This is a genomic window from Sporosarcina sp. NPDC096371 (assembly GCF_044762865.1).
GTDB lineage: Bacteria > Bacillota > Bacilli > Bacillales_A > Planococcaceae > Sporosarcina.
Genome location: NZ_JBIWFE010000006.1, coordinates 57,672 through 173,014, shown reverse-complemented (window position 1 = coordinate 173,014; position 115,343 = coordinate 57,672). Strand labels below are relative to the sequence as shown.

Sequence of the window (115,343 nt, the reverse complement as noted above, 5' to 3'; positions counted from 1 at the left end):
TACCGTCTTCTTGCACACTATAGACAAAAGGCATCCAATAAGTTAAATATTGGCCTACTTCTTGAATCTCCCTAGCTCCCGTTTCTCCTGTATTAATCGTATAAGCATTCACATCGATAACCGGTTTATAGACGGGAATCGTTAAACGCATACCCGCTAAGATCATGCTGGGATTTTGAAGTTGATTTGCCCGTACGATTTCTTGAATCGTTGTATCGTAACGCCGTGCGATTTCCCATAAGTTTTCACCAGGTTGAACAAAATGTGTCCCAGGAGCTGTTGGAATGACTAGGGCCATTCCTGGCACTAAATTATTCGGGACGTCCAACTTATTTGCTGTGACAATTTGAGTTACCGTGACGCCATATCGCTGTGAAATCATCCACAACGTTTCTCCTGTATGTACCACATGAATCTGCATCTATTTCGCTCCCCATCTACTCTTCTTCATTTCCATCCAGCAGTGTTGTGATTAGACAGAAATGAGGGAACAGCTGTGTTACGCTCAGATAGTTTACATAATAATATTATCGCACGCACTTTGAGTAACGTCGGCATTTTATTTTCAATTAATTGCTAATTTGTTGGGAAGTGTTGTTCTGAAAACCAGTCCAAGAACGTATGTATGAAGTAAGGGAATCCATTAGAATAGGGAACACTAGGATCATGTGTCATTCTTCCGTCAAAAGTGAAATTCAATCTCGAACTAAAGGAGCTCTATTCATTCAATCTAGCCTTGTTCCCGAACAAAATCCCATCCACTTAGCTTGAATTCAAGCATACCCAACAGTCTTATCTAACATATTCTGAATCTAGGCATTTTATTCATAGTAAACTTTATAGCTTGTAATACTTGAAATTTGATACTTAAAATGGGAAATAGGCTAGGGGGAGCGTAAAGTCTGGAAAGTTAAAAGGCGTAAGGTATTAAAATTTGAGTTTTGATGCACGAACGAAAGGGGGGATTACAAATGACGATATTTGAGACGATTGTACTGATGATAAGCTTCTCTTCGCTAATTGTTACAGTAATCGGATTATCAGATAAAATTTCTCGAAAAAAATAATCCACCTATGAGTTTAGCAGCCCTAGTGGATTATTATATCAGGCAATACCGATTCCCTTGACAAGAACCTAGCACCCTATTTTTTGACCGTTCGATGTTGACGCATCGGGCGGTCATTTTACTATAATCTACAACTAAACATATTATACGTCTAAGTCTCCAAGTTTGCTAGAAATTTATTGGGCGGTTGAAAAATTGTAATCGATTCTTCACGGGTCATGATGTATATACCTGAACAGGTGGAATAAAGGACTACTATACACACATAATATTATTATGTAAACAACAAGCCGCTTTTAGCAATTTTACTTCGTAGAGTAAAATATTCTTCCTATCTTGACGCCTTAAATCTAATCAAACAGTTTTGACAGATACAAACCTTCTCGGACTCGGAAGGTAACAAGTCGAAAATTTCTTTTGGAAAGCTTGCTTTAAAACACCAACACTTTTCAGTGAATGAGTCCTTGGCAATACAACAATCATTTTGTTTCCTGCATAGTGGACAAAGTTCAGTTTCACTTAGTTCTTGTGTCATAAATAATCACCATACTTTTTTAATTTTTGCTTTCATTATATCGTCAATCTTTTCGCCAGACCATCATCTACTAAAGAAAAAGACAAATCCTTATTAGGGGTGGATGGCAATGGCGAAAAGAAATCGAGGAAAAGGCTTAAATCGAATCCCATCCAATGGGCGAGGCGATTGTCCACTGTGTGATCGCAAAAGAGTAAAGTTATTGTACGCTCATAAAATTGAACCGACTAAAACCGTGCAGGTATGTAAATTCTGTCGAAATAAATAAGGTGCTGTACACCGCATTTCACAAGCGGTGTATTTTTGGTTTGTAATGGCAAGATAAGCGAAGTTGACATGTCACCATTTGGTGTCCTATAATAATTAGGACACCAAATGGTATCCCATTAGGTTGGTATGAAGTTTAATCGGTGACATTATAGGAAATAATAATGAAAAGGTGGGGGTGATCTTGAAAGAAAAAAGTCAAACGAGGGATGTTTATGATGCTGTTGCCGATCCAACAAGGCGTGAATTACTACGTATATTGACCGATGTTGAAGAACTGCCCTTACATGAGATAACGGTTCATTTTCAAATGGGACGTACAGCAGTTTCTAAGCATTTGGCTATCCTTAAAAATGCTAATCTCGTAATTGCTCGAAAGGTTGGTAGGGAAACAAGATATCGGCTAAATGCTGCTCCGCTGAAAGAAATTCAAGATTGGGTATCTGTTTATGAAGAATTTTGGAAAGAAAGAATTGCTAAATTACAACTATTATTGGAGGAAAAAAAATGAAACCAGATGTGTCATTAGATTATCAATTTACAAGTTCAATCGAGCAGGTGTGGAACGCTCTAACAGATTCGGATATGCTTGCGAAATGGATATGGGCGAATGATTTTAAACCAGTCGTTGGGCATACATTTCAGTTTCGGGCAGAGCCTTCCGAATGGTGGGATGGCATTGTAGATTGCGAAGTGCTTGAAGTGGACGAGCACAATAAATTATCTTACACTTGGCTAAGTGCAGGAGAAAGCACGACTGTTACATGGACGTTGAAAAAAGGTTCAGATGGAATTGTCCATCTACATTTCGATCAAAGTGGATTTAGTGAAGAAACAAAAGCTCGCGAAGGAGCCATTGAGGGAGCTACATATGCTTGGACGAACATGGCTACTCAGCTGGAAAAAGTATTAGCAGAACTGTAAAAACGATTTTCTCATCCTTTATGGCTTCAATAATCTGGCGCTTTTCCGGAACATGGAAAGCGTCATTTTCATTTATAACCATTATTATTTTGTGAATATGGCAATACTACATGCAGAAAATGGAGAGGATATCACGATGAAAATAAATCAATTAATTGCGAACAATATTAACAAATTAGATGCAGCACTACCAGTAGATCAATCGCTAGGAATCGCCGGTTTGTCGGGATCTGGTAAAACAACTTTTTGTCAAACCATTGGTGAAGAGTCCAAGAAGCGACTCGTTTCCTTATTACCAAAGGCTGAATATCAGTATTTATTCCCTAATATTATGGAAACTAATTTCAGTGCCATTAAGATGGAAGACATACCTTTAGTCCTGTTTCTTGGGAAATCAGCCATTTCTTCCAATCCGCGTTCGACAATCGGCACCCATACGGGAGTTTTTAAAGAGATACGCGTGCGTCTTGCTGAAAAATTTAATCTTTCTCCTGAAACTTTTTCCTTTAATAATGAATTAGGCTGGTGCCCAGCTTGTAAAGGTCGCGGAACTACTAAAAATATCGAATGTAAAAAGTGTGAGGGCAAACGCTATAATCCAGACGTTGAGCAATATAAGATAGAATTAGTGAACGAACAACAGAGTGTTTCTGATATTAACAACTTAAGCATTGAAACAATTCTTTCGCTAGCAGAGGAATTACATATTAGTGAAGCGAAACAACATATCTTGCAAAATATACTCAATATGAATATTGGCTACTTAACATTAAATCGTATTATGGGCACATTGTCAGGTGGAGAGTTAACGCGACTATACTTGGCAGAATTCATGGCAACAAGTGAAAATACGGTTATTATCATTGATGAAATCTCCGTAGGTCTTGATCACCAAACACTTTTGAAGATTTTAGAGCAGATTAAAAAATTGGGGTATAAGAATCAAATTTGGCTCATTGACCATTCTGACACAGTGCTCGACGCAACGGATGAGCAATTGTTCTTTGGCCCGGGTAGTGGGAAATATGGTGGGAAAATTGTTGAAGAATCCCCTCGGCCACAACCAATCACTTTGGAACAAAATGTAGAAGTGCCAACAGAATACTATCAATTTCATGATTTGCACTGTCGTAATATCCAAATGGATGAAATTCAGATTCCTAAAAACAGACTAGTCACCTTTACGGGGGAGTCTGGTTGTGGGAAATCAACACTCGTCAATGAATGTATGGCTAAAGATTTTCTGAAGCGCTATCCAAAAGATAAACTGGTAATGGTCGGACAAAATCGAAACCAATCGATTACGAGTCGATCAACAGTTGCGACTTTCCTAGATATTAAAAGGAAACTCACAAAATATAGTGAAGAAATTGAAGATCTATTCGAACGCTCGATTGAAGATATTATTGATGAGCTGCCAAATGAAGACATCGCCCATAAACGGTTGAGCTTATTGATTAAACTTGGGCTTGGTTATTTGACATTGGAAAGAAAAACACAGACCTTATCGAATGGTGAATTTCAGTGTGTCCATTTAGTTTCTGAGCTGTTTGCCAACTCAAGAAACCCACATACGCTCTTTATTTTTGATGAACCTTCAAAAGGATTGTCACAAAATATTTTAAATCAATTCATCGATAGTGTAAGGGGCATATTGGAAGATGAATCTGTTTCCATGATCATGATTGAACATAATGCTTATATGATGCAAAATGCTGATTTTATCGTTGATTTTGGTAAAAGACAGCTTGACCCTGTCAAACACCTGGATGTTGTGAGTCATGATGATTACTATCGTCAACAAGATAGTGAGGATAGCGTGACTCCAGTGCAAATTGCTTCAACGATCCATCAACAAAATGGAATGAACTACTTGAAAGAAAATCAGATTGCCTATTTTAAAAATGCAGAAAATGTCTATAAGGGTGGTATCTTAAAAAGCTTGTCGTCAATGGCTCGTTTAATTTACGGTGAATATGAATCTGAAACGATTGCACCCGTCATCGCGATTGACCTAGAACGGCATTTGTACAGTCAATATAGTTTTCTCTATGAAATGGGCGGCTTGATCAACCATATTGTGGCATCTCATCCGACCAATAAAGACACACGTAGCTTCGATTTTTACCGCCAAGATAATCATTGTCCAAGTTGTTCAGGGCGCCAGGTTATCGACAAATTTGATTTTGACATTGTGATACAGGACAAAACCGTGCCATTCTGGGATGGCCTATTACATCCAGACGTGATGGAGGTTTTAAAATATTATCAATATCCGAAATTACAATTCCTCTTCGATGAAATAAAGAATGAGCTTGGTCAAGATATCAGTAAAAGTTATAATGACATGACGGATGCAGAAAAACATACCTTCTTATATGGGTATTGGGAAAAGTCATTCTATGATAAAGAAGGCAAGGCGAGGAGGACTTGGGAAGGTTTTAATCTCATCATTGGACGCTATATATTTGTATCGAAGTCAATTATTAAAGAGCAAATGAAAGAATCCAAAGAGATGATTTCTTGTCCAGTTTGTCAAGGAACCGTGCTCAAACATCATAGAACGCTGAAGTTTAGCGACACAGATATTCGTGACATTATTCAGCAACCTGTTGATCAAGTGATAAAAACAGTTGGAAATTTACAGGTACTAGAAAAGCTAAAAACTATCGTCGGCGGTGATATGATTTTGACGCAAGATGTCTCTCTGTTGCCAAGAGAAACACAAGTCGCTCTGAAAATGTTTGAGCTGGAGCAGGCAAGCTTTGCCCATTATGAAATCGTTTTACAAAATGTCCTCCCATTCTGGGGTCGTATTAGCAGCAATATCGAATCGATCAGCTTGAATAATCGGATTACTATCTGTGATTTTGACAATATTACCGAAACAAGAGAAACAATCATTGATAAGTATTTCACCAATGGAAAATACAAAAAGCTTACCTATGTCTATGAAGCGTTAGGTTACAAAAAAATTGTCACCCAAATTAATAAGGTTAAAAAAAGTCATCCTTGTCCTTTCTGTAAAGGGAAGAAAGTCATTACAGAAGACAATCTCCATGACGGCGTATTTAAATTGACAATCCCCTGTGTAAGTTGTCATGAAAGTGGCATCAATGATGAAGGGCGCAAGGAAATCGTTGAGGACATAGACGTACAAACATGGTTAACTGGCACAGTAAGTGATGTTGTTGTTGAAAGCTTACCTATGGAAGATGTTGCTGATCTTCAAATTTTTAAGCGTATTCGTGAGTTGAATAAACAAGAAATGATGGCGATTTACCAATACCTCGAGCAAAACAAGTGATGTTTAAGTGAATAGCTAGCAGTACAGGATAAAAAACTCATTTGCAATGATACATTGCAAATGAGTTTTTTATCCTGTACTGAAAAGGAAGTTATTAGATGAGAAGCAATCGGGTGCCTTATGAAGTAACATCACCCTAATTTCTCCCTACACCGCCGAGAAATTGGGATTTTTTATTTTTAGATGTCCTTCCCATTGTAAATCTACCCCTTGCAGTATTCTAGACTAGATAAATATTATAATATAATATTATTATGTAAACTAAATTCGGGTTTTGTATATGTAAACCTATTCACGCACAGCAGGTAACCACTCGAAAATCTCTTTTTGAAACCCAATTTCAAAACCCAAACATCAACTAAAACCATGCTGGTATGTAAATACTGTCACAATAAATAGCTGTACTGTACATCGCTTTTCACAGGCGATGTACTTTTTTGTTTATAATGGCAGGAAGAAGTCAGGTCGAAAAATTTCTTGAAACTAATTCAAACTAATTCCGAACTGTAAACGAATATATGTATAGGACGGTAATGATCATGAGGAAGCGTGTGGTGAAATATGGAAAATGACAAGCGTTGGATACGCCAAATAAAGAATAATGGTAGTAAAGAGGCGGCAAACAACCTTGTTGCGAAATATTACAAGGAGATGTATGCCTTTATGTATAAGCAAACACTCAATCAGGAGTTATCACTGGATCTTACACAAGAAATATTTATCAGCGTTTTAAAGTCGATTCAAAGTTATGACAGTAAAAAAGCGTCGTTTCGGACGTGGTTGTACAAGTTAGCATCGAACAGGCTCGTCGATTATTTTCGCTCGAAAAGTTATAAAGATACACAGCTCGTCCAACCCATCGAAGATTATGACTTTGAAGATGAGCATGATATGACCATTTCACTTGAATATAAAGACGATATTGAAAGAGCAACAGCCCTTATTAATGAATTGGATGCCAGCTCGCAGCAAATCGTCCGTCTTAAACTATTCGGGGACTACACGTTTCAGGAAATCGCAGAAATTGAAACAATTCCACAATCGACGGTGAAAACGAAATACTATGCGGCATTGAAAAAAATTCGAAAAGGAATGGAGAAGGTGCATAATGACTAAAGAAAAGTTACATATCCCAATGCCTGATGAACGCACAATCCAGCTGCAAATTGACCAGATTGTCGCTACAGGTGTTCAACAGCAGCAATCTTTCCCTTCATATTTGAAATCCATGGTGCAACAAGTTGGATTCAAGCATTTATTTGCAGATCGATTAGAACTTGTTTACATCACGTGTACAGCGCTTATCGCATACATGATAATTTTCTTGCTTGCTGCACCTGAACGACTAGATGTCCAGTATCTATATGGCTTTATCTTTTTGCTATCACCGATTCTATTTGTTAGTTTTTCAGCCTACACCTATGCAAAAAAAGTACAAAATGCCACTTTTGAAATCGAGATGTCCTGTAAATACAACGTCTATCAAATCATTGCTTTCAGGATGTTAGTATTTAGTGCTATTTCTATTGTGGTCAATACGATATCTATTGCCTTACTTGTCTTCATATATGAAGATATGCAATTTATACGAGCGTTTATGATTTCAATTACGGCGTTGTTTACATTTTCCATCCTGTTCTTATATGGCATGATGAAGCGTCGTTCGACCGTTGCGGCCGCTACCATCCTGGTCGGCTGGATTGTTGTAAATCTACTTTTGCGTTTCTCAAGTTATACGATTTACACCAATATGCTCGTCACGCTACCGCTCTTTGTTTATGGGCTAGTGCTCATCGGCAGCCTCTATATCTATTTGAAATACCTCGGTAAATTAATCCACTTTAAACCAACGGAAGGAGCATTTTAATATGATTATCGTAAAAGATATTAGCAAACAATATGGGGATTTTACTGCACTCAAAAATATCAATTTGGAGTTTACAAATGGATTATATGGGCTACTCGCTCCCAATGGCGCGGGAAAAACGACATTGATCAAGATGTTGGCGACATTGATTTCGCCAAGCAAGGGGGAAATTCTGTATGACGGAAAAAACATCGTAGCGATGGATGAGGACTACCGTTCGTTGCTAGGCTATTTACCACAGCAATTTGGTTACTATAAAAATTATTCCCCGAAGCAATATTTACTCTATTTAGCAGCGTTAAAAGGCATTGGTAAAAAAGAAGCTATGGCGAAAATTGATGAATTGTTAGAAAAAGTAGCATTGAGTGAAGTCACGAATAAAAAGATGAAGAAATTTTCTGGTGGAATGATCCAACGCGTTGGTATTGCGCAATCCCTATTAAACGACCCGAAAATCCTCATTTTAGACGAGCCAACAGCAGGACTTGACCCCAAAGAACGTGCGCGTTTCCGCCATCTGCTTACTGAACTGGCTAGGGAACGATTAGTCATCGTCTCCACACATATCGTGTCCGATGTCGAGACGATTGCGAACGAAATCATTATGATTAAAAATCAGCAGCTACTCTATAAAGATTCCGTTGAAAAAATTTGCGCGACATTAGACGGACATGTCTTTGAAACGACGATTTCTTATGACCAGCTGGAGGCCTATCGAAAACAGTATGTGCTGTTATCAGAAAAGCAACACCAAGGCACAATGGTGATTCGTTTCATCCATAAAGGGGAAGCAGAGGCGAACTGGCTACCACTGGCCCCGCAGCTAGAAGATGTTTTCCTCTACGAATATCGAGATGGCATACAGGCGGAAGTGTGATGACTATGCGTATCGTTTGGTATGAATGTAGAAAAGCATTGACGTCACCTATACTAATCGGGCTCGTCTTGTTATTTACTGCTTTCAATATTTTCGTGATTGTGAGCAATTCTTATTTCAAAGATGAACTCAAAGTTGCGAATCAATTAGTGGAAAAGTATGGTAGGGAAATCACGGACCAATCATTACAGCACTTTGAAAAAGATCTTCAAATTGACCTTGCACTGTTGAAAGAAATAACAGGGCAGGAATTCGGCAGTGTCTATGATTTTGTTGAGCAATTGCCGTATGAAAAGCGTGAGCTATATAGCGAACAAGACTGGCACTTCATCGAACAATTACAATTGAAGGAAATATACTTTAGCATGGCAAATGACATCGACAAGAGCTATGCGGATATTGATTTAAAAAAAGTTGCGGCAAATGACATAGCGAAATATGGCCTGAGCGGCAACGCAGAGAAGACACTTCTACGAGAATACGATAAGTTTTCACAGCGTTTTGAGGAAATGAAGCAGAATGGGGAGCATAAAGAGTGGTTTTTTGCTGGAAAAGTGTACTTCATGCACAAGGTGCTGTTTAAAACTGTCTTCCTGCATATTGCCATAGAAGCGTTGATGTTAATCATTCTGTCAACCGCCTTGATTACGAATTATGAATTTGAAAATAGAACGCATCTTGTAACATACGGCACATCAAGAGGCAGGCGCTTAATGAAGGACAAACTTGTAGCTTCAATAGTGACAGCTGCGTTGCTGACAACCTTTTTACTGGCCGTCACACTTAGCACCTATTTCACATTCTTCGATTATAAGACCCTTTGGGGAACCTCCGTTAATAGTGCTTTTAATTGGGAATATAACTTCCCGAATGTTGCTTGGTGGGACTTGTCAGTCGGCTTATTTTTAGTGGGTGTGATTATCATTGTCTACATTACTATGCTGTTATTTTCAGGTTTGACCTTTGCGCTGACAACCCTTGTGAAAAACAGCTATATCTCGGCTATATTGATGGCGACCTTTTTCGTCCTTGCGTTACTGATACCCGGCTTCATGCCGACATCTTCGATTTTGATATTCATGACAAGCTATAGTTTGTCGATGCTCGTGATGAATATACCCGCATCGTTCATGGGAAGCAGTGGTCTCGTCATGTTCAGAAACTTTGAATGGATGACAGTCATCTGTTGGACGATTATCACGATTGTACTTTGTCTGTTTTCAATGAAATGGTTTAACAAAAAGGATATCCAGTAAGGGGAGAAGGCAATGCGGATTTTTTGGAATGAACTAAAGAAAATCTTGACGTGGAAAATTTTGCTGTTGCTTGTTTTGGTCAATAGTGTACTCTATTTTTTTCTCATACAGTTTCATATTGAGTATTTTCCGAATGGTAGGCCAGCACTTGATTCATATAATATAGGAATTGAAATGATTGAGAAATATGGTACGCAGATGGATGAGGAAGAATTTCTTGATTTTAAGGAAGTATACAATACGCAAGTGAAGGAAGCTGATTTGTATGTACAATCTCAAAAGGAGTTTGCGGCTGCGGGCATTGATACCTATGAACAATTTAGGCGTTTTGACTGGGAGAAGGCATCTGAAGAATTGTCTCAACTCCGTTTTAATGTAATTCACGTGAAACAGATCGACACATTTTGGGAACTTCAAGAGAGGGATCGTCTTATCGAATTTTATGAAATAAAAGATGAGGTGCTAGGCTATGATAACGCTCGACAAATTCAGCGCGTAGAGGAACTGATTGCTGCGAAGACCTATGGGGTTTATCCAGAAGTAGCTATTATGAATTTCAAAGAATTCATTGGCAACGTGGCTATTGCTATCCTAATCAGTGTTGTGTTGGCCATTTCACCAATGATTTTGAGGGATCGTTCACGACAAGTGCTTGCTTTGCAATATACGTCGAAAACTGGCAGAAGCCTCTATAAGACGAAAATCTTTGCCGGACTAATTTCGGCGTTCGTTGTGATGACAGCCTTACTTACCATCTATTTCAGTATCTATTCATCGAATCATACAGCTATGTATTTTGACTTGCCGATTAACTCTTTTATTGGCCATGAATTTTGGTATGATCCGACGTTCTTCCAATATATCTTGTTATGTGTTGCTGCGATTTACGTCATCGGTTTTGTATTCAGCCTATTAGCGATGTCTTTTTCAAGCATTGTGCCCAATAGCATGGCCTTGATTGGTATCCAAATTCCGTTTGTGGTTGGGATAATTATATTGGGAGGACCTTTAATGCGTTATATCCTCTCCATAGGGTATCCACAGTGGTTGGCTCCGATTGCGTATAGTGTAATGGCCGTTGGAAGTCTTCTCTTCATCATAATTCTTTGGAAGCGAGAGCAGAAGCGGGATATCTTATTGTAAGTAAGTTATCACATGGTAAACTGAAGTAAAAGCACGTCACCAGTTGCTAGGTGACGTGCTTTTCTTCATTTCTAAATAAATTTATCCAAAAATAATAATCCAATGCAACTAATCAAGTGAAAATCTTATCTAATCTATTGAAAAGTAAATGAGGGGGTGCCTATATGAGAATAGTACCAGCCTTGGTCAAGAAGGCGAAGAAAGGAGACGGAGAGGCATTTGTGGCGCTCGTACAGCAATATGAAGACGTGTTGTACAGAATTGCGAGTCGAATGCTAAACAATGAGGAGGACGTTGCTGATGCGATGCAGGAGGCAGTACTATCTGCTTATGAACGATTACATACGCTTAAAAATGATGCGTACTTCAATACGTGGATATGTAAAATACTTATTAATCAATGTAACAGTGTATTGAACAAGCACAAGAATTTTTCAACGATTGATATCGACGTGCTACCCGAACAGCGATACGATGATTTTCAGAATCTAGAGTTAGAAGATGCACTTAATAGTTTAACCAAAGACTATAAAATCGCCTTTATCTTATACTACATTGTCGGTTTAAACACAAAAGAAATCGGTGCATTTTTAAAGGAGCCAGAAGGGACCATTAAGTCAAGACTGTCCAGAGGTAAAACGTTGTTGCGAAATCATTACTATAAAGGCGAGGGAGTGTTTGTTCATGAAAACTGACTTCGAAAAAGAAATTGAACAGGTAATGACTGAAGAGAAGGAAATGCCGATGACTGTACGGAGATCGTTGGATAGCGCCTACACTAGTATTCGAACACAATCGAAAAAGAAGAAAAGCCGATTCATTTGGAAGCGGGTCACGGCAGCAGCTTGTGCGCTGTTAATAACAGGTGTTGTGCTGACGAATGAACATGTTATTGCTAGTATTCATGATTTCTTTACCTTTGGCGATAAAGGAATTGAACGGGCTATAAACGAGGGCTTTGTACAAGAAAGTGCGAGTACAGCGACTGATCAGCAGATTGTTATCACACTACAGCGCCATTTTTCAGATGCTAACAAAATAGGGCTTGGTTTTCAATTAGAATTTGAAGATCCGACAATCCTTGCTGATGTGATAAGTGTTTCAATGAATTTTCGATTAAAAAATGGAGATGGCGAGTATATTATAGAATTTATTCCGGATACAAAGCCTTTGAAGGGGAATGGTGGATATGCTTCTGGCCTTGATCATCAAAACCCTTTATTAGATGTGAAAAATGGGGTTGTTCAATATGATGTCATCATGAATTCTAATAAAGGTGAGTTTCCCAATTTAAAAGATGCTGTTGTCGAAGTGGAGGGTATCGTTGGTTTACTTGATCACGAGGGGAAAGATTTCATCAATCGCGATTTGCCGATTATTAAGATTGAAGGTAAATGGGATTTGTCGGTAGCCAATCAGGATATCAGCAATCCGATGCCAATAATCGAATATGACATAGATGACCCATCGTCCATCATTCAAGTTTCTTCTGCCAAGGCAAGTCCAACATCTTTAAATCTCATCTTTTCGGTGGATGAAATATATGCGGATGAGAGCCCATTCTCGCACACGATGAAGATTTTAGATATGGCAGGGAATGAATATCTAACTGATGGATATAATATGACTAGAAAAGATAATCAAACAATTATTTCAGCTAATTTCGAGATAACGTCATATGACAATGCGGAAAAACTAACCTTTGTTATAGAGGGAATTGGAGAAGTAGACTTGCTAAGAAAATAGGTAGGAAAACCGGGAGCCCGAGATATGAATAGGCTTTCGGTTTTTTTTGATTATATAAATGAATAATCGTGTATATAATATAAATATAAAGAACCTCGCTAGTGCAGATATAATTATCTAGCACGCACCTAAGCTAGTTTACAGCACTATATACGTCAGAACAATAACTTAAGAGCGGATCGAAGTAGTCATTTAAGGAAAGGAAAGATCTTGAGAAGAAGGGAGCATAGCGCAACGGATATTGGTCTTGCTATATGGACTGTCGAGGTGTATGATTATTTAAAATATTAGGAGTGTTCAGTGTGAAATTACCTTCGTTTCAGCAGGCTGTTGGCTTTAGTGTTGGTGATACCCTGTCGTTATTTTTGTTAAGAACTCTTCTACATGGAAGAAGCTATTCAAGAGCACTTTATGAGCAATTTAACGCCGAGTTCCCAGGGCGTTCTGTTTCTTATGAGTATGTCGCGCGTATGGCTAATACATTAGAATATGATGACTTTCTTCTTTCACACACAGAAGGACGAAAAAAATACTTTCAAATTACTGAAAATGGGAAAAGGCGGCTTCAGGAATACAATACGATTTATGCGCAGCGATTTAGCGAAGTTTTAGCTGTCATCGATCGATTTTATTATGTTCTTACTAAGAATGGGCTACCCCCACAAGATAATATTGAGCCGCTTCACGAAGACTTTCGTCCGTTTATATCTAAGCTGTTATCTGTCAAAGATGTCGTTCGATTTATGGCTTTACGACTCAGTTTGAACCGTAACTCTTTCTATATGGCTGAGGTTCAGGGCCAATTGAATAGCTTGTTCGGTTGGGCTCCATCCAACGGATACTTGTACAATGTTGCGCGTGAAATGGAAGAAACCAATTTGTTGCTAGGTTTTTGGCCAGACGAAAGAAGAACTGTCCGCAAACTATATAAAACGGGTAACAGTGAGCAATTCTATGAAATCGTAACAACTTCATTGACTGAACGGATTACCCAAGTTCGAAAATACTTGCATTATATTTTAGAATTGGTTTGAATTTCGCATAGTTACTAGTTCAATTAGAGTGGATTATTTAAATCCCTAGGTAAATGGAAATTCTTTATTATTTCGCTAAGGAGATGGAAAAACTATGTCATATACACTGATTTTCGATATGGACGGCACTCTATTCCAAACAGATAAGATCTTGGAATTAGCATTGGAAGAAACCTTTGATTATTTGAGATTGGAGGGCTTATGGGAAAAAACAGCTCCAGTTGAGGAGTACCGCACGATTATGGGAGTGCCTTTGCAGGTTGTCTGGGAAACTCTACTGCCTGATCATCCGAATGATATACGTGCCAAAGTAAATGTCATTTTTTTAGAGATACTGATTGAAAACATCCGGGCAGGTAAGGGGGCATTATATCCAAACGTGGAGAAAGTCCTGGACTATCTGACAACAAAAAGTTATTCATTATTTATCGCCAGCAATGGGCTACCAGAATACCTAGCAGCAATCGTCGACTATTACAAGTTAGATAGATGGATTAAGGAAACATTTAGTATCCAACAAATTGAATCGCAAAACAAATCCGATTTGGTTCGTACAATTATCGAAAAGTATGATGTTGAAAAAGGTGCTGTCATTGGAGATCGATTATCTGATATTCAAGCGGCGAAAGACAATTACTTGCTAGCAATTGGGTGTAATTTTGATTTTGCTCAACAAGATGAGTTAGCACAAGCTGATGAAGTTATTGATGACTTAACACAATTAAAAGATCTTGTAGCAACATTACAATTATGACAGGAGTGGTAGTATGAAAATCAGACGTTTAACCCCACTAAATGCCGAAACTTATCTAGCCCTTAGATTGGAGGCATTACAAAATAATCCCGAAGCATTCGGCTCAAGTTATGAAGAAGAGAAAGACCAACCCATTGAAAAGTATATACATAGGTTCCAATCCAGCGACTCCATCACTTTAGGTGCTTTTGTAGATACCCAGCTGGTAGGAGTGGTTACGCTGTTTAGAGAAAACTTGGCTAAACTTCACCACCGTGCAAATATTATCGCCATGTATGTTTCTCCGACACAACGCGGTTTAGGGATTGGTAAGTCCCTGTTGGTAGAAGCCATTCAGCAGGCAAATGATTGGGCAGGCGTGGAACAAGTTTATTTAACAGTGGTCACAACAAACACACCCGCGAAAAAACTATATGCTTCACTAGGTTTTGAAGTCTTTGGCACCGAGAAAAGAGCTTTAAAAGTGGGAGAAACTTACTTTGATGAAGAACATATGGTGTTGTTTTTATGAAACTTCAATACTGTCCATTACTAAACAACCTATCAATTAAATAAGTTCTTTTGATTATTAATACTAAATCTCAAGATTAGAATTATGGGGGCCGACATCAATGATAAAAGAAGTAAATCAGGCAATTGAATTGCGGAAAGTCGGTAAGCATAAGGAATCGAATGAAATACTAGTAAAACTGGTAAATACGTTTCCAGGAGATGCAGTCATTCACTACCAATGCGTATGGAGTTTTGAAGTGTTAGGGGAAGAATCGCAAGCAGTGCTCCTTTATGAGAAGGCCATTCAATTAGGGTTGTCAGGAAAGGAATTAGAAGAAGCTTTATTGGGCTTGGGGAGTTCATATAGAGCATTGGGTAATTATGAATAATCGAAAGAACTATTTCTGAAAGGAATAGACCTATTTCCAAGCAATCGAGCTTTTCAAGTATTCTATTCGATGACGCTCTATAATTTGAAAGAGCATCATCACGCCATGGAATTACTGCTTAACTGCTTGGCCGACACGACGGCAGATCAGGAGATTTTAAGTTATAAGAAAGCCATTCACTTTTATTCAGATAAACTAGATGATACTTGGCGTTAATGGTCTATTATTTGGTTCCGCCAATTAATTTACGATAACTTGGGAGGTGAAATATTGGAAATCCTCATGATTGCAGGGTTTTATCTAAATCCGATTTTAGCTATCGTATTTTGTTTGAATTTAGTAGCCATTATTAAGAAGATTAGCGCAGATAATAAAAGTAACACATCAAAAAACACCTTTTGGCTGACTATTTCATTTATGTACATCGTTTGGTCAATAACAACAGCTGCTTTATTCGCTTATTAAAGTAGTTGTTGTTCAACAGGAAGACTGTAAAAAGAGGAGGAATCCGCTTGGACAGAATCAATCGGCTAAAACAAGCCATTACCCAATTAAGCGATTCAGAGGCCAAGTCATTGCTTTTTCAACTGTTTTCACAAGCTGAAACGAATGAATCTGCGGAATTTGTCAAGGAGTTACGAGAAGTGAAGCATTCGCTTATGGCCGTACCACCTACTAGCCATGCACAAACGGTACATATTGTCTTTGGCGATTCGACAGCTGGTAACTTACAAATTGCATTTCACGACACTGCTTATAAAGAAACGGAAGTGGTCCTTGTTTTACCGGATATATTATCGATTGGCCCTGTGAAGGACTTGCATACGAAAGAGGGGATTCAAGCTCGCTTTCAGTGGTTGAAAGATCGATTCCAAGATGAAATCAATGAACGTGATGCGTACATGCGTGGGATGATGGAAGCTATCGAAAGAATCAAAGCGATTCCACCTCATCAAGATATTGTGATTTGGACAGGCAACAATGCCAACGAACAAACGGGATTACGTCTTGTCCTCGCATTGCTGAAGGACAAATGGAACACCATTTTCATCCTCAATACCTTTACTGCTTTTCATGAAATTTATATCTATCCTGCTTTGGCAGAAGAGAACTATCCGAAAACGTCAAGTGAACTTTCTTCTGATGAATTAGTCCTCTTTTACGACCAATACGATATGCGACCTATACGGAAGGCAAAGCGAGAATCGTTATGCAAGGAAGGATGGAATATGTTGCTCGAAGAAGGCAGGAGCATGTTATCCGACGAACCACACCTCATTCGTACATGGCAAGATCATGAGCTCTGGCATAATAGCCATATAGATTGTGATGACGATTTCATCATCGCTTGTGCAAAGAGGATGCATATGGAAGAAGGCATGTCCGATTTTATCAAAGCGGCGCGTGTTGTTGGGGAAGTATATGGCCAAATGGAGCAATACAGGGGGACCGAATGGATTGAGTACCGTCTTCGCTGCTTAATCGAGCGGGGGATCTTTACGTATGAAGGGGACCTGAAGGCCATGCGGCTGTATCAAGTTAAGCTAAATCCTTGAGTGGAGGACGAAAAATTTGCTAGCTAAGTGTATTGCGTTTCATGAATTCGGGATGCCGGAAGATGTGTTACGTATTGAGGATAAAATCATCCTACCTCCTACGGAAGGTGAGATTCTTGTCAGAATGAAGATGCGTCCTATTAATCCATCTGATTTAATCCCTATTAAGGGGGCGTATTCTCATCGTATTTCTTTGCCAGGCATTCCTGGTTACGAGGGTGTTGGGATTGTAGAAGACGTGGGGGCAGGTGTTTCCCAAGCTCTCTTAGGACGACGCGTTCTACCCTTGCGTGGGGAAGGGACTTGGCAGGAATTTATGAAAGTATCGTCGGATTTGGTGGTTCCTGTACCAAATGCAATCGATGATTGTACAGCGGCACAACTGTATATTAACCCGTTAACCGCTTGGCTTATTTGTACCGAAGAATTAAGGCTGAAACCAGGCGATACATTACTGGTCAATGCATGTGGCTCCGCAATTGGCCGCATTTTTGCGCAGTTAGCTAAAATTCTTGGCTTTCGATTGATTGCCGTAACTCGAAATAACGCCTATACAGAAGAGTTACTTCAACTTGGAGCTGCACATGTCATAAATACATCAGAAACCTCGTTACATGAAGCAATTATGGAGTTAACGAACGGCAACGGCGCAACAGCCGCCATCGATTCGGTTGGTGGATCAGAAGGGACAGCACTAGCATTTTGTCTTCGTTCCAATAGTATTCTAGTGACTATTGGACTTTTGTCCGGAATCACCGTAAATTGGATGAAAATTTCAAATAAGAGAAAGGTGAATATAAAGTTATTTCATCTAAGGCATTGGAATCAACGCGTCTCTATACAAACATGGCAAGCATCCTTTGATATTTTACTAGATCTATTACTAAACGAAAGACTACAGTTAATGAAACCTGATTCTACATATGACTTATTAGCTATTAAAGAGGCAGTATTGACGGCTAGTTCATTAAGGAATAATAAGGGCAAGGTTCTATTAACGAGTCTGTAGGTAGTATTATCCCGGTGACACTGAGTGTGTCTAAAATCTTGACGTAGGTCCAATAATTTATTTTGAAGTTGTTATTTATTTTTGTTAAGAGATTCCCAGAAATACGAACTACTTTTGTGTTGGGGAATTCTCTTTTCTACTTGAATCTTAAATTTTTTTGATTTATAATTTACCTAACGATAGGTAGAAAAAGTGGAGGGTGATTTTTTGTCCAATAATACAAAAGAAGCTATTATAAATGCTGCTTATATTTTAATCGCAGAGCAGGGAATTCAAAAAGCCAGTTTTGCACAGATCGCAAAAGCAGTGGGCATCTCAAAGCCATCAATTTACTATTACTTCGAGTCAAAGGATGATCTAATCAAACAATTATTTGATTACTTCTGCACAGAAATTCAATTCAACAATTACTTTCGTATAGAAGATTTTACGGCCGAAAACTTTGTAGATAAATTAGTCAACATTGGTGTGCAGATGATTCAGGACCAAAAACAAGATCCTTACTACGATAATGTAATGAAAGAGTTTTTGTCCCTTGCGGCAAGAGATAAATATTATTATGATAATTTACTGGAAATTCAGTCATTCTATTTAAAGGGATTTGTGGAATTGCTTAAAAAGGCCTCATCTCTTTCAGTAATTACAGGGGATGCCGTTGAAGAGAAAGCCCATATTTTAGCATTAGTTCTAGATAATATCGGGAATCTAATAATGGAAAATGAAACAATCAATTACAAAGGTATTTGGATAACAGCGGTTAAGCTAGTATTTACGAAGGATGATTTAAATGGTTAAAGTTGCAGAACGAACAATTGGTATTGATGTTGCTCGATCACTTGCAATGTTTGGAATGCTAATTATAAATTATTCAGTTATTACTGGAGCAGAAGGGAAGGGGCCATCTTGGCTAATTAAGTTAACTTCCCTAATTGAAGGTCGTGCTTCTGCTCTATTTGTTATATTAGCTGGTATTGGGATCGCTTTGATGACTAAACGAGCACGAGAAGGAAACAACCAAAAACAACTTCAAAAAGCACGCCAATCCATTTGTAAACGTGCATTATTGCTCTTTGTTCTCGGTATGGGGCTGTATACAATTGGATGGACTGGTGACATTTTACATTATTACGGGATTTACCTTTTCTTGCTAGCTTTCTTTATTGGTTTAAAAAAACGAACGAATTTAATTATTGCTGGCGTTGTTATTTTAGTTGCTCAAGTCATTCAGCTAACCAATGACATGTTTACAGGATGGCACCCAAATGCTCTGTATATGGAGTACATAGATTTTTGGTCAATAAGTGGTTTTATCCGTAACCTCTTCATCAATGGATATCATCCAATCTTCCCATGGTTTGCTTTTATTCTTATTGGGTTTGTCATTGGCTGCTATTCTTTGAAAGATTCACGTATTCTAAGAAACCTTCTTGCAATTGGTTTTACATTACTTGTCATTGTGGAGGGCGCTTCTGTTTTATTAACAAAACTATTAACTCCTGTACTCACAGGTGATGTTGCACAGTTTTTATTTAGCACGGGACCTATTTTACCGAGTATATTGTATATGCTTTCTGCTATAGGTTCTTCATTAATTATTCTAGTAATAATTCTAATGGTTACCCGAAAAGCGGATAGTTATTGGATATGGAAGGTTTTCGTACCATCTGGACAAATGACTTTAACGCACTATATTGGACATATAGTAATTGGGTTATCAATTTTAGAACTTCTAGGTCGAATGGAAAATCAGCAACTCCTGTTTATTTATATTTTTAGTGTTGGTTTCTATGTTAGTTCTGTAATTTTTAGTGTTTTATGGAAATTTAAATTTGATCGAGGACCGATTGAATGGCTGGTACGAAAGCTTACTTAAGAGGACATTTAAAATAGGCGTAATTTGATTCGGGGCATACTTTAAACCACATGGAAACAGCTATTATCAATCACTTATTTTGAATAGAATCGATACGTTAGTTCAATTGACTCTTCTCAGTACATAGAATGACAGGTGGCCAGAATACACCGGCGAGAGAAACTAATTGAACTGGGAGTGGTGGTAAAAGGTGAGGATTCAACTTGTGTTTGAAGAGTGTGATTTACTGTTGAAAATTTCTGGTTGGACAGCAGTTTTAACTCAGCGAAGGAATATCAAAATACCTTATACTTCAATCGAAAATGTGCAAGTTGGACATTTTAAGTATCCTTGGACAGCAATAAAAAAGACAGGCATTGCTACGTCTAGCTACAAAGCTGGACTTTTCATCATTGATGGAGATAAGTATTTCTTATCCTTTAATGATGCCGATAATGTAGTTACCCTTGACTTAAAAGGATTTGAATTTGATAAAATCGTAATTGAAATTGAAGATCGAAAACAATTAGCGAACGAGCTATTAACACGTTGTTCTTCGATTAAATCGGTACAAACTAATCTATAGAATATATCAAAGGACCCTAAACGAAAGGGTCCCTTTTCTTTTTTACCAATTATTACTAAACAGTACTAAATATACTCTCCAAACCCCTCTGATTTCCACGAATGAATGGCATGACGCTCTTTTTCAAATACTTTCTCTAAGTAAATCATCGTCGTTTCGATCTTCTCATGCCCCAGAGAACGCATAATATCATAAATGTCAACACCATTTAGCTTAGAAATAATCGCGAAAGCATGGCGGAAGACGTGTGGGGTGATGATCATCGTCCGATCCGATAACTTCAGTTGTACTAGCCGGGTAATCTCCTTTTTCACATATTGCGATAAATACGATGGGGAATAAGCACGCCCCGTATTTGTTGTGAACAGCGGATCGTCCAGCTGGGCTTGTCCGATTGGTAAGAGACCGCGAGCTTGACGGAAGTTGTGAATACTATGAACTACTTTCTCTTTTAGCGGAACATGCCGCCTCTTATTTCCTTTCCCCAATACATCTAAATAATAGCCGCCCTGGATGGCATCTACCTTCAAATCTTTTACCTGTAAGATACAAAACTCTTCATTTCGAATGCCGGTTGTTGTAAGGACATGAATAATCGTAAACATGATAGGCTGCTGCATGTCTCGAAACGCATTTAGAAGCGTCACGACATCTACTGGCCCTAAATCTCGATTCGGCCGATCATCTTTACGAACAGTGGCTATTCGAAGTCCTTCGTGAATCGGTTGCTGAATATAGCCCACCTTATGCAGAAATGCAAAAAAAGCTTTGAGTATCGTTGTTTTCCGTTCAAGCGTTGCCGGAGAGTATGCTCCTTTTCTGATAACGTGCGGACTATCAGTCGCTAACCACTCCTGATACCTTCTTAAATGACGCGATTGAAGCGATTTAAACAGAGAACCTTCTATTATATAGGCAACATCTACATCAATCTCTGCACTGTATGTAAAGAGCTGCTCGATGAAAAGTAAAAGCTCGCGTTCGTACTCTCGGACTGTTCTTTCCGACCTGTCATTTTCTTGATTCAAATGGCGACGTTCGTAAAGATACCATTTCATCATGTCGGCATCGGTAAAATCATGAAAAGCGGGTTGTCCATTTTTTTCGGCCTGATCTAAAGAAAATTGGAGGGTGTGAAGTGTAGTTACATTTCGCAATTCATTTTTTAATTCAGTTATTTGGAATTGATTGTTTTTAGTGATTAGAAATGTCATAAATAACCCACCTTTTTCAAAATCATAAATACTATAGGATACTCTCTTTATAAATACGATCCACAATCACAGGTATGCATTCAATATTATTCAATAAATCCATTTTACCATAACTTTAATAGAATATAAAAAAAGCTTCCATTTGTTTATGTATACTCTAAATAACGTATAGTAGAATTTTGTTCTGACACATAGTCTATCAGCTATTTAATTTTACCTATCTTATATTATTTGAAAGTCAATCAATATTCGCATATACTTAATCAATAGTCATTTTAAATCGTACTATTAATATACTTGCTACTAAAATTCACTCAATAGATATAAAACATCTGCTATACAATTAATCACCTACGGAAATTCTATCAATAAATTCTATGCATTTTTTCATTTATTATATAAATAGCAACAAAACAGGAGGGATTACATTGAAAGATTGGTATACCAGACTAGAAGTAGCAGAACTACTTGGCATTTCAAAGGCGACTGTCTATCATTACGCCAAACAAAAGAAAATCATCAAGATTGAAGATCCGCATCGCCTCATACGTGAAGCTAGGTATCAAAAGGAGGAAGTGGATGCACTTGCAGAAGAAAGGAAACGGCATCAGCCAACAGGGGTACGGCCTTCCGAACTCGCGAAACAATTAGGTGTGACGACACAGCGTATTTATGCTCTTATTAAAGAAACTGATTTACCCGTGGATGAATTGCCGGTGGGAGATGAGCGAACGATTTACTCCATTCCAGATGAAACTGCCGACTGGATCCGACAAGAAATCGAACGGACTGCATCTACCCGTGGGACGCGGGTGGAGTTTTATGATGCTAAATTTGATATTGCCCTTTATCAGTGTTTCCGCACCCAACAGGGACAAGATATACGTGTGTTGCGTAATGACAACCTGGAATGGGGATTCTATTTGCAATCACGCACATGGATACCTTATGCAGATGGTATTAACGTCTTTCAATACGAGGCGGCGTATCCGATTCATCAACCGAATACCAGCGTAAGGGGCTATACAGATTTTTCATTGCCAAAGGATTTGCAGGAATCATTCGATTTTCTCGATTTTGTGTATCAAGTATGGGGAATTGAAAATATTCGGATCCGTGAACAAGATATGCACATTGATTTATCGATAAAAAGTGGGGGTGTACCACTAGCCATTCCTGTTCCGGAAGCGTTTACAGAAAGTATGATTAAGAAGTTGCTTGTCTTAGGGGATGTCGTAATGGAAGAAGGTTCGTGGACGCTAATCAGTGGTTACAGACGCACGACATTTGATTTACCAAACAATCTGCTGGATGAATTGCAGGCAATTTCGAAAGCAAATAATCTGTCGATGAGTGAGTATGTCGAGCTTGCGGTGCGTGAGAAGATGGAGAGTAAATAGAATAACAATTAAAAGATTGAATGGCGCGTATAGGTGACCCATTCAATCTTTTTTCAATCCTGAAAAAGATAAACGCATTTTCATATCGCACATAAATACCTTCTTAGTCACCATAAAAGGAACATGATCTTAATATAGTCGTTGTTGATGCTGGTGCTGACAAGGCGGAAAGCCATTGATATCCTGAATTATATGAAAATCATATTGTTTTAAAGCAAATTGTGCTTTATATAAATATTCAATCACATGGAGCTTCCCATTTGATGTACCGCATAAAACCCCTGAAGTTCCTTGCCCGTTTGTCAATGAAACCCCTACAGGCTGCCCAATTAAATACGCAACTTTTTGATGCCAAGGCATAGTCATCACTCCTTCACATACATCCTATTCACAACAAGGTTTTCAAGTGCCTGTCTAGATGAATAGAACAAACTAGAGCTGGATTTCTAAAAAACAGAGGGGAAGTCTCCTTTTATTATCCATCTATTCATTGTATACTATAAAGATTCTGACTATGTGGAATACACGAATAGGAAATACCAGATACAGAAGGAAGTGATCAGGGTGTGTCTGATTTTAACAAAAGAACTGGCCGAAAGCATTGAGCAATCAGAAATAGACGCTTTACATTCACGGTTGACGGCTATACAAACGATTGAAGGGAACCCCATGGGCGTTGACATACAGCGGTTTGGTAATGCCACTGCATTTTCTGTGAAAAACATACCAGGTCCATCCTTTAACACCGTTAAAGGGTTAAGTGATGGAGATGAATTGTTCGTTGACCAACTTATCGAGCATTACATTGCTAGAGAGATTCCTTTGCGTTTTGAGTTGACACCTGCAAATGTCTCATCAGACTTGCTTCTGCATCTTAATAGGGCAGGATTTTATCAATCTGATTTCCATACGACTTTGTATACTTCATTGATTCAAAAGCCAGCAGTAGTGGATGAAAAAATTACTATCCGCGAGTTGGAAGCCCATGAATTTGATTTATTTGCAGAAATTTATGCAAATGGTTTTCAAATGCCTGCATTTTTGCAGAGCGGAATCGCTCAAAATAATGCAATCCTACATGACAATGACCACTGGAATTTTTACCTTGCGAGTGTGAACGATGAACCTGCAGGTATCGGTGTGTTATTCGTGAAAGACGGGACAGCTGCGCTTGCGGCGGCAGCTACTGTTCCACATCTTCGGAATAAAGGCGTACAAAATGCTTTGATTCAAGAACGCATTCGTCGTGCAAAAACACTAAACAGCAAGCTAATTGTGGGACAAGCCAGATTTGGTTCTGTTAGTCAACATAATATGGAGAGAGCGGGATTGAAAATTGCCTATACGAAGGCTATCTGGGTACAACAGTAATGTTATTGAACAGACAAGGGGAGATTATATGTTTACCTATCAAATCGATGAGAAGACAAAATTGAAGATGCTAACGCTACAAGATACGGAACCATTATTTTTGTTAACCGATCAATCTAGAGAACGTTTGAAAGAGTGGCTGCCATTCATTGATTATACAAAGACCTCGGCTGACACAGCAGCATTTATAACAACGACTATGAAACAATTTAGTGATAATAATGGATTTCAGGCAGGTATTTGGTATGAAGGTAAGCTTGCGGGTGTCATAGGGTTTCACAAGATTGATTGGAACAACAGGTCGACAAGTATAGGTTATTGGTTAGGTAAGGGCTTTGAAGGTTCGGGGTTAATGACCCAATCGGTTAAAGCATTTGTCAATCATGCCATTGTTGAGCTAGGTTTAAACCGCGTGGAAATCCGAGCAGCTGTAGAAAACAAGAAGAGCAGGGCAATTCCAAAGAGATTAGGTTTTACAGAGGAAGGCTGTATTCGCCAGGCTGAATGGCTATATGATCATTACGTGGATCATGTTGTGTACGGCATGTTAGCAGAGGATTGGAAGAAGTGATTAAACTCACTAGGACTGGAAGTGTATTATGGCAATAAAAAAAAAACAATATTTCTCTTGGTAGGGTGTTTAGTTCTTTTCTTCGCTTTAACCTTTATTCAAAAAGATCATATTCTGGATGAAAAATCTGTAACTAATACGTCTATTATAGAAAATGAAATTCTTGCTATTGAAGTCGATGAGGAGACTAATGCACTTAGCCTATGTGACTCACAAGGTTTTGCATTTTCAATTCCTTTTAGCTCTATTCCAATATATGAAGACTATTTACAAGAACAAAGTGATCGAAAAGTTGAAATCGAGCGAACGTCCTTCGAACTTTTACCTTTTAACAGTTCCGATGGCGGTAAGTATGGGGTCCTCACATACAATTGCGGCGTCAAATTATGCTCCTCTCTACTAGTTAAGTTATCAAACACGTTTACAAGTATCGAATTAGGTTATGGCATGCTGATGGACATGAAGCAATCGCCTACCTTAAAGAGTGCAGTATTTCGCTATGGAGTTAATGAAGGTAACGTAGTACTTAGAAATAACATGATTCCTGTTAATTTGGAAAAAATGGTATTGTTAAATCCAGTGAGTAAAGAGTTATCCAACGAGTACATAGAGTATGCTACTTGGCCCATCACAGAATATAAATGGATTAGTGAACAGAAAATATCCATGCGTGTTGCCGATGTTCAGGACTCTGAGTATGATTCACTTTTAACATGGTCTAGCGGTTCAAAGAAAACTAAGGAAATAGAGATAGAACTAGTGGAATGAAATGATTGATAATTCTGATATAACCATAGGGGGATTTTTACATGAAAATTGTACAAGCAACAATTAACGACCTAGATGCACTAACCGAGCTTTTTGACTTGTACAGACTATTTTATGAGCAACAATCTGATACCAGCGGCGCCAGAGCGTTTATGAACGAAAGGTTAAGTAACGGAGAGTCGGTTGTTTTTATGGCTCTCGATAACAATGAAGCAACCGGCTTTGTTCAACTCTATCCGTCGTTTTCATCTGTCAGTATGAAGCGGACATGGGTGCTAAATGACTTGTATGTAAAAGAAAAGGCTCGTGGCAAAGGATTTGGCGAGAAATTAATACGAGAAGCGATTGCGTTTGCAGAGGGAACAGAGGCAAAAGGAGTACTACTTGAAACAGGGAAAGAAAATGTTGGAGCACAAAGACTTTATGAGAAGATAGGCTTTATCAAAGAAACGAATCATTTTTACTTTTTTAGTGTTTAATGATAGATGTGTGGAGGTTGTAACGTGACTGGAATGTACGTCTTAAAGAAATTTGGTTATGGTGTAATGGAGGAGCCGAAAAGCATCTATCCTTTTTCGCCGGTTTATCATGTAAAAGGTGAACGCAATGATGTAATCGTTAAGAAAACACAACACCCCATTGAACGGGCGCAACAATTGATGAAGTACTCGACTTTTTTAAAGGGAAACGGTGTTTCTATCGTAACACCGACACAATTATCGTTGGATAACCCTCAAACGATTGGTGATGATACATACGTTGTTTATCCTTTTATCGAAGGAATAACCTACTCGGGTAAAGATACAGAAATTATTGCGGCGGGTGAACTATTAGGAAAAATACACGCCCTTTCGCCTATCGAAAATACATTTAAGATGGAAAAATACGATGTGTTTGATTTCGATTTAGAAGAAGTAGCGGAAAGCGTCGGAAAAATAGAAGAGAATGCAGCGCGCCATCATTTTGAATTGGATAATATCTGGCTGGAAAAGAAGCTTCAACAAGTAGTGTCTAGGCAAGAAGAATTGAAAAATTGTGGGTTACCAACAATAACAACTCCGCATGATTTCAAGGCGAATAACTTAATTTATACGCCAGAGCCGTATCTAATTGATCCGGATAATGCGACATGGATTCCACGAATCTTCGATTTAGCATTGGCATTACTTCTATTTCATAATGAATTAACAACAGCTCCAGATGCACCATTTACACCTGCACAATGGCAATTATTCCTGCAAGGCTATTTGAAATCGGTGACGTTCACAGATATCGAATATTCTTATTGGCAAAAAGCAGTGGAGCATGTCTTTTTGGATGAAGTCATGTGGCTGATAGCCGATGTTGAAGAAGATTGGGAAAACCCATCACAACGGATTCTTTTTGAAGCCCTGCTCAAGATTCTGTCCGACCCATCAGGCTATGAAATCCATTGCTAAATGTAACTTATACTACCATACGGCGGCTATGAGGGGATGGGACTAGTGAATAATGTGAAGTTACGTGCCTTATGGATCGTCCCTAATGTGATTGGCTATTTGTTTCTAGTCGGGCTATCCGTCTGAGTTATACGAAATAGCGAAGAATTACACGCAATCGGCAGTTTATCGATTAATGTTTTTTTATAATATTGACATGCTAAGTATTGCTCTTCGGTAGCTATCGCATTTGGACCTGGATCAAAACAGGAAGAATGTAAGTAACCCTTATTAGGTTTAGGTAATAGTAGGTGATTTGTATATGAAAGAAAGTGATTGACTTTAGAGGAGAAATCCATTAAAGTCAATCATTTTTTTGTTGAATATACTACAGTATGCACATACTATTCAGGAACTTAAGAAAGCGAGGGAATTCCACATATGAAGATCGTTGAGATATACGAAAAGTATTTAAGGGGAGAAAAATTTAAAAGCATGAGTGAAATAAAACTTGGAGAACTGCCAGTTAAACAGCCAGCCGATTTGGTAGGAACATCGCCGATTATGCAAGAGCTTGCCAAAAAGCACTCCAAATTTTTTAAGTCCATATAAAAAAAGACTTCCCGCTTTCGTACAACAGCAGGGAAGTCTAGTTACTTTTTTGGAAACTCGTAATTCTTTTTACTAATGGATCCGTTTTACTTACCTGAATAGGTTTTACCATTGGTCTTATGCCTACATTATTTACACTCGCGCTCTCAGCGTTTTGACTAGCGCTTAATTGGCTTAACTTTCTAGCTGCGCGTTCTTTAACATCTTCAGTATTAATTGGAGCTTTTACTCTTACCATATAAATCACTCCTTTCTACCATAATACATGAAACACCTACTATTGGTCAAGATAGATACCCATTCTATTCGGAGGTTGTCAAGGTAACCATGTACTCGATATTCTCTATATTTTTAGCGATTGTTTGATGTAAAACTTCAAAAAGATATTTATCTAAAATATCAAAGGAATACGTATAGCTACTAATAAGTGTAATATATTCATCGTTATTATAATTAAAATAGAACACAAGGTAGTTCTTCTTGAATAAATTATCGTCATTAATTTTATTTCTAACAACAGACTCCCTGGTTTCTTTGGATTCTTCAATTAGATCATTAAGTTCTTCAGGAAAGGTAACAGGATTACATATTTCATAAGAAAATGCAGCAAAAAGGGGATGACTATTGTATTCCAACTGTATCTCTGAAAGGAAAAACGCCAATACTTCCCCGTAATCAATAGAAGAATCAATTAAAAAATCTAACGTTCTTCCAGATGCATCATCGCCAGTTAAGTATGCCATTAATTGTGCTTTAGTCCCACTGATTTCAACTGTTTCAATTGCCGCCTTCTCAATATCATCTACTTCGAATTCTAAATTAAAAAACCTGAATCTCTTCAAACGTTTAAAGGCAACAGGGATTATTAAAAACAACACCATCCAAATAAAAAGTAAAAAAAGTCCCCTAAAAATAATTTTATTAAAATCAGATTCAACGAAAGGCTTAACGATAATAGCGAAAGCAGTTTCCTGTTTATCTACGGGGGTCACCATCTCGTCCGACTGTAAAATGAAAGCTTTGGGATTTTCTTTAAACGTTTCAATCCCAATTAGTAAAGAAGCAACAATCATCCAAGTTAAAACTAGAATAATACCTGCAGTATATAGATAGGGGATAACGAAATTAACCCATTGAAAAAATGATCTATTTTCCTGACTATTGGTAGACTGCTGCATATTATCCCTCCTGAATTTCCTTATATATCTAGTTTATAGAATTTGATATTGTTTGTACAGTGAAAAGTATTCTAACTTTTCAGTACTTTAATCGGTGATATTATAGCAATTCGCTTTATGTAGGGGGACCTCGGAATATTCGTTCTCCTGTTTAGATTGTAGGGTGAAATTACAAAAAGTGCTCAAACCAATAATAGGTTGAGCACTTTTTGTACATGATTTAAATGAATATCTATCAAAAGCGGTCGTTCAATATATGTGTTTCACCATGACTTTTTCATTATTTATATCTAATTCGCCATTAAAATGAAAGTCGAATTTTTTATATAAGGAGACAGCAGCTTGATTGTCCTCAAATACACTTAAATAAATCTGTTGACATGAATAATCCTGCACTAACTTTTCAATTAATGCTTGTAACATGATTTTTCCATATCCAACACCTTGATAATTCGCGTCAATGAGAAAGCGATCTAACCAAGCTCGTCCACTCCCGGTTTCATCGATAAAATACCCGTACATCGCGAAACCTACTAACTCCTTGTTCGAATAAAGGCCAACAGGTTTATACTGCGTGTACTCCTTAGCCTCATCTAAACATTGCCCTGTTGTTTCTATAAAGTTGGTTTGGGAGGCGGAAACACTTAGCCCTAAAATCTCTTCTTCATTGTCTTGTGTAACGTCATGAATGGATATACTCATGACTATCAAATCCTTTCTATTCTGTACCAATTGATTTCGGTAATGGTATAATTACATCCTAAAGTATACGGTTACCATACAGTCAAGGAGGTACACTCAAATGAGTCATAAATTGCATAAGTATTTTACGACAGGTGAATTCGCTAAATTATGTAACGTAAAAAAACAAACGTTATTCCACTATGATGATATCGGTCTTCTCTCTCCCGAAATTAAAAATGACAAAGGCTATCGGTACTACTCTTACCATCAATTTGATGTTTTTTCCGTTATCCAACTATTAAAAGAAGTCAATATGCCATTGCAAGACATTAAACTATTTCTGAATAATAAAACCCCGGTAGAATTAATTGAGCTTTTGAAGAACAAATCGAATGAAATCGAAATGAAAATTAATAACTTGAACAGAATACAAAAAATCATCAATACGAAGATTGATGGAACAGAACGTGCTTTAACAATCGACCATTCTCAAATTACGCTACAGGAACATGAGGAGGAACGGCTGTTTCTTAGCAGCTCCATTTTGGATTGTTCAGATAAGGGGTTTCTAAAGTCAGTTTCTACATTTATTGAATCTGTACATGACAATCAATTGGATTTAGGTTACCCCATTGGAGCGATGGTTAGTAAAGAACAAGTTGAGCAGAGGGACTATGAAAACTATTCTTATCTCTTTACGAAGATGGAGGATAAGGCCCAGCAGATGGATTGTTATGTAAAGCCAAAAGGTCTGTACGTTGTGGCTTATCATAAAGGAAGCGAAGACCATATTGATCAAACATTCGAGAAAATGTTGGACTTTATCAGCAATCAGAATTTAACGCTTACCGACTACACGTATGAGGAATATGTGCTGGATGAAATATCAGTAAGTAGCAACGATGAGTATGTCACGGAAATTATGATGCATGTTGAACGTGTATGGACTAATTGAGAGTGTTAGATATTTCAGTAGCAAGTATTCTGTAACCTTTATCAGAAGGAAGCGTCGAATCTGCTAAAGGGGGAATGCCAACTTATGAAGGGATATCTAAACTTGCTTTTAATTGTCTGCTTAACTTTGGTCGGTTGTAACGCAAAAGATAATACAGATAAAGGACAGTTTGATATAAATGGCCTTATTATAGAAATCGATATGTCCGAAAACCGTCTGTTGGTGGATGATCCAGATAAGGGTCTCATTTGGTTGAACTTGCCTGATCACGAGGACATCAAAACATATGAAACTGGCCAAGAGGTTGTCGTTTTGATAGATGGCGGCATTGAAGAATCATCGCCTGCTCAAGCTACAGCGCTCAATATTGAAATTCTGGGGTCTGTGGGTCTTTCGTTGCAGAAATTCGACTTTAGCAATCATGCGTTTCCGCCTAATCTAGCTGGATTTGTTGACATTGATGGCTCACGCTATGATTTGGCAGCGGGTGGATTTAGATGGACAAAGGGAAACCAAACAGCTATGACAGATGCCGCCGGTCCAACACAAATTGCAGAAAACTTTGAAGCCGTTGTTGTAGAAGCGAATAGCAAAGCCAAAATCGTGATTGAGCAAAACCCTACCTTAAGCGTTTATGCATGGGATACTGAGCGAGAGGCTGTCGCTGCAGAAGAGGGGCTTATTTCATTACCATCCACGAGTGGCCGCTATATCTATGAAGTAGTCGCAGAATGGGCCAATGGTGAAGTCTCGTATACATTTGTTGTAGAACTGAAATAATCATGTTTTGGGGCCATTCAATATTAACCCATTGAATGGTTTTCTTTATTAAAAAAAAGAATTTGGTTTCCATGGAACTTTTAAGCCACCTCAATACTCTAATTGCAAAAGAGATAGATAGAAAGGGGAGACTGGCGTTTGTGATGACATCGATTATATTGAAGAAGATTAAAAAGCAAGATATGAATGCCGTGTTGGATTGGTTTGATGCAAGACAATCGAAGTTTTATAAAATCGGTTGGGCTTATTTGAAAAATCATCATGACGTGGAGGATATTTTTCATAACACGATCCTAAAGGTGCATGACAACATTGGTCAATTGAAAGAGGATAAGTATTTTGAAACGTGGGTAACGTCGATATTTATCAATGAATGTCGGGCGGTTTATCGAAAAAGAGAAAAACAAGTGGCGGCTAACCAGCCCGAATTGAGTCACCTTGACAATAAATTAGAAGTACTGGAAGACCTGGATCTGCTTGAGGAAATACATAAGGAAGTAATTATTTTAAAATACCTGCAAGGATTTTCCCAAAAAGAAATTGCAGGCATACTCGACTTGCCAGTGGGAACCGTAAAATCCCGGTTATATAGGGGCCTTACAATGCTTAGACAACTAATCGAAGGTGGTGGAGCCGATGGATTGTAAAGAATGTCAAGAACGCCTGGTAGAGTATGTAGATAGAACAGTGGATGAAGCGGCAAGGCAAGACATTGAACAACATATCATTACCTGTGAAAGTTGTACGCAAGAACTGGCGAATTTTGAACAGATCATAGCTGACCTAGCGGCTGAGAATGATGCCATTCAAGTACCTGACAATTTTATGGACATTGTTCGGTTGGCCGTTACTCAAACGCAAACGAGTAAGCCGAGGCACTATAAACACCGCACGACATTTGGATTGGTAGCCGCGTTGTTCTTAACCTTATTTGTGGGGACAGCTGTTGCGACAAACAGCTTTGCGGACTTTATGGAGTGGTTGAAGGATTTCAGCAACAGGCAAGATGAGCAAATGCAGGATTTTGTTCAGCAAGGTTTAGCGGAAAATTTGAACTTGATAGCCGAAAGCAATGGCGTGAAAGTGACGATTACGAGTGTCGTTGCTGATGAGGTACAAACACTTATTTATTATGAAGTGGAGGATTTGCAGCAGGACACTAAGTATAAGATTGACTTCACGGATGGCTTGCAAATTGTGAATCGAGCCGAGCTTTGGAACGATATCGATACTGATTCGCCTGTTAAGAGTCATTTAATGATTTATTCGGAAAGCGAACACGTCTATAAAGGCAGGCTCGCTACAGTACCTATTTCTGCTAGCGAGGGAACCATTCAATTGGAGCTCAGTAAAATAGCGCAGGTGATGGATAACCCAGTTACAGGCGTAGAAACCCCACCGTCTACATTTATGGAGGGCGACTGGCGTTTTGACATTCCTGTTCAGAAGCATCCCGCCATTGTCTATGATCTTCAAGTAGAGACTGAAATTGATGGCAATCCCGTTATATTTGATCAAGTAACAATTGCACCAACGCGCACGGTATTGTCTTATCGCTATCGCAATGACAATCCAGATAAAAGGATGGATTACCTGACGATTGCGAGTCTCGAAAGTAAGGGTAAGCATGTCTATCCAGAGTTACTTGGCATAGGAAGTGGAGGGGGAAGTGCTAATGGTTGGAATTCATCGGAAGTAGCATTTGAATCGCTCTACTTTGACAACCCAACGGAAATTCGAATTCATATCGGAAATGCAGGATTTACGGTGGAAGAGCCTGCACAATTTGCAATCGATGCTTCAGAAAAACTGCCTCAGATATTCAATTATCTTGGTAATACAATCTCAATTGAGCAAATTAAAATTGGCGAACGGACAACGTTGAAGATGAAAGAGGAATTATCAAAAGATCGGGTCTATGAAACACTGCATTATCGTATATATGATAATGACAACCGTGGATCATCGAGTAGTAGTGTTGATGGATACTATATCGATAAAAACGGTGAACGCTATAAGGTAAAGGATAGTTTTTATCGTTTACATGAACTAGAACAGCCAAGACTTTACCCGACTGAACACCATGTGGAACTATATCGGGATGACCAACAAGGTGATTATATCCCCACTACGCTGGAAATCGAGGGCTACTCATTTACTTTATTTTATAATAAAGGTATTGATATCTCATTGGACAAATAAAAGTGAAGGGGAATTTCGGTGGAAAAAATAACAAAATCATCGACAGATAAGGTATTTTCTGGTGTCTGTGGAGGAGTAGCAGAATTTTTTAATGTTTCACCATTTCTTGTGAGAGTTCTATTTATTTTTATACCTGGATCCCTTACAGTCTACATCATTTTAGCATTGCTATTGCCAAAGAAATTGCATTACTAAGTTTATAGGTAAAATTGAGTAGTTTTTATAACTGCTCTTTTTTACGTAAATAGCAATTTTCTCGAAATTGTAAGCGTTTTTTCATTGTTGGTATGGTAAGATTCTAAGGGGATAATATTTAAAAATGTGAGTGGAAAGTAGGAATCGTATGCAGAAGCAAGAGTTGGCAAGAGGTTTGAAAAATCGCCACGTACAACTGATTGCGATTGGCGGAGCGATTGGAACGGGATTATTTCTCGGAGCAGGAAAATCGATTCATTTAACAGGACCATCGATTTTATTTGCTTATTTAATTACAGGGATTGTTTGTTTTTTAATAATGCGGGCACTTGGAGAACTATTGTTATCGAATTTGAAATACAATTCATTTGTTGACTTTGTACAAGACTACATGGGCAATATGGCGGCATTTATAACAGGCTGGACGTACTGGTTCTGCTGGATTTCTATTGCAATGGCTGACTTAACCGCGGTTGGTCTCTATACCCAATTTTGGTTTCCAGACGTGCCACAGTGGATGCCGGGGCTAATCGCGCTTGTTGTGTTGCTTCTTATGAACCTTGCGACGGTCAAACTTTTTGGTGAAATGGAATTTTGGTTCGCTTTGGTTAAAGTCATTGCCATTTTAGCACTCATTGTCATTGGTGGTTATATGATTTTTAAAGGATTTACTACTGACGCTGGTACTGCCAGTCTCTCCAATCTATGGAGTCACGGCGGCTTGTTCCCGAATGGCATAACAGGCTTTATCCTTTCATTCCAGATGGTTGTGTTTGCTTTTGCGGGCATTGAACTTGTCGGATTAACAGCTGGGGAAACAGCAAACCCAGAAAAGGTAATTCCAAAAGCTATCAATAATATTCCGATTCGAATATTAATTTTCTATATCGGTGCATTGACAGTCATTATGAGCATTTACCCGTGGGACGCTATTAATCCGGCGGAAAGCCCATTTGTGCGGGTCTTCATGGCGGTTGGAATCACGGCGGCAGCTGGTATCGTCAACTTTGTCGTCCTGACATCCGCTGCGTCGGCATGTAACAGCGCCGTTTTCAGTACGAGCCGAATGGTTTATTCATTAGCCAAAGACGGCAATGCACCTGTACCTTTTACCAAACTAACAGGCAATAAAGTACCTTCTAACGCATTGTTCTTTTCAACGATTGTCATTCTGATTGCGGTCGTACTGAACTATATCATACCAGAAGGCGTATTTACGCTTATCACCAGCATTTCAACCGTCTGTTTCATCTTCATCTGGGGCATTACGGTCATCAGCCATCTGAAATACCGTAAAAAAAGACCTGATTTAGCGAGAAGAAGCAAATTTAAAATGCCGTTTTATCCGCTGTCTAACTATTTGATTTTGATCTTCCTTGCATTTGTACTAGTCGTGCTTGCACTTGCGGAAGATACACGCATCGCATTGTTCGTAACGCCTGTTTGGTTTATTTTACTTATAGGGATTTATAAGATGCGGAGGATTCGGAACTGATGGATTACAAAAAATACGGATGTTGCTAGTAAAAGCAGCACTCCGTATTTTTTTATCCTTTAAAAAATGTAAATTTGATACTTTATTTGTTGTTTTTACTATAGTGAAGTATGAATAAATGACTGTGGTATTTATAAGTAGAGCCGTTACAAATGTGTAAAGGAGCTGGATGAATGAAGATTGAATCCAAAAGAACGCATCAAATTTTTCCGTTTTTAGCGATAACCCTTGTTTATTTAACCGAGCTTTATTTATATCTAATTGATCTCATATCGGCTTTTTACTTTTTAAACATCTTGTTGTTAACGAGTATTCTATGCCTAATATTCTTATTAGTGATTATGAGAACGGCATTACCGAAACGTGCTTTTGTATTTTCAGTAATCTTATCATTACTCTTAATACTATACGAAATGCCGCTTATATCTCTTGAAAAATATCAATACTCTGTTACCAGATATAGCGCACCAGAGGAATTAGTGAAAGGCTCTGGAATATTTATTTTATCGGTAAAAGTTGATACGGTAGGTGGAGTTAAGAACGAACAAGTTCTACAAGATGGCTATATTGATAGTCACATAAAGTTTTACGACATGACGCCCATTACGAATCGCATTCGCTATAGCAGTAAAAATACTGCAATCTTTAAGTCAATGGGCTTCTATAAAGAGGAATTTGAGCAGATGTCTGCGAATGTGACAGCCTATTTAAAGACCAATAGTTCCGCCATTGATGAATTTTTAGCACGAGATAGTTCGAATGGTGACAGTGCTGGTTTAGCCCTAGTACTCTCTAGCCTTGTCGCACAAGGAAAACTTCAAAATGATGTGTCTATCGCAGTGACAGGAGCATTCAGTAAAACGGGGAAAGTCGAGAAAGTTGGTTTCATCAAGGAAAAAATACAGATTGCAAATGAAGACAGTTTCTCACATATGATGATTCCACTCGCCAATCTTGCTGAAGCCAACGAGATGAAAAAAATGCTGCATCTTCCCATTGAATTAATAGGAGTTCGTGATATTGATGAAGCCATTCAACTCATAAAAGAATAAAATGATAGGTAGATACTAAGAATGATAGTTATCTGGATCACGAAGCGGTGTTGCCGAAAAAAGGTAATGCTGCTTTTTCTCGATTCACCTTATTTTTCAAAACTTGCAACTTTTGAGCGCCGTTAACCGTGGTTCTATTGAAAGGGGGAGCAATTGTGGATCTTGATGAGGCTTTTCGGCAATATACAAATGATTTATATCGCTATTTGTTCTCTCTTTCAAAAGATCATCACTTAGCTGAAGATTTGGTACAGGAAGCTTTTTACCGTGCCTATGTGCAAGTTGCCGATTATGACATCAAAAATATCAAAACGTGGCTCTTCAAAGTAGCGTACCACGCCTTTATTGATCATTATCGTAAACATAAACGAATCATCATCAGCGAGAATGTGCATGAGAGCGTTCCGTTTACACTGGAGACGCCAGAAGAAGAGTTGATAGAGAAAGAAGCATTTGAACAGTTACTACAAGACATTCATTCGCTAAAAGAACAAGAAAGGCATGCATTGGTACTGTGCGATTTACACCAATTTTCGTACCAGGAAGCTGCAACGATTCTTGAGATTAACCTAAACACTTTCAAAAGCAACTTATTGAGAGGCAGAAAAAAGGTCGTGAAGAGAATAGAAGCGAGGAGGAATGAGAATGAAAGATGACAACAAACAGTATACAGAGTTTTTACAGCAAGCCGTGCAAGACTTTAACGACTCACATACACTTCCCGATGACAAGCAACAGCATATTGTTAGAAAAGGTAGAAATAGTGCTACCAAGAAAAACATCATGGCTAGTCTTGCTATTCTCCTGTTAATCGTCCCTGTTATGACGCTTGGCAGCTTTTTGTATTATGCAATTGGAGGGAAGGCCAATCATTTAATTGAAGTGACAACAAGCACACTATACGTAACAGAACCGAATATGAACTTAGAACCAATGAGGATAGAAGAAGATATCGGCTTTTTCTCAATAAACCTCATGTTTGACGTCTTTAAGAAAATCGGCAGAGAAAATTACAAAGTAGGACAATACGACATAGACTTTGCTTTCGATAAACCAGCATTTCCAAAGCGGAATGTAGAAGTAGACAGACCTCTACCTGACATTCCATCAAAAGAAACGGAAACGCTTCTTCACCCAATAGCACCTATTCCGTCAGCACTTCATTCACAGTGGGCGATATTAGACGGTCTTCCAGATGGTACAGTAGCAGAGGTCTATGTATCTTTGACGGAAACGATGACACAGAAAGAGGTAGAGGAGCTATTCGGACCAAATATTGAAGTTCGCTGGGTGGCTGTTGATACCGGAATGGAAGGCAGACAGGTAGACGCTGAAGGTGTGCCGATTACCGCACTAGGCTATCCTGCTCAAACAGATTATACAACGTGGTCCCCATTTAATGGACAGGAACAGACAAATGAACAAGTGTTTATGGATATGTTGCGCTTGCTCGAAAAAAATGAACCTGTCGCCGAGAAAATAGCGCGGGCTAAATCATTAGCTCTACCAGAAAGAATTTCGTTTATTGATGAAAATGGAATCCGTCTTTATGCCGCTGTCGTGACAGGATCTACTGCCGATTTAAGGGAAATGCAAGAGAACCGTAAAGTGCGAGCCATTAAAGTGGGGGAGGTTAAGCTATGGAACTGAAGAACAACAAAGTCACTTTACATGTACCGGCAATATTGGGCTCACTGTCTTTTATTGTCTCTTTAGTCGCCCTAGCTGGTTTGAATGCCTCTCTCTTATTAAAGTCAGATGAGTTTCCCTACTTTTTTCTCGTAACGTTACCTGCCACTGGATTGGCACTCGGTGTGCTTGGGTTATTTACTAGGAAATCCAGAGCCTCGGCACTTTGGGGAATTGGTTTATGCTGCTTCATTTTTCTATTTACCTTCTTGATGTTTGGCTTGGCATGGTCGATTAATCCGAAACCGTAAAAAAAGTATTCATTTGACAAGCCTGCACAGCATAAGGTAATATCATCGATAACAAAAACATACATTTTCGTTGACGAGAACAAGTACTGTTTGACACTGTTCCCCAGAGAGCCGGTAAATGCTGAAAGCCGGTGTTCAGTTCATGCACGAAAATCCTCTCTGAGAAATCAGGCTGAAACCAAGTAAGCTTGAACGGGTGTCTACCGATAAAAGGAACGCGTATGATTGTACGTGGCTAAGTGCTATTGAGAAACGATTGTTTTCAATAGAATTAGGGTGGTATCGCGGTTAAACCCGTCCCTTTCCATAGGGACGGGTTTTTTGTATGCTTTTTTAACTAATAAGTGGAGAATGGAGCGATATCAGATGAAAAAAGAAACAGTTCAACAACGCGAGCAACGCATTCAACAACAATGGGGACAGCAGCGTACGTTTGAGCAGTCCATCGAAACGAGACAAGGCAATCCATCGTTTGTGTTTTACGAAGGGCCACCAACTGCAAATGGCTTACCGCATGTCGGGCATGCCTTAGGACGTACGATTAAAGACGTTGTGGCCAGATACAAAACAATGACAGGCCATCAGGTCCTTCGCAAAGCGGGTTGGGATACGCATGGATTACCTGTTGAATTAGGTGTCGAAAAGCAATTAGGAATATCAGGCAAGAGCGACATTGAAAAGTATGGCGTTGAGGCCTTTATTGAAAAATGTAGGGAAAGCGTTTTTGTCTATGAACAGCAATGGCGTGCGTTTACGGAGCAACTTGGCTATTGGGTCGACATGGAGGATCCCTACGTTACTTTAAACAACTCCTATATTGAAAGTGTGTGGAATATCTTAGGGACGATTCATGACAAAGGCTTATTGCATAAGGGACATCGTGTGTCGCCCTACTGCCCGAGCTGTCAAACATCACTGAGTTCACATGAAGTCGCACAGGAATACAAAATGGTGAAGGATTTAAGTGCCACCGTGAAGTTCAAGATTCGGGATCGTGCCAACGAATATTTTCTTGGTTGGACGACAACGCCTTGGACATTGCCAGCAAATGTGGCATTAGCTGTGCATCCGACAATCAAGTACGTCCGTGCACAGCAAGGCAATGATATCTTCATCGTGGCGGAATCACTAGCTGAAAAGGTACTAACAAAGGATTACGACATTCTTTCTGTTCATCTTGGGGCGGAGTTAAAGGGACTGTCGTATAGTGCTCCATTCGATTTTGTAGAAGTAGCTACCGGGCATCAAGTAGTGGAAGCCGATTATGTCACAGAGGACAGTGGCACAGGAATTGTGCACATTGCACCGGCATACGGAGAAGATGATTATCGAGTCATACAAGACAATGGTTTTTCCTTTGTTAATGTAGTCGATGAAAAAGGGCGGTATACGGCTGAAGTTCTAGCTTTTCAAGGTCGCTTTGTCAAAGACTGCGATGTCGATATTATTCGTTACCTTGCAGAGAAAGGTTTGTTATACAGTAAAGAAAAATTTGAGCATAATTATCCGCATTGTTGGCGCTGTGATTCACCGCTGTTGTATTACGCTAACGATAACTGGTTTATCAAAACAACGGCATTACAGCAGCAATTTATCGACAATAACGCGGGCGTCACCTGGCATCCCGAGCATATCAAGCAAGGTCGATTCGGAAATTTCTTGGAGCAAATGGTGGATTGGAATATTAGTCGAAAACGCTATTGGGGAACGCCGTTAAATGTATGGCAATGTAATGATTGTCATCACGAACACGCACCCAAGAGCATAGAAGTATTAAGGAAACTTTCCATCCATCCTCTTGCAGCAGAGCTCGATTTGCATAAACCAACAGTGGATCAGATCCAGCTTCGTTGTCCAGCTTGTGATGGAGAAATGTCCAGAACGCCTGAAGTTATTGATGTGTGGTTCGATAGTGGCTCAATGCCATTCGCACAATATCATTATCCATTTAAAAATGAAGGCTTATTTAACAAGCAATTTCCAGCTGATGTAGTCATTGAAGGCATTGATCAAACACGGGGCTGGTTTTATAGCCTACAAGCGGTATCTACGTTATTTACCGGGAAATCCCCGTACAAACGTGTATTATCCCTTGGGCATATATTGGATGAAAATGGGCAAAAGATGTCTAAAAGCAAAGGGAACGCACTGGACCCAGTCGATTTGATTGAAAAATACGGGGCAGATGCATTGCGATGGGCATTAGTTGTGGATAGCGCGCCTTGGAACTCAAAACGTTTTTCAGAACGTATCGTACAAGAAGCAAAATCGAAATTAGTCGATACGTTGGACAATGTGCATAGTTTTTACGCCCTTTATGCTAATTTAGATGGCTATGAGTCCGGGAAAGACTACGTTGTTCAGAACAATAAATTAGATGATTGGATCCTCTCTCGCTTGCACAGCACGATTAAGACAGCCCGTGTCAACTTGGAAGAGTATCATTTTACAAATGCGGCGAGGGAAATCGCACAATTAGTCGAAGAGGTTAGTAACTGGTATGTCAGACGATCCAGGGAGCGTTTTTGGGCGAGTGACATGAGTCCGGACAAGGCGGCGGCTTATCAGACGTTACACGAAGTCCTGACAAGTACCAGTCAATTGATAGCACCCTTAACGCCATTCATCGCTGACGATATCTATTTCAACTTAACAGGGAACAGTGTACACCTGTCTGATTATCCAACTTATGATCCAAAGAGGATAAACGAGCAGTTAGAGAGAGAAATGGATGCAGTGCTTCAAGTAGTCGAATTAGGCAGAAGCATTCGTAATACGACTTCTTTAAAAGTAAAGCAACCGTTAGCGAGCATTTCTGTCCTAAGTGCTACGACAACTATTGACTGGGCGGCGTACCAGGACATCATCATGGATGAATTAAACGTGAAACAATTTCATGAAGCCAATGATGAAAGTCAGTTTGCGACCATCAAACTAAAATTGGACTTTAAAAAAGCGGGTGCCAATTTCGGTAAACAATCAAATATCGTCCATACATGGCTACAGCAATTATCGAGTGAAGAATCTATGGCGTTTACAAAGGTTGGCCATGGGGAAATGAGTATTGACTCGGGTGAATTAGTAAAAGTAACACTTGAAGATGTTCTTATCGAGCAGCAGGCGAAAGAAGGATACTCTTCAGCAACTAATGGCGAATATACTGTGACGTTAGATGTCGCTTTAACAGAGGATCTACTACAAGAAGGCATGGCCCGTGAATTGATCCGAGCAATACAGGAGTATAGAAAGAAATTACTTTTACCGATCAACATGCGTGTTGATATCTCGGTATATACAGAAGAAAAACTACGAGGTGTTATTGAAAGTTTCGAATTTTTATTACAAGAAAATGTATTAATGCGGAACTTATCTATAGAAGATCACGTTATAGAAGGAGAGGAAATGAAAATAGGGCAGCATACGGCTCTCATTCGATTAACGCCGATTAAAGCTGACTAATTTTCAGTACAAACAAATCCAGCTGGTGGCATAGTAACTCTTTTGAAATCAGGTATATTCTCTAAGAGGGGGAGAGACGATGGGGTTAGAGTATGTACTATGGATTGGAAGTCCGGTTTTATTAATTATTGGCTGGGGCTTTTTTAAATTTTTCTATGGTACAAATAAGAAATATTTCATCCCGTACATTCTGTTCCAACTTGGTATTTCTCTCTTGGTGACAAGTATTTTCATAATTGGTGGTTGGTCAGGGATGGCGTATGGATTTATTTCTTTAGTGATGATGGGTATGGGGCTTATTGCTGGAATTCTTGTGTGGTCTTACACACTCATACAAACGAAAAGATTTTCAAGATAAATTTTAGCGTAGTATATGAGGGAGTCGACACTTCTCTATAAGAAATTTCGTGAAGAAAGGTTGTGCTTTTTTGAAATTCTTAAAGGTGCTTTTTGCTACCGTCATTATTATCGGAGTAGTAGGATTTGCGATTTACTATTTCGGTACTAAAATGATTGCTGATCAAGTTATGGACCAGGTGGCGGCGGAGCTAAATGATAGCGGTCAACTTGAAAGTATTAAGCAAGAAATTAAGAATGATCCGCAACTACAGACATTTATTGAGGAAGGTAAAAATGTAGACAGCAGTACATTACCGTTCCAAACGAAAGAACAGGCTGTAAGGGCTTTGGTTAAAAAGTTTAGTGTAGGTGAGTTGCAGGAGCTTCAATCAAAAGCACAGAGTGGTTTATCTGCCGTGGAAAAGCAGCAGCTGCTCAATGACATTGAAAACAAGTTAACAGATGAGGAAATGTTAGCTTTGAAGGTGCTAGCTTATAAGGAGTTAGCACCTGCTAAATAAACAGTAGGGCAGACCCGATTTGGGTTTGCTCTACTGTTTTCTTGAATAAACCTACGGAATTCGTGACTTTTTTAGCGGATTCTCCTGATTTGCACAGATAAAATGCCGTTTTCGCGAAGCTTGAACACTTGTTCGCATCTGTGGTATTGAAATTATGAAGTGGAAACCTATATTTAATCTTTTTGGAGTAGAAATATAGGCTGTTTTCTCGATAAATCGAAAATAAATGCTCAAATACGGCAAGAAGAACAAATGTTCCGTGTGCCGTATTTGAGCATTTTTATTGCATCATAAGGGACTCTATAGACTTTTTGTTTATCAAATTGTAATTCGGGTAAATGTATTAAGAGTTAGACCAATCGTTCATACGACTGTAGTTGAGTATTTTGATTCTATAAAACTCACATAATCATAGGAGGGAAGTGAGAGCTATGCCGAGAAATCCAGGTATGACGGATGAAGCGATCATTCGCATGTATAAAAGTGGTATGTCGATTAAAGAAATGGAACCGATCATCGGCCTGTCTAGTCGTGCAATTCGCAATGTACTTTATAAACAAGAGATACCGATGAACAGAGCACAATATTCAGGACAACCTCGAAAAAATAAAGTCAACGAAGACTTTTTTAAAATCTGGACACATGAAATGGCATGGGTACTCGGGTTATTCGTGACAGATGGACATGTTAACAAAAAGTACCACAGCATTAGCTTTTCTCAAAAAGATGAACGCATCCTTAATTTGATTGCAAAGTATATGGAGGCAGACTATGTGCTGGCGCCTACTGGTCCGACAAGAACGATACCACTGTTAATGGTTAATTCTAAGGAGATTAAAAAAGATCTTGAGATATTGGGGATAAGTGCAAATAAATCATTAACAGTCCCATTTCCCAGTGTGCCAGAAGAGTTTTTAGCGTCGTTTATAAGAGGTGTTATTGATGGTGATGGCTGGGTACAGAAGACGGGTTATGTTATGAATGTCACTTCGGGTAGTCAGCGGTTTGCAGAAGGTCTGTTGTCAATATTTCAATCATGGCAATTGCGTACAGAAATTACTACAACAGTGAGTTCAGCTGGAAACCATATTTACCGAGTTTGGGTAAAAGGTAAATATGAACTTCCTAAACTTGCGAAAATTATATATAATGATGCAGCAACTGATAATTTTATTGTTTATAAAAGACACCGAATGTCACAACGGATAGACGATTAATAATATGGGATAGCTAGGAGTGTTTTAACAGTGTGGAAATTAGTAGATGGAAATTTGATTCATACGACGGATGTTTCAAGAATTAAATTTAGAACAAATATTAGTGAATCGACCCTTGAATCATTAAAATTAATGGCTTTAGAGCATAATACGCATGTCAATTATTTAATTGAAAGTGGATTACAAACAGTTCTGATACAAGACGTTATTTCATTTAATAAAGAGTCCAGGCCTAAGGATCGCATTCAGTATAAAACGACATATGACAAAGAGTTACTAGAAAGCACAAGATTATTTGCTAAAACCCACAACCTATTTATCAATGATGTGATTGAATATAGTGTAGGGTTTATTGATATACAAAGTGTTAAGAACAATTGCTATAGATTCAGGGTAGAGTAATAGGTGGCACTTATTGTTCTACTTCATACAACGCCCCGGTCATAATATAAATTATTGGAAGTTGTGTTTCACTAAATAAGTATACTTGAAACATTGAGATATTTTAGGAAAACGTACCCTTAAAAGAAAAAATCTAATTTTGTAGTACAAAATCCTATAGTTCCATTTATGATCACTCATTTCTTCCAACATCCAATAAGATTAGCTAATCTTTTTAGCTTCTTAAAAGCACCTATTCTAAAATTAATTTACCTAGTGAGCCTCTTATATATCCACAATAAAATAAACAACATGCCAACTTCTCTTTTTAAGAAATTGGCATGTTGTTTATTCGTTATTCACTAGCGTGCCGCTTTTGGTGGTTGGCACACGTCACATTTACGTTGGTTATTATTATTAAATTTCGTGAATGTTTTTTCAAAGTTGCTCCCACATGCACATTTAAATAGCAACTTTTGAGAAAAACCATGATATTCCGTCGTTAGCAATTTACTTTCCGAATTTTTCTCTACAAATTCTTTAATTTTATCAATCGTCCATCGTTTACTCATTCTCTTACACCTCCCCATTTTATCGGTAGGCGGAGGCTTTTTTTAGCTTCCGTTCAATTAGCAGTAAAAGTCGTAATTATCCTAAGCTCCTAATTATAACATAAGCCTGATCTCGATTAAACAGATGGAAGGTATCAGATGTGTCGGTGAATACATCCTTGCTCAAGAACTTTTAGGATGGTTACAAACTTGTGTAACCCCCCTCCGGCTAACAAAAGGATACACGATACACGTTGTGCCTCTTTAAACCTTGTTAAGAACGCTTTTATTCCTTTTAAGTACTTTTGATACCAACAAGTGCTGGAGCGTTAAATAAGGCTATTCTGGTACCTTTTAAAGTAATTTGAAAAAGACAAACTAATAAAGTCTGTCTTCACTATTAATATTTATCTATATCACTAAGGAAAGTTCAATAACTCTGAAGTAGTGATTAAATATTTTTTCGAAAAATAAACAAATGAATCAGACCAATAAAAATTTTCAACATAGAATGAACTAATTCGTTTTAGGAGGGGTACATTATGGGTAATGCAGGTTGTGGATGTGGAACAGATACAGGATTTGGGTCAGGGTTCGCTTTAATCATAGTTCTGTTTATTCTTTTGATTATTATTGGGGCGAGTTTCTTAAACACTGGTGGACACGGAGACGGTTGCTGCTGACAATATACCCTATTTGACTGGAAAGAGACTGCTGATTATTGTTATCAGTGGTCTCTTTTCTATTTATCCGTGTACTGAATTTTGAGCACTTGTTCCCGCTGCAACTAGATAAACTAAATAGTAATAGGGTCTCTGCCACCGCCGATTTGATGACAAAACATGAAACAGCTAGCTTTCCATTTGAGCAGATAGCTGTTTCAGATGGAAGCTTATTTTACTTCTCCCAATAATCCACGATCAAGTGCCATAAACAAAATCCCGATTGCGTCAGATTCTGTCAATGTCCCTTGCATCAACTTTTCACGCCATACTGAAGATAACGCTCCTTCTTGCTTATTCTCAAGTCTTATTAACACGTCTATCGTTGATTTAATAATGGCCTGCATAGATGGTTGATACAAGTGATCACTATCTACCCTTTGTGTAATTGCCGGACTATCCACTGAAATAGGTTTCAACCGCAGTTTAAAGTACACAGCCAATCCCTCTGCGATAGCCTCGCCCTGCGCCTTCAAATAGCTGTCATCTCGTAATTTTACGATGTCAATTGTTGAATCCATGAAGCCCCCTTCTGTTAAAAAAGCGGGCATTGCGGATTCCCGAAGTACGTGGAAGTTCGCCCGCTTCATGCCTCGATTGCTGATGCCCATGGCCATGACGACCCTTGGATGTATGGCACCTGCAATTTCAACTGACTTTGGATTCGCAGTTGGGTTGTCCATCGTATAAGTTTCCAAACCGCTATGTTTGCCCCACTGTCCATTTAAGGAATTATGATGAATAGAGGCGTAAACATCGGCCTTCCATTCGTTCGCAAGATTCGTCCGGGTTGTCAAAGGAACGTCTGTCCTACCTATTGGATCATCGACCCGAAGGATTTCCACGTCTTCGTATAACTGTAGTTTTGCAATCGCAAATTGAGCTACTTTATTGTTAAACGACCATTCTCGCTCATCGTCTGGAGAACGCTTGCCAGGTGTATTAAATCCATGCCCTGCATCTATTACGATTTTAACCATATTCGATACCCCCTCTCTATCTAGGAATCAATTCAGCCAAGGTGGAATTGCGCTTGTACTATCCACTCATTTTAATACTGGTAGCATTCGCCCGAGGCTTAACTTGATTCAGCGGGGTTTGAAGCCCTTATGAACTATAGAGCTATCTACCTTTCATCACCCATATATGGATTAGGGGGACTTCTGCCGAAACAAGTAAAAAAGCATTGATACAAATACTTTTTCTCTATATTATATTCCGGCGGCATTGTTGAACAGCGGCACTTGTATAACTTTCCCCTAATTTAAAGGACACTATCTGCATAAAGCTTCAAGCTATCCAATAAGATTTTTTAACCTTTGTTTTATCAAAAGGTAACCCTATTCTTTTCCTATAAAAATTGAAATTATGTTCAACATGGGTCAATAATTGCATGTTTTTATCAAATAACTTTAAGCTTTCCTCGTAATGCTCCCGTCTTACCTCTTTTTTCAACGACCAAATAATCGTGTTTAAATGAGGATCCACCAATTCATAGTTTTTGTTCGTGATGTCTTCAATTTCAAAGAGCATTTCCTTCGTAATACCAACATAATCATCTCCAGGAACGATAGCTGCAATCAGTATTTTATAAATGGGTGTATAAATCATTTTCAAAATTTCAGTTGTATATTTAACTGATTCATTGCGAATCGCTTGCCTTAATTGATAATGATAGTTAAAAAAACTGGTGATAACGATGGTGATTGTAGAGCTAAGCAATGCTATGATGACTTCTCTCAATGATTTTCACATCCTTTGCGTTTTATCTATTCTATTCACATGATCTGCAAAAGATAAAAAATAGTCGCCTACTCCATTGAGTAAGCGACTGCCTATGAAGAAATTCTATTAAAACCGCTTTGGATAGCCCTACGCTCAGTTCATATAGATCTACGTGTATTCAACTTGTTTAGTTTTCTTTCAGGGTTTCCCTAGCCAATCCAACATACGCAAGAACTGCGATTAGGCTAGCGGTGAAGATGATAACCCCCATAGGAATCGCTGTCTCTTCACCTGCTATTCCTACAAGTGGTGCTGTTATTGACCCTAGTATAAAGGGCAGTAATCCAAGCAATGCAGAAGCACTACCTGCGATATGTCCTTGTGATTCCATCGCCAATGAGAAGGATGATGTTGAAATGACGCCGATTGAGGCAACGAAAAAGAAAATCGGCACCACAATCGTAAGGAGCGGTCCGTCTAACAAGACCGCAATGAGCAACAAAGTGCCAGAAGTAATGGACATGAATAAACCGATTTCCAAAAATTGTTTTTCTGATAAAATACCTGTTAGGCGCCCTACTGTTTGAGTTCCTAATATAAGTCCGAGTCCATTCATACCAAAAAGTAAACTAAACGCTTGCGGCGAAACCCCGTAAATATTTTGATAGACAAAAGGTGTACCTGCAACGTAAGCGAAGATACCAGCCATTATGAAACCTTGGGCAAGTGCAAAGCCCATGAATTGTCGATTTTTAAGTAAAGACAGAAAATTTTTCAATGTATTGGATATGCTACTTGGTACACGCATTTGATCGGGTAGGGTTTCGTCCATCCTCCACAATACAACGACAAATAGTAAAAAGCCGATTGCGCTTAATACTGCAAATACACCTGTCCAGTCCGTAAAAGCAAGAATTGTTCCTCCAAAAATGGGGGCGAGAATGGGTGCTAAGTTATTAATAAGCATCAGCAAAGCGAAGAATTTTGTAAGTTCACGCCCGCTATAGACATCCCGAACAACCGCCCTAGAAATGACTATGCCTGCAGACGCCGCGAAACCTTGCATAAAACGTGCAGCAATAAAAAATTCGATAGTTGGTGCAATAACACATAAAAAGGAAGCAACGAAATAGACAGCCAGTCCTATCAGTAATGGCTTCTTCCGCCCATGAACATCACTCATGGGTCCCAGTACGAGTTGGCCTAAGCCAATTCCTAATAGACAAGCGGTTAAGCTAACTTGTACGAAGGATGCTGTTGTATCAAACGCGCCTACAATCGTAGGGAATGAAGGCAAGTACATATCGATCGACAAAGGCCCCATCGCAGCCAGTGTCCCAAGGAGTACCGCAAAACGAAATCTTTTTGTTCCTGTTACTGGTTTCATGATTAAAACAACCTTTCTACTACTAGTAAATAAATTCGTGAAGTGACTACAATTTTGGTGCATAAGTCCTTTACTCTACCACCAATACGCTAAATATGAAAGAAGACTGATTCACAACATCATACGTGTTGTGAATCAGTCTTCCAGGGTATTTCATTGTCATATTTAACTACCACTACCCGAGATCATACTACTCATAACAATATTCCAGACTACTTATAATCTTGGGTCGACTGGATCTGATTCTAATGCAAGCGTAGCAAGTACGCATTCATGCACCCGTTCGATAGATTCACCATTGACAAATCGCTGGATGCCCTCGACACCTAATGCAAATTCCTTTAACGCAAGTTTTTGTTTTTTGCCTGTGTTTCGTTTTTTTAGCCGTTCAAGATTATCTGGCGCTAAATAATCCATCCCGTAAATAATATTTAAGTATCTTCGACCTCTCACTTTAATGGCAGCCTGCAGTAGCTTTCCTTTATTGAATGCAATAAAGGTTTCCGGCTTAATGACGATACCTTCATGTCCTTCCGCCGTCATCCCTTCCCACCAAGCAATTGTCTCCTGTTCACTTTCTTCATCGGAAATAACCCTGAATTCTGTAGAAACAAAAATTGAAGAATCCGCTGCAAATTCCTTGTTCATTGCCATATGCCATGTATGCATTTTATTGAAAAAGGTTTCATTGCTATGGGCTAATACGTGAAATGGAGCGATTTGAATAGTCTTTGTGCCCTCGGTATCCCAACAATACTGTTGAAAAACTTCTTTGAACGTCTTCGCATTTTCGAACTTTCTTTTAACTTCTTCCAGCCATCTGTTCAGGTCCTTATCGGCACCTGTGACAATTTCCAATTTTTCTTTCAGTTTCGCTCGATCGATAATGGCATTCTCTGCGACGTGAGCATATTGACCACTAATTAATTCTTTTGCTTTTAAATTCCATGGCATGATCTCCGCATCGAGTAGTACAAAATCCGTCTGATACTTTTCGAAATAGCCCTTATTCATCAGTTCTTCATTTAACTTTAAAACGATTTCAACTTCCGTTTGTTTATCGAAAAATCGTCTGCCCGTTCTTGTATAAATGATCCCTAATGTTTCCGAACCGACAGCCTTTTTCGCCGATTCTACATCCTTAAATAACAATAAAACGGCCCGGCTTCCCATATGCTTTTTCTCAGCAATCATTGTATGAATACCATGACTTCTATAATAATCGATTGCTTCTTTCGGATGCTCCAAATAATCAGGTTCTGATGAGGTGACGGGAGTCGGGCTCATCGTAGGTGGAATATATAGCAATTGCTCAATTGGCACTGTGTAGTGTGAAATCGTATCAATTGCAGGTTTCACAATATCCTGATGAATCTTCACTGCACCAAGTTGTTCCGTTCGGACAGCATAACCGTTAATGAATTTCCCGATATTTGGTGGGTCTAACCTTTTCTCTTCCCACTCTTTCAAAGGATTATCATCAACTCCTGAATAATCATGCATCGCTGTCACGGAGACAAATTCTTTTTCTGGATAACGATAAGCAGTCAGTTTACCTCCGAACACAACACCTTGATCGATATTAATCGTATGATTGATGACGAGTGGCTGCGGTTTTGGATCATGCCCCCAAATGATGAGCGTGCTCCCTTTGTGATGGATTGTCCAATCTTTACGTAACGGCTTGCCTTGTTCGGTAAAGCCATCTGTATCTCCATAGCGGCAAAAGTCTTCAACTTCAGGAGATTGCTTCCCGATGAGTTCATCCCGTATTCCAGCATGTGTACAAACAGCTGTCTGCACGCCATTTTTCACTATTACATAATGAGAAGGAGCTTGCAGAAGAAATTCTTTCAATAATTGTTTTGTGTCCGCCGCCTGCTCCGCTCCATACTTCATTTCATATTCTGCAAAGTCGGCTTCTACCTTTTCATCGCCATGATGAAGTGTCACATTACGTCCATCGAGCCATCGAGCAATTTTCCAGCCGTGATTGCTGTCAATCATATAGGCTAATCCTTTTTCGACATGTTGCTGGAAAAATAGCATTGTCTGCAACGATTTCGGCCCTCTGCTCATGACATCACCAAGCGACAAGAAAACCCGTCCTAGTGGATGAACGAACAAGCCCTCATCGTTTCTTTCGTAGCCTAGCTTTGCAAGTAATGTAATCATCTCATCATAGCAACCGTGAATATCTCCTATGATGTCAATACCGTGTCCAACGTCAATCATTAATGGATTGTTCCGTCTCACAAGCTCAATTTCTTCTAGACTATCTGTGAAATAAACCGATGTAAAACCATCTTTTTTAATAAAACGCATTTCTCGCTTCAAAGTCTGGAATTGTTGTTTAACCCGTCGTTTCCCACGTGGATTGTCCCTCTGCTCATCGCGTTCGAGTAGCGTTTCTAGCGGTACATCCATGATAATTGCAACGGCGGGAACATTCTGTTTCCTTGCAAGAGCGATATATTTTTTACGGTCATCAGGATTAAGGTGCGTAGCATCGATGAATGTTACTTTATTCAGTCTACATCTCGCCGCCACAACACGATCGATCATATTGAATGCTTCAGCAGAAATTGCCTGGTATTCATCCATTAGGCTGTCCGCTTCATCCTTCGGCCGTTCTGTCCAACCAATAAATTCCTTATCACCGACAATCGCTCGATACCTATCGGAACTAATCACTTCTGACGGTAAAATCTTCTGTTGTTCCACCCATTTATTTAATAATGTCGTTTTCCCACTGTTCGACACACCGACGAGTAATACAAGTCCGGAATATGGAATTATGATTTTCATTCCAACGCCCCCTTCCTGACGAATAGACACATTTGTGTCGGAAAACCATAAGATTCATCGAATTCTCCAATGCCTTCAAAAGTCAGCTCGTAGTTACCGGACTGATTCCGCTCTCCACACCAGTGCTCGAATTCGCTTCTCGTCCATTCGAATCGATGATCACTATGTCGCTTTGCATCCGGCATATCGTAAACAGCATTATATTCCCTGTTTGGCGTCGTGATAATGAGTACACGTGGCTTATAGTCATCAAGTAAGAGTTTCATTACTTTAGGAAGCCGTTCCTCATCGATATGCTCGATTACCTCACATAAAATGAGTACGTCCTTGTCTACTAAGCGTTCGTCATAATAAAACAATGATCCCCACATCGGCGTTGGCTCAACAAACCCATCTTTATCTTGCACTTTTTCAAAACGGTTTATCGCTTTCAACGATTCTTTTTCCGATGGCTCCACCGCAAGGATTTCCTGAACTCCTTTGATAAATCCTAATTTGGCAGCTAATTTTCCCTCGCCAGAACCAAAATCGATAATTGATTTTTTCATTGGGAGGTCACTAACAACGTCGACGATTTTTTTGTACCGCAACTCACTTAAAGGTACTTTACTTGTAGAGACTTCTTCTAATTGACTATTTTCAATAGGCTCTTCCATTAGGCTATAAACTTCCTTGAAGCGTAGTGCTTTCCGGACAATAAATTCTCTTTCTGGATGGTCATCAAGCCAACCTTTTCCATATCTCTTAATCTTTTCGATTTCACTTTCATCGATGAAATAGTGCTTATAGTTATCCAAAACTGGAATAAGTACAAACAGTTGTTGTAGACCTTTCTGCAGCGTTACATTGCCCGTAAGTGTAAGGTAACGTGCTGTACTTTTTGTTTTCATCTGAAAAGCATAGTCTGCTTCACCATACTCGATACTTACCTCATACCCTAAGGGCTCGAAAAGTCCTCGGATTTGTTCGTCAGACAGTTCTGAAACGACAGGACCAAAGCCAAATTCGAACCGGAATGGGTGATTGACCCATTTGCCATACTCATCTTTCGGTTGCCCATTCAATGCTGTTCCTAACGCTGAACGAATTAGGGTGATGAAAATACTACTCACCGCAAATTCCCGGTCGTTAATATAATGGGTAATATCGTATGCGTTCGATGATTGATCCATTAGTGCAAGAGGGTCCGGTGCTACAAAAACCGTCATCTCAAGTGCTGTATCAGTAAATAGGCTGTAAAACATTCGTATAGAATGCCCTTTATGCGTTCTTTCGTAGATTGAATTGGGGTTTTTAGCAAGCAAATAGGAAATGACTTCCACGTTGTCACCCGTAGCTCTAATTGTTAGTTGCAAGATGGACCCTCTTTTCTTAACTTTTATTTTTAAAAAAAGCTTTCGGGTCTACCCAATTAGGCTGCTCCGAAAGCTATTCTTTCTTACAATCTTTATTCTTTTGTTGACGCCATTCTTGCCTCGGTCATCTGTTTCCAAACGGAACCTTTCGCGTCTTCCCCTTCCGAAATGCGCGCAATCGCCATGCGGATTTGGAGTTTCACCTCAAATTCAGGATCATTTTCTGAGGCTCTCAAAGCAGGAAGCGCTTTTTCAGTTCCAGTTTCATATAGGAACATCGCCGCACGCCAGCGGACTAATTTATTCTTATCGTTCAATACGTCGATTGCCGCATTTTCAAATCCTTCAAAACCAAGATCACTCATACAGTCACCCGCCGTACGACGCACTGCCCAACTTTTGTCTTTAAGTGCTTTTTCTACATATGGAATGACCGCTTCGTCTTCAATCATGCCAAGATAAACAGTTGCGAGACGTCTGATTGACATCTTTTCATCCTCAAGCGCACGGTCGAGTAAAGGCAGATCCGACATATCCGGATCTGGCATTTGGTCGAGTAGCTGGAACCTTGTCTCCCATTCGTCTACTGAAAATTCTTCAAGAGAAACTTTTCTTCCTCGTAGGCTTGATTCCGCTTGGTCTTCATTCGCTTGTTGAATAATTTCCTGTAAACGTACTTCTGGATACGCAGCCTCGATTTCCTGGATAACCGTTTCACCGATTTCAGCTTTTTCCCCGTAACGAATACCGTAATCGGCCCATTTGCGTAGTAAAATATAGTTTTCAACTTCAGTACTGTGTACAGCTCCCATTGCTTTGACAAAACGTTCACTTAAACCAAAGCGTTCTTCCGAAGCACTATCAAACACTTTTACTTGAAGTGGAACGTCTTTATAAGTTTGAACATGGACATAGACTTCCCCGAAGCTATCGTCAACTTCTTCAGGTGTCACTGTTTCTTCGCTTTGCTCTTCATTGAAAACAGCTTGGACATCCGCAAGAATGGATTCCCATGCTACATTGCCAACCCGTTCGACGGCCATAAAATTCATGACATGATAAATGCCTTTAATACCGGTAATGTTCAACAATGCCGAAACTGGATGTGGAGCTGTCTCTGCATCGTTTTTCTTATAGTTATGACCTGTGCCTTTTGGTAATTCCGTATCGAGCACAATTTTCATGGAGTTCGGACTTGGTGTCGGTTCGATTGTTACAATGTTCATTTGTGTTGCCCCCTCTGCTTATGATTCGGCTATTTCTTGTAAATAAGTCCAACGCTCAACTAGTGTTTCGTATGTTGCATTTAATTCATCTAGTGTTGCAGTTAATACGCTCAGTTTATCGTAATCGGAGCCAACAGCGGCCATTTGCACCTCAGTTGCTTCAATGTCCGTCTCTATTTTCTCAATGTCCGCCTCAATTGTTTCCCATTCTTTTTTCTCGGAGTAGGTCATTTTCTTTTTCGGTTGCTGTTGCTCCGGTATTGTTGGTGCCACTTCTTCTACCGGCTTAGGCTTTACTACTTCTGGAGCTACGTATGTTTCCAGGAAATCCGTATAGATGCCGAACCAAGTATCAACGTTGCCTGAACCATCCAATACCCATAACTTAGTGGACGTTCGGTCTAGGAAAAACCGATCATGCGAAATGGTAATGACAACACCTGGGAATGTATCGATGAACGATTCCAAAACAGAAAGCGTTTCAAGGTCGAGGTCATTGGTCGGTTCATCTAGTATCATGACGTTCGGTTGTTCCATTAACAATTTTAAGAGATAAAGGCGTTTGCGTTCGCCACCCGAAAGTTTACCGATTGGTGTACCGTGCGCTCTAGATGGGAATAAGAACCGTTCTAGCATTTGTGACGCTGAAATACGTACACCATCCGCATCTTCAATATCATTGGATGTATCTGTTATATATTCAATGATTCGTTTTTTCTCATCCATTAGTGGTGTGTGTTGTTGGAAATGAGCGATTTTAACAGTTGTTCCAACATCAATGACGCCGCTATCAGGTTCGCTTTTCCCGGAAAGCATATCCAATAATGTCGTTTTCCCTGCCCCATTTGGTCCGACAACTGCAATACGATCTCCAGATTGTAGGATACTTGAAAAATTATCGATGATTGTTCTACCATCGAAAGACTTTGAAATGCCAATTGCTTCAATTACTTTCTTACCTAGTCGTGTCGATTTAAGCGCTACATCCATTTCTCCAGCGCTTTCTTCTTTTTTGACTTTCTCCGCTAATTCATCGAAGCGGCCAATCCGTGCTTTTTGTTTGGTCGATCTAGCTTTTGCACCTCGTCGAATCCATTTTAATTCGGAACGATACTGATTTCTCAGCTTATCGTCCGTTGCTGCAGCCATCTCCGCGCGCATGGCTTTCGCTTCAAGATAATTCCCATAGTTACCCGTGTGAGCATATAACGTTTTATCTGCTAACTCATAGATGTTGGTAGATAACTCATCCAAAAAGTAGCGGTCATGCGTGACAAATATGACAGCGCCTTGTTCATTTTTCAAGTAATCGGACAGCCACATGATCGAATCGACATCTAGATGGTTAGTCGGTTCATCGAGTAGTAACAGATCAGCTGGCTCAATCAGTACTTTTGACAGTGCTACTCGTTTCTTCTGCCCGCCTGACAGCTCACCTATCTTATTATCGAACGTTTCTATACCCAATTTCGATAAAATCGTCCGCGCTTTAGAATTGATATCCCATCCGGATAGATCGTCCATTAGGTTTTGGAATTTCGAGTATTGCTCCTGGTTATATGTAGATTCGGGATCTGTCGAAAGTGCCTGCAACGCGTGCTCATACTCCAAGTTGACCTTGATAATAGGCGCATCACTCATGAACACCGTTTCCATTACGGTAAGTTCCGGATCAAATTCAGGCTCTTGTGGCAAGTAAACAATTCTGTACCTATTCGGATGATCCGACGAAATCGAATCAGCATCCTCGACTCCTGCAATAATTGACAGTAACGTCGACTTACCTGTTCCATTGATACCTAGCAAACCTACTTTTTCTCCGCTCACGACCGTAAACGCTATATCTTTAAATAATGTTTTCTCCCCAACCGTCTTCGTGAGGTTTTCGATAATCAATTGACTCATGACAACACATCCATTTCTAAAAACTACCTTGTTCTATCATAGCCGATTTGGATGGTTTTTTGAAAGGGTATTGCCTAATCCTTGCAACTTACGGTATGAAAAATGCAGGTTACCCGGAAATTATTGTTCGCAATTCCACTAAATGTTACGATTCTCGCAAGAAGATTTCTTTAAGAGGATGTGATAATCATTCGTTTGACGGTTAATGAATCCAAGAAGTATGAAGAGGTTGAAATCATTATCAATTGTTCGCATATTGACAAGCAGCTTGAACGATTAATTAAGCAGATTAACCAAATCAGCATTGCATTACCGGGCATAAGAGAGGGACGGACGTATTCGCTTCTTGTAGAGGACGTGTATTATATCGAAACAATCGATAACCAAACATTTAGTTACACAGAAAAAGAAGTTTATCAATGCGATTTAAAGCTGTATGAAATCGAGCAAAAACTCAGTAAGACACATTTTATTCGTATTAGTAAGAACTTGATTGTTAATACAGCACATATTGAAAGTGTCCGGGCATTATTCAACGGCAAGTTTGAAGCGGTCCTGACAAATGGTGAAAAAGTAATCGTCAATAGACATTACGTCAAAGCTTTCAAAGCAAAATTTCTATCATGAGGAGGGTAACCATATGGACTTATTAAAACATTACATTTCTACATGCTGTATTTCATTCACATTCAGCAGTCTATTTTATCTTATTTTTAGTCTGTTACACATCTTTCCTCCAATGAATGAAGCACTGATTGTTCATATGCTATTTATTTCAATTAGCATCATCTGTTTGATCTTTACTACCCATCAGCTCCCCATTCAAAATTCACTTATTTTACGATTAATTGAATTACTAGATGTCATGATTGTTCTTCTTGTTGCGGGTGCAGTTTTTAGAGTGTTTCCATTCACTTGGGATACCACACTAGCCGTCATTGCTACAGGTATATTAACCTATATTGTCGTCATCACAGTTATATTTATGGGGAATCTAAAGAGCGCTACAGAAATTAATGCTGTCATTGCGCGTAAAAAAGGGGGATCTTCTATTGACTAAAATTATTGAAGTTAATGGATTATCAAAGTCATTTGGAAAAATAAAAGCTGTCAGCGACATCAGTTTTTACGTAGAAGAAGGTGCCCTCTTTTCTTTTTTAGGAACAAATGGCGCTGGTAAATCGACAACCATTGCCATTCTATTAACACTCCTTCAGCAAGATAGAGGTCAAGTCATTGTAAACAATTATACTGTCGGCAAACATGACCAAGCCATTCGCCGGGAAATCGGCGTCGTGTTTCAAGAGAGTTTGCTCGATCCGTTATTGACCGTCAAAGAGAATTTAACGATTCGCGCATCTTTTTATGGGATGCCGAAGCAAGAACGTCACGCAGCAATTCACCGTGTAGCTGAAGTTGTAGAGGTAACTACATTGCTCAACCGTCCTTATGGAAAATTATCGGGGGGACAAAAGCGGCGTGTCGATATTGCCCGTGCCCTTATTCACAAACCAACCATTTTAATACTGGACGAACCAACAACAGGGCTCGATCCAGAAAGCAGAAAAAATATATGGGCTACTATACAACAATTGCAAAAAGAAACTGGCATGACCGTTTTTTTAACAACACATTACATTGAAGAAGCAGCAAACTCGGATTATGTTGTTGTCATGAAAGAAGGGGGAATTGCGGCGAAAGGAACGCCAGAGCAATTGAAAAATAACTATTCGACACATCTGCTTACGATATCTACCAATCAGGCGGATGGGCTGCGTAGTTCGCTAACACTAGATGGCTTGGATTTCAGAGAGGATAAGTCACTTTTTCATCTCCCACTTATCCAGACGACAGATGCAATACCAATTTTAGCGAAATTCTCTCCTTTCATTTCTTCTTTTGAAGTAAAAAAATCCAGTTTAGATGATGTTTTCATCGCTATTAATGGAAAGGATGCGAATCATGATGCTAGCCTTCGCTAAACGCAATATTTTATTATACTTCCGGGATAAAACGAGTGTTTTCTTCTCACTGCTGGCAGTCATTATTCTTGTGGCTTTATATGTACTGTTTTTAGGAGACATGACTGCGAAACAACTACCCGACTTTCCGGCGAAAAAAGCATTGCTAATGGCATGGTTCATCGCTGGAATGCTCGCTGTTACCTCTATGACGACAACGCTTGCCTCGTTCGGCATTCTAGTAGATGATCGCGCGAATAATACCTATATGGATTTTTATTCGTCACCTATTTCGCGGACTAAATTAGTTGGGGGATACATTATAAGCGCATTGATCGTCGGCTTCACCATGTGTCTAGGCACACTAATAGTCTCCAATCTCTTTCTTGTTGTATCTGGAGAAGCAATGCTGCCACTTGGTAAAATGATAGCCACAAGCGGTGTGATTGTCCTAGCCGTGTTAGCGAGCGCATCGATGATTCTATTGTTAGTTTCTTTTTTCAAAACATCCAACGCCTTTGCCGCCGCAAGTACAGTCATTGGAACACTTCTTGGTTTTCTAGCTGGGATCTATATTCCAATCGGTAGCTTACCAGACTACCTACAAACTATCGTCAAATTATTCCCTGTTTCTCATTCAGCAGCATTGTTCCGTCAAATTCTAATGGAAACTTCGCTAATCGATTCTTTTGCAAACGCTCCGGTGGAAATGAAAGAAGAATTCCTATTTGAAATGGGCATATTTTATGAGATTAATGGTGAAAAGGCGTCGGGATTATTCAGTGTTTTCTATCTTTTCGCTACGACACTACTGTTTTTTACACTGTCATTGTTTGTCATGAAGAGAAAGAAAAAATAAAGAAAAAAGCCTGCCCTTGCTATGATTTCCACATAGCATGAGCAGGCTTTTATTCTCTAAATTAATTCACTAAACGCCCTTCCTTGCCTTGTGCTTCCCAATAGGCATCACGAATCTGGACTTTTTGAATTTTCCCTGATGCTGTTTTTGGTAATTCTTCAACAAAAGTGATACCGGAAACCGCTTTGAAATGAGCTAATTTCTCTCTGGAAAATGCGATAATTTCCTGTTCAGTAGCCGTCATATTGTCGCACAAAACGATATAAGCATAGGGCGTTTCTCCCCATTTCTCATGGGGAACAGCGATAACGGCAGCTTCTAACACTGCAGGATGGTCGTAGAGAACGCCTTCCACTTCGATTGAGGAAATGTTTTCTCCCCCACTAATAATGACATCTTTCTTGCGGTCAACAATATTAATGTAACCTTTCTCATCAATAGTCCCCATATCACCAGTGAGAAGCCGACCATCTCGAATTGCTTCCTTCGTCGCCTCCTCATTTTTCCAGTAGCCTTTCATGACACCGTGACTGCGTACGGCCACTTGCCCTACTTCTTTGCCATCATGCGCAACTTCTTCTCCATACTCATTGAGCAAACGAACATCGTTGCCAATCATCGGATAACCCGCCTTGGCCTTCAATTCAGTCTGTTGCTCTTTTGTTAAACCCGTCACATTTGAGCGAATGGTTGAAATTAGGCTAAGTGGTGTACTTTCTGTCATGCCATATACTTGGATGAACTCCCAACCTAGCTCTTCCTCAACCCGCTTAATAAAAGCAGGCGGTGGCGCAGAACCTGCAATGATAACACGGATAGCTTGCTCGATATGCGGATGATGTTCATCAAAGTGCTGTAACAAGGCATTTAATACCGTCGGAGCCATATGTAAAATGGACACATTATGCTCTTGAATCGCTTTGAAAATGGATGCAGGCGTTGATTTCCTTGAACAAATATGAGTCGCTCCATTTGCTGTGTAATAAAAAGGAGAACCCCAGCCGTTGACATGGAACATTGGTAATACGTGTAAATAGACATCCGAATCGGATACTCGTAAATGATGCATGGTACTGAGCGCATGCAAATAATTATTGCGATGCGTCAACATAACCCCTTTTGGATTACCCGTCGTACCACTCGTGTACAGCAAGCTACACACATCATTTTCATCTAACTCTTCACGATTGAAGGGTTCTGATGAAAAATTTGCCAGCCACTCGTCATAACCTGTCTCATTCGTTTCCGAATCTTTATAATGGACAATCAGGTGCTTAACCGTTTCTAGCTGATCTTTTACGGGTCTGATTAAGTCATATAAATCTTGATCAACAAAAAGCACTTTTGATTCACTGTGATTCAAGATAAATACATAATCTTCCGGCTTCAAACGGATATTGAGCGGCACTATGACAGCGCCGAGTTGAAAGACACCATAAAATCCTTCCAACATTTCAAGCGAATTCCCAGCTAAATAGGCGACATGATCCCCTTTTTTAATCCCCAAATTTCGCAACCCGCAAGATAGCTGGTTGACTCTATCATTCAATTGTTGATAGGTAACGACTCGTCCTTCGCAATGCACCGCCACTTTATCGCTATACAAAGCTACTGCACGATCAAGGAATTGTGGTAATATCAATGGTACGTTCATATTGATCACCTCGTCATTTTGCTCCTATTATATAACAGTTAGAATAATCAGTCACTACAAAAAACGATTAAGCCTATTATTTAGCGGTGATTTCCTTGCTTTCGTAACAAACAAATAAGTCCCATAGTACATACAGATAATAAAAGAACAACAAATCGAAATTCAATAACGGGTTTGAATCTCACTCTTTCAGGTGTGATTTCATAGACACCTACAGGTTTAATGACAAAATGTCCGCCCCCGCCTTCGCCTTGGCCCTCTGGAGAGTTTTCACTCTTTCCAGAATATCCGCCCCCTCCACCAACCGCATAACTCACTTGCGCTACAGGTAGCACCCGTAGGTTTTTAAGTCCGATTGGTTCGCCGTATACAAGTGAAACATCCTTATGGCGAGAAAACTTCTCGAAAATACTTTTAATTGGTGATTTGTATACCGATTCATTCTCGTTCATTTTTTCCATAATTCATTCCCCTTTCGATTTGTACTATATCCCTATTACGACAGCTCTCCCTTGCAATCTTATGTGCCTTGTTAGGAAATAATGTACGGCTTTTTGAAATGAAAACATCTGTCAGTGTCTTGATTTATGGAGATTTACATAATTCTTTATTACGCTTTTCGTCTTTACACGTAAATAATAACTAGCTTTTTCTATCGATTCTTTTGGCGATACTGTTCCATCTGCAATCGCATGTAGTTCAGTAAAGAAAGGAGTCAACAACTCCCTACTCTCTACATCTACCACACCTGAAATGAGAATAACAGGTTTCCTTTCCCCCTCTGCCACTTTAGCAATACCAAATGGTGTTTTGCCTGACAACGTCTGACTATCTGTCCTGCCTTCACCTGTTAGAATCAAATCTGCATCCGTAACTTGTTCCGCAAACGAAATCGCATCTAATACAACGCTGATACCCTGTTTTATTTCCCCTGGGAAGAAAGCTTGAAAAGCTCCTCCTGCTCCTCCAGCCGCGCCGGCACCTTTTCTACCAAGAAGTGCAACTCCAGAACACTCTTCTACTACGGCTGCAAATTTCTTCAAATTGTAATCTAGTACTTCTACCATTTCAGGTGATGCCCCTTTTTGTGGACCAAAAACAACCGAAGCTCCTGTAGGTCCCACCAATGGATTTTCTACATCGCAAGCGATAAGAAAGTGACTCCTGGAAATGCGTTCATCAAAATGTGATTGATCAATCGCATGAAGTTCATTAAGAGATCCACCACCTCGCGGCAATTCTACACCATTCACATCCAGCAACTTCATGCCTAATGCTTGCAACAGACCGCCACCACCATCGTTTGTCGCACTGCCGCCAAGCCCAATAATAAATTTACGAAGACCAGCATCAAGCGCATGAACCAGTAGTTCACCAGTGCCGAATGTTGTCGTGACAAACGGATCCTTTTCTTCTTCGGTTAACAGCATCAAACCGGACGCTTCGGCAATTTCAATCACGCATGTTTCTCCATCGCCAAGCACACCATAACTTGCCATCACTTTACGGCCGAGCGGATCCTGTACTACCACAGAAACAATTGTCCCCTCGGTAGCGTAGACTAAACTTGTCATCGTCCCTTCTCCACCGTCAGCTACTGGAAGTATCAGCGTCTTAATTGTTGGATCAACATCACTTATACCCTCCGCCATTGCCTGTGCTGCTTGTATAGCCGTCAAACTTCCTTTAAACGAATCAGGTGCTAGTACTATTTTCAACAGACATGCCCCCCTTGAACTACCCTAAGTATACGGAAATAATTCCAACAATCAGTATGAAACGAAAAAAATCCCCCCTAGAATGCGTTACCTAAGGGGATATTGCCTGTTCTAGCTGCCATTCTTTTCAACCACGGCTTTTCCTCCGGAATACAGACCACTCGCAGATAAGCCCATCATTAATCCAACGAGTATTCCAGCTTTCAGATCTTCTGGGTAGACATAGAAGATGCCCCCAACAATCCCGAAAACCAATGCCATTGGTGGTAATAGCCGTTTCTTCATCCCATACATCTTCAACAATTCTACCATGCCGATAATAAGTGGGATTAAGACAACGTCATAGATTTCCAACCATTCTCCTCCTATCTTCATTCATCTGCAACAGGCTAGCTGCTTAATAAGCTGAAGGAACAGGCAAATTTCTCCTTGAAATTTTAGCGGTGGCTTTACAGATTGGATTTGAATGTACATAATGGTCGAGTTCAAATAGAGCTAGTGATAATGGAGTGCACTGACAACTAGCCCTTGCTGTGTAATGACATACATAGATATCAGAATTTCAGTAATAGAGCTAGTGATTTCTATCGGTATGTCGTAATTCCCCCTCTCTCACTCTATGAAATAATATATGAATACATGTGCAAGACTCTACTAAACTTATTTGCTATAATGAATATACTATTTGATTAATAACAATTAGTATATTCTAAAGATTACTATTATGAAGAAACGTTGTAATAACTATACTATTCCGGAAGTAAACGATTTCATAAATTATTTTTGACAATTGAAAACGTTTAATTGTATTATAGTGAAATATGAAGGAGGCATCATGATGTCACAACTAACAAAGAAACAAATCGTTGATAGTGTCCCGCAAAAAGGATTCTTCGGGCACCCGAAAGGTTTGTTCACACTATTCTTCACAGAATTCTGGGAACGCTTCTCGTACTACGGAATGAGGGCTATCCTCGTCTACTATATGTACTACGAAGTATCCAACGGTGGACTTGGACTAGATAAAACAGTCGCATTGTCCATTATGTCTATCTACGGTTCCCTGGTCTATATGTCGGGAATTATTGGAGGCTGGTTAGCCGACCGGATATTCGGTACATCGAAAGCCGTCTTCTTTGGTGGTATTTTTATCATGCTCGGTCATATTGCGTTAGCGATTCCCGGCAATATTACATTGTTTTTCGTTTCAATGGTACTGATTGTAATCGGGACAGGTTTATTAAAACCAAACGTCTCTAGTATGGTGGGCGATATTTATCCGGAAACAGATAATCGTCGCGACTCAGGATTCAGTATTTTCTACATGGGCATTAACTTAGGTGCTTTCATCTCTCCACTAATCGTAGGTGGTTTAATGGACAAGAGTTTCCACCTTGGATTCGGTGTTGCTGCTGTCGGGATGTTTATTGGATTAGTCGTTTTTGTCATAACTAAGAAGAACAGCCTTGGACTTGCGGGTACACAAGTTTCCAACCCATTGGCCCCTAAGGAGAAGAAAAAAGTAATTTCCATTGCTGCCATTTCAACAGTGATACTTGCAATACTAATTGCGATTGCCATCCCGAACGGTTGGCTGACATTCGACTCGTTTATCGCCATTGTAGGGGTACTTGGATTCCTTATTCCAACAATCTATTTTGTTGTGATGTACCGAAGCCCAAAAACAACTGAAGTGGAACAGTCACGTATTCTCGCATTTATCCCGCTCTTCTTGGCATCCGTCATGTTTTGGGCAATCCAAGAGCAAGGTTCAACAATTCTAGCCTTGTATGCGGATACACGGACAAACCTAAATATTTTTGGCTATGAAATTTCACCAGCCTTTTTCCAGTCGTTTAACCCGTTATTCATTATCACGCTAGCACCAGTTTTCGCTTGGTTGTGGATGAAGCTTGGCGATCGCCAGCCGTCAATTCCACAGAAATTCTCACTAGGCTTACTATTTGCTGGTTTATCGTTCATCGTCATCTTGTTACCTTCTTACTTTGGTGGTACAGATGCACTTGTCAACCCAATGTGGCTGATTTTAAGCATCTTCATGGTAGTCTTAGGTGAATTGTGCCTATCACCTGTCGGACTGTCCGCAACGACGAAGCTGGCACCCGCAGCGTTCTCTGCACAGACAATGAGCCTCTGGTTCCTGTCGAACGCGGCTGCACAAGGACTTAATGCGCAACTCGTTAAGTTTTATTCAACTGAAACCGAAATGATGTATTTCGGAATTATCGGTGGAAGTGCCATTTTGCTAAGTATTATCGTGTTTGCGTTGTCACCAATCATTCAACGCTATATGAAAGGCGTACGCTAATTGAAGCACTCGAAACAAGCAATTCCCTAATTATAGTGGAATTGCTTGTTTTATTTTTGTTGATTTTATTACTTTTATAGTAAATATTTGATATTATCGGAAAGTTACCGAAAACTAATCTTTTAAACTAGACTATTTTTTCTGATAATGGTTTTTCTTGCGCCATTTCAATGTTAAGATAATAGTATTCTTAACCATTATCTTAAATAAAATGAGGAGTGAGATTTTGATACTTGGTTTAACGATTATTTTAGTACTTGTCTTGTTTATGCCCTTCACAGTTAAAATCGCTGAACGCAATCTTGAAGTCTTTCTATTTATTATGGGGATTGCAGCTGTTGTTGTGAGTAAAGTGCTTGATAAGGAACTTATTATGAAAGCGCTGGAGGATCCTTTACATATTACGCTAGCAGTTATTATTGCTGGTATACTATTCCGTTGGTTCCAAAAGCCCATTGAAACGGGTATACTCGGCATGAGTAAAGCAATGCCCCTACGCTTGTTTTTGGCACTGGTCGTCATTATTCTTGGTCTCATCTCAAGTGTGATTACAGCCATCATTGCAGCTATTGTTCTCGTGGCAGTTGTCAGCGTACTACGGCTTGATCGCAAGTCAGAGATACGCCTTGTAATATTGACATGCTATTCAATTGGTCTTGGCGCGGTTCTGACACCGATTGGCGAGCCTTTGTCGACCATTGCGACAAGCAAACTTAACCAGGACTTCTTCTACCTATTTAGATTACTTGGCGCTGATATTATTGTGGGTGTTGTTGTTTTTGGTATACTTGCCGCACTTTTGATAAAACCGAAAGCGAAGCTCGACCGATCGGCAGCTAATCAAGGGACGGAATCCTATCTCGACATCTTTATTCGCGGTTTTAAGGTCTATTTATTCGTCATGGCCCTAACATTTCTCGGTGCAGGCTTCGAGCCATTCATTGAAAAGTATTTGCTCGATCTGAGTCCGCTAGTGCTTTATTGGATAAATATGATTTCGGCAGTGCTCGATAATGCTACATTAACCGCGGCAGAGGTCAGCCCTACGATGACTGATTCGACCATTAGAGCCATTTTACTCGGACTTCTTATTAGTGGGGGTATGTTAATCCCTGGGAATATCCCGAATATTATTGCTGCCGGTAAGCTCAATATTAAAAGTATTGAATGGGCACGCTTCGCTGTTCCGATTGGCTTGATCGCAATGGTGGCCTATTTCATCGTGATTGTTGCTGTCAGCTAATTTAATGACATTTTTCACTATGAGGTGATTTGATTTTGGACATACCGCAATATTTAGCGAGATTCAATGCACCATCATCGGAGAAGGCTACCCTCTCCTACTTGATAGAGCTACAGTCTTGACACTTGCAATATACTCCATTTGAAAAGTGCCCATCTATCTGAATGCACAAAGTATATTCAACAAGATTGTACATGTTAAACCCCGGGGATAGTATTAAGACCGAATGGACAATGGGCTATAGCAGGCACGAATGCTACCCATCTTGAGCAGCTCGACGAGCCCTATCTTATCGATGTGGGCTTTGGAGCCGCTACACACCGTACTGCTCTTCCGTTGGATGGTAATAAACGAACTGACACCAATGGTACTCATCAGGTGACACAGGCTACTGAACGGACATTTGATTTGATTCAGGAAAACGAATTAGGTAGTAGAACGTTATATCGGTTCCATACAGCCAAGAAAAACCTTGTCGACTTTCATGAAGGGTGCGTATTCAATCAAGTCGCCAAAGAATCCTCTTTTACGCACCACGATATCGTCTCTTGCGCAACGAAGACGGGGCGAATCACATTAGTCGACCAAAACCTTGACCGTAACGGAAAACGGCGTTCACGCAGCATCTGAGCTTTCAGCAGAAGACAAAGTATACGTATTACAAAATGTATTCACTCTTTATGTATAACAAAAAAGTGTGGAAAATGGAGATTATCCCATTTTCCACACTTTTCATTTACACCTTATTTTTTCTTTGTCAATCTACCTACAGCAAACGCCCCTGCAGCTAGTCCAATCATTGTGTTCGTTTTCTTGTTGAATACTTGTTTAACCACAAGATTTAAGTTTTGTGGTCTTTCTGCAAGACGACGCATAAAATAGCCATACCAGTCTTGTCCAAAAGGAACATAAGTACAGAAGTTATAGCCTTCTTTAGCTAATTGAAGTTGCATGTCTTTTCTAAAGCCGTATAACATTTGGAATTCAAACTTGTCATTCGGAATGTTGTTTTGTTTAACGAATAATTTAATATGATTGATGACATTGTGATCATGTGTTGCAATCGATGTGAATTTACCATTCAATAAATGCCATTCGATCAGTTTGATATAATTTTCGTCAATCTGTTGCTTCTCTTGATAAGCAACATTTGCTGCTTCCTTATAAGCGCCTTTTACAATGCGTAGACGGAAATCTTTATATTTATGAAGATCTTCTTCTGCTTGGAAGAAATAAGCTTGAATAACCGTACCAACATTATTGTAGTCCTTCGATAGTTCTTCCAAAATATCGAAAGAAGGCTGAAGGCGTGCGTGATCCTCCATGTCAAAATTGACGAAAATATCATAGCTATGCGCTTTGCTAACAATTTCTCTTAAGTTTTCTAAACAGAAATTATAGTCGATATCCAAACCAAGTTGTGATGGTTTTAACGAAATATGAGCGTCAACTCCGTGTTCACGAATTGCCTCAATAACCGAAAGGATTTGTTCTTTTGCAGCAGTTGCTTCGGATTTTTCAAATACAAATTCGCCGAGATTATCAACCGTACAAGAAATTCCGTGTGCGTTCAGTTCTTTAATACTTTGAATTGTTTCTTCTACATTTGTTCCCGCTACAACGTTTTGTGCCCCTAATTTTAGGCCGTACTTTTTAGCTGCACTATTCAAAAGTTGATTTTGAGATAAACCCATAAAGATATCTTTTAGCATGTCATTAACTCCTCATTACTATTTTATTTTTTAATTATACCATACTCTGCCCGGACTTTTACAACAAAATTCACTACATTTCGCTGCATTTTAACTACTTTTTTCACTTATTTTCGACTATTGCTGAAACGCTTTTCGAGTCGACTTTGCCACACTTCAACGAGAACACTGATGCCCCAATATATGAAGCCGACAAGAATATAAACGGTCAAATAGTCAAATTCCCTACCTCCGACAATTTTTGCCCGCTGAAATAATTCTGGTACAGTAATCATCGCCGCTAACGAAGAGGCTTTAATAAGATCAAGTAGTACGTTTGACAAAGGGGGGATCGCAATCCGAGTCGCTTGGGGCAAAATTACAGACAACATCGTTTGCTTAGCAGTCATCCCGAGTGCCGTTGCCGCTTCCCATTGGCCTTTATCGACCGAATTTAGCGAGGAGCGAATAATTTCGGCCATATAAGCAGATGAATGGAGACTAAAGCCTATTATCGCCGCTGTGATCGCCGAAAACTGAATACCAATGTTCGGCAAGCCGAAGTAGAGCAGGAATAAAAACACTAACATGGGTGTGCCGCGCATATAGGAAATGAATAGTCGTGCAGGCCACCTAATGATTCGCCAGTTCGAATTTCGTCCAAGTGCAAGGATGAATCCGATGAAAAGGCCAATTGCCATGCCGGCGAATGAGATTAGAATAGTATAGCCGATTCCCTGTAAAATATAAGGTAGCGATTCAATAGCCAGTTGCAAGTCGAAGATGTTGCCCCAGTCGATGGCCACCACTTTACAAACCGCCTTTACAGTTAATCAATATCAAAGTCTTGTTCAACTGATACATCTTCACCGCCAAAATATTTCTTCGACAATTCTGAGATAGTTCCATCGGCGTGTAAATCATCCAAAATTTTGTTCACTTGTGTTAATAGTTCCTCATTATCTTTTTTCATAATAATTGCTTGCACATTCGGATGATATTTAATATCCGGATGAATCATAATTTCGAATTCGGGAAATGCAGCTAGTGCTAATTTTTGTAAATAATAATCATTTAAAATAACATCCGTGCGTCCCAAATCAACATCACGCAAGTAGACATCATTAGTCACATTGTCATAAATGACTTCTTCCGCACCGTAGTCACGTCCAACTTGCATATAGACGGACGTCGCAGCCCCAGCGGCTTTTTTTCCTTTTAAGTCTTCCAAGGTCTCAATGCCTGAATGATCCGATTTACGGACGATTGCCGTGCCGTATGAATACTTGTAAGGCTTAGAAAACGAAAATTTTTCTTGGCGTTCTTCCGTAATTTCAATATCATTTACCGCAAGATCCACTTGTTCACTATTTAAAGAAGTGAGCATGCCATCTAGCCCCATCTCTTTAAATGAAACATTCAATTCTAGGCGTTTGCCAATTTCTTTCATAATTTCAACTTCATAACCTGTTAATTCGTTATTCTTGCCATCATGATAAGATGCCGGATAAAGTGTGCCAGATGTTGCGACGACAATTTCTCCCTTTTCTGTGATACGATCCCAAACGGAAGGTGCCGCTTTGTCTTTTTCCGCACCGTTACTAGCACTTGATCCGCAAGCAGCCAGAACAAACATCGCTAAAAATATACATAAAGACAGGGTGATGTGACGAAGATGATGTACTTTTGTCATATGAACTCTCCTTTGATCATTAGTAGGACACAAATACTTGTCCACTGAAAATTATAATGTATTCCGACAGAAGATGTAACCCTTTTCCCCTTCAATGGAATATCCGAATTGTTGCGAATTGAGCATGCATTTAAAAAGATTTCATCGTTAATAATTTGTGGTATATTGGTCTCAGTACTTACTGGAGAAAGGAGTTTACCCGGATGAGGAAATCCATTGAATTGAACAAAGTAAAAAAACTTATTCCTATTTCACTCAAGGGATTCTCTCAAGTTATGTTAATCGAAAATGCTCTGTCTGGAGCTCTAATATTACTAGGCATTACAATCCACTCACCACTTCTTGGTTTAATGGCACTCATCTCGTCTATAGTGGGGACAATAACAGCCCACTATTTACATGCAGATAAACTTGCAGTCAGCCAAGGTATTTATGGTTTTAATTCCCTGCTATGCGGAATTGCCATTATGTTATTTCTACAAAATGATTGGCGTTGGCTGATTACACCAGTCGCTGCAATTATGGCCGCCGTACTGATGTTTTATCTATCAAAATACACGGCTAAATGGAAAATTCCCATTCTCACCTTTCCATTCGTTGTTGTAACATGGATTGGTCTGCTAGCTGCCTATCAGGTAAAGGGCTTAAAAATCAATCCTGAGTTTGTTGCAACGTCTCCAGCAAATTGGAATCTACCAATCGAGGGAACACCTCATTTCTTTCTAGCTTTAATTAAAGGAGTTGGAGAGGTCTTTATCATTGACTCATTGTGGGCGGGATCGCTCATATTAATTTCCCTATTTGTAGCTGGGTGGAGGTATGGTGTCTATGCTATAGCCGGAACCTTCATTTCATGGTTAACAGCCATCTCACTTGGGGTTAATTCGGAACTACTTAATATGGGTCTTTACAATTATAATGCAGTACTAACAATAATTGCCGTTGGACTATTATTCGATGACAAGCGTAATTTCCCGCTTGTTGGTATATTTGCCGCGGCAACAACCGTGCCAATTTCAGCCGGGATAGAGTTACTTATTTATCCCCTTGGGCTTCCTGCGCTAACATCACCATTCATTATTAGTACCTGGTTGTTCTTGTTGATTCGCAAAAAGATTGTGCAAAGACTTTAACGCAAATTGAAACACCCCCGTAGTAGTGATACATCACTACTACGGGGGTGTTTCTTATTCATAATTTAAATTGTCCAACGACCTTTTCAAGCTCACTTGCCATTTGGCTCGTTTCAACGGACCGTACAGCAACTTCTTCAATCGATGCAGTCGTTTCCTCGGCAGCTGCCGAAATATTATTTGTCGAACCGTCAATGACATGAATCGATTCCGTCAATTGATTAATGAGTGCTACAACGCGTTCTGAATTCTCCGCCTGGGATGTTGTCAAATCTGAAATCATCCTGATTTCTTCAACAGTCTCTGATACGGCAGTTGTGATATCACTTAAGGATTGCGCTGTCATACGAACCGTTTCCGTCCCAGATTCAATGAGTGTTGTACTTTCTGATGTTGAGATGACAACTTGTCCGATACTTTCTGTAATATCACGCACAAGTTTTTCCACTTCTAATACTTCTTTATTTGACTGTTCTGCAAGTTTCCGGACTTCTTCTGCAACGACGGCAAATCCTTTACCATGGTCGCCGGCACGTGCAGCTTCAATCGATGCATTTAAAGCTAGTAAGTTTGTCTGGGCTGCAATACCCGCAATTGAACCTGTAATATCTTGGATTTTCGTTGTAGATTCAATGAGATTCTGGATTGTTCCGCCTACCCCTATGGAGGAAGTTCGGATTTCTTCGATATCACTACGAATATCATTGGCGCGTTGCTGACCTTCCCCGGCTATCTGCATCGTCCGTTGGGAGTTTAGTACACTTTGTTCCGCTTTTACTTTTGAATCTTGAATAGCATCGGCGAGAGTCGACAAGATGGATGAGGCATGCTCAGCATTCGTTGTCCCATCAGAGATTGATGCGGCTGTTTCCTCCATATTTTGTGCAACATGTTGGGCAGCCTCTTGCATCTCGTTTAATGATGCGGCTGTTTCAAGCGAGTTTTTTGTCAATTGAGTCGCTGTGGTTTGCACAGTACCAATCATACTTCGTAAATTAGCTGTCATGATATTCAACGTGCGTCCAAGATCACCTATTTCATCGTTTCCTTTGACTGTTGTGTCTTCAATCGCAAGATTACCATCGGCTATTTCTTTTGCATGTGCAATTAGTTCTGATATCGGTTTTGTCCTGCGTCTAATTAAGAAAAGCGTAATAATGGACGCGATGATCATTGGAATAAGACTTATCAACATACCATTTCTAACAACATCCCATGTCCGCTCACCAACAATTGATCCATCAAAATCAATCACACTAATCGCAATGATTTTGCCAGTTGGATCATGGTTTTCAAAAATGGGCGCATAGCCAGATAAGCGTTTCATCCCTTTGAATTCATATAGTTCAGAGTAAGTTGAGTGCTTCATATCTAGCATCATAGCTACCGCTTTTTCATCCATCGGAACCGAATCTCCCGGTTTTAATCCTTTTTCACGCGAGTAGTCGTCAAGTGCCAGGATTTTCCCAGTCAAATCTAGTATGTATTGCGTTTCAAAGATATCTTTATGTTCAATCGTCCAATTCAAACTTTTACCGACCGTATCCATCACCTCTTGATCGCCATCTAACATTTTCTTCACATCTTCAGCGCGAATTAACCCAGTAGTAATATTCGCACAGCCGTAAGCTTCAATACCCGCAGCATCGTATAATTTATCATATGCTGTTTTATATGTTGCAATGGATGTAATTGCCAGCATTGCAATCATAATACCGATAATAATTGCCCCAAGCTGAACGGTCAATGTATTCTTCATCACTTTTCCCCCTACCATACTAGTAACTAGGTACATATTACCTGCACTAATATCCTATAATACTATATATTGTAATAGAAACAAAGGACTATTCACGATAGTGCTCCATAAGATCGGGAAATGCTCTTAATTCGCTTATACCCTTCTCGCTTATTGAATAAACTCCCCTTTGAATCCTTTCAAACCACCCATCGTAATTTTTAGTCAGAATGGATAAGGTCTTCTCCCCTGTCCCCATTTGTCTTAATGATTTTGGCGAGAGCGGTCCGTTGTGTAGGAGACAACAGGCTATATGAATACAATTTTCTTTATAGGCGGATAGTATTTTCGTCTGACTACTTCCGCCCGTATTGTAATCGCCTGATCTCCCTGCAATTTCGGACAAAACTTTATTTCTTTTCTTCTTACTTTGTTGCATACTTTTCACTCTATTAAAAGGAGCTGGTTCGTAAATAACGGTTAGAAGTACGTCATCCTCCTGGAATTCTACCGTTATCAGACCTAACTCTAGCCTTCTTATTAAATGACAACTATCTCTCCACTTTTTCGAACGGAGACTATATTTGGGTTTGGGGATGGCGACATAGACTTGATCCGTCATGCGCTGTCTTTTAGTCGCTTGAATGAGAAGATCAATCGTCAGTGACAGTTTCAACTCTACTATCACTAACTCACTTTCTTTTACGGCAGCTACGTCACAATGATTTACTTCCCCATACACATCGTACCCTTCTTTGATAAAATGATTTTTAACGGGTTGATATAAATCAACTTCATAGCGTTTGTTTTCTTGCTTTTTCATCGTCACTGCACACATCCTTAGCTAACGATTTTATCTCGAAATGAATATTTTGACATTAAATTTTTTAAAATCAAACATTTATTCTCAATAATGGTACAATAGAAATGAATAATTAACACCTATTTTTGGAGGTTTTTATCAATGAATGAAAAAACGATTTTTGAACTTATTCATGCTTTCGAACAAGTGAACCATAAAATGATCGTTCGCTGGAAAAGTAGATCTGCTCATAATCTTGGAATCTCGCATATTATCGTCTTGCACGAGTTACGCCAAGATGGTGAATCCAGACCTTCCGATTTGGCGAAACGCTTAGGCTTCACCCCAGCATCGCTGACACATCTATCTAGCAAATTGGCTGCCCAAGAATTGATACATCGTAGGCAAGACGACCTTGATCGTCGTACCACCTATTGGTCTATCACTGAAAAAGGTATCGCCTTACTCGAACAAGCACAAAAAGATGGTAATGCAACACGTGGAGAGTTATTTTCACATCTTTCCGAGGAAGAGCAAGAAACACTACTAACCATTTATCAAAAACTTGATCAATCCTTACAATAGTAAAATGAATCAACCGGGGCGTAATTATGCCAAGGCATTATTTATGATAGAAAAAAGGCGCTGTCTAATACGTCCCTAAAATAAAACAGGTGGAGAAAAACGATTCGTTTTTCTCCACCTGTTTTTGTATCTTGTTACTTAGAATCCAAAAAGGTTATCCAGAAATTCAGTGAAAACTGACTTTCTGGATAACCACATGAATACTTAGCTACCTAACATTAACGTAATTTAATTGATCCACCATCTACCATGATTGTTTGTCCAGTGATATAATCGGAATCCTCGCTCGCTAGGAATACTGCTACACGGCCAATATCACTTTCTACTTCTCCAAGTCTTCTCATCGGGATTTTAGCTAGCATCCCTTGATAATATTCTGGATTATCTTCTGCCCATTGCACCATACCAGGGGATTTAGCAATCGGAGAAATTAAGTTAACATTGATGCCGAAAGGTCCAAATTCATTTGCTGCTACACGCGTAACCGCACGAATAGCTTCTTTTGCAGCCGCATAAGAAGCTTGGTTTACATCGCCGTTAAGACCGGCACCAGATGAAAAGTTAATAATTTTCCCTTGTGATTCTTTTAGGTAAGGAAGAGCCGCTTGCATAAGGAAAAATGTTGGGTAAAAACCAGTATTAAACGAGAAATCAAGCTCTGCTTGCGTTGTTTCTTCAATTGACGCCATTTTCGAAGCATGCGCATTGTTTACTAAGATATCAAGTTTACCGTATTTATCAGCTACTTGTTTAACGATATCACCAAGCTTATCGTGTTCAGTTAGATCGGCTTGAATGAACATTGACTCAGGCTGATACTCCTGTAATTGTTTAATCGTTTGCTCGCCTACCTCTTGATTCAAATCGACGATAACAACTTTGGCGCCTTCTTTAACCATCGCTGTTGCCATACCCATACCGATACCGCCAGCTCCACCAGTAATAATTGCTACTTTATCTTGTAATTTCATAATAAATCGTCTCCTTTTTTATGAATACTGTCGTTTACTTTGATTGTACTTGCGCCATATAAGCTTGGAAATCAGCGATACTTGGATTTCCAATATAGTGACCGCCTTCAACTTGAATCGTTTGCCCTGTGATGAATTTAGATTCATCCGAAGCTAAAAATACAACTGTATGACCGATGTCGTCAGCTTCACCATGATATGGAAGTGCATTGTACTTACCGAAAATATCAAGCACTTCTTCTGGCATATTGCGTTTTGCAGCAGGCGTCAAGATTAACCCCGGTGCAACTGCATTACAACGAATTTTATCTTTCCCGTACTGTGTCGCAATGTACATTGTCAAATTGACAACAGCTGCTTTGGATGCACCATAAGCAGAACGAACAGCGTCACTAGCAAATCCTGCCATAGAAGCCGTATTAATAATTGAACCGCCACCTGCTTTTTGCATATGTGGAATAGCATAACGGCTACCAATTAAAACACTCTTCGCGTTAACATCCATCAAGCGATCCCATTCGTCCAAATCGATGTTTACAACGTCTAAATCTTTTTGGAGATTCGTTAGACCAACATTATTATAAAGGACTGTAATTGTACCGAATTGTTCAACTGTGAAATCAACCGCATCTTTAATCGACTGCTCTTCACCCGCATTCAAAAAGATACCGACAGCCTCGCCGCCTTGCTTGTTAATCTCTTCGGCAGCTTGTTTTGCACCTTCCACGTTAAAATCAGCAATAACGACTTTGGCGCCCTCTTTTGCTAGCAATGTAGCTGCAGATAAGCCAATTCCAGAGGCTCCACCTGTTACTAAGGCTACTTTCCCTTGCACCCTGCCCATCTGTACACCCTCTTTCATGTTGAAATATTATTTACTCATCTATTTTAACATTAAAACATATAGGATGAAATAGATATGCATAAAGGCTTTACAAATAATCGATATGATAAACTGAAAGTAAAGGAAATGGGGTCGTAAGATGTATGTATTTATTGTCAATCCGTTGGCAGGGAAAGGTCAAGCCTCATTACTATGGGATGAAACGGAGAAAATCCTACAACAACGGAATATTGACTACCGCGTACTGATTAGTAGTTCAGAATCGGACGCACAAAACTTTATGTTAGAAATTCTACAATCGTATACAATTAAAACCATCGCTGTGATTGGCGGGGATGGAACGACAGGCTCTGTTATTCAATCTATCGCCAAAACGACTACCGCTTTGGCAATCCTGCCAGCTGGTTCAGGCAATGATACTGCACGTATGTTTCGACTAACTAGACAACCAAGCCGCTTCATCGACCAATTAGTAGCACACCAAATAACAACAATTGATTTGCTCCACGTCAATGACCGATTTGGTATTTCTGTAGTGGGGATTGGCATAGACGCCATGATTGGGCAACGCGTCAATCAATCTTGGTATAAACCATTTTTGAATAAGGTTGGTATTGGCTCGTTCGCTTATCCTATCGCAGCTGTTTTAACATTACTATTCTTTCGTCCCTTTTCGGGCAGCGTGACCATTGACGGCGCCAATTATAAGTTGGGAATCGCTTGGCTAATTGCATGTGGCAATACATCTTCTTACGGAGGTGGATTAGTCGTATGCCCGCAAGCCCTACCAACCGACGGTGTTTTCAATTTAACAATGCTTCATGATGTTGGACGAATGAAAATCTTATTTCGGCTTTTTCCCGAGTTGCTTCGCGGGCAACCTATTCTTCGAAAAGGTGTAAGTTACATAGAAGGAAAAGAACTGGTTGTCCAAACAGATAGAGCTGTTTCTGTCATTGTCGACGGAGAAGTCGTCACATCTACCCCACTCCGCATCGCCATTCATGAACGGGCATTGAAGTTAGTTGTTACTACTTAATATTTTAATTATTTACCGATAATTTTGAACACTCCGGTATTAATTGTGAGAATGTTGTGTTATGATTACAAAATGTTCAAATGATAACGGAGGTTGTTGACAGAATTATGAATCTAACAAACACGAAACCAAAAACCTTTCATGTGGAAGAAATCCTTATTGCCAACCAGCTATTAAAGGATGTTGTTGCACATACACCATTACAAAAAAACGAGCGATTATCTGAAAAGTATGATTGCCATGTGTATGTAAAAAGAGAAGACTTACAACATGTACGTTCCTTCAAACTACGCGGGGCCTATTATAAAATTAAAACCATTGAAACGGATGCGCGTGACAAAGGAGTCGTCTGTGCTAGCGCGGGAAACCATGCCCAAGGTGTTGCCTATGCTTGTGCACACTTAGGTATCAACGCAAAAATATTTATGCCCCAAACAACACCTAAACAAAAAATCAATCAGGTAAGAATGTTTGGCCGAAATGTTGTTGAAATCATTTTAGTTGGTGATACATTCGATGACACTTCAGCCAAAGCAATTGAGTATGCAACAGCTAATGATCGTATTTTCATACACCCTTTTGATGATTATGATGTCATCGCGGGGCAAGGAACGGTAGCAGTAGAAATGATGAATGATATCGAAGAGCCTCTCGACTTCGTATTCGGCGCTATAGGTGGTGGTGGACTTATGGCCGGTCTCAGTACCTACATAAAGAATGTCTCCCCGCAAACGCATATGATTGGTGTTGAGCCGGAAGGTGCAGGTAGCATGAAAGCTGCCTTTTCAAATGATGATATAACCGTATTAGAAACCATTGATAAGTTTGTAGACGGCGCAGCGGTCCAATGTGCCGGGCGATTGACGTATGATATTTGCCGTAAATATCTGGATGATATCGTCCTTGTGCCAGAAGGTAAAGTATGCACGGCCATCTTAGATCTATACAATGAACATGCGATAATCGCAGAACCAGCAGGTGCTTTATCAATCGCTGCGCTAGATTTTTATAAGGATGAAATCAAAGGTAAATCCGTCGTCTGCGTGATTAGCGGCGGCAATAATGACATCGGTAGAATGCAAGAGATTAAAGAGAAATCATTACTTTACGAAGGACTTCTCTATTATTTCATTGTCAAATTCCCACAACGAGCCGGTGCGTTACGCCAGTTTTTAGATGAAGTTCTAGGACCTGAAGACGATATTACTACTTTTGAATATACGAAGAAAAACAACAAAGAAAGTGGTCCAGGTCTTGTCGGCGTAGAATTAAAGAGAAAAGAAGATTATGAGGGTCTTATTCAGCGCATGACCGAATGTGGTTTTTCATTTAAAGAAGTGAACAAAGATAGTACATTATTTGAATTGCTCATCTAAATAACCCTGATAATCAAACGATGTAGTTTGATTATCAGGGTTATTTTATGATTACTTTCATTTGTGTCAATAAATTAGGATGACAAATTCTATCTATTTATCTTCTTTTGTATCCTCAAAGCCGATTTAAAAAAATCAATCAATCTACCATTTGTTTCAGAATTTTGCGAAGTTAATAGCAACTATGTTACCCTTATTGCATATACATCGTTTGTCGACGTTAGTTATTTTAAAGGATTTCCAATTGCTATGAATATACTCTCAACTATTAGAGTATATTCTCAATTGAAAAGTTATTAATTTATTTCCTAGTCTATTTTACTGGTATAACAAAAGCTTATTTGTTATTATTATCATGTAAGATTTAAAACAATCTAAGGAGTGACGTTCAATGACTGAAAATAAAAATCCGAAAAAATTAACAACTGCTGCTGGTGCACCTGTCGTAGATAACCAAAACTCAATGACTGCAGGTCCAAGAGGTCCTATCCTACTACAAGACGTTTGGCTATTGGAGAAACTTGCACACTTCGATCGCGAAGTGATTCCTGAACGTCGTATGCACGCCAAAGGTTCAGGTGCATACGGGACATTTACCCTAACACACGATATTTCACAATACTCCAAAGCAAAAATCTTCTCTGAAGTGGGTAAGAAAACGGATATGTTCGTTCGTTTTTCAACTGTAGCTGGTGAACGCGGTGGCGCTGACGCTGAACGCGACATTCGTGGATTCTCCATGCGCTTTTATACCGAAGAAGGAAATTGGGATCTCGTCGGCAATAACACACCAGTCTTCTTTTTCAGAGACCCTATGCAATTCCCAGACTTGAACCATGCTGTTAAACGTGACCCACGTACGAATATGCGTAGTGCCAATAACAATTGGGACTTCTGGACATCACTGCCTGAAGCATTGCACCAAGTGACAATTGTAATGAGTGATCGTGGACTTCCAAGTTCATATCGTACAATGCACGGTTTTGGAAGCCATACTTTCAGCATGATCAATGCTCAAAACGAACGCGTTTGGGTGAAATTCCACATGCATTCACAACAAGGGATTGAAAACCTAACAGATCAAGAAGCTGAAACGGTTGTCGGGAAAGATCGTGAAAGTCATCAACGTGACCTATATGACAATATCGAAAATGGCAACTTCCCTAAATGGAAAATGTTCATCCAAGTCATGACTGAGGAACAAGCAGCAAACATGCCTTACAATCCTTTTGACTTGACGAAAGTATGGTACAAAAAAGACTTCCCTCTTATTGAAGTAGGCGAATGGGAGTTAAACCGTAATCCTGACAACTACTTTGCTGAAGTAGAGCAAGCCGCTTTCACACCTGCAAACGTAGTACCAGGTATCGGCTTCTCACCAGATAAAATGTTGCAAGGACGCCTCTTCTCATATGGCGATGCACAACGTTACCGTTTAGGCGTAAACCACCACCAAATTCCGGTGAACCAGCCAAAATGTCCATTCCACAACAGCTACCACCGCGATGGGGCTATGCGTGTCGATGGCAATCATGGCAGCAAAATTCACTATGAGCCAAACAGCCATGGTGAGTGGGAAGAACAACCAAAATATAAAGAACCAGCTCTCGATCTCTTTGGTGCAGCAGATCAATGGAATTTCAGAGAAGACGACGACAATTACTTCGAACAACCAGGAAAACTGTTCAATTTAATGAGCAAAGAACAACAACAAGTATTGTTCGAAAATACTGGACGTAATATGGCAGGCGTTGAAAGACATATCCAACTTCGCCATATCACCCACTGCTACAAGGCAGATCCAGCTTACGGACAAGGCGTAGCAGACGCACTTGGTATTGCTTGGAGCGAAGTGGAAGCAGCAGCAACTTTCGAAGCAAAATAAGTATTGTATTGTGCGAAAGGAGCAACCGAATAGGGTTGCTCCTTTTTTGTCTAGTTCAGTGCCCCCTTCGCATTTCATTTATATTATCTAAATTTCAGGTGCACACCCCTTTTCATTTCCGGGAAATCACGAGTATTCCCGGGGAAATCGCGTGAAAACAGAAGATTCGCCGTGAAAGTTGCAATTATGTAAAAATCGAGCGCGTAGTCCACGTTTTTAATAAAAATTCCGACAATTATACTGACTTTTCCGTTAGCTGACGATAGAATAGATGTACACAATTGATTACTTTTAGGGGGAAATAATTGATGACAATACAATTCACAGCAAGCCAGGAATTTTTCACATTCCATGACCCTATGCAGGACCGTAAGCTCATTGACAGAAAAACAGAAATCCGCAAAGATCCACTAACAGGTGAAACGTCGCGCATTATTTACGACCCCGGTGCCCCGTTCATCCCTACAGATTATGAGGAACTCGCCAAAGAAACAGCAGGTAGCAATTGTCCGTTCTGTCCTGAGAACGTGCAATCATTTACGCCTACGTTCCCTGAAACATTAGTAACGGGGGGGCGACTTACGCAAGGCGAAGTAGTCGTCTTTCCTAACCTGTTCCCATACAGCAAACACAATGCCGTTGTCCGCATGTCCGATCAGCATTACGTAAAGCTCGATGAATTTACAGCAACTATGATTGTGGATTCATTTTCAGCGGCGCATGACTATTTGAAAAAGGTCTCCACACAAGATCCAAATACAAAATTTGCATCCATCAACTGGAACTACTTACCACCTTCGGGAGGTAGTATTTTGCACCCACATATTCACGTACTGGCGTCAGAACATCCTACAAACTATCAGGCGACAACAGCCCAGGCTGCTCAACAGTTTAACAATGTGCACTATCAAAACTACTATGATGCATTAGTTGAACGTGAACAAGAGCTTGATGAACGTTTTATTGGTACAGTAGGAGCTATTGACTGGTTACATGCTTTCGCACCAAAAAGTCACACCGATTTTATTGGCGTATTTGATGCCCCATCTCTGGAGGAGTTGAATGTGAACAACTGGCAGGATCTTGCTGACAGTATGATGCGCTTCTTCCGTTACTTTGAAAATATCGGTATCGCTAGCTTTAACCTTGGGCTCTTTATCCCTATTTCACCAAATGGTACTGAGCGGGTTCATGTCCGGCTTGTCCCCCGTCTAACCATCGGTGGACTTCAAACAAGCGATATGAATGTCTTTAACTTCCTGCATAGTGAACCCCTGTGCTTAAAAGTTCCGGAACAAACAACGCAAGCAGTTGCCGCCTATTTTGCTAAATAAAAAAATCGCAGATGGACAACGGATTTCTCTGTTGTCCATCTGCGATTTTATTTCAAACAAATAGTAAAAGTAAAAACGGTAGAAAGAATATAGATAATATGATCACTATCAAGACAGATGGAATCACAACCGTCCAAAAGCCTCGCCATCCAGAGAATTTGTGGGCTTCCGCAACCGCCAATACTGTAATGATAAAACCCCATACCCCTATTACAATACCAATCAACCCACTAAGTAGTTGCCAAATTAATGTTAAACCTGAAATACTAATTTCATCATTGAATAAATGTTCCCCTAGGATAAGGAGATCAGGAATCCAAAAAAGTCCACCCAGTATGACAGGTATATATGCAATTGCAAAAGCCATTTTCAACTCTGCAAATCTTCCCTCACCGCCGAACCAAGTGCCGACAAACGTTGCAATTCCAGCAGCAATCCACCAACCTATCAACCCTAATAAAGGACCTAACACAACTGAAAAAAGTAAAATCTTTGATACAGACATAGAATTGCCCATGTTATTTTGTGATGCCGCATTTAGCATATCGAATACCCCAGCAATTACGACTAAAATGATAGCAAATTTCATTGACTTATGATCGATAGCGTATCGTACCGTTTCTCTTGGTTTCGTCCAAATAGACGTCCATAGATTCAGTTCCTCTTTCTTAGCTAACACATCATTTCCCTCATTCATATATGAACACCCCTCTTTCACTACCTATTCTACGTATAATAGGTTAAGAAGTTGCATCAAAATTCAAAATGATGTAGAAGTCTATTGCCCCAATAACAGAGCCCTACTTTAATAACATCGAAGCAGGTATTGTGAAATAATTTATTTAACTTGATTCGCCATAAGTCAAAAAATCCCCCAATCAACTTTCCAATTGGGGATAGTATCTTCACGCATTTACTAGATTCAAATCACTCCAATTGCTTTTCAGCCATATCTCCGATAACAGGGAGTTTGTAGTACTTCCCTTGATAGGCTTGATACATCATAAACACAACCATTACCAACACCAATGGCCCCATAAATAGACTTAAAATCCATCCTATAATCGGAATGACACCTAATACAAGACCAAAAACAATAAGAAAAACTCCTAAAAACACAGCCTGCAATGCATGAAAACGAATAAAACGGTTTTCTTTTTCCATGAACATAAAGACGAGACAGACGATGAAAATATAACACAGCATACCACCAATATTTTCATCCAACCCAATAGTACTTTTCTTACTCGTTTCTTCAGGCTCCGGGCTTGTATTGGATGCCAGTTCATCTGGTAGTCCCTTTTTTTCTTGTTCAGTCGTACCGGTTCCTCCTTTCATAATAGTATGTGTTTATTATTTAAATTGAAGATTACGTAACCGATAAATTTCAGGCATCTATAGTTATTCGTCTTGACTATCCATAAAAAAACTTCATACCTCCTTCATACTATGAATGTTAAAATCGATTTAGTAGGTGGACCCCCCAACTTTTTTCGTCCGAAAAGATATTGAAAAAAACCTCTTCAAGCCCATGATTGGCTGAAGAGGTTTTTCATTATTTAGCATCAAGGGCATTCAATTCATCCAGTTGCACCAAGCCATCAATATCACTACTTTTAATATAGCCCGCCTCCTTACTTATGTCTGCCATCTCCTGAATGACTTGTTCATTAACGGATGTTGTCACTTCTAGGTGAGCAAATGCGGCCTGCAACTCATCTTTATTAATTTCCTTGCCCGTTAAGCCTTTAATATGCTTGATAACAAGCTCCTGGCTGGCTTCTGGATTCTGTTGAATAAAATCTACCGCTTTTGAATGCGCTGTTAAATAAGCTGTTACAAATTGTTTATTGCCCAAGAAATTTTTAGTGGCTGCAACAACTGTATTTGTAGATTCTTTACCCCAAGCAAATGACTCCCAATCCAATAGCGGTTTGCCATTCGCTTGTGTTTCTAAAATATAACCCCAGGGCTCTTGTGTCGCAGCGGCGTCCACTGATTTTTGAATGAATAAGGTTGTCGTATCAGCAGGCGCTGCCGCGAATAATTCAACTGTTCCGCCATTCGATTTTGGCTTTAGTCCGACATCATTGAGCGCTTTTCTTAACATGATATCTTGTGTGCTTCCAATGACAGGAATGGCAACTTTTTTACCGTCTAAGTCCGCAAGTTCCGAGATATCACTATGTTCGCTTGCAACAAGTACGGCTCCCCCATTTACCGCACCTGAAATAATGTGATAACTAGGATCCTTCACAAAGATGTTTAATAGCGGACCAGGTCCAACTGTACCGACATCAATTGATTTAGTCGCCATTGCCTCCATAAACAATCCACCGTTACTAACTGTTTTCGTGTTAATTTTAATATTCTCCCCAAACTCTTCAGCAAAATAACCTTTTTCTAAGGCAACTATTGTTGCAATATGTGTTAAGTTTGGAAAATAACCGATGTTCACTTCTTTACTTCCTGCCGCACCTTGATCACTTTTTCCACAAGCCGTTCCGATGGCCAATACCAATAAAGAAATAAAGCTAAGCACCAATAATTTACGTTTCATTTTTTTCTCTCCCCCGAGTGATGTCATTTAACGAATGCCCCACTTCTTCTGAACACTACGTTCTAATCGTAAAAATACCAGATTATCCATAATCGTACCGATGACACCAATAATGATCATGACAGAAATAACCAAATCCATCTGACCAAGTGCTCTGCCGGTTTCCAATAGATGCCCAAGTCCGCCTCCACCACCAAGCAGTTCGCCAGCCATTAACGCACGCCATGAAAATGCCCAAGCGATACGCAAGCCGGATATAATTTGCGGAACGGATGCAGGAATAATTACGGTGCGTAAAAAGTGGAAGCCACTGGACCCTAATGTTTTAGCAACCCGCTGATAAAGTGTTGGAACATTTTTGAAGCCGCTTGTCGCATTAATCGTCATTGTCCATGTGGCCCCAATTGTAACGATAAACAAAATGGAAAAGTCATTCAAACCAAACCATATAATAGCCAACGGAAACCAGACAATACTTGGGATAGACTGTAAAGCCGTTATAAGAAATCCAAGTGTATCCTCCACTAGCTTTGAGCGCCAGATTAGGTAGCCTAAAAAGACACCAAGTATTGTTGCAACTGAAAAACCAATTAACAATCTGATCATACTCGTTAGAATTGCCACCGTGATTTGCCCATTTACAATTCCTGTGAAAAGCGTTTGAAGTACTTGACTGAGTCTAGGAAACATGAAATCTGGCAAGCTAGATAATCTAGATGTTACTTCCCATATCACCGCTAGTAATCCGATGAAGAGGGTCCGTCTCAAAAATGTAGTCATCCCCCATTTCCTCCTTTAAAACTTTCTCTATTTCACCTTGCAGCTCAGCCAAGATGAGTTTTTCCAAATGGAAGGTCACATCATTCGGCGTGATGCCATCTGTTGACGTTTTTATCGTATGGGTCGATTTAATTTTTCCAGGTCGTGTTTCAAACACAATCACTTTCTCGGATAATAAAACTGCTTCGCGTATATTATGCGTGATAAAGAAAATCGTCACCTTCGTTTTTCGCCATATTTCCAGCAACTCATGGTGCAAAACCATTCTCGTTTGTTCATCGAGCGCCGCAAACGGTTCATCCATTAACAAAACTGCTGGTTCCATGACAAGCGCACGCGCAATAGACACACGCTGTTTCATGCCTCCTGAAAGCTGATGGGGATAAGCGTTAATATAATTGCTCAAATGCACCATTTTCAACATGTCTTTCGCTTTATCTTGTGCTTCGGTTTTAGTCATACCCTTCAACAATAAACCATACGTAACATTATCAAGAACCGTGAGCCACGGGAATAGCCCAGCCTCTTGGAAGACAACGACGCGATCAGGTCCTGCGTCCGTCACTTTTTCACCTTCAATGCAGATTTCTCCTTTGTCCGCCTTTTCAAGTCCCGCAATAAGATAGAGCAATGTTGACTTTCCACAGCCAGATGGACCTACAATCGAAACGAACTGTCCTTTTTCGACTTCTAATTGAATATTATCTAGCACCTTTACTTGCCCTTTTTCTTCATGAGCAAAGTTTTTTTCAATGCCATCAATCGTTAAGTACATAGGAATTCTCCTTCCCTTTATAATACCAACTAAGTTGATATGTTTTATATCCTTAATATATAATTACTCATCTCTATACCGTTTGTCAACCTTTATTCTTGAAATTTTCTATTTTTTAGAAACACGACAATGAAACTTGAGGAAATTGTGTGTAAACATGAAAAAACCACAACTCAATGAGTTGCGGCAGTTATAACATAGCAATTATAGTGCAAATAAGTCACTCGATAAATAACGTTCACCAGAATCAGGTGCAATGCAGACGACTGTATCACTCGGCGTCAACCGTTTGGCAACGGCTAAAGCTGCATAAATAGACGCTCCCCCTGAAGGACCGACAAGAATGCCTTCCTGCGCTGCAGCGTTACGCACAGTAGCATACGCTTCTTCGTCTTTAATTTGGAGTATCTCATCATAGATTGACGTGTTCAGCACCGAAGGGATGAAGCCAGGACTCGTCCCAACTAACTTATGTTTCCCTGGCATTCCACCTGACAGCACCGGTGATCCAGCCGGCTCTACAACATGAACAGTAATGCTCGCATCGTGCTCTTTCAGCGCTTCACCAGTTCCCGTCACCGTGCCTCCTGTGCCTGACGTACAGACAAAGGCAGTGAGTGTTCGATTGATAGATGAAAGCGCCTCAATGATCTCCACAGCTGTTGTTGTCCGGTGTGCGTCTGGATTGGCGGTATTTTCAAATTGCATCGGGATAAAACTATTGTCAATTTGTGAAGCTATTTCGTTTGCCTTGGCAATCGCCCCTGGCATTCTTTCCTCACTTGGTGTCAGAACGACCTCCGCACCATAGGCCTTCATCAAATTAATACGTTCGATTGTTGCATTATCCGGCATAACAAAAATCGATTGGTAACCTCTCGCCGCCGCATTCATCGCGAGACCAATCCCCGTATTTCCTGACGTAGGTTCAATGATTGTTGCCCCAGCCGTCAATTGCCCGCTTTTCTCTGCTTCAACAATCATATTGAAAGCTGCCCGATCCTTCACACTTTTACTCGGATTAAAATATTCCAACTTCACATAGACTGCTGCCCCATTTGGATCTGCTACTCTGTTCAGCCTGACTAATGGTGTATGACCAATCAATTCAGCTATATTATTGACAACTCTCACTGCCATCATCCTTTCAAATCCCTCATTATCTTTTTATTATAACAAATCAATATATATAATTCCTACCTTTTTAGGTCAATATAAATCAATTACGCCTTGGCGTAATTGCGTCCCAATTTTGAATTGCGCTTTCGCAATTCACTCCTTTCAAACTTTGTGACATCCGCCGGAGGCTTAATTTGAATCAGCAGGGAGTCTAAACTCCCTGCTGATTCAAATTAAATAGCCGGTTTACTTGGCTTCGAATTTCGCCTAATAAACCAGCTATATATTATAGAAGGAAGTCATATTTAAATAAGCTGATGTTGACTCTTTTTTTCAAAGTCCCCGATCATCTCAAGAAAAGCTTGCTGCATTTTATGCGATTGTCGATATGATTCACCTGTAATGACTTTCAATAGACATAGCTTCATATGTTCGTCAGCTGCAACATTTTTTACTTGATCACGGGCTAGTGCAAGAAAACTTAAATAAGCCTTATACGAGTCATCATACTTCTCTGCCAGCTCATCGCGAATAACCGTTGCCAATGTAGGACTAGCCCCGTTCGTTGCGACAGCAATGGTTAAACGACCTTGCTCCAGCTTGGCAGGAACTTGAAAGTCACTTAATCCCTGATTATCAACGACATTAACGAGCTGGTGATCCCCAGCTGATGAGGCAACCAACTCATTAACATGGGACTGATTCGTCGCGGCAATGACGAGTAAGGCTAACTTAAGATCCTGCGGTTCAAACACTTTATTCTTCCATGTAATTTGATCGTTCTTAAACAGAACTTCCATTTTAGAATGAATGACAGGGCTAATAACCGTTACTGCAGCGCCTGCCTGTAATAAGCCGAGCGCCTTTCGATAAGCAATGGTGCCGCCCCCTACAACGACAGCTGCTTTGTTTTTCATATTCAACATGATTGGATATGCTCCCATTTCAACAGCCACCTATCGATACAGAGTTATAATAACGGACTATGCATTTGTACGAACTACCTCATCATGAAAATCTAGTCCATTTTGAACGGCTTTAACATGACCTGCCCGGATGACAAAGTCTCCAAAATGCTCACCTTCTAGCCTTTCTTTTGCATATTGGGCAAGCAATACTTGAAGGACTGCCAAAATCTCTTCTTCTCCTATATTTTCACGATAGATTTTGTTCAAGCGATCTCCCGCAAAACCTGCACCTAAATACATATTGTATTTGCCAGGCGCTTTCCCTATAAAAGCAATTTCCCCTAACCCTGGACGTGAACAACCATTTGGACAACCCGACATCCGAATAACAATCTCTTTGTCACGTAAACCAGATTCATCTATAATGACATCAATTTTATCCAGCAGTACAGGTAAATAGCGCTCTGCTTCTGCCATAGCAAGCCCACATGTTGGAAACGCGACGCAAGACATAGAACTACGGCGCAAAGCGGAATGATGCGCGCCATCCGTCATATTATGCTGGTCCAGTAAGTCCGCAATCTCTTTCTTTTTCTGGCTTGTAATATTACTAATAACCAAGTTTTGGTTTGGACTCAGTCGAAAATCTCCCGTATGAATCTTGGCAATTTCGCGTAGACCAGTCATCAATGGATAGCCTTCCACATCCCGAACCCTCCCATTTTCGATAAACAGCGTATAATGCCATTTTCCATCATTGCCTTTAATCCAACCGTAGCGATCGCCATTATGCTCAAAATGATAAGCGTGAGCAGCTTCAAGATCCCAGCCTAAACGGTTATTGAGCTCATTTGAAATCCATTCCAGCCCTTTTGCATCGACTGTATACTTAAAACGAGCATTTTTTCGGACAGAACGATTACCATAATCACGTTGTATCGTAATCACTTTTTCGGCCACTTCAATAATTTTATCGGGTGTACAGAAGCCGATAACTCGCGCTAACTGCGGATAAGTCGCGGTATCTCCGTGCGTCATCCCCATACCGCCACCGACTGCAATATTAAAGCCAACTAATTGATCGTCTTCTAAAATGGCGATTAGACCCAGATCTTGCGAAAAGACATCAATATCATTACAAGGCGGAACCGCCAACCCAATTTTAAATTTGCGTGGTAAATATAGCTCACCATACATCGGTTCAACTTCGACCTCGGGGCTATTTACCACTTTTTCGCCGTCTAACCAAATTTCATGGTAGGCTTGCGTTCGCGGAGATAAGTATTCACTCAATTCCCGGGCCAATTCGTACACTTCCGCGTGAATGTCTGATTGGTAAGGATTCGGATTACACATGACATTTCGGTTGACATCCCCACAGGCTGCCAATGTATCCATCAATGCTGCATTAATTTCTTGCACATTTTTCTTCATATTCCATTTTAAAATGCCGTGCATCTGAAATGATTGGCGCGTCGTTAATTTCAATGTCCCATTGCCATACTTATTGGCGACGTCATCCATCACCAACCATTGAGCAGGTGTGGCAATACCACCTGGTGCACGCACCCGCACCATAAATTGATAGGCAGGTTCTAACTTTTGGCGCTGGCGTTCATTACGTAAATCCCGGTCATCTTGTAAGTAACTACCGTGGAATTTCATCAGCCGATTATCATCATCATTAATCCCAGAGCTGATTTGTTCTGTAAGTGATTGTGCGAGCGATCCCCTCAAATAGTTACTTTCTAGCTTAATGCGCTCGACATCACTCGGCTTGCCCGATTGTGGCGGTAGTACAATTTTTTTCGTCATTTAGCTGGCCCCCTTCAAACTACACTCAATAGACATCTCGCTGATAGCGTTTCTGCTGTTGCATCTCTGTCAAATAGTCAGCTGCTTCTTTTGCATTCAAGCCGCCTTCATCTTGCAGAATGGTTTCTAACGTATCGTGGACATCAGCGGCCATATGTTTTTCATCCCCACAAACGTAAATGACGGCTCCCTCTTCTAGCCACTCGAACAGTTCCTGACTTTTCTCTAGCATGCGGTGCTGCACGTACACCTTGTCATCTGTATCGCGTGAAAATGCAATGTCTATTTGCGTCAAGACGCCTTCTTTTGCCCAACGTTGCCATTCCGTCTGATATAGGAAGTCTGTCACATAATGTTGATCGCCAAAAAATAACCACGTCTTCCCTTTCGCTCCAATCTCCTCGCGTTCTTCCAGGAATGCTCGAAACGGTGCAATACCAGTTCCTGGCCCAATCATGATCATTGGCGTATCAGGATTCGCTGGTAATCTGAAGTTCTGATTACTCTGCACGTAAACAGACAAATGGTCTCCCGGTTGTGCACGTAACGCTAATTCCCCTGAGCTAACACCTAGTCGTTGCCGGCCGTGCGCTTCATAGCGAACTGTTCCAATGGTTAAATGGACTTCATCAGGGTTGGCTTTTAAACTACTAGCAATCGAATAAAGACGCGCGGGGATCTTACGTAATATTGCGATAAATTCATGCATAGGCACTTCCCAAGGAGCAAAGTCACGCACAACATCTAACAAGTCGCGACCATACATATAGTCCTTTAGGTTCTGCTCTTGCCCAGTCGCTACTAATTCTTTCAAAGCAATATTCGTCGACAGCGTCGCAATTTTTTGTAACAACGGCTTCGTCAGCACGGTTATATCAAAATTGGCTAGCAATGCCTCACGCAACGGACGAAACGTCCCTATTTTATTAACCACAACAGGATCTTCACCATTCCAGCCCAGCTCCGCGATCAATGCATCTACTAGCTTTGGATCATTTTGAGGATATATCCCTAAGCTATCACCTGGTTCAAATTGCAAATTAGACCCTTCGAGTGATAATTCTATATGACGTGTTTCTTTGTTCGAGCCACGTCCATTCAAATTCAAGTTTTCCAAAATTTCCGCTTGGAAAGGATTTGTTCGGGAATACTCCGCCTCCTCAGTCTCAGAACTAGTTATTCCTTGTTGACTAGCTGCAGATTTGCTGCCTTGTATCTCATTTAACTCCAATAAAACTGTCGCAAACCATTCCTCAGCCTGTTCATCGAAATCTAAATCACAATCTACACGAGGGCTAAGTCGTTGCGCACCTAATTCAAGTAACCGCTCATCAAACTCTTTTCCTGTATGACAGAAATAATCATATGAACTATCGCCCAAAGCGAGGACGGAATACTGAAGATTTTCTAATTTCGGCGCCCTTTTACCGAGAAGAAACTCATAAAAAGGTAGCGCAGTGTCTGGTGGATCGCCTTCTCCTTGCGTACTGACAACTATTAGGAGTTTGTCAATTTTTTTTAACGTGTTCGTCTTAAAGTCGCCCATCGAGGCCAGTGTAACATTAAAATTTTCCGCTTTTAGGTTCTTTGCCAGCTTTCCCGCCAACGCTTGTGAATTACCTGTTTGTGAGCCAAAAAGAATCGTGACCTCTTTTGTACTAACCTTTTTAACAATTTCCTGAGCCTCTAAAACAGCAGTACTACTAGACTCAGTTATCTGTTGACCAATTTGCCGAGCACTTAAATAACCACCCAACCAAATTTGTTGCGTCTCCGTTAATGCTGGTAACAGCTGGTTGAGAAGTTCTACCTGTTGTTCATTAAACGGACTGTTGATCACCTCAAGAGTCATTGTATCCACCTCACAATTTAATAATGTCATGTATAATCATCATTTAAGTCTAATTTTTTCATTTTTTTCTATTTGGACAACAACATTATCTTGGACAATCAATGTGATCGAACCGTAATTCATCGTAGTCAACATTGCTTTTAGCGTATCAAGCGCTTGCTCCACATTGTCTTTTCGATTCCCCATTGTCAGCTTCACCCTTTCCACACATACTAAATTGCCCGCACAATCGTCGGAGTTGCCAGCAAATCGTGGACCCGTTCAACAAGTACGTCTTGCACGTATTTATGGTAGCCTAAGTTTTCACAAAGAATGATAGGTTGATCATTTGCAGCATACAGGGCAATTTTTTTCACTATACCGTTCATTAAGATGCCCGAGAATAAGAGATAAGGAATGACAAAAACCTGTCGATGTGTTGTTTGTCGCAATTGCTTCAGAGCTTCATCAAACGAAGGGGCTGTGCCGTATAGAAAACAAACATCCACTTTTTTAAAGGGGTACTTGTTAGCGAGTAGCTGAGCAACCTGCGTTAAATCACGTTTCACGGCTTGATCACTGCTTCCCCGCCCTATAAGCAACACTTGTGCTCCCTCTTCAATCGGCATTTGTTGTTCAATCACTCGATCATATAAGCTAGCCACGATTTTGGGGTGAACACCAAATGCTTTGCCGTATGTAAATTCAACATCTGGATACATGATCTGCCCGGCTTCAATTTCCAGAGGGATATCTTCATTAGCATGATGCGCTGTTAGTAGGAGTATAGGAACAATAGCGATTTTAGTTGCGCCTCGATCTACACACTTGGTAATTCCTTCATCCACACTTGGTGAAGCCAATTCCAAAAAGCAAATCTCTTGAATCGGAACGTCAATCAGCACCTGACAATCTTCGATAAATTGAATAGCTTCTTCAACACCAGCTTGAATCCGACTCCCATGCCCAACATATAAAACGGCCTGCATGTGGCTCCCTCCTTCTTAAATTGAAATTTCCTTCATCATGACTGTGTTCAAATCACTTTGTTCAAACCACTGAAGCTTGTCACGCAAACTGACCACTTCTCCAACGACAATCATGCTCGGATTTTTAATACAGGATTTTTCCGCAACGTCAACAATTGTTGCAAGTGTACCCGTCACTGTTTGCTGCTCTACGGTCGTTCCCCAGTGGATAAGGGCGACTGGCGTGCTAAGCGGTTTACCGTACTGCATTAATTGCTCACAAATATAAGGTAGGTTCCCTACTCCCATATAAATCGCTAGTGTATCAATTCCTTTTGCAAGACTTTCCCAGTGGATGGAATCACTTTTCCCTGCACGCATATGCCCTGTTACAATCGCAAAGCTAGAACTTAACTCACGATGCGTCACGGGAATACCCGCATAGGCAGGTGCTGCAATTCCCGCCGTAATCCCAGGAATCACTTCAAACGGAATCCCGTGATCTACAAGGGCTTCAGCCTCTTCCGCACCTCTCCCAAAAATAAACGGATCGCCACCTTTTAACCGCGTCACCATCTTACCTTGCTTTGCATACTTCACTAAAAAATGATTGATAGTTTCCTGTATCATGGCATGATAGTTCGGTAGTTTTCCGCAATAAATCAAATCGGCTCCAGGTTTTGCATAGCTTAGCAGCTCTTTGTTAATCAAGCGATCATATAAGATAACATCCGCCTCTTGAATACATTTCAACCCTTTAACGGTGATCAAATCAACATCGCCAGGTCCAGCTCCTACTAAATAGACTTTTCCCATCTTCTTCTCTCCTCTCACCGTTAAGTTGCACAGTTATCAATGAATTGCCTGTTGTCTTAACCCCGCAATTAATACGTCAATCACTTCCGGACGACTAAATGTCGCTGGTGGTTGCTCGCCATTCCGTAGCATCTCTCGTACCTTTGTACCTGACAAGATTACATGCTCACTTGCATCGTGCGGACACGTTTTCGGCGTCGCCATACTTGCACATTTGTTGCAGTAAAAACTATGTTCGAAGAATAATAGTGTAATCCCAAGTTCTTCAGGTGTGAAATTACTAAATATCTTCTGTGCATCGTAGGTACCATAGTAATCTCCAACCCCTGCATGATCTCGCCCGACAATAAAGTGCGTACAACCAAAGTTCTTTCTCACCATCGCATGGAAAACGGCTTCCCTTGGCCCCGCATAACGCATCGCTGCTGTAAATACACCTAAGAAAACATGGTCTTTAGCATAATAGTTTTCTAGTAATACTTTATAGCTTTTCAATCGCACATCCGCCGAAATATCATCCGATTTCGTTTCCCCAACTAATGGATTTAAAAACAAGCCATCGACAATTTCTAATGCTGTCTTTTGAATATATTCATGTGCACGGTGCACAGGGTTTCTCGTTTGAAAACCAACAACTGTTTTCCAGCCAAGTGCCTGAAACTTTTCACGCGTTTCAGCAGGGTCATATAGATAATCAGAAAACTCGTTCAACGGACGCCGCTTAATGAGCGTAATCTTGCCACCTAAGTAGACATTTGATCGTTCAAATAACTTCTTGACTCCAGGATGCTGACGATCTGTCGTTTGATACACCAAAGCCGCCTCTTGCTCTTTATCTGGCGTGAATATATCCGATACGTCCAGTACACCATAGACAACCCCATCTCTTACTAATTTCACGATACTTCCTAGCTTAATGTTCTTTGCATTTTCCTCCGTCGTTGGCAATGTAATCGGAATCGTCCACGGCTCACCTGTCGACAATCTCATTGTTGTGACAACAGAATGATAGTCTGCTTCAGACAAAAAACCATTTAATGGACTATAAGCACCCGTACCAATTAAATCTAAATCGCTACTCGAGATTTCATCTAGTTCAACGATTTCAGTAAGCTCATTAATTTTAAAATTAGGATTCCAGCGATTCATTAATATTCCACCATGCGGTTGACTCAAAGCCATTGCGATTCCCCCATTAGATTAGTTATTTTTATGCAAGCCACATTCGGTCTTCGTTTGATCTGACCAGCGTCCTGACCTCGAACCTGTCGCAGTATCTCCTGGTAACGTACAAGGTGCACAGCCAATACTTGGATAGCCCTGATCATGTAGAGGATTATAAGGCAATTGATGTTGGTCCACATATGCCCATATATCCTTCCAAGTCCAATGAATAAGTGGGCAAATTTTAACTGATTTGAATGTTTCGTCTTTATTGGTGAAATTCGTCTGACTTCTTGACGTTGATTGTTCCCTTCTAAGTCCAGAGAGCCAAGCGGTTGCACTGTTTAATGTTTCCTGAAGTGGAAGCACTTTTCGTAGATAACAACAACGATCTGGCTGCCTTTCCCATAGTTTATCACCAAGCAATTCGGCTTGTTGTTCTACTGTCGATGCCGGCTTTTTCAATTCAATTGCCAACTGCGGATAGCGTTGCCTTACCACTTCAATAAGGGCATACGTTTCTGAGAAATGTAGTCCAGTATCTAAAAAAACAACTTTGGCAGTAGGTTCAATTTGTGCGATTAAATCAATCATCACAATGCCTTCCACACCGAAACTACAAGCATAGACAAGCTCCTCGCTATATTCAGCATATGCCCAACGCAATACGTTTAGCGCACCTTTCGCCCCGTCATCCATCAAAAAATGAGTATTGAGCTCTGTCCACTCCGCATACGTCAACTTCGTCATAAGCCATCCCCCTTTCGTCCTTTGAAAAAGGCGACTTTAATCCATTATCGATTAAAATCGCCTCTACTTTGTGTAGTCAGCCCAATTTTTAATTCTTCGAGGGACATTACTGAATTGCTTCTGGATGTCCAGTCAGCAATGATTATTGATTATAATATCCTTATAATTCCTATGTGTCAAGTAGGTATTAAGGTATTCTATTCCAAGTATTTCATAAAGTTGCGGCAAAATCGACCTTTTTGAAAAAAATAGCCCGAGAGAAGGCACCGCACAAAGGGTAGCTGAAGCGGATTCAACAGAACCCTATCATTCAACTTATATACCGGTTTTCCCGTAAATAAGCCATAATCACCTCAACAGATTCGTCGATGCCTAATTGATTGGTGTCAATCACAATCTCCGCCCTATCCGGTTCTTCATAAGGCGCGTCGATTCCTGTAAAGCTCTTAATTTCACCCAATCTGGCTTTCTTATAAAGTCCCTTTGGATCACGCTGTTCACACGTATCTAAGCTAGCCTTCACATATATTTCGATAAATTCATCCTGTTCAACAAGATTACGCACTTGGTTGCGATCTTCCAGATAAGGTGAAATGAATGCCGTCAACGTAAACAAACCAGCATCTACCATTAATTTTGCCACTTCGCCAATTCTACGGATATTTTCGGACCGATCATCTGGACTAAATCCTAAATTGTTGTTCAAGCCATGGCGAACATTATCGCCGTCTAATCGGTACGTATGAAACCCTTTTGTGTACAATGCCTTTTCCAACGCGACCGAAATCGTTGACTTTCCGGATCCAGACAGCCCAGTAAACCAAATAATGGCACTTTTATGTCCTTTTTGCAGCCTGCGATGTTCCTTTGTGACCTCAGAGTCATGCCACACAATATTTGTCGGTTTCACCATTGCTTTCTCCCCCTTTTTTTAGACAAAAAGACATCTTTCAGTCGATATCTATCATCGAATAAAAAGATGCCTTTAGTTGACTAATTAGCATGATTTAAGAGTAAGGAGAAAGATGGCAAATGTCAACAATTTTTCTGACTATTTTATATTCAGATCTATTTCGTATGGATTAGAACAAAAAACCGAACAAATTTATAGCACAATTTGTCCGGCTCGTCATCTATACTTCTATAAAACCTATTCAATTAAAAATTGGTAATGTAACAATAATCATCGATAGGAATAATATCGCCACATAATTCACTGAAAAAAGGAACATCATATGTGCCCATTTTAAATCGTCTTTTGTGGAAAAACCCGTAAAACTCGCAAGCAACCATCCAACATTTAATACAGTAGCAATGACGATAAATACAGTTCCTAGCGACCCTAAAAGGAACGGTAAAGGAAGTAGACAAGCAATATAAACGACAATTTGTCGTTTGGTAAACGCAAATCCATGAACGACAGGTAGCATAGCCACATTTGCGGCTTTATACTCATCGTATTTCTTCATGGCAATCACAAAAGTATGTGGCATTTGCCAAACAAACAAAATAAGTGCCAGAACAATAGGAACGATATGATAACCTGGTGCAATGGCTGTCCATCCGATTAAAGGAGTTACTGCACCTGAGACACTTCCAATTACTGTATTCAATGTATATCTGCGTTTTGACCACATCGTATACAAAATGACATAGACAAACCACCCAATAAACGCATATATAACCGCTTCAATTGTTGTAAAAAACAATACGATAAAACCTAGAATTGATAAAGAAATTCCCAATATCAAAACTGTTCTTAAAGAAATATTCCCGGTAACTGTCGGACGTTTTTTTGTTCGTTCCATAACTGTATCAATATCAACGTCATACCAATTGTTTAGGATTAATGCACCAGCCATTACAAGCGTGCTCCCAGCCATGGTTAGTATAAAGACACCCAAGTTAACCCCGAGAGTGGTATTTGAAAAATAAAGGGCTAACCAGAATCCCGTAAGGACAGGTAACACATTCGCGATTAATACTATCCCTTTAAATAGTGATTTTAGATCAGCAATCCAACTGCCTATTGTTCGTTCACTCGACAATCCTACTTTTTCTACCTTCTGTTGGGAAGGCAACATAACCTTAGTCATTTATTCTTCTCTCCTCAAAAAAGCCAGATACTTTCCAATGCAATTCAAGCTTTGTTTCTTGGAACACTGACATACTATACTACATTTTACTATTACTCTTCTTGTAAGACAAAGAAAAGTGTCCTAAAGAGCCAATAAACCGGACAGACTACAAGGTAAAAGTTTAAAATTCGACACTTGATTTTTTGATGATAACTCCTAGCCAAATAGAAGACATGAAGAGAACACAATAACACCATACAAAAGTCCCTCATTAATATATAGGTAAAATACCCATAACATGATACAATTGAACGACTGGGATAGATAAAGGAGAGGATTTCATGCCAGGAAATCAAGGAATTTTATTAGAGAGTGGCACAAATGAACTTGAAATTGTTGAATTTGAAGTGGGTAGCAGTACATTTGGGATTAATGTCATTAAAGTGAAAGAAATAATTCAACCGATTCCAATTACGTTTATCCCACATGCCCACCCGCATGTCGAAGGTATTATTCAGTTACGAGGCGAAGTTTTACCAGTTGTCGATATGGTAAAAGTCTTGGGCCTTTCTACAGATAAGCGTAATTCTCAAGAAAAATTTATTGTTGCTGAATTCAACAAACAAACGGTTGTATTTCATGTGGATAACGTATCACAAATTCACCGAATTTCTTGGGAACAAATTGAAAAACCTTCTGATATGTATCAAGGAGGTCACTCACAAATTATTGGGGTCATTAAGCATCGAGATGAAATGATTTTATTGCTTGATTTTGAAAAAATTGTTTTAGACATTAACCCAGACACAGGAATTAGTATTGATGCTGTGAAGAAGCTTGGCAAACGTGAACGTTCCGACAAGAAAATTGTCATCGCAGAGGACTCCCCGCTCCTTCGGAAGCTACTGGCTGACACACTGGCAGAAGCTGGCTATGTTCATCTTGACTTTTTTGAAAATGGCAAAGAAGCCTTCAAGCATTTAGAAAATCTCGTCGCTAAAGGCGGAGAAATCAGCGAACACGTACAGTTTATTATCACTGATATAGAAATGCCGCAAATGGATGGCCATCACTTGACGAAGAAGATCAAAACACATCCAGTGTTATCCAAATTACCTGTTGTTATTTTCTCAAGCTTAATCACTGATGATTTACGTCATAAGGGCGATCAGGTCGGTGCAGTCGAGCAGATTAGCAAACCCGAAATTGCCGAACTCATTTTGAAAATCGATACTCATATTTTGTAGATAAAAATGCCAGCATCTCTATGAGACACTGGCATTTTTATTATCTTCTTGTTGCCGCTTTAGCCCACGTACTTTCGAGCCACTGATCAAATTCGGCACCCTTATCGCCTTCGTACGTGTCATATAAATCTAGTCTCATCTTTTTAAGCTTTTCTTTGAATTCTTCATACGTATGATCCGCTGGTAAGCTTTTCTTAATTCTAGACCATACTTTATTCGCATCTTTAATCAATTCATTTTCTTTTCTTGCTGGTAATTGAACGTCTTCACCAAACTTTTTTAGTTGGCGATAAGCTGCTTCTTGTATTTTGTAAACAGCGTCGTTATTCATTCTAAAAATGAGCACATCGATTACTCGCTTATGTTTCCATTGTCCTAATTCTTCAACTGCATCCATACGCTCTCTCCAATTGGATGTTCGGTTGATTGCTTTTTTTAATTCCTCATAATTTGGGGGTAATTCATTTTTGATTGACAATTGTTTCATTCTCCTTCTAATTCGCAATACTAGATAGATTGAGCCCGACGTGGCACTTACTTTATTATATCATCTGCTCATCTTACATAGTTTGCTTACAAAATGCTTGAATCTGTATTGTACCACACTAATCCATTATGCAAGTCAAATAAACAGCGCAAACCGAATATTGAATTGGTTTGCGCTGTTCTATTATGAACCCATTTTTCTACGTGCACTGCTCACTTTTTTCGCTTGTTGACTTTGCATTTTTTTTGCAGATGATCCTGCATTTCCTTTAGCGTTGTTAGTAGCCGTATTGTTTTTCTTAGCTTCCAACTGTTTTTGAATTGCTTCTTTTAAACTCATTTTTTTCTGTTCAGTCATCTTATATCCCCCTATGGTTTCCTTTATTATACCCGAATTTCAATCAATTCATAGATAATACTTTTTTCGCATCTTCTCGAAGGGTTTCCAAACGCTTGCGATCTTCAATACGTTGCATCGATTGTTCTTCTTTTACTTTTTTATATTCGTCAATGCCAGACACAATGGTATCCCACATATTTTCAATAGTTTCCATTTTAATGCTAGAGCTACCTGAACGCTGGGCGATTTCAATACTTTGTTTCATAATATCACTCGTCACATCTTGCAGCATCTGATTCGCACGATCTTCGAAGGCATTTAAGGAATCTGAATGTACTTTTTGACGTTTGGCACTCACGGTATTAATAATTCCCATTTTGAAAATAGGGATGGTCGTGACAAAGGCACTATTGATTTTGGCGACTAAATCATTGTTCCCTCTTTGCATTGTCTTAATTTGCGGAGCGGCGATGACGGCTACCATACGCGCTTTTTCTAGGTCATCAATTTTTCGTTCCAATAATTCTTTGACTGCCACCAAATTTTCAAGTTCCATACGGGCCATCTGGTCCCCGCTTTCAACTTTCTGCTGACATTGTGGAATGAGTGAAGTCGTAACCTCTTCTAACTTGATTTCCGCGGCCACTACATATTTCTCTAGTTCGAAATAGTATTCAACATCTTCCGCATAAAGTCCTTCTAACTCGCGATTGGATTGTTTTAATTCTTCCTCGATGATAGCAAATTGGCCATGAATCTTTTCAATCTCGCCGCCCAAGGTTTGATACTTTTTAAACATCGCTTCAGCCTGTTGTTTTGCTCGTTTAAAGATTTTATCGAGAAAACTTGGATCCTTAGTAATTTCGTTTCGATCAAATCTTTTCATCAGCTTTTCCAACTGATTAAGTAATTCTCCAGAGTCATCCAATTTTGACATTGTCATCGTGTTTAAGATGCGATCGGAGAACTTGGACAATCGATCTGCTGGCTCTCTACCTAGTGACAATAATTCAGTTTGATCTCTAATATCCATCCTACTAACAATCTGTAATACTTGAGGTTCTTGGCGCAATTGCAGTCTTAATTGATCCGCAGATTGTTCAGTTAACCCTTCTTTTTGAAGTGCAACAGTCATTGTCATCGTAAAATCCCCTATCTATTCATAATCAAAAAATGCTCTTGATAATTTTTTTGAAAATCGATTGTTCTTTTATTTGTTGTTGCTGATATTCTTGCCCAAACACCATATCCTCTAACCAATGCACATCATAGTTGGCAGGATCTATATATTCTTCAATATCCGTATGACCGGCTGGATTGTAAAGGATAATATCCACCCCAAACTGATTCAGAAAAAGAAGTAAGGCGGCATCTTCACGGGACGGCGCACCATTTGTCTCCATATTATATAACACGAGTCGGGGCACTTCTTGAGAATAATCAAACCCTTGCAGTAATTGTAAAATTTCTTCCGGAAGCATACTCGCTTGTTTAAAAATAAATAATTGCAGGTCATACAATGATTCATGATCTAACTTCATCAGTTTTGGCTGTTCACAGCATTCTTTTATAGTACTGGCAATGGCATTTTGCAATCCTGCATACAAGTGTCCATATCTCCACCAATTACTTTTCACCATCTTGTCGAGCGATAAAGAACCGTCTCGATCTAACGATTGCTGATAATGGAAATGATAATTCGCTTTCGTTGTTTTAGCATAAGGGAACTGGAGAATAGATAACGAATGCGCATCGGCTGTTAACTGATGCATACGTTCCCAATAGTCTGCTCGGTCACTCGACACCCCCTGTATCTTCGCAAAAACAACGGGTATGGTGACACGATCTTCTTCGATTTTAAAATCAGGACGAATCATTGCCTTCTCTTTCGAATAGATGAAAACATCATCATAGGTCATACGTAACGTAAGTGCTGTGGGAATGTACTCCCTAAATTGCCACGGCTTATAAACGCCGGATTGATGATCATTCATCATCTTTTCCAGCTGCTTATTAGCACGGTATGCCACAGTCGTTTCTCGATTTCTAATCTGCGTTGGAAAAGGGTGCAATTCTCCTTTGTCGGGATACCTGTATACATCAGAAAATTCGTTATCTGGATCCACATCTACAAATACATCCTCAGCCCCTGGGTGAAAAATAAGAACATCACAGCCAAATTCCATCAGCAACAGTAAAAAGTATTGTTGACTACTGGTTAATTCACCATACCAAACCACTTTCGGGAAATCTTCACCGATTGATAGCGGTTCCGACCACTTTTCCCAATGATTTTTTAACCACTTGACGATATCAATCAAAAATCTGCGGAATTCAGGCGACTGCAGGCCACTATTTTGTTGTTGTTGAAAATGATTAACAATTTTTATAGTAGATATTTGCACATGTCGGTTGATTGCAGGATCTTTATGTTTGGGAATCAGATTTTTTCCATACATAAACGCAATCAGCCGGTTGATGGACAATCCCTTTGGCTCTTTTTGATGAAGCATTAGAATTTCCTGTATCGCTTGGAAGTCCTGAGTATCAATCGTCTTATCTAATTCTTCACTCAGTACGTGAATGAATGACTTGTCATGCATATCGAATAGTGAATTGTAATACTCATCCTCAACTAAAGGAATTCCCAAGACCCGAAGGCCGATTCTGTTAAAACGAAAAGTCGAATCATCGATGAAAAAGGACGGCCGATCTCGAGTAGTAGCAAGAAACAATGCCAACCAATCCGTTGTTGGGGTATATAAAATAGGTTCTATTTGTTGAATGCTCACCTAACGCTCTCCCTTCCAGTAGATTAAAGAATATAGTACCCCTTTGTAGTGTCATAGATGACGATACCGAGGGGCTCCACTATGACGGAGTTCAATAGACGATAAGAAATAGAAATGATAAGTTAGTTTAAGTATAGCCGTTCTAGCTGAATTATTCACGGCTTATAGTTCGGTTTTTACTAGCATTCGTCCATTTGAAGGTCAATCGTCAATTATTCTTCAGTATGTTCAATTTCGAATGTTCGCCTTACTCCCTATATTCTCCAACATGGAGATATGTAAAATGATTTCAAGCCCCTGCCAAACAGCATAGACTGTCTGTATAGCCTCTAAACAACCAAGAGCTATTAATGTTTTACTGGCATATCCAACAGATGGCCCAGTAATTCTTCAGTTGACGTAGCACCTAGTTCTTTTAACCAGATCACTTTTGGATCATCACATTTCTTTTCAAATATTTCGCCGTGTGTAGGGCTATAGCTGATATCAGCCTGCACAAGCATTTCGTAGTCCATAAGCGAATCTCCTGCAGCAATATGCAGGTCATAATCGACATGTTTTTGCAGATGAGCAACCGCGATAGCTTTATCTAATTGGGCAGGAAGGATATAAAGTTTTCTTCCTTGAAGATAGATTTTCCACCCTATTTTATTGAATTCTTTTTCAAAATTCGTATGCTCTTGATACGGAAAATGTTGACGATTGATATAGATGATATAAAATAAATCGTCGCTATTATGCACTTTTTCGACCCAGTCTTTGTTGCTAATATTGGCAAACAATTTCAATAAATCTTCTTTTGGGAGTGATGTAGCAGCGATTTCCTGACGAATCATCTGATCCCATTCCACATCCCGTTTTCCATCTACTAAAATGGTGCCACCATTATTCGTAATGGCGTATTTCGGTCGAATCCATTGCTGAAAAGCCACGATTCGTTCATATTGATCAATCGTTCTAGTCGTAACGGGTACAAACAGATGCTTTTCATGGAACTGCTTCAGCAGTTCCACTGATTGATTCGACATGAAGCTAATGATTTCATCATCTTTATATTCTATTCCCGCCACATCACCTAGAATAGGATATTTTTTCATCATATTGTTCGAATAAATTAAGGTGCGATCTAAATCAGATGTAAATAAGATCATGGATGACACTACCTTTACAATTCTTTGATAATGCCGCAACAGGAATACGACATTTCCGTAAATTCTTCGACTGGTACGTTGAGTTCTTCTGCAAGCATTAGAATATGAGTTAAGTCATTCGAGAAATTAGGATTGATAAGAATTTTCCACGGCAGCCTCCGAAGTAATACGCGTGTCGTTTCTCCAACTCCAGGCTTAATAAAGTTCTGATTATCAATGCCAAATGACTGTTGGATCAATTCAACAGATTGCAATCCTTTCCATGACGGTGTCAAATCTGCTTCCCCTATTTTCTCCAACGATTCATGCACTTCACGTTGCACACCATTAAACGTATGCTCAATCGTATCTACATAAAGGTTAGAAACATCTACTGTCGCTAATTCTTCATAAAATTTGGCCCCGTGGAAATCATCTTTGTCCATAAAATCATAATTTAATACTGTTCGGCTGACCAGCCCCGAAACCGTGGAGTTTAAGCAAGCAGAAGGTATTAAAAAATCATCCCGTGTTCCATAAATACGCACACAATGACCTGGATCAGCAAGGACCGCTAAACTAGCATTGATTTTGTTGATGTTGGCGGCATTATAGTTCAAACAAGACTTCTCTAATTCCTTAGTAATTGCGCCCTTACCCGTCCATCCATCGACAAATTGAATTTTTGCACCCGGATGGTGCTCAAAAATATAATCAATGGCCACGTCATCAATACCACGTCCTCTAATAATGGATATCGAGTAGTGCGGGATATTGACCTGATACTTAAAGGAGAAGTATCTTTTTATTAAGACGCCAATCGGGGTACCTGCCCTAGCTAGGCTGACAAGGACTAGCTTGTCGAGGCCGTTTTGTTGTTTGATTTGTTCTGCTACGACACCGACTGCAACCCCGATACGTGTAGCGAACATATCTAATGAACGGTGAAATAAGGAAACATAATCTTCTGTTGGTTGATATTCTACGGGAAGCATTTCAGAATAATGAGTACCTGATTGAATCAGGCCTTCCCTTTCCTCGGTTTTTGTTTCGATAACATAATGACCAATATCGCGTAAAAGGAAAGTAACATCATCTTCCGCGTAACTCCCCATCTTATCTGGTTTCGTGATTGATGTAAGCATGCTCTTTATCCCCTCTCTATTCCAACGGCTCCGTCATGATGACAATCGTAATATTTGGGATTTGCGTTTTTCGTAACTCTTTTATTAATGTATCGGCCCCAGTGATAGATGACATTCTTTCTATAAAAATAAAGATCTCATCATATTGATGTTCTTTAATATTGTATAGATGATTGATCAAACCGGAATTTTCAGGACTATCGAAAACAAATTTACTGTGGATGGAATAAGATTCCCTGTCAGTTTGATGGATAGGACTTCGAGTAGTTGCTTGAAAATAAACAGACGGTCCCATTTTAGAGGCTATTTGCATTGGAATATACATGAACTCTCCAGTTCCAATGACCAACGTCTTATCTCCCCTTCGCTGCCCTTTTATATGGCTGGCTGCGGTTGCAAGCTTTCGAGAAAATGCTTTCTCCTTATCAATTGAATGTCCAAATCGTCCTGTAGCTGTTACATAAGGGGAATGATTAGTGCTACCGTTAGCATTGATAGACGTAACATATTCAATAGAGTCTGGACCCATAAATTCTTTCAGAGAGAGATAAGCCAGTTCTTGCGTACAATCTGGAATCATTCCAACGGATTCTTCTTCTAAAACGGGCTGACCCGTAACTGTAATTGCGCCATCCAATATAGTGACAACGTGAATAGTGATGGATAGTTCTTGTTCCAATCGGCGAAATTTTTCCCTGTATTCTTCCGAACGCCAGTCCAAAATCGACACAACTGTGAATACCTTTTTCATAGGATAAGCGGCTGTGATCGTCTGAATTATATTGACAGCAGTCTTTCCAGTCGTCATTTCATCATCTACAAGAACTACTTCGCTATCATCCTCGAAGAACTGCTGATCAAGTGCATAAACTCGGTGGCTAGTGGCGTGTGAATGCTCTTCCTCAAAATTGATGATGGATGTACGCTCATTGATTTGTTCTCTTGTTGTATGGATGTATTTTGCGTTATTTTCAAACGAACTAAAGACAGCTTGACCTAAGGCTGTTGCAGTCTCCGCAAAGCCTATAAAGGTAGTGGGTCTCGGAAGTCTAATAGGTTTGCTTTGAATAGAGTCCAACAACTGCTCCGTTTGTTGATTGGTTTGAATCGCTTGTGCTACAGCCGTAGCGCGCGTATCTTTCAAACCGTGAACAACTTCCATATACCGCATCGCTAATAGGTTGCCTACAAGTAATGGAATATGTGGATTTACCGCAAGATGCTTACCCAGCACCTTGCTGACAAAAAGGAAACTTCTTTTTTTATTAATTCGTGTCGCCATTTGAAATAACTCATCTAATTGGAAATTATAAGGGTTGTCTAAAACCTCTACATCAACAGTTAAATCATCTAATAAGCTGTAGCTTTCTCTGGTCGAAAGAGCACCGGATGTCATACATTCACCTCGTAAAGTTCTTCTTCTAATTGCGTATCCATGATTAAACTTGTGAAATCTTGGTCTTCATTATAAACACCAAAAATTCTAGCTTGTAGCAGAATTCGTTTAGCCCAATACAAATGCGGCTTCATTTCATTCATTTTATTGTTATACTGGCTCTTCAAAACGCCTACCTGACCTTGGCTATTCGCAATAATACTTAAGGCATCTAAATACTCTTCATGGCTGATCGTGTAAAGTGAATGAACCGTTTTAATATGCGTTGGATGAATAACTGTTTTCCCTACAATTCCATTAAGCTTATCTAAAAGAACTTCATTAATTAGCCCATCAATATAGTGATCAATCATTTCTGTTCGTTTCTGCATACCCGTTCTGCCATAACGATCTTGGAACGGCGTCATGCGTAATTTAGATTTTAAAATACGTTGATCCTTCGAGAAGTATTCCCATACCGGTCCTGAAATGATATAACCGTTGTCTTGTCTGTTAAATATATTAAGAATATCTGTTAAACAATCCCTTATAAGGGCCACATCATAGATCGTCGTATCCACATTTCTACGAATGCCAAATAAACCACAAAAATCTGTAGCGCCAATGCGAATATTTAGAATATACTTTCGGTAGGAGTCTACTAGCTCTTTGATTTTCAATAAGGTTTCAATTCTCGTTTCTTTATAGATAATATCAGAGGACTCTAAAATCGGCATGCCATACAGCAAAATATCATCATGATTATTTTCTTCGAGAATAGAGAGGTATTCTTTTCCTGTTTCATATGAAAACTTCGGAAAAACATAACCTGTTAGAACACGCTGATAATTTCCAAGCCGAGCCGTTATCCGCTTCATCTGTTGTGGGTTTCTTACGCGCACAAAAACGAGTGGTAAATCGTCTATCGTAATCAGTTGGTTTTCTAGTGCAGCATAAAGCATCTCCATATGTTCATACAACTGATCCTCAGCATCTTGTAATTGATTGTCCCCCACCGCATCTTCCAAATCTATCACCATCGATGTCAGTTCCGCGAACTTTTTATCAATCAAATCTCGAGCGATGCTCTGCTTTGTTGCAGGCATATATAAAGTTGCACCTAGTGCATAAGAAAGTGTTTCCTTATCCACGTATTTCGTAAATCGCTCTGGCTCTTTAAAGAAAATCTCACGTTTTCTTTCAGGTGTTTCATAATCGAAGTGTTTCATATTTATCCCCTCTCCATATTGACCGCTATCATGTTAAACTGAAAAAAGGCATCGCGAAGGAAAAGTCTATAATAAAGTAGGTTCTAATTAAGAACTCCTTAAAATATTTCGACGCCAAGGGGATGCCTTCGTTTAAGTAATTTAAACTAAAAAAGAAAGGCTACTGCTTATACAGTAGCCAGTCAAAAAAAGATTATTTTTTGTTAATTTCCACTTTGGGGTACTGCCAAATTCAGCATAGAGAGGGGTTCCCTTCTCTATGCTGAATGACCACATTTATGCATCTAGTCCATAAGCATGAACTAACGATTGTAGTCCACCCTGATAGCCTGACCCCACCGCATTAAACTTCCAATCATTTCCGTGTCTGTAAACCTCACAGAATACAACTGCCGTTTCGACGCTGAAATCCTCACCAAGATCATAGCGAAGGACTTCTGCGCCTGTATCTTCATTGAGCAATCGAACGTAGGCATTTGAAATTTGGCCAAAATTCTGGCGACGTAGTTCTGCATCATGAATCGTCACAGTAATTGCTACCTTATCTACATCCTGCGGTACTTTTGACAGATTGATGGTCACATACTCGTCGTCTCCATCACCTTCGCCTGTTCGATTATCTCCTGCATGAATAACCGAGCCATCCACACTTTTCAGGTTATTATAGAAAATAAAGTCAAGCTCACTGCGGCATTTACCGCTTGCATTTAACAAAAATGCTGATGCATCAAGGTCATAGTCCTGTCCGCCATCAAATTGTTTTACATCCCAGCCTAAGCCGATACCAATTTTTTGTAAAGTAGGATCGTTTTTTGTTAAATCTATGCGTTGACCTTTACTTAGTTGAATTGCCATATATGATATCTTCCCTTCCATTATGCAAACGCTTTTTTGACGTCACTGTACGGTATTAGCCTACTTGCAGACCGAAATCATTACATAGAGCAGCTAATCCGCCTTGGTAACCCGAACCTACCGCGCTAAACTTCCATTCACCATTGTGACGGTATAATTCACCAACAACAACAGCTGTTTCGATACTGAAGTCTTCGCCTAAATCATAACGGATTAGTTCTGAGTTCGAATCTTCGTTAACAATACGGATAAATGCATTAGATACCATACCAAAGTTTTGGTTTCTTGCTTCAGCATCATGAATGGTAACTGCAAAAGAAACTTTTTCAATGTTTGCAGGAATATCTTTGATAGCAATTTTTACTTGCTCGTCGTCACCATCGCCGTCACCAGTTAGGTTGTCTCCTGAGTGAATGACCGCGCCGTTAGCACCTGTTGTGTTGTTATAAAATACGAAGTCTTGTCCACCTGATACTTTACCGTTAGCATCCAATAAGAATATAGACGCATCAAGGTCAAAATCTTGAGAACCATCATACTTGTTAACATCCCATCCAAGACCAACAACCACTTTAGATAGACCTGGATTTGTTTTCGTTAAATCAACCTTTTGACCTTTTGCAAGAGAAATTACACCCATTAGAAAAACCTCCGATTAATAATATTGTTGTCTTACACATGTTCCATTTTTTTATCACTGAAATCTTTTGCTGATTCCTGTGAGGTTTTGATCTGTTGTACCATCTCCAACAGCTCCAAATTTCCATTCGCCATTATGACGATAAATCTCACCTGTTACGAGTGTTGTTAGACCGCCGTAGTTATCAGATAAATTGTAGCGCAACAACTCATTACCTGATGTTGGATCTACTACACGGATATAAGCATTTTGTATCATACCGAAATCTTGTTTTCGTTTTGCACAATCATAAATATTAACAACGAAAACTAGTTTATTAATGCGATCAGGCACTGATTTTAATTCCACCATGATTACTTCATCGTCGCCAGCGCCGTCACCCGTTGTATTATCTCCTGAGTGGACAACAGACAAACATGAACTTTTCAAATTCCCGAAATAGACAAGATCATTTTTATCGACGAATTTATCGTCTGTTAACATAAATACAGAAGCGTCACAATCAATATTTGGCGCTGATTTAAAAGCCCCGAAGAGCCCGCCGCCTTTAGATTGAACTGGATCCCATCCTAAGCCTACCTGAATACGATTTAAACTTGAATTCCCTTTTGTCAAATCAATCTTTTGACCTTTTTGTAAGCTAATCGCCATTTGTTTATTCATCTCCTCAATTTCACTCTAACTTGAACTTATTCCTATGAATTTATCATACCAAGCAATCATTCATTGGGCAAATTCCATACTTAACGGTACAAGCACCTATATATACGTAGTTGCCTAGAAAAAGTTTCACCTTTACGCGATCTTTAAAATTTATTTTATCGACTTCACCATATTTCCAAAGTGGAAAAATCTAACTCGCCGTCAAGTTCCTTCATATATAATAGACAACTTTTTCATCAACTAGGTGCAATATTTCACAATCTATTCTTAGGTTTTTGGTTCACATGATTGACACAAAAACTATTTTGATGTTAAATGAATAAGGCTCAACTAATTAGACATCTAAGTAATACAGCCAAATGCCTTATTTAAAGGCATTTAATAGGAAAAAGGAGGAAATTTTATGAGTACGAAACAGAACAAGTTCCATTTTGCATGGCTAGTTTTATTAGGCCTTTGTATTACAGTAGGTCTAGGGAAATCTGGTTTAAATAGTTCAGCAGGATTATTTTTATCACCGGTATCAAAAGACCTTGGCGTAGGTTTAGGAAATTTAACTTTGTATTTAAGTATTGCATCTATTGTTACAATGGTATTTTTACCAATCGGTGGAAAGCTTATGGCTAAGTACGATACACGTGTCTTACTAAGTATCGCGATTATTTTACAAGCCGGTGCTTTTGCATTATTCGGTTTAATGAATTCAGTATGGGGATGGTATTTACTATCAATTCCTCTAGCTGTAGGTGGAGTACTTATTACGGTATTAGCCGGACCCGTACTTATCAATCAGTGGTTTAAAAAGCGTAGTGGTATGGCATTAGGAATTATTACAGCTGCTGGCGGATTAATTGGAGCGTTCACAACACCACTAATCGGACAACTTATCGGTAGTCAAGGTTGGAGAAGTGCTTATATAATCGTAGGTGTTGCAGCTATTGTCATTATTGTACCTACTATTGTATTGCTATTAAGAAAATCTCCAAGTGAGAAAGGTTTACTACCTTATGGTGCCGAAGACAATGAAGCGAGCGACAAGGACAAGAAAAAAGATACTAGCAACAGCGGAATTTCATTTGCTGATGCAAAAAAATCATTGTCATTTGTGTTATTAACACTGTTCTTCTTCTTCATTACGTCTATCGCAAGTTTCTCTATTCACATTCCAACTTATCTTATGAACGAAGGATTCAGCATTGAGTTCACTGGGAATGTAATGGCTGCATTGATGGTTGGGGTACTCATTGGATCTATCCTATTTGGTTATTTAATCGATAAAATTGGTGCTAAAAATACGGCTGTCATTGCGATGAGTATAGGTTTAGTTTCTATATTGTTATTGTTATTCTTCGTTCAAAGTACAGTTGCTATTGTCGTAGCTGTAGGACTATTCGGTTTTGTTTCAGCTTCAATCGGAACAATTGCCCCTGCAATCACTTCTGCGTTATTTGGTAACCGTGATTACAGTCAAATTTACTCAACGGTATCTCTCGGTTTAGCAGTTGCAGGTATTATTGCATTACCTTTATACGGCTATATTTTCGACTTCACGGGAAGCTATACACTCGTATTTTATACACTGATCGCGATGCTAATCATTAATATTGTAGGTGTATTCGTTGCCTTCACGAACAAAGAGAAAATGGTGAAAGCTGGTTTGTGGAAATAAGTAGCTGAATACTAAATGATGGTTTTCTAGCATTTTTCAAGAAAGCTTCAGACTGTAGACAATCTCCAGAAATTATGGGGATTGCCTACAGTCTTTTTTCTTTTACAATAGTAGTTCTATTAGAAAAGTTGATTTCCGATGCGGCCGGACGCTTCCACGGACACGACTTCAGCCGCTTCCCTCACTGCGCTCAGTCCAGGGTCTTCAGATTGCGCTGTTCCCGCAGGAGTTGCCGCCCTCCGTTTCAATCAACGGTGTCTCCTGAATAATGAATAAGGTAATCGATATGATGACGAAGAATCAAATCAACGAACGTGAACAGATGGTAAGACTGTCCATTGAACAGTTGGTCTCACAAGATCATCTCGCCCGTAAATTAGATGCAGCAATTGATTTTACTTTCATCTATCCATTGGTTGAAGACAAGACTCCGCATCGATCCGGTCGTATTAATCAAAATGACGTACCTTCGGCATACGTACTATGCGCCAGACCATCAAAAAGATTGAAACGGACATGGCATACCGCTGATTTCTTGGATTCGGCTTCCACACCCTCGTTCCTCATTTCTTTACGTTCGGAAAAAACTATGTCCGTCGTTTAGCGGACACAAATTTGTACGAGCAGATATTCTATGAAGTGTTGAAAGTAGTCGCAGATCGCGGGCTCCTTAGCTTGAATCACCTGTTCATCAATTCCACCCACGGAAAAGCTAGCGGAAGTTCCAAAAAGAGAGTTGGGCATATGAACATCAGTACCAGGAGGAACTCGACATTGACCGAGAAGAGTACAAAGGGATTAAGGAGTCAACAACAGACCCTGAGAGTGGCTACTACTTAAAGAATGAGCTATGGCTATTTTTGTCGACAATCTGAGCCTTCTGATACAATATCAGGAGGCTCTTTTCAGGTTCTGTAATAAGGTATTAGATCTTTTTTGTAAAAAAATGCAATGATATTTAGTAAGAAAGCCGGTATTTTTTTGGGGAACCAGCGCCTACAATAAAACTGTTTATAGGCTTTTTTTAGATTGGGCCATTGACTACACTCTTTCTTTTGCCTAAAACGTGTGACATCAATAATTTTTATGGATCCTGTTGACATGATAAAAATGTTACGCAAGTGAATATCAGAAGGGTTTAATCCTCGATTTGCCGCTAAGGATAGGGCATAATCGATTTCTTTTAGATGCGTAGATGTGATGATCTTTCCATGCGACATACACTCAAAAAGTGTTAGTCCTTCAACATAATCCATTACAATATAATTCGCTCCCACTTCATAAATAGATGGAAAATAGACAATCCCTTTAAGTACTTCATATATGCTAGCTTCTTCTTTTGCAAGATACGAAAAGACGGGAAAAAATAACTTCATCGCATGATTGGTTGATTTTACTCTAAAAACAAATGCACTTCTACCTGTCCCAACAAGCTCTAAAGAATCATCATAGCTAATTAGACGATTGCCCTTGTTAATAACGACTGTTTTTGAAAGTGCTTGATAAATATTCAACATTCACCCCCATCAATTTCAAGAAATAAATTATTATTACATCGCAAGCGTGATAATTTTACCTCCTGAGTTATTTTTAACGATTAGAAGACTCTAGTTCCTTCTTAGATCGACTCTAACGCTATTGTAACCATCTGTACGCTCGCCGATCCCAATAAAAGAAGTAACTCACCATTCCACCCTGTTTCATTTTTTAGCAAGCGCCATGGTTGCTCACTGCTCATTCATTTTTTGATTTGAAAAATAAACACCTAATAATCCTCAATTAATTAAATGGTGAAACTTTCGAAGAGGTAGAAGATTTCGTGCTTCAAAATTACTGGGTAGCGCAATAGAAAAAAGCCAAAAATTCATAGCAGCTCATTTCAGGCAATGACTGCTTACTGTTTTCATATCAAGCTTTCAATCTTACTTCGCGCTCCGCTATACAGACATGTTTATGGATTTGTAAATCACTATAGTACTGGTATAGCTCAGGAAATATGGCTAAACCATTTCATAGCTGGTCACATCACGTAACAAAGACTGACAAGACAAGTTTGCATCAGTTCATGTGAATATCCCCCATCATCCTGATCTTCACGATAGCTGTAATAGAGCTTTTGCTCCGCTTCTACTGTTAACGCATCCTCCATCGATTCATGTAAAGCAGCGAACTCTTGTGGATTCAGTGACGCACTCCTAACACCTAAATTGTTCAAGTAATCACTGATAGTCTAGTAATGGACGATGAACTTGATGGAGGCGTCTTAGCGCCCCAGTACAATCAATGTCAGAATAGATTTACCTTCATAGTGAAACATTTTTTTGTTTTCTATACTCGCTATCGCTTGCTCACTTAGTTCATCATTAGGCATATTTTTAGATTATTTTTTCAAATAATCTAATTCCTTATGTACAATAGGCATAATGTTCCGATATACTTGGTTCATTCAAGACGCCGGATGCAAAGGTAAACGCATCTTTTTAAAACCCCATTTTTCTATATAAATTGAAGCAAAGAATTTCTTATAACTAAGCTAACAAAAAATTAAACTGCCTTTCATATATTAGGGGTACATAAATCAGCTAATTATTTTAAATAATCTTTTCTTTTTTCTCTCTTAACATCTTTAACTTACATAGCAAAAAGAGAGTAATAAATATCAGTCAATTCCAATACTTATCCCTCCTACAATTCCATATTCCAAATAAAAAACGTTGGAAAAATATACTTTTACATTATTAAACGAGTAGTCGTATATAAATACATCCGTATGTAAACGTTATTAAAGCGGGTTTGTCATTATAAATACGCATAATAAATATATATTAATTAATATATATTAAAAAATTAACGTCCCCGTTCCGACCCCTAATTAATTTTTTAAAATAATATTGACAGGAGAAACATATACTTTATATTTATAATTGAGTCAATCTTATAATCGCTTTGCTCTTGATTAAGTTAGGTTATAGGATTGAGTCAACAAGTAGTAACTCAAACGAGAGGCGTGATGATTGGGTTGGAAAATAAGCTGAAATTGTATGGCTTTAACAACCTCACCAAAACACTTAGCTTCAACATCTATGATGTGAGCTATGCAAAAAGTGAGCGAGAGCAAAAAGACTATATTGCTTATATTGATGAGCAATATAATTCTGAGCGGCTAACAAATATTCTGTATAACGTAACAGAAATAATTGGGGCGCATGTATTAAATGTGAGTAAACAAGATTACGACCCCCAAGGTGCCAGTGTAACCATACTTATATCGGAGGAGGCTATCCCCGTCGGCCTGATTGATCCGTCTTGCAATCGTGGCGAAGTCGATATTTTGAAGACTCGTGATTCGGTTGTCGGTCATCTGGATAAGAGTCATGTCACGGTGCATACGTATCCGGAGTATCATCCGGATAACTCGATTGCCACTTTCCGTGTTGATATAGAAGTTTCGACATGCGGTGAAATTTCACCATTAAACGCCTTAGATTATTTAATCGGGAGTTTCGACTCCGACATCATTACAACTGATTACCGCATACGCGGATTTACACGCGATGAACGTGGAAAAAAACTGTTTATCGATCATAAAATGACATCCATTCAAGATTATATTGATGAGAACACGATGCTTAAATACGATGCGATTGATGTTAATGTTTATCAATCAAACATTTTCCATACAAAGCTACTTATTAAAGATATTGATTTACAAAACTATTTATTCAACACTGATGTCTATGAAATACCGCCCAAAGAAAGGCTTCAAATTACTAACAACCTGCGCAAAGAAATGATTGAAATCTTCAGTGGCACCAATATATATGATGAGTCAGAGTTGTCGAAATGACGGGATATTCACAAGAAAAAGCCCCGATCATGGAAGCCTTGAATCGGTACAAATCAATGAGGGTCGTCCCTTTCGATGTTCCAGGCCATAAGCGAGGACGTGGAAACGATGCCCTAGCTGCATTTTTAGGTGAGCAGTGTCTAAGTATGGATGTAAACTCCATGCAACCATTGGATAACCTTTGCCATCCTGTTTCTGTCATTCGTGAAGCTGAAGAATTGGCCGCGCAGGCCTTTGGTGCAAAACATGTCTTTTTCATGGTGAATGGCACTACATCAGCTGTCCAAGCAATGGTGATGACCGCATGTAAAGCGGGAGACAAAATCATCATGCCGCGCAACGTGCATCGTAGTGCTATTAATGCACTCATTCTCAGCGGTGCGGTTCCGGTCTATGTAAATCCGGGAGTAAATAGTGAATTAGGAATTCCCTTGGGAATGTCAGTGGAAGATGTGAAGAAGGCCATTTTGGAGAACCCGGATGCGAAAGCAATTCTCATCAACAATCCGACTTATTATGGAATTTGTTCGAATATGAAAGCAATAACGGACCTTGCCCATCAACATAATATGCTTGTACTTGTCGATGAAGCACATGGGACTCATTTCTACTTCGGTGATGATTTACCCGCTTCTGCTATGTCAGTCGGCGCTGATATGGCTTCTGTTAGTATGCACAAATCCGGCGGTTCGCTGACGCAAAGCTCATTTCTTTTAATTAATAATGGAGTCAGTGAAGGTTATACACGGCAAATTATCAATTTGACACAAACGACTAGTGGTTCTTACTTATTGCTCTCATCTTTAGATATTTCACGTAGAAATTTAGCACTTAACGGCACGGAAATATTCAGAAGAGTGACCCAAATGGCGCAATACACTAGAGATGAAATCAATAAAATCGATGGTTATTATGCTTTTTCGAAAGAACTGCTGAACGGTGATACAGTCTTTGACTTTGATGTTACTAAATTGTCCGTGCACACACTCGATATTGGTTTGGCCGGCATAGAAGTATACGATATTCTTCGAGATGAATATGATATCCAAATTGAATTTGGGGATATTGGGAATTTATTGGCCTATATCTCTGTCGGTGATCGACAATTGGACATCGAACGTTTAGTAGCAGCACTTGCCGAAATTAAAAGAAGATATGCCAAAGATAAAAGCGGGTTATTTGATCATGAATACATTACTCCACAAGTCATTTTAACGCCTCAACGCGCATTTTATGCGCCTAAAAGAAAGCTTCCTATTGAGGATAGTTCGGGACAGATTTCAAGTGAATTCGTCATGTGTTACCCCCCAGGTATTCCTATTCTCGCACCTGGTGAACGGATAACAGACGAAATACTCGATTACATTCGCTATTCCAAAGAAAAAGGATGTTTCTTAACAGGGACTGAGGATAG

The 115,343-nt window shown here is 39.6% G+C and carries 116 protein-coding genes, 2 pseudogenes and 1 other annotated feature (2 of these 119 cut by a window edge); of the genes and pseudogenes, 62 read left to right on the top strand and 56 right to left on the bottom strand.

The window, feature by feature from the left end:
- A protein-coding gene (locus ACIQ0H_RS16500; protein ID WP_403417004.1) for a glycoside hydrolase family 18 protein crosses the window boundary here: on the bottom strand, positions 1–421 show its start. It extends 851 nt beyond the left edge of the window; only the first 421 of its 1,272 coding nucleotides appear in the window; it begins with the start codon at positions 419–421; its stop codon lies beyond the left edge, outside the window.
- A gap of 550 nt (positions 422–971) precedes the next feature.
- Between ACIQ0H_RS16500 and ACIQ0H_RS16495 the strand changes: the two genes are divergently transcribed.
- Positions 972–1,067 carry a putative holin-like toxin gene (locus tag ACIQ0H_RS16495; RefSeq protein ID WP_403417002.1) on the top strand — a complete coding sequence of 32 codons (96 nt, stop codon included), beginning with the start codon at positions 972–974 and terminating at the stop codon, positions 1,065–1,067.
- Positions 1,068–1,398: 331 nt separating this feature from the next.
- On the opposite strand, the gene ACIQ0H_RS16490 is transcribed toward ACIQ0H_RS16495, so the two are convergent.
- Positions 1,399–1,602: a cysteine-rich CWC family protein gene (locus ACIQ0H_RS16490; protein WP_403417000.1), complete on the bottom strand. Its 204-nt coding sequence runs from the start codon at positions 1,600–1,602 to the stop codon at positions 1,399–1,401.
- 451 nt (positions 1,603–2,053) lie between these two features.
- On the opposite strand from ACIQ0H_RS16490, the gene ACIQ0H_RS16485 reads away from it, so the two are divergent.
- The 20 genes and pseudogenes from ACIQ0H_RS16485 to ACIQ0H_RS16390 all read left to right on the top strand — a co-directional run bounded on the left by ACIQ0H_RS16485 (position 2,054) and on the right by ACIQ0H_RS16390 (position 20,661).
- Entirely contained in the window at positions 2,054–2,380 is a 327-nt protein-coding gene (locus ACIQ0H_RS16485) for an ArsR/SmtB family transcription factor (protein WP_403416997.1), read from the top strand.
- Positions 2,377–2,793 (top strand): SRPBCC family protein, encoded by a 417-nt coding sequence (locus tag ACIQ0H_RS16480; RefSeq protein WP_403416995.1) that lies wholly within the window; start codon positions 2,377–2,379, stop codon positions 2,791–2,793. Before ACIQ0H_RS16485 ends, ACIQ0H_RS16480 begins: the two co-directional genes overlap by 4 nt.
- 136 nt (positions 2,794–2,929) lie before the next feature.
- Entirely contained in the window at positions 2,930–6,100 is a 3,171-nt protein-coding gene (locus tag ACIQ0H_RS16475) for an ATP-binding cassette domain-containing protein (protein WP_403416992.1), read from the top strand.
- 561 nt (positions 6,101–6,661) lie between these two features.
- Positions 6,662–7,216, top strand: coding sequence for an RNA polymerase sigma factor (locus ACIQ0H_RS16470; RefSeq protein WP_403416989.1), 555 nt, complete (start codon positions 6,662–6,664; stop codon positions 7,214–7,216).
- Positions 7,209–7,967, top strand: coding sequence for a hypothetical protein (locus tag ACIQ0H_RS16465; protein ID WP_403416987.1), 759 nt, complete (start codon positions 7,209–7,211; stop codon positions 7,965–7,967). The genes ACIQ0H_RS16470 and ACIQ0H_RS16465 overlap by 8 nt, the downstream gene beginning before the upstream one ends.
- A 1-nt stretch (position 7,968) precedes the next feature.
- Entirely contained in the window at positions 7,969–8,844 is an 876-nt protein-coding gene (locus ACIQ0H_RS16460; protein WP_403416985.1) for an ABC transporter ATP-binding protein, read from the top strand.
- Positions 8,844–10,100: a hypothetical protein gene (locus ACIQ0H_RS16455; protein WP_403416982.1), complete on the top strand. Its 1,257-nt coding sequence runs from the start codon at positions 8,844–8,846 to the stop codon at positions 10,098–10,100. Before ACIQ0H_RS16460 ends, ACIQ0H_RS16455 begins: the two co-directional genes overlap by 1 nt.
- A gap of 12 nt (positions 10,101–10,112) precedes the next feature.
- Positions 10,113–11,243 carry an ABC transporter permease gene (locus ACIQ0H_RS16450; protein WP_403416981.1) on the top strand — a complete coding sequence of 377 codons (1,131 nt, stop codon included), beginning with the start codon at positions 10,113–10,115 and terminating at the stop codon, positions 11,241–11,243.
- A 164-nt stretch (positions 11,244–11,407) separates the two neighbouring features.
- Positions 11,408–11,938: an RNA polymerase sigma factor gene (locus tag ACIQ0H_RS16445; protein ID WP_403416978.1), complete on the top strand. Its 531-nt coding sequence runs from the start codon at positions 11,408–11,410 to the stop codon at positions 11,936–11,938.
- On the top strand, positions 11,928–12,989 hold the full coding sequence (locus ACIQ0H_RS16440) for a DUF4179 domain-containing protein (protein WP_403416977.1): 1,062 nt from the start codon (positions 11,928–11,930) through the stop codon (positions 12,987–12,989). The genes ACIQ0H_RS16445 and ACIQ0H_RS16440 overlap by 11 nt, the downstream gene beginning before the upstream one ends.
- A gap of 302 nt (positions 12,990–13,291) precedes the next feature.
- Positions 13,292–14,023: a hypothetical protein gene (locus ACIQ0H_RS16435; protein ID WP_403416975.1), complete on the top strand. Its 732-nt coding sequence runs from the start codon at positions 13,292–13,294 to the stop codon at positions 14,021–14,023.
- A gap of 94 nt (positions 14,024–14,117) precedes the next feature.
- Positions 14,118–14,777, top strand: coding sequence for an HAD family hydrolase (locus ACIQ0H_RS16430; RefSeq protein ID WP_403416973.1), 660 nt, complete (start codon positions 14,118–14,120; stop codon positions 14,775–14,777).
- Between the two features lie 13 nt (positions 14,778–14,790).
- Positions 14,791–15,288, top strand: a complete 498-nt coding sequence (locus tag ACIQ0H_RS16425) for a GNAT family N-acetyltransferase (protein ID WP_403416970.1) — start codon at positions 14,791–14,793, stop codon at positions 15,286–15,288.
- A 100-nt stretch (positions 15,289–15,388) separates the two neighbouring features.
- Positions 15,389–15,874, top strand: a pseudogene (locus tag ACIQ0H_RS16420) (tetratricopeptide repeat protein).
- A gap of 54 nt (positions 15,875–15,928) precedes the next feature.
- The gene (locus ACIQ0H_RS16415) at positions 15,929–16,123 is read left to right on the top strand and encodes a hypothetical protein (RefSeq protein ID WP_403416968.1); all 195 of its coding nucleotides are present in this window, start codon (positions 15,929–15,931) and stop codon (positions 16,121–16,123) included.
- Between the two features lie 47 nt (positions 16,124–16,170).
- Positions 16,171–17,214: a DUF1835 domain-containing protein gene (locus ACIQ0H_RS16410; RefSeq protein ID WP_403416965.1), complete on the top strand. Its 1,044-nt coding sequence runs from the start codon at positions 16,171–16,173 to the stop codon at positions 17,212–17,214.
- 16 nt (positions 17,215–17,230) lie between these two features.
- Positions 17,231–18,223 carry a zinc-dependent alcohol dehydrogenase family protein gene (locus tag ACIQ0H_RS16405; RefSeq protein WP_403416962.1) on the top strand — a complete coding sequence of 331 codons (993 nt, stop codon included), beginning with the start codon at positions 17,231–17,233 and terminating at the stop codon, positions 18,221–18,223.
- Between the two features lie 207 nt (positions 18,224–18,430).
- Entirely contained in the window at positions 18,431–19,018 is a 588-nt protein-coding gene (locus ACIQ0H_RS16400) for a TetR/AcrR family transcriptional regulator (RefSeq protein WP_403416960.1), read from the top strand.
- Positions 19,011–20,096 carry a DUF418 domain-containing protein gene (locus ACIQ0H_RS16395; RefSeq protein WP_403416957.1) on the top strand — a complete coding sequence of 362 codons (1,086 nt, stop codon included), beginning with the start codon at positions 19,011–19,013 and terminating at the stop codon, positions 20,094–20,096. The genes ACIQ0H_RS16400 and ACIQ0H_RS16395 overlap by 8 nt, the downstream gene beginning before the upstream one ends.
- Positions 20,097–20,286: 190 nt before the next feature.
- Positions 20,287–20,661 carry a hypothetical protein gene (locus tag ACIQ0H_RS16390; protein WP_403416955.1) on the top strand — a complete coding sequence of 125 codons (375 nt, stop codon included), beginning with the start codon at positions 20,287–20,289 and terminating at the stop codon, positions 20,659–20,661.
- A 65-nt stretch (positions 20,662–20,726) separates the two neighbouring features.
- Here ACIQ0H_RS16390 and ACIQ0H_RS16385 read toward each other — a convergent pair whose 3' ends face one another.
- Positions 20,727–21,875 (bottom strand): tyrosine-type recombinase/integrase, encoded by a 1,149-nt coding sequence (locus ACIQ0H_RS16385; protein WP_403416953.1) that lies wholly within the window; start codon positions 21,873–21,875, stop codon positions 20,727–20,729.
- A gap of 428 nt (positions 21,876–22,303) precedes the next feature.
- Between ACIQ0H_RS16385 and ACIQ0H_RS16380 the strand changes: the two genes are divergently transcribed.
- A complete protein-coding gene (locus ACIQ0H_RS16380; RefSeq protein WP_403416950.1) occupies positions 22,304–23,275 on the top strand; it encodes a helix-turn-helix domain-containing protein in 972 nt (323 codons plus the stop codon).
- 129 nt (positions 23,276–23,404) lie between these two features.
- Here the strand turns inward: ACIQ0H_RS16380 and ACIQ0H_RS16375 are convergent, their stop codons facing one another.
- The gene (locus ACIQ0H_RS16375; RefSeq protein ID WP_403416947.1) at positions 23,405–23,635 is read right to left on the bottom strand and encodes a hypothetical protein; all 231 of its coding nucleotides are present in this window, start codon (positions 23,633–23,635) and stop codon (positions 23,405–23,407) included.
- A 204-nt stretch (positions 23,636–23,839) separates the two neighbouring features.
- Between ACIQ0H_RS16375 and ACIQ0H_RS16370 the strand changes: the two genes are divergently transcribed.
- From ACIQ0H_RS16370 to ACIQ0H_RS16345, 6 genes are all read left to right on the top strand, one after another.
- The gene (locus ACIQ0H_RS16370) at positions 23,840–24,646 is read left to right on the top strand and encodes a GNAT family N-acetyltransferase (RefSeq protein ID WP_403416944.1); all 807 of its coding nucleotides are present in this window, start codon (positions 23,840–23,842) and stop codon (positions 24,644–24,646) included.
- 28 nt (positions 24,647–24,674) lie between these two features.
- Positions 24,675–25,217, top strand: coding sequence for a GNAT family N-acetyltransferase (locus ACIQ0H_RS16365; RefSeq protein ID WP_403416942.1), 543 nt, complete (start codon positions 24,675–24,677; stop codon positions 25,215–25,217).
- Positions 25,218–25,238: 21 nt separating this feature from the next.
- The gene (locus tag ACIQ0H_RS16360) at positions 25,239–25,985 is read left to right on the top strand and encodes a hypothetical protein (RefSeq protein ID WP_403416939.1); all 747 of its coding nucleotides are present in this window, start codon (positions 25,239–25,241) and stop codon (positions 25,983–25,985) included.
- 41 nt (positions 25,986–26,026) lie between these two features.
- A complete protein-coding gene (locus ACIQ0H_RS16355; protein WP_403416936.1) occupies positions 26,027–26,464 on the top strand; it encodes a GNAT family N-acetyltransferase in 438 nt (145 codons plus the stop codon).
- Between the two features lie 33 nt (positions 26,465–26,497).
- Positions 26,498–27,424, top strand: a complete 927-nt coding sequence (locus tag ACIQ0H_RS16350) for an aminoglycoside phosphotransferase family protein (RefSeq protein WP_403417185.1) — start codon at positions 26,498–26,500, stop codon at positions 27,422–27,424.
- A gap of 420 nt (positions 27,425–27,844) precedes the next feature.
- Positions 27,845–28,015 carry a hypothetical protein gene (locus ACIQ0H_RS16345; protein WP_403416935.1) on the top strand — a complete coding sequence of 57 codons (171 nt, stop codon included), beginning with the start codon at positions 27,845–27,847 and terminating at the stop codon, positions 28,013–28,015.
- Positions 28,016–28,052: 37 nt separating this feature from the next.
- On the opposite strand, the gene ACIQ0H_RS16340 is transcribed toward ACIQ0H_RS16345, so the two are convergent.
- From ACIQ0H_RS16340 to ACIQ0H_RS16330, 3 genes are all read right to left on the bottom strand, one after another.
- The gene (locus ACIQ0H_RS16340) at positions 28,053–28,253 is read right to left on the bottom strand and encodes a hypothetical protein (protein ID WP_403416932.1); all 201 of its coding nucleotides are present in this window, start codon (positions 28,251–28,253) and stop codon (positions 28,053–28,055) included.
- A 64-nt stretch (positions 28,254–28,317) separates the two neighbouring features.
- Positions 28,318–29,193, bottom strand: a complete 876-nt coding sequence (locus ACIQ0H_RS16335) for a hypothetical protein (protein ID WP_403416930.1) — start codon at positions 29,191–29,193, stop codon at positions 28,318–28,320.
- A 249-nt stretch (positions 29,194–29,442) separates the two neighbouring features.
- Positions 29,443–29,895 (bottom strand): GNAT family N-acetyltransferase, encoded by a 453-nt coding sequence (locus ACIQ0H_RS16330; protein ID WP_403416927.1) that lies wholly within the window; start codon positions 29,893–29,895, stop codon positions 29,443–29,445.
- Positions 29,896–29,995: 100 nt separating this feature from the next.
- Here ACIQ0H_RS16330 and ACIQ0H_RS16325 point away from each other — a divergent pair, with 100 nt between their 5' ends.
- From ACIQ0H_RS16325 to ACIQ0H_RS16255, 15 genes are all read left to right on the top strand, one after another.
- Positions 29,996–30,832, top strand: coding sequence for a MerR family transcriptional regulator (locus ACIQ0H_RS16325; protein WP_403416925.1), 837 nt, complete (start codon positions 29,996–29,998; stop codon positions 30,830–30,832).
- A gap of 84 nt (positions 30,833–30,916) precedes the next feature.
- Complete coding sequence (locus ACIQ0H_RS16320; protein WP_403416923.1) at positions 30,917–31,612, top strand: DUF3221 domain-containing protein; 696 nt, start codon at positions 30,917–30,919, stop codon at positions 31,610–31,612.
- A 143-nt stretch (positions 31,613–31,755) separates the two neighbouring features.
- Positions 31,756–32,259, top strand: coding sequence for an RNA polymerase sigma factor (locus ACIQ0H_RS16315; protein ID WP_403416920.1), 504 nt, complete (start codon positions 31,756–31,758; stop codon positions 32,257–32,259).
- A complete protein-coding gene (locus tag ACIQ0H_RS16310) occupies positions 32,249–33,814 on the top strand; it encodes a DUF4179 domain-containing protein (protein WP_403416919.1) in 1,566 nt (521 codons plus the stop codon). Before ACIQ0H_RS16315 ends, ACIQ0H_RS16310 begins: the two co-directional genes overlap by 11 nt.
- 18 nt (positions 33,815–33,832) lie before the next feature.
- Complete coding sequence (locus ACIQ0H_RS16305) at positions 33,833–34,009, top strand: PspC domain-containing protein (RefSeq protein WP_403416917.1); 177 nt, start codon at positions 33,833–33,835, stop codon at positions 34,007–34,009.
- Positions 34,010–34,157: 148 nt separating this feature from the next.
- Entirely contained in the window at positions 34,158–35,504 is a 1,347-nt protein-coding gene (locus tag ACIQ0H_RS16300; protein ID WP_403416915.1) for an amino acid permease, read from the top strand.
- 173 nt (positions 35,505–35,677) lie between these two features.
- Positions 35,678–36,556 carry a S16 family serine protease gene (locus tag ACIQ0H_RS16295; protein ID WP_403416913.1) on the top strand — a complete coding sequence of 293 codons (879 nt, stop codon included), beginning with the start codon at positions 35,678–35,680 and terminating at the stop codon, positions 36,554–36,556.
- A 155-nt stretch (positions 36,557–36,711) separates the two neighbouring features.
- Positions 36,712–37,212 carry a sigma-70 family RNA polymerase sigma factor gene (locus ACIQ0H_RS16290; protein WP_403416911.1) on the top strand — a complete coding sequence of 167 codons (501 nt, stop codon included), beginning with the start codon at positions 36,712–36,714 and terminating at the stop codon, positions 37,210–37,212.
- Positions 37,202–38,206: an anti-sigma factor gene (locus tag ACIQ0H_RS16285; RefSeq protein ID WP_403416908.1), complete on the top strand. Its 1,005-nt coding sequence runs from the start codon at positions 37,202–37,204 to the stop codon at positions 38,204–38,206. Before ACIQ0H_RS16290 ends, ACIQ0H_RS16285 begins: the two co-directional genes overlap by 11 nt.
- Positions 38,197–38,496 (top strand): hypothetical protein, encoded by a 300-nt coding sequence (locus ACIQ0H_RS16280; protein WP_403416906.1) that lies wholly within the window; start codon positions 38,197–38,199, stop codon positions 38,494–38,496. Before ACIQ0H_RS16285 ends, ACIQ0H_RS16280 begins: the two co-directional genes overlap by 10 nt.
- 61 nt (positions 38,497–38,557) lie before the next feature.
- Positions 38,558–38,801, top strand: a binding site (T-box leader).
- Between the two features lie 61 nt (positions 38,802–38,862).
- Positions 38,863–41,955, top strand: a complete 3,093-nt coding sequence (gene ileS, locus ACIQ0H_RS16275) for an isoleucine--tRNA ligase (RefSeq protein ID WP_403416904.1) — start codon at positions 38,863–38,865, stop codon at positions 41,953–41,955.
- 79 nt (positions 41,956–42,034) lie between these two features.
- Complete coding sequence (locus tag ACIQ0H_RS16270) at positions 42,035–42,313, top strand: hypothetical protein (RefSeq protein ID WP_403416901.1); 279 nt, start codon at positions 42,035–42,037, stop codon at positions 42,311–42,313.
- Positions 42,314–42,383: 70 nt separating this feature from the next.
- The gene (locus ACIQ0H_RS16265) at positions 42,384–42,815 is read left to right on the top strand and encodes a hypothetical protein (RefSeq protein ID WP_403416898.1); all 432 of its coding nucleotides are present in this window, start codon (positions 42,384–42,386) and stop codon (positions 42,813–42,815) included.
- Positions 42,816–43,246: 431 nt separating this feature from the next.
- A complete protein-coding gene (locus ACIQ0H_RS16260) occupies positions 43,247–44,032 on the top strand; it encodes an LAGLIDADG family homing endonuclease (protein WP_403416896.1) in 786 nt (261 codons plus the stop codon).
- A gap of 30 nt (positions 44,033–44,062) precedes the next feature.
- Positions 44,063–44,434, top strand: a complete 372-nt coding sequence (locus tag ACIQ0H_RS16255; protein WP_403416893.1) for an rRNA methyltransferase — start codon at positions 44,063–44,065, stop codon at positions 44,432–44,434.
- Between the two features lie 341 nt (positions 44,435–44,775).
- Here the strand turns inward: ACIQ0H_RS16255 and ACIQ0H_RS16250 are convergent, their stop codons facing one another.
- A complete protein-coding gene (locus ACIQ0H_RS16250) occupies positions 44,776–44,985 on the bottom strand; it encodes a hypothetical protein (protein ID WP_403416890.1) in 210 nt (69 codons plus the stop codon).
- Positions 44,986–45,506: 521 nt separating this feature from the next.
- Here ACIQ0H_RS16250 and ACIQ0H_RS16245 point away from each other — a divergent pair.
- A complete protein-coding gene (locus ACIQ0H_RS16245) occupies positions 45,507–45,647 on the top strand; it encodes a YjcZ family sporulation protein (RefSeq protein ID WP_403416887.1) in 141 nt (46 codons plus the stop codon).
- A 209-nt stretch (positions 45,648–45,856) separates the two neighbouring features.
- Here the strand turns inward: ACIQ0H_RS16245 and ACIQ0H_RS16240 are convergent, their stop codons facing one another.
- From ACIQ0H_RS16240 to ACIQ0H_RS16210, 7 genes are all read right to left on the bottom strand, one after another.
- The gene (locus ACIQ0H_RS16240) at positions 45,857–46,666 is read right to left on the bottom strand and encodes an N-acetylmuramoyl-L-alanine amidase family protein (protein WP_403416885.1); all 810 of its coding nucleotides are present in this window, start codon (positions 46,664–46,666) and stop codon (positions 45,857–45,859) included.
- 310 nt (positions 46,667–46,976) lie between these two features.
- Positions 46,977–47,429, bottom strand: a complete 453-nt coding sequence (locus ACIQ0H_RS16235; RefSeq protein ID WP_403416883.1) for a hypothetical protein — start codon at positions 47,427–47,429, stop codon at positions 46,977–46,979.
- A 169-nt stretch (positions 47,430–47,598) separates the two neighbouring features.
- On the bottom strand, positions 47,599–48,798 hold the full coding sequence (locus tag ACIQ0H_RS16230) for a Bcr/CflA family multidrug efflux MFS transporter (protein WP_403416881.1): 1,200 nt from the start codon (positions 48,796–48,798) through the stop codon (positions 47,599–47,601).
- A gap of 216 nt (positions 48,799–49,014) precedes the next feature.
- Positions 49,015–51,606 carry a polynucleotide kinase-phosphatase gene (locus ACIQ0H_RS16225; RefSeq protein WP_403416879.1) on the bottom strand — a complete coding sequence of 864 codons (2,592 nt, stop codon included), beginning with the start codon at positions 51,604–51,606 and terminating at the stop codon, positions 49,015–49,017.
- Positions 51,603–52,961 (bottom strand): methyltransferase domain-containing protein, encoded by a 1,359-nt coding sequence (locus ACIQ0H_RS16220; RefSeq protein ID WP_403416876.1) that lies wholly within the window; start codon positions 52,959–52,961, stop codon positions 51,603–51,605. Before ACIQ0H_RS16220 ends, ACIQ0H_RS16225 begins: the two co-directional genes overlap by 4 nt.
- Positions 52,962–53,053: 92 nt before the next feature.
- Entirely contained in the window at positions 53,054–54,187 is a 1,134-nt protein-coding gene (locus ACIQ0H_RS16215; protein ID WP_403416874.1) for a virulence factor, read from the bottom strand.
- A gap of 18 nt (positions 54,188–54,205) precedes the next feature.
- Positions 54,206–56,092: an ABC-F family ATP-binding cassette domain-containing protein gene (locus ACIQ0H_RS16210; RefSeq protein WP_403416871.1), complete on the bottom strand. Its 1,887-nt coding sequence runs from the start codon at positions 56,090–56,092 to the stop codon at positions 54,206–54,208.
- A gap of 180 nt (positions 56,093–56,272) precedes the next feature.
- Between ACIQ0H_RS16210 and ACIQ0H_RS16205 the strand changes: the two genes are divergently transcribed.
- From ACIQ0H_RS16205 to ACIQ0H_RS16190, 4 genes are read left to right on the top strand one after another with little or no spacing between them, the layout of a single operon-like run.
- The gene (locus tag ACIQ0H_RS16205; RefSeq protein WP_403416868.1) at positions 56,273–56,719 is read left to right on the top strand and encodes a LytTR family DNA-binding domain-containing protein; all 447 of its coding nucleotides are present in this window, start codon (positions 56,273–56,275) and stop codon (positions 56,717–56,719) included.
- A gap of 13 nt (positions 56,720–56,732) precedes the next feature.
- Positions 56,733–57,152, top strand: coding sequence for a hypothetical protein (locus ACIQ0H_RS16200; RefSeq protein ID WP_403416865.1), 420 nt, complete (start codon positions 56,733–56,735; stop codon positions 57,150–57,152).
- The gene (locus ACIQ0H_RS16195; RefSeq protein ID WP_403416862.1) at positions 57,145–58,074 is read left to right on the top strand and encodes an ABC transporter ATP-binding protein; all 930 of its coding nucleotides are present in this window, start codon (positions 57,145–57,147) and stop codon (positions 58,072–58,074) included. The genes ACIQ0H_RS16200 and ACIQ0H_RS16195 overlap by 8 nt, the downstream gene beginning before the upstream one ends.
- Positions 58,055–58,912: an ABC transporter permease gene (locus ACIQ0H_RS16190; RefSeq protein ID WP_403416860.1), complete on the top strand. Its 858-nt coding sequence runs from the start codon at positions 58,055–58,057 to the stop codon at positions 58,910–58,912. The genes ACIQ0H_RS16195 and ACIQ0H_RS16190 overlap by 20 nt, the downstream gene beginning before the upstream one ends.
- 61 nt (positions 58,913–58,973) lie before the next feature.
- On the opposite strand, the gene ACIQ0H_RS16185 is transcribed toward ACIQ0H_RS16190, so the two are convergent.
- The 4 genes from ACIQ0H_RS16185 to ACIQ0H_RS16170 form a co-directional block, all read right to left on the bottom strand.
- The gene (locus ACIQ0H_RS16185; RefSeq protein WP_403416857.1) at positions 58,974–60,566 is read right to left on the bottom strand and encodes a long-chain-fatty-acid--CoA ligase; all 1,593 of its coding nucleotides are present in this window, start codon (positions 60,564–60,566) and stop codon (positions 58,974–58,976) included.
- A gap of 80 nt (positions 60,567–60,646) precedes the next feature.
- Positions 60,647–61,027 carry a spore germination protein GerW family protein gene (locus ACIQ0H_RS16180; protein ID WP_403416854.1) on the bottom strand — a complete coding sequence of 127 codons (381 nt, stop codon included), beginning with the start codon at positions 61,025–61,027 and terminating at the stop codon, positions 60,647–60,649.
- A 111-nt stretch (positions 61,028–61,138) separates the two neighbouring features.
- Entirely contained in the window at positions 61,139–62,284 is a 1,146-nt protein-coding gene (locus ACIQ0H_RS16175; protein WP_403416851.1) for a glycerate kinase, read from the bottom strand.
- Between the two features lie 111 nt (positions 62,285–62,395).
- The gene (locus ACIQ0H_RS16170) at positions 62,396–62,638 is read right to left on the bottom strand and encodes a hypothetical protein (protein ID WP_403416848.1); all 243 of its coding nucleotides are present in this window, start codon (positions 62,636–62,638) and stop codon (positions 62,396–62,398) included.
- Positions 62,639–63,122: 484 nt separating this feature from the next.
- On the opposite strand from ACIQ0H_RS16170, the gene ACIQ0H_RS16165 reads away from it, so the two are divergent.
- From ACIQ0H_RS16165 to ACIQ0H_RS16155, 3 genes are all read left to right on the top strand, one after another.
- Complete coding sequence (locus ACIQ0H_RS16165) at positions 63,123–64,613, top strand: peptide MFS transporter (RefSeq protein WP_403416846.1); 1,491 nt, start codon at positions 63,123–63,125, stop codon at positions 64,611–64,613.
- 226 nt (positions 64,614–64,839) lie between these two features.
- On the top strand, positions 64,840–65,856 hold the full coding sequence (locus tag ACIQ0H_RS16160) for a DUF1646 family protein (protein ID WP_403417182.1): 1,017 nt from the start codon (positions 64,840–64,842) through the stop codon (positions 65,854–65,856).
- Positions 65,857–66,066: 210 nt separating this feature from the next.
- The gene (locus tag ACIQ0H_RS16155) at positions 66,067–66,486 is read left to right on the top strand and encodes an arylamine N-acetyltransferase (RefSeq protein WP_403417179.1); all 420 of its coding nucleotides are present in this window, start codon (positions 66,067–66,069) and stop codon (positions 66,484–66,486) included.
- 113 nt (positions 66,487–66,599) lie between these two features.
- Here ACIQ0H_RS16155 and ACIQ0H_RS16150 read toward each other — a convergent pair whose 3' ends face one another.
- From ACIQ0H_RS16150 to ACIQ0H_RS16140, 3 genes are all read right to left on the bottom strand, one after another.
- Positions 66,600–67,568 carry a proline dehydrogenase family protein gene (locus tag ACIQ0H_RS16150; RefSeq protein ID WP_403416844.1) on the bottom strand — a complete coding sequence of 323 codons (969 nt, stop codon included), beginning with the start codon at positions 67,566–67,568 and terminating at the stop codon, positions 66,600–66,602.
- Between the two features lie 107 nt (positions 67,569–67,675).
- Entirely contained in the window at positions 67,676–68,356 is a 681-nt protein-coding gene (locus ACIQ0H_RS16145) for an amino acid ABC transporter permease (RefSeq protein ID WP_403416841.1), read from the bottom strand.
- 20 nt (positions 68,357–68,376) lie between these two features.
- Entirely contained in the window at positions 68,377–69,240 is an 864-nt protein-coding gene (locus tag ACIQ0H_RS16140; protein WP_403416839.1) for a transporter substrate-binding domain-containing protein, read from the bottom strand.
- 203 nt (positions 69,241–69,443) lie between these two features.
- On the opposite strand from ACIQ0H_RS16140, the gene ACIQ0H_RS16135 reads away from it, so the two are divergent.
- Positions 69,444–70,373, top strand: a complete 930-nt coding sequence (locus ACIQ0H_RS16135) for an urea transporter (RefSeq protein ID WP_403416837.1) — start codon at positions 69,444–69,446, stop codon at positions 70,371–70,373.
- Positions 70,374–70,431: 58 nt separating this feature from the next.
- Here ACIQ0H_RS16135 and ACIQ0H_RS16130 read toward each other — a convergent pair whose 3' ends face one another.
- Complete coding sequence (locus ACIQ0H_RS16130) at positions 70,432–72,132, bottom strand: methyl-accepting chemotaxis protein (protein ID WP_403416834.1); 1,701 nt, start codon at positions 72,130–72,132, stop codon at positions 70,432–70,434.
- Between the two features lie 88 nt (positions 72,133–72,220).
- A complete protein-coding gene (locus ACIQ0H_RS16125) occupies positions 72,221–72,934 on the bottom strand; it encodes a DUF2161 domain-containing phosphodiesterase (RefSeq protein ID WP_403417176.1) in 714 nt (237 codons plus the stop codon).
- 141 nt (positions 72,935–73,075) lie between these two features.
- Between ACIQ0H_RS16125 and ACIQ0H_RS16120 the strand changes: the two genes are divergently transcribed.
- Positions 73,076–73,498, top strand: coding sequence for a MarR family winged helix-turn-helix transcriptional regulator (locus ACIQ0H_RS16120; protein WP_403416831.1), 423 nt, complete (start codon positions 73,076–73,078; stop codon positions 73,496–73,498).
- A gap of 218 nt (positions 73,499–73,716) precedes the next feature.
- Here ACIQ0H_RS16120 and ACIQ0H_RS16115 read toward each other — a convergent pair whose 3' ends face one another.
- Both ACIQ0H_RS16115 and ACIQ0H_RS16110 read right to left on the bottom strand, forming a co-directional pair.
- A complete protein-coding gene (locus ACIQ0H_RS16115) occupies positions 73,717–74,472 on the bottom strand; it encodes an SDR family NAD(P)-dependent oxidoreductase (RefSeq protein WP_403417173.1) in 756 nt (251 codons plus the stop codon).
- 31 nt (positions 74,473–74,503) lie between these two features.
- Positions 74,504–75,313 (bottom strand): SDR family NAD(P)-dependent oxidoreductase, encoded by an 810-nt coding sequence (locus tag ACIQ0H_RS16110; protein ID WP_403416828.1) that lies wholly within the window; start codon positions 75,311–75,313, stop codon positions 74,504–74,506.
- Positions 75,314–75,452: 139 nt separating this feature from the next.
- Here ACIQ0H_RS16110 and ACIQ0H_RS16105 point away from each other — a divergent pair, with 139 nt between their 5' ends.
- From ACIQ0H_RS16105 to ACIQ0H_RS16090, 4 genes are all read left to right on the top strand, one after another.
- The gene (locus ACIQ0H_RS16105; protein ID WP_403416825.1) at positions 75,453–76,352 is read left to right on the top strand and encodes a diacylglycerol/lipid kinase family protein; all 900 of its coding nucleotides are present in this window, start codon (positions 75,453–75,455) and stop codon (positions 76,350–76,352) included.
- 107 nt (positions 76,353–76,459) lie between these two features.
- Positions 76,460–77,728, top strand: coding sequence for a threonine ammonia-lyase IlvA (gene ilvA / locus ACIQ0H_RS16100; protein ID WP_403416822.1), 1,269 nt, complete (start codon positions 76,460–76,462; stop codon positions 77,726–77,728).
- 391 nt (positions 77,729–78,119) lie between these two features.
- Entirely contained in the window at positions 78,120–79,613 is a 1,494-nt protein-coding gene (locus tag ACIQ0H_RS16095) for a catalase (RefSeq protein WP_403416820.1), read from the top strand.
- 308 nt (positions 79,614–79,921) lie between these two features.
- Positions 79,922–80,947, top strand: coding sequence for a hypothetical protein (locus ACIQ0H_RS16090; protein ID WP_403416817.1), 1,026 nt, complete (start codon positions 79,922–79,924; stop codon positions 80,945–80,947).
- Between the two features lie 52 nt (positions 80,948–80,999).
- On the opposite strand, the gene ACIQ0H_RS16085 is transcribed toward ACIQ0H_RS16090, so the two are convergent.
- From ACIQ0H_RS16085 to cyoE, 16 genes are all read right to left on the bottom strand, one after another.
- Positions 81,000–81,644: a Yip1 family protein gene (locus ACIQ0H_RS16085; protein ID WP_403416814.1), complete on the bottom strand. Its 645-nt coding sequence runs from the start codon at positions 81,642–81,644 to the stop codon at positions 81,000–81,002.
- A 230-nt stretch (positions 81,645–81,874) separates the two neighbouring features.
- On the bottom strand, positions 81,875–82,285 hold the full coding sequence (locus tag ACIQ0H_RS16080; RefSeq protein WP_403416811.1) for a DUF4870 domain-containing protein: 411 nt from the start codon (positions 82,283–82,285) through the stop codon (positions 81,875–81,877).
- Positions 82,286–82,502: 217 nt separating this feature from the next.
- Entirely contained in the window at positions 82,503–83,507 is a 1,005-nt protein-coding gene (locus ACIQ0H_RS16075) for an aliphatic sulfonate ABC transporter substrate-binding protein (protein WP_403416808.1), read from the bottom strand.
- A gap of 27 nt (positions 83,508–83,534) precedes the next feature.
- A complete protein-coding gene (locus ACIQ0H_RS16070) occupies positions 83,535–84,287 on the bottom strand; it encodes an ABC transporter permease (RefSeq protein ID WP_403416805.1) in 753 nt (250 codons plus the stop codon).
- The gene (locus tag ACIQ0H_RS16065) at positions 84,220–85,062 is read right to left on the bottom strand and encodes an ABC transporter ATP-binding protein (protein WP_403416803.1); all 843 of its coding nucleotides are present in this window, start codon (positions 85,060–85,062) and stop codon (positions 84,220–84,222) included. Before ACIQ0H_RS16065 ends, ACIQ0H_RS16070 begins: the two co-directional genes overlap by 68 nt.
- Before the next feature lie 204 nt (positions 85,063–85,266).
- A complete protein-coding gene (gene cysK / locus ACIQ0H_RS16060; RefSeq protein WP_403417170.1) occupies positions 85,267–86,196 on the bottom strand; it encodes a cysteine synthase A in 930 nt (309 codons plus the stop codon).
- Positions 86,197–86,486: 290 nt separating this feature from the next.
- The gene (locus tag ACIQ0H_RS16055) at positions 86,487–87,125 is read right to left on the bottom strand and encodes an NAD(P)-dependent oxidoreductase (RefSeq protein ID WP_403416800.1); all 639 of its coding nucleotides are present in this window, start codon (positions 87,123–87,125) and stop codon (positions 86,487–86,489) included.
- A gap of 39 nt (positions 87,126–87,164) precedes the next feature.
- Positions 87,165–88,904 carry an assimilatory sulfite reductase (NADPH) hemoprotein subunit gene (gene cysI / locus ACIQ0H_RS16050; RefSeq protein WP_403416797.1) on the bottom strand — a complete coding sequence of 580 codons (1,740 nt, stop codon included), beginning with the start codon at positions 88,902–88,904 and terminating at the stop codon, positions 87,165–87,167.
- Between the two features lie 25 nt (positions 88,905–88,929).
- Positions 88,930–90,756 carry an assimilatory sulfite reductase (NADPH) flavoprotein subunit gene (locus ACIQ0H_RS16045; protein ID WP_403416794.1) on the bottom strand — a complete coding sequence of 609 codons (1,827 nt, stop codon included), beginning with the start codon at positions 90,754–90,756 and terminating at the stop codon, positions 88,930–88,932.
- 39 nt (positions 90,757–90,795) lie between these two features.
- Positions 90,796–90,942 (bottom strand): YezD family protein, encoded by a 147-nt coding sequence (locus ACIQ0H_RS16040; RefSeq protein WP_403416791.1) that lies wholly within the window; start codon positions 90,940–90,942, stop codon positions 90,796–90,798.
- Between the two features lie 26 nt (positions 90,943–90,968).
- Complete coding sequence (locus ACIQ0H_RS16035; protein ID WP_403416788.1) at positions 90,969–91,724, bottom strand: sirohydrochlorin chelatase; 756 nt, start codon at positions 91,722–91,724, stop codon at positions 90,969–90,971.
- 15 nt (positions 91,725–91,739) lie between these two features.
- Positions 91,740–92,519: a uroporphyrinogen-III C-methyltransferase gene (gene cobA / locus ACIQ0H_RS16030; RefSeq protein ID WP_403416785.1), complete on the bottom strand. Its 780-nt coding sequence runs from the start codon at positions 92,517–92,519 to the stop codon at positions 91,740–91,742.
- A 36-nt stretch (positions 92,520–92,555) separates the two neighbouring features.
- Positions 92,556–93,701 (bottom strand): sulfate adenylyltransferase, encoded by a 1,146-nt coding sequence (sat, locus tag ACIQ0H_RS16025; RefSeq protein WP_403416782.1) that lies wholly within the window; start codon positions 93,699–93,701, stop codon positions 92,556–92,558.
- 18 nt (positions 93,702–93,719) lie between these two features.
- The gene (locus tag ACIQ0H_RS16020; protein ID WP_403416779.1) at positions 93,720–94,433 is read right to left on the bottom strand and encodes a phosphoadenylyl-sulfate reductase; all 714 of its coding nucleotides are present in this window, start codon (positions 94,431–94,433) and stop codon (positions 93,720–93,722) included.
- A gap of 310 nt (positions 94,434–94,743) precedes the next feature.
- A complete protein-coding gene (gene cysC / locus ACIQ0H_RS16015; protein ID WP_403416776.1) occupies positions 94,744–95,346 on the bottom strand; it encodes an adenylyl-sulfate kinase in 603 nt (200 codons plus the stop codon).
- Between the two features lie 241 nt (positions 95,347–95,587).
- The gene (gene cyoE, locus ACIQ0H_RS16010) at positions 95,588–96,529 is read right to left on the bottom strand and encodes a heme o synthase (protein WP_403416773.1); all 942 of its coding nucleotides are present in this window, start codon (positions 96,527–96,529) and stop codon (positions 95,588–95,590) included.
- Positions 96,530–96,852: 323 nt separating this feature from the next.
- On the opposite strand from cyoE, the gene ACIQ0H_RS16005 reads away from it, so the two are divergent.
- Positions 96,853–97,758 carry a chemotaxis protein gene (locus tag ACIQ0H_RS16005; RefSeq protein WP_403416770.1) on the top strand — a complete coding sequence of 302 codons (906 nt, stop codon included), beginning with the start codon at positions 96,853–96,855 and terminating at the stop codon, positions 97,756–97,758.
- A gap of 40 nt (positions 97,759–97,798) precedes the next feature.
- On the opposite strand, the gene ACIQ0H_RS16000 is transcribed toward ACIQ0H_RS16005, so the two are convergent.
- The 11 genes from ACIQ0H_RS16000 to ACIQ0H_RS15950 form a co-directional block, all read right to left on the bottom strand.
- Positions 97,799–98,245 (bottom strand): HEAT repeat domain-containing protein, encoded by a 447-nt coding sequence (locus ACIQ0H_RS16000; RefSeq protein WP_403416767.1) that lies wholly within the window; start codon positions 98,243–98,245, stop codon positions 97,799–97,801.
- A gap of 183 nt (positions 98,246–98,428) precedes the next feature.
- Positions 98,429–98,602, bottom strand: coding sequence for a hypothetical protein (locus ACIQ0H_RS15995; RefSeq protein WP_203247742.1), 174 nt, complete (start codon positions 98,600–98,602; stop codon positions 98,429–98,431).
- A gap of 43 nt (positions 98,603–98,645) precedes the next feature.
- Positions 98,646–99,725 (bottom strand): toxic anion resistance protein, encoded by a 1,080-nt coding sequence (locus tag ACIQ0H_RS15990; protein ID WP_403416763.1) that lies wholly within the window; start codon positions 99,723–99,725, stop codon positions 98,646–98,648.
- A 25-nt stretch (positions 99,726–99,750) separates the two neighbouring features.
- The gene (locus tag ACIQ0H_RS15985) at positions 99,751–101,376 is read right to left on the bottom strand and encodes a YceG family protein (protein ID WP_403416760.1); all 1,626 of its coding nucleotides are present in this window, start codon (positions 101,374–101,376) and stop codon (positions 99,751–99,753) included.
- 347 nt (positions 101,377–101,723) lie between these two features.
- Complete coding sequence (locus ACIQ0H_RS15980; RefSeq protein ID WP_403416757.1) at positions 101,724–102,527, bottom strand: HAD family hydrolase; 804 nt, start codon at positions 102,525–102,527, stop codon at positions 101,724–101,726.
- Positions 102,528–102,541: 14 nt separating this feature from the next.
- Positions 102,542–103,651, bottom strand: coding sequence for a cysteine protease StiP family protein (locus ACIQ0H_RS15975; RefSeq protein ID WP_403416754.1), 1,110 nt, complete (start codon positions 103,649–103,651; stop codon positions 102,542–102,544).
- A 16-nt stretch (positions 103,652–103,667) separates the two neighbouring features.
- Positions 103,668–105,047, bottom strand: a complete 1,380-nt coding sequence (locus ACIQ0H_RS15970; protein WP_403416752.1) for a phosphoribosyltransferase family protein — start codon at positions 105,045–105,047, stop codon at positions 103,668–103,670.
- Positions 105,044–106,255 carry an HpcH/HpaI aldolase/citrate lyase family protein gene (locus tag ACIQ0H_RS15965; RefSeq protein ID WP_403416749.1) on the bottom strand — a complete coding sequence of 404 codons (1,212 nt, stop codon included), beginning with the start codon at positions 106,253–106,255 and terminating at the stop codon, positions 105,044–105,046. The genes ACIQ0H_RS15970 and ACIQ0H_RS15965 overlap by 4 nt, the downstream gene beginning before the upstream one ends.
- 276 nt (positions 106,256–106,531) lie before the next feature.
- Entirely contained in the window at positions 106,532–107,110 is a 579-nt protein-coding gene (locus ACIQ0H_RS15960; protein WP_403416746.1) for a TerD family protein, read from the bottom strand.
- A 55-nt stretch (positions 107,111–107,165) separates the two neighbouring features.
- Positions 107,166–107,750, bottom strand: a complete 585-nt coding sequence (locus ACIQ0H_RS15955; RefSeq protein ID WP_403416743.1) for a TerD family protein — start codon at positions 107,748–107,750, stop codon at positions 107,166–107,168.
- Between the two features lie 54 nt (positions 107,751–107,804).
- Positions 107,805–108,401 carry a TerD family protein gene (locus ACIQ0H_RS15950; protein WP_403416740.1) on the bottom strand — a complete coding sequence of 199 codons (597 nt, stop codon included), beginning with the start codon at positions 108,399–108,401 and terminating at the stop codon, positions 107,805–107,807.
- Between the two features lie 415 nt (positions 108,402–108,816).
- On the opposite strand from ACIQ0H_RS15950, the gene ACIQ0H_RS15945 reads away from it, so the two are divergent.
- The gene (locus tag ACIQ0H_RS15945) at positions 108,817–110,082 is read left to right on the top strand and encodes an MFS transporter (RefSeq protein WP_403416737.1); all 1,266 of its coding nucleotides are present in this window, start codon (positions 108,817–108,819) and stop codon (positions 110,080–110,082) included.
- A gap of 119 nt (positions 110,083–110,201) precedes the next feature.
- Here the strand turns inward: ACIQ0H_RS15945 and ACIQ0H_RS15940 are convergent, their stop codons facing one another.
- On the bottom strand, positions 110,202–110,330 hold the full coding sequence (locus tag ACIQ0H_RS15940; protein ID WP_403416734.1) for a hypothetical protein: 129 nt from the start codon (positions 110,328–110,330) through the stop codon (positions 110,202–110,204).
- Between the two features lie 38 nt (positions 110,331–110,368).
- Here ACIQ0H_RS15940 and ACIQ0H_RS15935 point away from each other — a divergent pair.
- Positions 110,369–110,930, top strand: a pseudogene (locus tag ACIQ0H_RS15935) (transposase); the annotation flags it as partial.
- A 57-nt stretch (positions 110,931–110,987) separates the two neighbouring features.
- Here the strand turns inward: ACIQ0H_RS15935 and ACIQ0H_RS15930 are convergent.
- Complete coding sequence (locus ACIQ0H_RS15930) at positions 110,988–111,599, bottom strand: protein kinase family protein (RefSeq protein WP_403416731.1); 612 nt, start codon at positions 111,597–111,599, stop codon at positions 110,988–110,990.
- A 503-nt stretch (positions 111,600–112,102) separates the two neighbouring features.
- The gene (locus ACIQ0H_RS15925) at positions 112,103–112,297 is read right to left on the bottom strand and encodes a DUF2600 family protein (RefSeq protein WP_403416728.1); all 195 of its coding nucleotides are present in this window, start codon (positions 112,295–112,297) and stop codon (positions 112,103–112,105) included.
- Positions 112,298–113,092: 795 nt separating this feature from the next.
- On the opposite strand from ACIQ0H_RS15925, the gene speD reads away from it, so the two are divergent.
- Positions 113,093–113,929, top strand: coding sequence for an adenosylmethionine decarboxylase (speD, locus tag ACIQ0H_RS15920; RefSeq protein WP_403417169.1), 837 nt, complete (start codon positions 113,093–113,095; stop codon positions 113,927–113,929).
- Positions 113,926–115,343, top strand: the 5' portion of a protein-coding gene (locus tag ACIQ0H_RS15915; RefSeq protein WP_403416725.1) for an aminotransferase class I/II-fold pyridoxal phosphate-dependent enzyme. The gene runs 37 nt beyond the window's last position; 1,418 of the gene's 1,455 nt are visible here — the first part of the coding sequence; it begins with the start codon at positions 113,926–113,928; its stop codon lies off the right edge, out of view. The genes speD and ACIQ0H_RS15915 overlap by 4 nt, the downstream gene beginning before the upstream one ends.

Bases quoted from the DNA above. Each gene is read 5' to 3' on its own strand.
- ACIQ0H_RS16495 (WP_403417002.1), top strand. From the start codon at position 972: ATGACGATATTTGAGACGATTGTACTGATGATAAGCTTCTCTTCGCTA.
- ACIQ0H_RS16490 (WP_403417000.1), bottom strand. From the start codon at position 1,602: ATGACACAAGAACTAAGTGAAACTGAACTTTGTCCACTATGCAGGAAA.
- ACIQ0H_RS16480 (WP_403416995.1), top strand. From the start codon at position 2,377: ATGAAACCAGATGTGTCATTAGATTATCAATTTACAAGTTCAATCGAG.
- ACIQ0H_RS16475 (WP_403416992.1), top strand. From the start codon at position 2,930: ATGAAAATAAATCAATTAATTGCGAACAATATTAACAAATTAGATGCA.
- ACIQ0H_RS16470 (WP_403416989.1), top strand. From the start codon at position 6,662: ATGGAAAATGACAAGCGTTGGATACGCCAAATAAAGAATAATGGTAGT.
- ACIQ0H_RS16465 (WP_403416987.1), top strand. From the start codon at position 7,209: ATGACTAAAGAAAAGTTACATATCCCAATGCCTGATGAACGCACAATC.
- ACIQ0H_RS16460 (WP_403416985.1), top strand. From the start codon at position 7,969: ATGATTATCGTAAAAGATATTAGCAAACAATATGGGGATTTTACTGCA.
- ACIQ0H_RS16455 (WP_403416982.1), top strand. From the start codon at position 8,844: ATGACTATGCGTATCGTTTGGTATGAATGTAGAAAAGCATTGACGTCA.
- ACIQ0H_RS16450 (WP_403416981.1), top strand. From the start codon at position 10,113: ATGCGGATTTTTTGGAATGAACTAAAGAAAATCTTGACGTGGAAAATT.
- ACIQ0H_RS16445 (WP_403416978.1), top strand. From the start codon at position 11,408: ATGAGAATAGTACCAGCCTTGGTCAAGAAGGCGAAGAAAGGAGACGGA.
- ACIQ0H_RS16440 (WP_403416977.1), top strand. From the start codon at position 11,928: ATGAAAACTGACTTCGAAAAAGAAATTGAACAGGTAATGACTGAAGAG.
- ACIQ0H_RS16430 (WP_403416973.1), top strand. From the start codon at position 14,118: ATGTCATATACACTGATTTTCGATATGGACGGCACTCTATTCCAAACA.
- ACIQ0H_RS16425 (WP_403416970.1), top strand. From the start codon at position 14,791: ATGAAAATCAGACGTTTAACCCCACTAAATGCCGAAACTTATCTAGCC.
- ACIQ0H_RS16395 (WP_403416957.1), top strand. From the start codon at position 19,011: ATGGTTAAAGTTGCAGAACGAACAATTGGTATTGATGTTGCTCGATCA.
- ACIQ0H_RS16385 (WP_403416953.1), bottom strand. From the start codon at position 21,875: ATGACATTTCTAATCACTAAAAACAATCAATTCCAAATAACTGAATTA.
- ACIQ0H_RS16375 (WP_403416947.1), bottom strand. From the start codon at position 23,635: ATGCCTTGGCATCAAAAAGTTGCGTATTTAATTGGGCAGCCTGTAGGG.
- ACIQ0H_RS16365 (WP_403416942.1), top strand. From the start codon at position 24,675: ATGTTTACCTATCAAATCGATGAGAAGACAAAATTGAAGATGCTAACG.
- ACIQ0H_RS16355 (WP_403416936.1), top strand. From the start codon at position 26,027: ATGAAAATTGTACAAGCAACAATTAACGACCTAGATGCACTAACCGAG.
- ACIQ0H_RS16350 (WP_403417185.1), top strand. From the start codon at position 26,498: ATGTACGTCTTAAAGAAATTTGGTTATGGTGTAATGGAGGAGCCGAAA.
- ACIQ0H_RS16345 (WP_403416935.1), top strand. From the start codon at position 27,845: ATGAAGATCGTTGAGATATACGAAAAGTATTTAAGGGGAGAAAAATTT.
- ACIQ0H_RS16340 (WP_403416932.1), bottom strand. From the start codon at position 28,253: ATGGTAAGAGTAAAAGCTCCAATTAATACTGAAGATGTTAAAGAACGC.
- ACIQ0H_RS16335 (WP_403416930.1), bottom strand. From the start codon at position 29,193: ATGCAGCAGTCTACCAATAGTCAGGAAAATAGATCATTTTTTCAATGG.
- ACIQ0H_RS16330 (WP_403416927.1), bottom strand. From the start codon at position 29,895: ATGAGTATATCCATTCATGACGTTACACAAGACAATGAAGAAGAGATT.
- ACIQ0H_RS16325 (WP_403416925.1), top strand. From the start codon at position 29,996: ATGAGTCATAAATTGCATAAGTATTTTACGACAGGTGAATTCGCTAAA.
- ACIQ0H_RS16320 (WP_403416923.1), top strand. From the start codon at position 30,917: ATGAAGGGATATCTAAACTTGCTTTTAATTGTCTGCTTAACTTTGGTC.
- ACIQ0H_RS16315 (WP_403416920.1), top strand. From the start codon at position 31,756: ATGACATCGATTATATTGAAGAAGATTAAAAAGCAAGATATGAATGCC.
- ACIQ0H_RS16310 (WP_403416919.1), top strand. From the start codon at position 32,249: ATGGATTGTAAAGAATGTCAAGAACGCCTGGTAGAGTATGTAGATAGA.
- ACIQ0H_RS16300 (WP_403416915.1), top strand. From the start codon at position 34,158: ATGCAGAAGCAAGAGTTGGCAAGAGGTTTGAAAAATCGCCACGTACAA.
- ACIQ0H_RS16295 (WP_403416913.1), top strand. From the start codon at position 35,678: ATGAAGATTGAATCCAAAAGAACGCATCAAATTTTTCCGTTTTTAGCG.
- ACIQ0H_RS16285 (WP_403416908.1), top strand. From the start codon at position 37,202: ATGAAAGATGACAACAAACAGTATACAGAGTTTTTACAGCAAGCCGTG.
- ACIQ0H_RS16280 (WP_403416906.1), top strand. From the start codon at position 38,197: ATGGAACTGAAGAACAACAAAGTCACTTTACATGTACCGGCAATATTG.
- ileS (WP_403416904.1), top strand. From the start codon at position 38,863: ATGAAAAAAGAAACAGTTCAACAACGCGAGCAACGCATTCAACAACAA.
- ACIQ0H_RS16270 (WP_403416901.1), top strand. From the start codon at position 42,035: ATGGGGTTAGAGTATGTACTATGGATTGGAAGTCCGGTTTTATTAATT.
- ACIQ0H_RS16260 (WP_403416896.1), top strand. From the start codon at position 43,247: ATGCCGAGAAATCCAGGTATGACGGATGAAGCGATCATTCGCATGTAT.
- ACIQ0H_RS16250 (WP_403416890.1), bottom strand. From the start codon at position 44,985: ATGAGTAAACGATGGACGATTGATAAAATTAAAGAATTTGTAGAGAAA.
- ACIQ0H_RS16245 (WP_403416887.1), top strand. From the start codon at position 45,507: ATGGGTAATGCAGGTTGTGGATGTGGAACAGATACAGGATTTGGGTCA.
- ACIQ0H_RS16240 (WP_403416885.1), bottom strand. From the start codon at position 46,666: ATGGTTAAAATCGTAATAGATGCAGGGCATGGATTTAATACACCTGGC.
- ACIQ0H_RS16230 (WP_403416881.1), bottom strand. From the start codon at position 48,798: ATGAAACCAGTAACAGGAACAAAAAGATTTCGTTTTGCGGTACTCCTT.
- ACIQ0H_RS16225 (WP_403416879.1), bottom strand. From the start codon at position 51,606: ATGAAAATCATAATTCCATATTCCGGACTTGTATTACTCGTCGGTGTG.
- ACIQ0H_RS16215 (WP_403416874.1), bottom strand. From the start codon at position 54,187: ATGAACATTGTAACAATCGAACCGACACCAAGTCCGAACTCCATGAAA.
- ACIQ0H_RS16210 (WP_403416871.1), bottom strand. From the start codon at position 56,092: ATGAGTCAATTGATTATCGAAAACCTCACGAAGACGGTTGGGGAGAAA.
- ACIQ0H_RS16200 (WP_403416865.1), top strand. From the start codon at position 56,733: ATGGACTTATTAAAACATTACATTTCTACATGCTGTATTTCATTCACA.
- ACIQ0H_RS16190 (WP_403416860.1), top strand. From the start codon at position 58,055: ATGATGCTAGCCTTCGCTAAACGCAATATTTTATTATACTTCCGGGAT.
- ACIQ0H_RS16185 (WP_403416857.1), bottom strand. From the start codon at position 60,566: ATGAACGTACCATTGATATTACCACAATTCCTTGATCGTGCAGTAGCT.
- ACIQ0H_RS16180 (WP_403416854.1), bottom strand. From the start codon at position 61,027: ATGGAAAAAATGAACGAGAATGAATCGGTATACAAATCACCAATTAAA.
- ACIQ0H_RS16165 (WP_403416846.1), top strand. From the start codon at position 63,123: ATGTCACAACTAACAAAGAAACAAATCGTTGATAGTGTCCCGCAAAAA.
- ACIQ0H_RS16150 (WP_403416844.1), bottom strand. From the start codon at position 67,568: ATGCTAAAAGATATCTTTATGGGTTTATCTCAAAATCAACTTTTGAAT.
- ACIQ0H_RS16140 (WP_403416839.1), bottom strand. From the start codon at position 69,240: ATGACAAAAGTACATCATCTTCGTCACATCACCCTGTCTTTATGTATA.
- ACIQ0H_RS16135 (WP_403416837.1), top strand. From the start codon at position 69,444: ATGAGGAAATCCATTGAATTGAACAAAGTAAAAAAACTTATTCCTATT.
- ACIQ0H_RS16130 (WP_403416834.1), bottom strand. From the start codon at position 72,132: ATGAAGAATACATTGACCGTTCAGCTTGGGGCAATTATTATCGGTATT.
- ACIQ0H_RS16125 (WP_403417176.1), bottom strand. From the start codon at position 72,934: ATGAAAAAGCAAGAAAACAAACGCTATGAAGTTGATTTATATCAACCC.
- ACIQ0H_RS16120 (WP_403416831.1), top strand. From the start codon at position 73,076: ATGAATGAAAAAACGATTTTTGAACTTATTCATGCTTTCGAACAAGTG.
- ACIQ0H_RS16110 (WP_403416828.1), bottom strand. From the start codon at position 75,313: ATGGGCAGGGTGCAAGGGAAAGTAGCCTTAGTAACAGGTGGAGCCTCT.
- ACIQ0H_RS16105 (WP_403416825.1), top strand. From the start codon at position 75,453: ATGTATGTATTTATTGTCAATCCGTTGGCAGGGAAAGGTCAAGCCTCA.
- ilvA (WP_403416822.1), top strand. From the start codon at position 76,460: ATGAATCTAACAAACACGAAACCAAAAACCTTTCATGTGGAAGAAATC.
- ACIQ0H_RS16095 (WP_403416820.1), top strand. From the start codon at position 78,120: ATGACTGAAAATAAAAATCCGAAAAAATTAACAACTGCTGCTGGTGCA.
- ACIQ0H_RS16090 (WP_403416817.1), top strand. From the start codon at position 79,922: ATGACAATACAATTCACAGCAAGCCAGGAATTTTTCACATTCCATGAC.
- ACIQ0H_RS16085 (WP_403416814.1), bottom strand. From the start codon at position 81,644: ATGAATGAGGGAAATGATGTGTTAGCTAAGAAAGAGGAACTGAATCTA.
- ACIQ0H_RS16080 (WP_403416811.1), bottom strand. From the start codon at position 82,285: ATGAAAGGAGGAACCGGTACGACTGAACAAGAAAAAAAGGGACTACCA.
- ACIQ0H_RS16075 (WP_403416808.1), bottom strand. From the start codon at position 83,507: ATGAAACGTAAATTATTGGTGCTTAGCTTTATTTCTTTATTGGTATTG.
- ACIQ0H_RS16070 (WP_403416805.1), bottom strand. From the start codon at position 84,287: ATGACTACATTTTTGAGACGGACCCTCTTCATCGGATTACTAGCGGTG.
- ACIQ0H_RS16065 (WP_403416803.1), bottom strand. From the start codon at position 85,062: ATGTACTTAACGATTGATGGCATTGAAAAAAACTTTGCTCATGAAGAA.
- ACIQ0H_RS16055 (WP_403416800.1), bottom strand. From the start codon at position 87,125: ATGGGAGCATATCCAATCATGTTGAATATGAAAAACAAAGCAGCTGTC.
- cysI (WP_403416797.1), bottom strand. From the start codon at position 88,904: ATGACGAAAAAAATTGTACTACCGCCACAATCGGGCAAGCCGAGTGAT.
- ACIQ0H_RS16045 (WP_403416794.1), bottom strand. From the start codon at position 90,756: ATGACTCTTGAGGTGATCAACAGTCCGTTTAATGAACAACAGGTAGAA.
- ACIQ0H_RS16040 (WP_403416791.1), bottom strand. From the start codon at position 90,942: ATGGGGAATCGAAAAGACAATGTGGAGCAAGCGCTTGATACGCTAAAA.
- ACIQ0H_RS16035 (WP_403416788.1), bottom strand. From the start codon at position 91,724: ATGCAGGCCGTTTTATATGTTGGGCATGGGAGTCGGATTCAAGCTGGT.
- cobA (WP_403416785.1), bottom strand. From the start codon at position 92,519: ATGGGAAAAGTCTATTTAGTAGGAGCTGGACCTGGCGATGTTGATTTG.
- sat (WP_403416782.1), bottom strand. From the start codon at position 93,701: ATGGCTTTGAGTCAACCGCATGGTGGAATATTAATGAATCGCTGGAAT.
- ACIQ0H_RS16020 (WP_403416779.1), bottom strand. From the start codon at position 94,433: ATGACGAAGTTGACGTATGCGGAGTGGACAGAGCTCAATACTCATTTT.
- cysC (WP_403416776.1), bottom strand. From the start codon at position 95,346: ATGGTGAAACCGACAAATATTGTGTGGCATGACTCTGAGGTCACAAAG.
- cyoE (WP_403416773.1), bottom strand. From the start codon at position 96,529: ATGACTAAGGTTATGTTGCCTTCCCAACAGAAGGTAGAAAAAGTAGGA.
- ACIQ0H_RS16005 (WP_403416770.1), top strand. From the start codon at position 96,853: ATGCCAGGAAATCAAGGAATTTTATTAGAGAGTGGCACAAATGAACTT.
- ACIQ0H_RS16000 (WP_403416767.1), bottom strand. From the start codon at position 98,245: ATGAAACAATTGTCAATCAAAAATGAATTACCCCCAAATTATGAGGAA.
- ACIQ0H_RS15995 (WP_203247742.1), bottom strand. From the start codon at position 98,602: ATGACTGAACAGAAAAAAATGAGTTTAAAAGAAGCAATTCAAAAACAG.
- ACIQ0H_RS15990 (WP_403416763.1), bottom strand. From the start codon at position 99,725: ATGACAATGACTGTTGCACTTCAAAAAGAAGGGTTAACTGAACAATCT.
- ACIQ0H_RS15980 (WP_403416757.1), bottom strand. From the start codon at position 102,527: ATGATCTTATTTACATCTGATTTAGATCGCACCTTAATTTATTCGAAC.
- ACIQ0H_RS15975 (WP_403416754.1), bottom strand. From the start codon at position 103,651: ATGCTTACATCAATCACGAAACCAGATAAGATGGGGAGTTACGCGGAA.
- ACIQ0H_RS15970 (WP_403416752.1), bottom strand. From the start codon at position 105,047: ATGACATCCGGTGCTCTTTCGACCAGAGAAAGCTACAGCTTATTAGAT.
- ACIQ0H_RS15965 (WP_403416749.1), bottom strand. From the start codon at position 106,255: ATGAAACACTTCGATTATGAAACACCTGAAAGAAAACGTGAGATTTTC.
- ACIQ0H_RS15960 (WP_403416746.1), bottom strand. From the start codon at position 107,110: ATGGCAATTCAACTAAGTAAAGGTCAACGCATAGATTTAACAAAAAAC.
- ACIQ0H_RS15955 (WP_403416743.1), bottom strand. From the start codon at position 107,750: ATGGGTGTAATTTCTCTTGCAAAAGGTCAAAAGGTTGATTTAACGAAA.
- ACIQ0H_RS15950 (WP_403416740.1), bottom strand. From the start codon at position 108,401: ATGGCGATTAGCTTACAAAAAGGTCAAAAGATTGATTTGACAAAAGGG.
- ACIQ0H_RS15945 (WP_403416737.1), top strand. From the start codon at position 108,817: ATGAGTACGAAACAGAACAAGTTCCATTTTGCATGGCTAGTTTTATTA.
- ACIQ0H_RS15930 (WP_403416731.1), bottom strand. From the start codon at position 111,599: ATGTTGAATATTTATCAAGCACTTTCAAAAACAGTCGTTATTAACAAG.
- speD (WP_403417169.1), top strand. From the start codon at position 113,093: ATGATTGGGTTGGAAAATAAGCTGAAATTGTATGGCTTTAACAACCTC.